This window comes from Campylobacter hyointestinalis subsp. lawsonii, from assembly GCF_013372165.1.
In the GTDB taxonomy this organism is placed as follows: domain Bacteria; phylum Campylobacterota; class Campylobacteria; order Campylobacterales; family Campylobacteraceae; genus Campylobacter; species Campylobacter lawsonii.
The window spans coordinates 690904-805456 of sequence record NZ_CP053828.1; the positions used below are offsets into that span (position 1 = coordinate 690904).

Genomic DNA, 114553 nt, shown 5'->3' on the forward strand with positions numbered 1-114553 from the left:
AAATGGAAGCAGCTCGTGCTATGGGGCTTAGCTATAGCGTTTCTATGCGCCAAATCATCTTTCCTCAAGCTATTAAAAATATACTTCCAGCTCTTGCAAATGAGTTTATAAGCCTATTTAAAGAGACTTCGGTCGTCGGACTTATAGGTATATTTGATCTTACTATGCAAAGTAAAAGCTTGCAAGCAACTCTATTTAGTCCCGAGCCTATCTTGTTTGCAGGGGTTGTATATTACGCAAACGTCAAACTCTTTTCACTTCTTGCAAAACTCTTAGAAAATAGGCTAAACAAAAATGATTAAGATAGAAAATTTAGTAAAAAACTACGGAAATTTAAAAGTTTTAAACAGCATAAGCACCGAGATAAAAAAAGGTGAAGTCGTAGCTATCATAGGACCTAGCGGCGGTGGAAAAAGTACGTTTTTACGCTGTATAAACCGCCTTGAAGAGCCTACTAGTGGTCATATTTTTATAAATGGTGTAGATATCTTAGATCCTAAGATCAATATAAATAAAATTCGCCAAAAAGTGTCTATGGTATTTCAGCATTTTAATCTTTTTGCAAACAAAACTGTAATGCAAAATCTCACGCTTGCTCCACTCCAAACAGGACTTTGCGATCTAAAAACAGCAAATGATAGAGCAAACGAACTACTAAAAAAAGTCGGACTTTCAGACAAAGCAAACGCTTATCCGCATAAGCTAAGTGGCGGACAAAAACAACGCATAGCTATAGCTAGAAGCCTTGCTATGGAACCTGATATCATACTTTTTGACGAGCCGACAAGCGCACTTGATCCAGAGATGATAGGCGAAGTTTTAAGCATCATGAAAGAAGTTGCCAAAGACGGGCTTACGATGCTTGTAGTAACTCACGAAATGGGATTTGCTAAAAACGTAGCAAATAGGATATTTTTTATGGATAAAGGTATCATCGCAGTCGATGATACGCCAAAAAATGTCTTTGAAAACTGCACCCATCCACGTTTAAACGAATTTTTAAACAAGATACTAAATCACTAAAAAAGGAAAACAAAATGAAAAGTTTTTTTAAATTTATCGTTGCTGCTTGTGTAGCGGCCGGTTTTTCCCACGCCGCAGACGTGTTAAAAGTAGGCACAAATGCCGCTTATCCTCCGTTTGAATTCATAGATGAACAAAACAAAATAGCTGGTTTTGATATGGATCTTATAGACGCTCTATCAAAAAAAGTAGGATTTGAGTATAAGATAGTAAATATGAGCTTTGATGGGCTTATACCGGCTCTAAAAGCAGGTAAGATAGACGCAGTAGCAGCAGCTATGAGCGCAACTCCTGAACGCATAAAAGCAGTAAGTTTTACAAAGCCTTACTATACTACGGAAAATTTATTTATTAAACAAGCAAAAAATGGCGATCTAACATCAAAGCAAAACTTAGAGGGTAAAAAAATCGCAGTACAATTAGGAACCGTCCAAGAAATAGCAGCTCGCACTATAAAAGGCGTTAAAGTTATGGCAAACGAAGATATATTTGCAGCTATAATGGCACTTAAAAATGGCAAAGTCGATGCTGTTTTAGTAGATAGTTCTATAGGTTATGGTTACTTAAACAAAAACAAAGACCTAGCTGAGTTTTTAAAAGAACCTGATGGTAGCGAAGGCTTTTCTATAGCTTTTGACAAAGACAAACATACCGATCTAATAGCAAAGATCAACCAAGCAGTTGAAGAGCTAAAAAATGATGGTACTTATGATAAGCTGCTTGAAAAATACAATCTAAAATAGTCTAAAGCAGACAAAAAGGATAGTTTGATGAATAGAGTTTTTAAATTTATCTTTGCTTTATTATTGATGCTAAACCTAGTAAATGCTAAAACGTTGATATTTGGCTCAGACGCTGAGTATCCTCCATTTGGCTATATAGATGAAAACAATAAAATAGCGGGATTTGACATAGATCTAGTAGATACTATATCTAAAAAAGCTGGATTTGAGTATAAATTTATAAAAGTCGGGTTTGACGCTTTGATACCTGCTCTAAAAGCCGGTAAGATAGACGCTATCGCAGCTAGTATGAGCGCTACGGCTGAAAGAAAAAAATCAGTTGATTTCTCAAATGCGTATTTTTATACAAAAAATTTATATCTTAAAATGGCGAGCGACAAAGAGATCACTTCAAAAGACGATCTTAAGACAAAACGAATAGGTGTAATGCTAGGCACAGTCCAAGAAAGCGTTGCCCATGAGATAAAAGGTGCAAAAGTCATAGCCACAGAGGGCATAGCAGGAAGCATTATGAATCTAAAAGCCGGTAAAGTCGATGTCGTGATAGTAGATAGCTCAGTAGGATACGGCTATCTTAAGAAAAACACAGATATAGTAAAATGGCTTGAAGAAAACGATGGAAGCGATGGTTTTGCAATGGCGTTTGACAAAGATAAGCATAGCGAATTTTTAGCTAAATTTAATAAAGCTTTAGAAGATATCAAAAGCGATGGAACATACGAAAAACTTCTTGAAAAATACGATCTAAAATAGCTTAGCCATACTTTATGGCTAAATTTAAGGGCTTAAAATGTGTCAATTATATGTTTTAACAGACAAAGAATTTACTCCAAAAAATAGTATCTATGGGCAAATTTTAGAGCTCTTAAATTCTGGTATCAAGTTCATTCAATATAGAAATAAAATACAAGATCACGATATAAAATTACTCAAATCCATAGCTAATTTATGCGATGATTTTAACGCAAAGTTTATCATAAACGATGATCCGTTTCTAGCAAAAGCTTGCGATGCACATGGTGTCCATATCGGAAAAGATGATGAAGATATAAAAAAAGCAAAAGAATTGCTAGGCAAAAACTCAATTATAGGAGTTAGTTGCTACAACGATATAAATTTAGCACTAAAAGCCCAAAAAGATGGCGCTTCTTACGTTGCTTTTGGAGCGATGTATATGAGTAAAACCAAACCAAACGCCCCTCTTTGCGACCACGATACCATAAAAAAAGCAAAAGAGAATTTAGACATTCCTATCTGTGTCATAGGCGGTATAAATGCTCTAAATTTAAAAGAAGTTAGCACTCTTATGCCTGATCTAATAGCCATAGTAAGTGCTGCTTACGCACCAAAAAGTATCAGTGAAAACATAAAAAATTTAAACAATATAATAAGGAATTAAATGGATTTTTTAAGCGCCATAATACTAGGAATAGTCGAGGGCTTGACCGAGTTTTTGCCTGTTAGCTCGACTGGACATATGATACTTAGTGCAAAGCTACTAGGGCTTGAGCAAACAAGCGTGTTAAAATGCTTTGAAGTAGTTATTCAGCTAGGAAGTATCTTGGCAGTTGTGTTTATGTTTTTTGATAGATTAAAAGAGGATTTTAATCTTTGGATAAAACTTGCTATAGGATTTGTACCTACAGCCATCATCGGTTTTTTGGCTTACAAACACATAAAAGCATTTTTTGAGCCAAGCAGTGTTGCTTATATGCTTATCATAGGCGGTATCGTTTTTATCATAGTTGAGCTTTGGCATAAAAAGATAAACTATGATGGCGACACAAAAACATTGCACGAAGTGAGCTTCAAACAAGCTTTTCTAATAGGACTTTCACAATGCTTTGCTATGATACCTGGCACGTCAAGAAGTGGCTCTACTATCATCGCAGGTCTGCTTTGCGGACTTAGTCGCGAAGTTGCGGCTAGATTTAGTTTTTTACTAGCTATCCCTACTATGTTTGCCGCGACTGCTTATGATAGCTACAAAAATGCAGATATTTTCGCTCAAAACAAAGAAGATTTATTAATATTTTTAGTCGGTGGATTTATGGCGTTTATAGTAGCTTTGATAGTTATCAAACTATTTTTAAAATTCGTATCTAAATTTAGCTATATCAGCTTTGGAATCTACAGGATAGCCCTTGGTTCGTTATTTTTGATCTATGTTTTATAAGCAAAGCTATCAAAAAAATTTGATAGCTTCTTTGATGGCACTCAATAGATAGTCCAGATCGTCTTTTGTTTGAGTATAGTGTAGGCTTGCCCTAACAAAGCCCGGTTTTTGGGCAAAATCCGCGTCATCTTCTAGTCCTAAAAGCTCATGCCCATATGGACCAGCGCAAGCACATCCAGCTCGTGTTTGGACGCTAAATTTATCGCTTAAAACTTTAGCAAGTTCATAAGGCGATATGCCTTTAATGTTAAAAGAAAATATAGGAAGTCTATCGCATTTTTTTGAGCCATAACATATCAAATTTTTTATACGCATAAGATTATCTTCAAAATACTCTAAATTTGCCTTTTCTATCTCTTTTATGGTTTCTAAACCTATGTCGTTTCTAAGCTTAAATGCTAAAAAAGAGCGTATTAGCTGAGTGATACCAGGAGTTCCAGCGTCTTCTAAGGCTTCTTTATTTTCTACAAATTTAGCACTTTTTCTACTTACGTAAGTTACTGTTCCTCCACCAGCAAAAGTAGGTTTATCGCCTGTGCAAAGCTCTTTTCTTATGACTAAAAGTCCAGAGCCACCAACTCCACCAAGTAGCTTATGTGATGAGATGAAAGCTGCGTCAAAAAAGTCGCTATTTACATTTTCGTAAGCAGCAAGGCTTGATAGATCAAGTGCGATAATGCCACCATAATTCCTTATCATTTTATTTAGATTATACAGATCAGTTTTTATGCCAGTCACATTTGAAGCTGCGCTAAAACTAGCGATTATCTTGCGTCCTCTATTTAGTTTAAGGACACGTTCCATTTCACCAAAATGGATACCTCCGTCTTTTGCTAAAGGCACTCTAAAAACTTCGCAAAGTCCATACCTAAAGCTTATCTCATTGCTGTGATGTTCGTAAGGAGAGACGATGACTAAAGGAAATTTACGCTTGTCTATATTTAAATTTCCCAAAACTGCTCTAGTAGCTGGTGGGATATAAATTCCCATTATCTCTTGAAACTTTTTTATCGCCGCGGTACTTCCAAAAGAACAAGGCATAAGATAAAAATCATCGCCTAGCTCTAAAAGTTTTTTTATCCCACTTCTTGCACTTTCATAGTAATTTGTAGTAACTCTAGCACAAGTTCCGCACTCGCTATGAGTGTTTGAGTATGTCATCAAAACTCTTAGTATTTCGTCTTCTATCTCTTTATATCCAAGCCCTGAAGCAGTCCAATCAAAATAATAAATTCCATCTTTTAAGATTATATTTTTTCTTACTTTTTCTAAATTTATCAACTTTATTTCCGCCGTTTTTTATATAAATTATACAACATATATGCTAAAATTATCGCAAAACAAGGAGCTAAAAACTAAATTTGGAAAATAGTTTTGATGATAGCAAAATTCAAAGTTTGCTTGAGTTTTATTTTGTGTTTGATAACTGCGCTTTAAGTAATGATTTTAGCGATATATTTGAAGCTATACAAAAACATATTTTAGATAGATATGAAGAGCTTAGCGAACGTTTTAAATTTAGCAGTTACGATAAAGAGATAAAAATAATGCTTAAAAAACTAGCAAGAAGTGATAGAAAACGCTTTAATATCTCAAAGTCACTCCCAAGAAAACTAGCAAGTATCGTCATAAAAACTCTACAAAATAATGGTATCTTAGAGATAGAAAAATCAAAAGAGATAAAACCAAAAAGCTCAAAACATCAAAAGATAAAAAAAGAGCTTAGAAGATATCAAATTCAAGACAAAATTCACTTTAAAAGCAACTTTGCGCGGTTTTGGTTTAGGTATTGTGAGCCAAATTTAGATCTGTTAAAAGAGGCAAAAACAGACCAAGTCCTAGACATCATCAAAAACGATTTTTTGCTATACTGCTCTTTGCCATTTGAGTTAGCTAGCATAAAACTGCTTTCACACCATTTAAATATACCTAGCAAACTTATCTCAAGCTACTGGAATAAAAAAGATGAAATAGATATATTTATAGATAACGAGGGGTTTATCATAGTCGGCGAAGTCAAATACAAAGATAGAAAAATCTGCAAAAACGTGCTAAATATCCTAAAAGCAAAATGTCAAAACGCAAATATAAAGCCAAATTTGATAGTTTTATTTTCAAAATCAGGCTTTAGCAATGAACTTTTGAGCTTAAAAGATGATAAAATACTACTTTTTGGACTTGAGCATTTTAAGGAAATATTATGGAACTCTTAGAACAAAACGAAACAAAACATATCCAAGACGGATTGAAAAATCTAATAGAACAAACTTACTTGATAGAAAAAGAGTACAAAACTCTAAATGAATCATACATAAGTTTGCAAAACTTCATACAAGATATCGTTGAAAGTTTAGGCGCCGCACTTTGGGTCGTAGATATGAGCGGCAACATACTACTTAAAAATGCTAAAACAAACGGATTTGACGCTATACTAAATTTAATAGATCTAAAAAGAGCAAACCAAGAGATCGAGCTTGAAAATAGACACTTTGCTATCAAGATCACTACAAAAGAACAAAATAAAATCATACTTGCTACAGATATAAGCGATGAAAAAAGAAGTGCTAGGCTAGTTTCTATGGGTGCTGTAGCTGCTCATCTCTCACACGAGATCAGAAATCCTATAGGTTCTATCTCTTTACTGACAAGTACGCTTTTAAAAAGAGCCGATGAGAAAAATCGCCCTATCATAGACGAAATTCAAAAAGCGATATTTAGAGTAGAGCGTATCATCAAAGCTACGCTTTTATTTACAAAAGGCGTTCATATAAACAAGCAAAGCTTTAGCCTAGAAAAGCTAGAGCAAAACTGCCACACAGCCATAAGCCAATACGCATTTTCAAAAGAGATAGAATTTAAATTTAGTGGATTTAAGGGGGAAATTTTAGGCGATATCGATCTTTTAGATATGGTTTTTAGTAACCTTATTTTTAATGCTATAGATGCCATAGAAGAAGATGAAAACAGCAGCGGTCAAGTAACATTAGAGCATATCTTTAAAAATGATTCTCACGTATTTTACATAAGCGATAGCGGTGTGGAGATAGATAAAAGCGTGGTTTTTGAACCATTTAAAACTACAAAGCTCAAAGGCAACGGCCTAGGACTAGCGCTAAGCATAGAGATTATTCACGCTCATAAAGGCAGCATTTGCTTTCAAAACAAACCAAAAATCTTTACTATCTCATTACCTTGACAACATTTTTTATAACCTCCACTCAACCAAAAGCCTTGCTCATTTATTTTTACCTTACTACTATATCTGAAGTAAGCTTGTGTTTTTAAAAGCGGTAGTAGCGTAAAAAGCATTATAGATAAAAAATTTAAGAAAAACTCTTTTTATGTCTGCTCTATCTTATTCTAGGCTAAATTTAAACCTTTTTATTAGAGTTTAATAGCAAACCTAAAAAAGTAGCTTTAGTCGCAGTTTGTAACAAGACACCTAAAAAAAATATTTAGATATAAAAAATGATTTGTTTTAAGTTTTCAACTGACCATAGCTAATTCTTCAAACATTTAGAAAAGTGGCTAAATATACTGATATAAAAGACTTTTCTAATAGATGATAAAGAGCAAAGCAAAATCCATAGACTTATATTTATAAAATTTATAAAAGATATCGTTTTTCCTAATGAGAATTGCAAAAACGAAATTGAGTTCCTTTTTTAAATTTAGGCTTTTTTTGGAGATATGGTTTGTGGTGGCATGATCTAAATGCTTTTATCAAAGTATTTAATAAAAAAAGATTTAAAAAAGAGTTTAGTTTTTTTACAAATATGGACTTATAAAGGTTTGTGGAAGATTTGCAGATACAAAACTAAACAAGCAAACGACAAAAAGAAGCACATTATAAATTTGCGAAAATATCTTAGATATTTACAATCTATTTTTAAATTTAAAGCTAAGTATATTAGATGCTACTTTACATCCATTCAATAACTTGTGAAATTTCTTTTGCTACAAATATCTTTAAATTTGATTTTTCTATCGGTTTGCTCGGTGCTATTATATTTTTAAATTTTTGCATACTAGCTTCTTTTAGCCTTGCATCAAGGTTAAATATATCTCTGATTTCTCCATTTAAGCTAAGCTCACCTATAAAGATGCTTTCTTTGCTGATAGGGCGATTTCTAAAGCTCGATATGATGGCTGCTACAACAGCTAGATCACATGCGGTCTCATTTATCTTTACTCCGCCAGTAACATTTATAAAAACGTCATAATGCCCCAAGGGAATTTCAAGCTTTCGCTCTAATAAAGCAAGTATCATATCTAGACGATTTTTATCAAATCCGGTGGAACTTCTTTTTGGATAGCTACTCTCGCAAACTAGAGCTTGTATCTCTACTATAAGTGCGCGACTTCCTTCCATCGTAACTGTTATGGCTGAGCCACTCACTGCATCTCCTCTAGTAAAAAATTTGCTAGTAGCGTCTTTTGCGCTTATCAGACCAAATTTACTCATTTCAAAAATCCCAACTTCACTAGTTGAGCCAAAGCGATTTTTAAATCCTCTAAGAAGCCTGAGCTCCATACTGCTATCGCCTTCAAAATACAGCACGACATCAACCATATGCTCTAAAATTCTAGGTCCAGCAATAGAGCCTTCTTTTGTGATATGTCCGATGATAAACACGCATATATTTTTACTTTTTGCAAGTCTCATCAGCTCAAAAGTTATCTCTCTTACTTGCGAAACTGAACCAGGAGCTGAGCTTATTTTATCACTATATAATGTTTGTATAGAATCCACTACTAGCGTTTTATACTCTTTTTTCGAGATTTCTGCTAGGATATTGTCTAAGTTTATCTCTGTTAAAAGATATAGATTTTTGCTGTTCGCATTTAGTCTGTTTGCGCGTAGCTTTATTTGAGACTCGCTTTCTTCCCCACTTACGTATAAAACACTTTCACCAAATTCGGCCAAATTTGAAGCGATTTTTAAAAGCAGTGTTGATTTTCCGATGCCAGGACTTCCGCCGATAAGCACAAGTGAGCCATCTACTAAGCCGCCACCAAGAACGATATCAAGCTCAACGTCTCCTGTAGTGCGGCGTGAAATTTCTTCTATTTTTATATCAGTTATGGCTTTTGCTTTTGATGAAGAACTACTTATCTTTGAGATTTCATTGATGACTTTTATTTGCTCGCTACTAAGCTCCACAAAGCTTTCCCAAGCCCCGCATCCAGGACATTTGCCCATCCATTTGCTCTGTTGATTTCCGCAAGCTTCACACTCAAATATAGTTTTAGTTTTTGCCATCGTTATCCAAGTATATAGCATCACAGATAGTTTTAACAAAATCTTTTGGATCAAATTTGATTATATCGTCCATCTGTTCTCCTACGCCGATATATAGTATAGGAAGCTCAAGTTCTCTTGCTATGCCTAGTAGAGCACCGCCTTTGCTTGTTCCATCAAGCTTTGTGATGATAACGCCGTCTAAATTTATAATTTCATTAAATGCTTTTGCTTGAGACAGGGCGGCGTTTCCTTGGGTTCCATCAAGTACGATGATTTTTTGGTGCGGTGCTGAAGCTAAAGCTTTGCTTGAAATACGAACTATTTTTTCTAACTCGTTTGCCAAATTTTTTTGGTTTTGCAGACGACCTGCAGTGTCTATGATAACGTTGTCATAGTTTTTTGCTACAGCAGAGCTTATGGTATCAAATGCAACTGCTGCTGGATCGTGTCCTTGCGCAGTTGCTATTATAGGTATGTTTAAGCGGGTCGCCCACTGGCGTAACTGCTCGATCGCTCCTGCTCTAAAAGTATCACTAGCACCTAAGATAACGCTTCTGCCACTTTTTTTATATAAATTTGCTAATTTTGCTATAGTCGTCGTTTTTCCAGCACCATTTACGCCGATTATCATTTGTACAAAAGGCTTTGTTTCTAAATCGTTTTGATTGTCGTATAAAAAGTATGTTTCCATAACCCTTGCAAGATCTGCTCTATCTACTAGATCTCTAGGCGGAAGATAATACACTATCTCTTCTACAATCTCAAAAGGCACATCGGCTTCTAAAAGCAACTCTTCTAATATATCTTTTGTTATCTTTTTATCTTTTGGTTTATTTGAGGTTATCGACGAAATAGTCTTTTCTAAACCTTTTTTTAGAAAATCAAACATTATGAGATTACCTTTTTTATGTCAGATTCTAGCATTTCTTCTAAAACCAAACCGATATAGTGAGTTGCATACTTGCCATTTGGATAATATAGCACTGAATATGGTATGCCTACTACTTCTCCAAGTGCTTTAGCAAAAAAGAAATTCGACTCGCCATAAGCTATGCTGTAGTTGATATTATACATTTTTATAAATTCACTTATCTCGTCTGCTGTTCTTTCTTCCATAAGTACGCCTATTATCCTAAGTTCGTTTTTAAATTTATCTTGAAGACTTACTAGATGCGGAATTTCAGCTTTGCACGGCGGACACCAAGTCGTAAAAAATGTGAATAAAATAGCTTTATTGTTATCTTCTATATCAAAACCTTCGCTATTTCTTTGCATATTTAAATTCTTACCATCATTTAACGTTAAAGTGAAACTTCTATCGTAATTTTCACTTATAGATGAGGATGTGGGCGTAGTATCTTCGCTTTTGTCATTTTTACTACAACCGTACATAAAAATGAGCAAACATGCTATAATTAAACTTTTTAGTTTCATATTTTTTCCTATAAATAAAAATAGTTGATATTATACATAAAGTTTATAAAATGGGCGTTAAATTTAGTAAAACCGAATATAGAAAAATAGCAAAATCAAGCTTAAATAAGATAGTTAAGTTTAGAGCAAAATCTTTTAGCTACAAGATACACAAAACACTTTTATATATATTTGATAAATTTAAATCAAAAAATATACTTCTGTTTTTACCACTTTTTTATGAACCAAATTTAGTTATTTTAAGACGAAGGCTATCAAAATCGCACAATATATTTTTGCCTTTTATGGTAGATAAAAGTTTAAAAATGGTAAAATTGAGACTGCCTTTCAATGAGTCTAAATTTGGAGTAAAAGAGGCAAATGATTCAAACGCCTTTTTTAGGCGTATAGACGTGGCTGTTATTCCTGTGATTGGGGTTGACGGAAATATGGCTAGAATCGGACATGGATTTGGTTATTACGATAGATTTTTTGATACTCTCGCATATAAACCGGTAGTTATTTTTGTCCAGATCGAAGATTTTTATACAAAAGAAAAAATTTGTGACTCACACGATATAAAGTGTGATTTTTATATAACCCCTAGAAAAAATTATATAAAAAAGGGAAATTATGATAGAGATTTTTATAGGGCTCACTGCCGCAGCAACAGGCGCTGGAGCAGGGTATCTTGCAGCTAAAAAGATAAATGACGCAAACTACAATGTATTTTTAGAGCAAGCAAAAGCAAAAGCAAAAGCTATAGAATTTGAAGCAGAAAGCATACTAAAAGATGCAAAAGTAAAGGTAAGCGAAGCTGAGTTTGAAGCAAAAAAAAGGTATGAAGAAAAAGGAAGCAAACTTCAAAAAGAATTCAATCAAAAATTTGATGAAATTACAAAAAAAGAACAAGTTCTTTTAAACGAACACGAAATTTTAAAAAATAGCAAAGAAGAGCTAGAAAAGTCAAGAAATGAAGCAAAGACTCTTTATGAAGAAGGTCTAAATTTAAAAGCGACTTATCAAGATAAACTTAGCGAAGCACTTAGGGTTTTAGAGCATTCTGCTGGACTTACAGAAGAAGAAGCACGTGAGATTGTACTAAAAAAAGTGGAAGAAAAAAGTCGCGCTGATATAGCTCATATTGTTAGAAAATACGAAGAAGAAGCAAAAAGAGAGGCAAAAAAAAGAGTAAATTATATCCTTGCTCAAGCTACTAGCAGATTTGCAGGAGAGTTTGCAGCTGAACGTCTTATAAATGTCGTAAATATCAAAAACGACGAGTTAAAAGGACGCATTATAGGCAAAGAAGGGCGCAATATAAAGACCCTTGAGATGGTGCTAGGAGTTGATGTCATCATAGACGATACGCCTCACGCTATAGTTTTATCTAGTTTTAATCTTTATCGTCGTGCTATCGCTACTAGGGTTATAGAGCTTTTAGTAGAAGACGGAAGAATTCAGCCAGCTCGCATTGAAGAGCTACATAAAAAAGTTTGCGATGAGTTTGAAGAGAGTATTTTAGAAGAGGGTGAAAATATCTTGATAGACCTCGGTATTAGTAAGGTGCATCCTGAGATCGTTAAACTTATAGGTAAGCTTAAATTTAGAGCAAGTTACGGGCAAAACGCTTTGGCCCATAGTCTTGAGGTTGCTCATCTAGCAGGTATCATCGCTGCTGAGACAGGCGGAGATGAAAAACTAGCTAAACGTGCTGGAATATTACATGATATAGGTAAAGCATTAACTCATGAGTATGAGGGAAGCCATGTTGATTTGGGTGCTGAAATTTGTAAGCGTTATAAAGAACATCCAGTAGTTATAAATGCTATTTATGCTCACCATGGACATGAAGAAGCTTTAAGCGTAGAATGTGCTGCAGTTTGTGCTGCAGATGCACTTTCTGCGGCACGCCCTGGTGCTAGAAGAGAAGTGCTTGAGAGCTTCTTAAAAAGAGTTGAAGAGATAGAAAATATCGCAACTAGCAAAGAAGGGATCAAAGGAGCTTATGCTATAAATGCGGGACGTGAAATAAGAGTTATAGCAAATGCTAAGCTTGTAAATGACGATGAAGCCGTGCTACTTGCAAAAGAAATAGCTGATGAGATACAAGAAAAAGTGCAGTTTCCAGGTGAGATAAAAGTAAATGTTATAAGAGAACTTAGAGCGATTGAATTTGCTAAATAAGGAGTGAATTTGAAAAAAATATTTTTGATTTTGGCTTTGTTTTGCAGTTTTGTTTTCTGTGATGATGAGTTGCTTTTAGATAGCGCAAATGCTTATAAAGTCGTGTTAAAAGCGAATTCTAGCATACCTGTTTCTAGTCTTGTGGAAAAATCAAGTGCTGTGGTGATTTTACCTAAATTTGTAAAAGTTGGATTTATAATCGGTGGTAGCATCGGAAAAGGCGTTATGATGGTTAAAAATGCAGATTCTTGGATGCCTATAGGTGTTAAAATGGGTGGTGGTAGTCTAGGGTTTCAGATAGGTTATGAAGATAGCTATTTGGTTATTTTTGTACTTAAAAATAGTATAGTTCAAGATATAAAAGATGCTAAATTTACGATAAGTGCCGATGCTTCTGCTAGCTTTAATAATGTTGGTGCAAATGCTGGCAAATTAAGCGATTTTACATTTTCTGATGATATTTATGCCTATTCAAACAATAGTGGTTATTTTGCAGGAGCAAAGCTTGGCGGATACGCTATAAGCGTCGATAAAAAGATTAAATTTGATACTAATTCATATGGATTTAATGCTTTGATAGAAGCTTTAAATGTTTCTTTTTAGGATAATTTATGCAAGATATGCTAAACTCTTTATCGACTTATGGTTATATTATTTTGTTTTTTTATTCGCTTGGTGGAGGTATGGTTGCTATCATAGCAGCTGGGCTTTTGAGCTACATCGGAAAGCTTGATTTGTGGGTTTGTATATCTATAGCCGCCATTGCAAATTTCATAGGCGATATGATGCTTTTTTATCTTGGTAGATACAACAAAAGTTCTATTTTGCCGTATTTTAAATCACATAAGAGAAAGCTTGCTTTGGCTCAAATTCTATTTAAAAGATACGGAGATAAGATTATATTTATTAAAAAATACATATATGGTTTAAAAACATTAGTGCCTATAGCTATCGGTATCACGAAATACAGTATAAATAAATTTATTGTTATAAATGCCATTTGTTCTGTGGTTTGGGCTGTTAGTCTTGGCATTCTTAGTTATAAAGCGGGTGACTTTTTACAAAAAATTATGAACTATTTTGGAGACAATACATTTGTAATTCCGGTTATGATGGTTGCTTTGTTGGTTTTGATATGGTTTTATTTTAGCTTGGCGACAAAAAAAGTTAGATAAAGTTATGATGAAAAACAGCCATTTTTATCGTTTTACTAATTATATGTGCCTTAGCTACACAGTTTAGCGTTTGGTGGTTTTTCCAAAAAAATAGCAAGTTTGTACTTTTAAATTTACAAAGCGATGAATATATAAATGTACTTGATAAAAACTTTTCTTCGGGTTTTTTAAATTTGATTCTTTTATGGATTGAGCTTAATAATCTAAAATAGATTTTCAATGCTAATAAATTTATAAAAATAAGACTAAATTTAAATAGCAAGAAAGACGTTTTTTCTGCTTTTAGCAGCGGTTATATCGCTGTTTTTACTTGCCATATAGATTTTGTAAGATCTATTTTTGGCGATGAAAAGTTTATAAATTTAAATACATATTTTAAATTTAATGGTGACTCTGTAGCAGATACATATATTTTGCCTACTAAATTTAATTATCTTAGCATAGATATTTCTTCTACAAAATTATCCGCAATTATTTCAAAAGATATGATAAAAGACATAAATGCGACTTTGGATTATGCTTAGCATAGATAATATGCAAGAAATATTACAAATTTATCACGCATTCTTATCAAAACACTTAATTCTTACAAGGCAAAAATTAAAATAAGCTATGATAATAAAGATACAATATTTAATTATGTAAATATTCTCAAATTTTCTTTAGCTATTTCAGATCTTGGTTTCTTTCATAGCTATATCACACATAACAACTATATCCCCCCCCCCACAAAAAACAAAAAACTTCTCAATTGTTAAGCATATTTAATCTATATTTAAGCTTAACTCTTATATAATTCCAACTCACGAAATGAGAAACACCTTTTAACTCTTCTAGTTAGAAATCATTTTTTTTATTTTCGATGTTTTTTAAATTTATAAATGTTAAACTATCTTTTATAGTCAATCTTTGAAATCTAAACAAGTGATCGATTGAGCCAAGCAATTTTAATTATTAATTGCTAATTTAATAGTTACAAATAATTAAGTTTTTAGATTAAAACTTCAACATAAAATCCTTAATTTAGATTGCGTAAGCAATCTTTGTCTTTAGGGATTGGTTCTTAGCGGCAGCTTTGCTGACGCGTTAAAGAACATAAAAATGGAGAGTTTGATCCTGGCTCAGAGTGAACGCTGGCGGCGTGCCTAATACATGCAAGTCGAACGGACAAGTAAGAGCTTGCTCTTATGAGTTAGTGGCGCACGGGTGAGTAATGTATAGTTAATCTGCCCTACACTGGAGGACAACAGTTAGAAATGACTGCTAATACTCCATACTCCTTCTTAGCACAAGTTAAGTCGGGAAAGTTTTTTCGGTGTAGGATGAGACTATATTGTATCAGCTAGTTGGTAAGGTAATGGCTTACCAAGGCTATGACGCATAACTGGTCTGAGAGGATGATCAGTCACACTGGAACTGAGACACGGTCCAGACTCCTACGGGAGGCAGCAGTAGGGAATATTGCTCAATGGGGGAAACCCTGAAGCAGCAACGCCGCGTGGAGGATGACACTTTTCGGAGCGTAAACTCCTTTTGTTAGGGAAGAATAATGACGGTACCTAACGAATAAGCACCGGCTAACTCCGTGCCAGCAGCCGCGGTAATACGGAGGGTGCAAGCGTTACTCGGAATCACTGGGCGTAAAGGACGCGTAGGCGGATTATCAAGTCTTTTGTGAAATCTAATGGCTTAACCATTAAACTGCTTGAGAAACTGATAATCTAGAGTGAGGGAGAGGCAGATGGAACTGGTGGTGTAGGGGTAAAATCCGTAGAGATCACCAAGAATACCCATTGCGAAGGCGATCTGCTAGAACTCAACTGACGCTAATGCGTGAAAGCGTGGGGAGCAAACAGGATTAGATACCCTGGTAGTCCACGCCCTAAACGATGCATACTCGTTGTTGCTCTGCTAGTCAGGGCAGTAATTCAGCTAACGCATTAAGTATGCCGCCTGGGGAGTACGGTCGCAAGATTAAAACTCAAAGGAATAGACGGGGACCCGCACAAGCGGTGGAGCATGTGGTTTAATTCGAGGATACGCGAAGAACCTTACCTGGGCTTGATATCCTAAGAACCTCTTAGAGATAAGAGGGTGCTAGCTTGCTAGAACTTAGAGACAGGTGCTGCACGGCTGTCGTCAGCTCGTGTCGTGAGATGTTCGGTTAAGTCCGGCAACGAGCGCAACCCACGTATTTAGTTGCTAACAGTTTGGCTGAGCACTCTAAATATACTGCCTTCGTAAGGAGGAGGAAGGTGTGGACGACGTCAAGTCATCATGGCCCTTATGCCCAGGGCGACACACGTGCTACAATGGCATATACAATGAGACGCAATATCGCGAGATGGAGCAAATCTATAAAATATGTCCCAGTTCGGATTGTTCTCTGCAACTCGAGAGCATGAAGCCGGAATCGCTAGTAATCGTAGATCAGCCATGCTACGGTGAATACGTTCCCGGGTCTTGTACTCACCGCCCGTCACACCATGGGAGTTGATTTCACTCGAAGCCCAAATACCAAACTGGTTATGGTCCACAGTGGAATCAGCGACTGGGGTGAAGTCGTAACAAGGTAACCGTAGGAGAACCTGCGGTTGGATCACCTCCTTTCTAGAGTACAATACTAGTAAGTCTCACAACTACTAGTAAAAGAAATATAGCTCAATCAAGCTTGTTTAGGTTTGAGGGATTGATTTTTAAAAGTGGTTATTTATGGGCCTATAGCTCAGCTGGTTAGAGTGCACCCCTGATAAGGGTGAGGTCACAAGTTCAAGTCTTGTTAGGCCCACCATTTATATTTCTTCTACTAATGAATATTTTTATTTTCTTTCTTAATTTATTTTTGAATTTATTTTTTATTTATTTTATATCTTATATAATTCCTACATTTTAGGAGTTAAGAAATGAGTAAAGTAGCTTTTCCTATTACTATTGTTGATCACATTGACATTGGTTTGAATTTAGAAAAAATTCAAAATAAACTACAATCATATTATGATGAATATGAAGATGATTTATATTTGTTACATAAAAACAAAATTGATTATATCTCTAAATTTACGAAAATTCATAATGATGAAATTTATAAAAATATTAATTTTGATTTTTCATCTATAAATTTAGATAGTAATATTTTAAAAGTAGTTTTATCATTTAAGCCAAATAGAAAACGACTTATTTCTAAATATATTATAGATATTAAAAACGAAAATTTTAAAATTGAAAGAATATCCGCAAATAATTTTCTCCAACCTCTTGCATTTGTATCAGATGAAAAGTTTGATTATAGAAAAAATGAAAGAAAATTTAAAGAATTACCTGATAATTTATTTGATGATGATTTAAGAAGTATGCTTAAATTTGTCTCTTTTAAAATAGGTAGATATACAAAAAAATATAAATTTGCAATTACAGCTCATCATACACTTATATTCTGTGAAAATGGTAGAAAATCTACAAATTCACCAGAAGGAATACACCAAGATGGAATGGATTTTATAATGTCTGCTTTTGTTATCAATAGACAAAATATCAATGGCGCAAAAAGTATAATTTATGCAAATGATAAAAAACAAAAAATATTTGAAACTATATTAAAAAATGATCAAGGAATTATTCAGTCAGATTTAAATAGTAAATTATAGCATGAAGTAACAGAAATTTATCAAATAAATATTAACGAAGTTGGTTATAGGTCTAGCGTAGGTTTTGACATAGAGGTTTTACAATGAAATTAAAAATTCAAAGCGGGGAATTTGTAATAGAAAAAATAGATAAAAATGCCACAATAAATTTATCTGATGATTTATTTTGCGTAGTTAATGAGTTTGATGGTTATACAATTATAAAAAATAAATTAAAAAATTTATATAATACGCAAATTTTCAAAGCATTTTATATAGATGAATTTTGGATTTTTCACAAAGTGGCATCTTGTTTGAGATATTAAGACCGCTCGAAGAAGAATGTATAAGTGTATTAGTTGTATCAGCTTACGAAAGAGATTATATTTTTGTTAATAAAAATGATTTTGATAAAGTAAAGAAAATTTTTGGATTATAGTTATGCAAAATTTTATTTTTTTAAAAGGATTCTTTCTATCACTTTCGCTTATTATGGCAATTGGAGCTCAAAACGCTTTTGTTTTGCGACAAGGTATAGCTAAAAATAATGTATTTTATGTTTGCCTTGTATGTTTTTTGTGTGATTTTGTATTGATATTAGCTGGAATTTTCGGTGTTGGTGAAGTTATAGCAAAAAATGTGATAGTAAATGTATTAATCACAGCTCTTGGAATTTTATTTGTTAGTTATTATGCTATAACAGCATTAATTTCAGCATTTTCTACCAAAAATAGTGTAATATTTGAGATAGAACATTCAAAATTTTCTATTAAAAAAACTATTATTTTAACCCTTTGTATTACGCTTTTAAACCCACATGTTTATTTAGATACGGTTTTTGTGGTTGGAGCCTCAGCGCTAACATTTGATATGAAAGAGAAGATATTTTTTGCACTTGGCAGTCTTTCTGCTTCGTTTATTTGGTTTTTTTCATTAGGTTTTGGTGCTAAAAAATTTAGTCACTTTTTATCAAAACCAATAATTAGCAAGATTATAGATATATTTATTGCTATTATTATGTTTTTTGTTGTTTTAACTCTAATAAAATTTCTTCTAAAAATATTAGAAATTTAATAATTATTTAAGCATTGCTCTTGTATAATTCCAACTCACTTTTAAAGAATATCTTAAAAAGTGAAGTTATTTAAAATACCATTGTTAAAAATCACAATCAAGTTTTAATATTTAAAACAATTTTACAGGACTTGTTAGAGCTTTGAATTTAGTTTAATTTCAAATATTCTATATCAAACAGTGTTATCCCAATAATATAAAAGATATAGTTTATAAATATTAACTTCACAAGCTATTAAGCTTTAAAACTTACTTAATAGTAGTTAATACTTTCCGTCTTATTAAATTTAAATTCAAATATTATAAATCTAATAGCAATATCTTTAATAAAAGAAAAGAGTAGTAAAAATCTTCTTTATATTTTAAGATTAGCTATCTATTTTTATCTTTAACAAGGAAGTGATGCAAATTAGAATAATAATCTAAACAAAAATATAAAATTCGTAACGATAGTTTTTAATTAGTTTAATAGCAATCATATAGTAACCCTACTTGTAGGGACTTTAGTTTGTTTAAACTTTTTTAAAATTTGTCGTAAATCTGAGTAAAGCTCAGATACGAACTAAAAAAAGGTAAGCTACTAAGAGCAAATGGTGGATGCCTTGGCTAGTAGAGGCGATGAAAGACGTGCTAGGCTGCGATAAGTCTCGGGGAGCCGTCAAGGGGCTTTGATCCGGGAATTTCTGAATGGGGCAACCCAGTATATAGTGATATATACTACCGCAATGCGGAGCGAACGTTGGGAATTGAAACATCTTAGTACCAACAGGAAAAGAAATCAAACGAGATTACGCTAGTAGCGGCGAGCGAAAGCGTAAGAGGGCAAACCACTAGCTTGCTAGTGGGGTTGTAGGACTGCAATATAGACTTAAACAATCTAATAGAATAAGCTGGAAAGCTTAAGCATAGAGGGTGATACTCCCGTATATGAAAGTGCGTTTATACTTAGCAGTATCCTGAGTAGGGCGGGACACGTGTAATCCTGTCTGAAGCTGGGTAGACCACTATCCAACCCTAAATACTACTACTAGACCGATAGTGCACAAGTACCGTGAGGGAAAGGTGAAAAGAACTGAGGTGATCAGAGTGAAATAGAACCTGAAACCATTTGCTTACAATCATTCAGAGCCCTATGATTTATCAGGGTGATGGACTGCCTTTTGCATAATGAGCCTGCGAGTTGTGGTGTCTGGCAAGGTTAAGGAAACCCGGAGCCGTAGCGAAAGCGAGTCTTAATAGGGCGTATAGTCAGATGCTGCAGACCCGAAACGATGTGATCTATCCATGAGCAGGTTGAAACCGGTGTAAGAGCCGGTGGAGGACCGAACAGACGGCCGTTGAAAAGGCTCCTGATGACTTGTGGATAGGGGTGAAAGGCCAATCAAACATCGTGATAGCTGGTTCTCTCCGAAATATATTTAGGTATAGCGTTGTGTAGTAACTTTGTGAGGTAGAGCACTGAATGGGCTAGGGCATACACCAATGTACCAAACCCTATCAAACTCCGAATGCGCAAAGTGTAATCACAGCAGTCAGGCGGCGAGTGATAAAATCCGTCGTCAAGAGGGGAACAACCCAGACTAACAGCTAAGGTCCCTAAATCTCATTTAAGTGGAAAACGATGTGAAGTTACTTTAACAACCAGGAGGTTGGCTTAGAAGCAGCCATCCTTTAAAGAAAGCGTAATAGCTCACTGGTCTAGTGATTTCGCGCGGAAAATATAACGGGGCTAAAATGAGTACCGAAGCTTTAGATAGTGTCTATGATTATTTATACTAGCTTGTCTTTTACTGATAAATTAATGAGTTTTAAATTTTCTCAATCGAGAGCCTATATGGCTAGTCTCAATCTAAAATTTCTACACAACATTAGTTTCTCATCAAAAATACTGCGCTTAATCTATTTAAATTTATAAATTAAGCAGTATTAAATTTAAGACAACAAAATAGTATGAATACTCATAGGCACTGTGGTAGGAGAGCGTTCTATTCAGCGTTGAAGGTATACCGGTAAGGAGTGCTGGAGCGGATAGAAGTGAGCATGCAGGCATGAGTAGCGATAAAAGGGGTGAGAATCCCCTTCGCCGTAAACCCAAGGTTTCCTACGCGATGCTCGTCATCGTAGGGTTAGTCGGGTCCTAAGCAAAGTCCAAAAGGGGTATGCGATGGAAAATCGGTTAATATTCCGATACCAATATTAGTGTGCGATGGAAGGACGCTTAAAGTTAGTGGAGCTAGCGGATGGAAGTGCTAGTCTAAGGATGTAGATTAAGTGGTAGGCAAATCCGCCACTTTTTATTCGAGATCTTAAAGGCTCTCCAAAGTCTTCGGATAGCGGGGAGAATCCATGATACTATCGAGCCAAGAAAAGTTTCTAAGTTTAGCTAATATTGCCCGTACCGTAAACCGACACAGGTGGGTGGGATGAGTATTCTAAGGCGCGTGGAAGAACTCTCTTTAAGGAACTCTGCAAAATAGCACCGTATCTTCGGTATAAGGTGTGCCTAACTTTGTATTAAGATTTACTCCCAAAGCAAAGAAGGTTACAACAAAGAGTCCCTCCCGACTGTTTACCATAAACACAGCACTCTGCTAACACGTAAGTGGATGTATAGGGTGTGACGCCTGCCCGGTGCTCGAAGGTTAATTGATGGGGTTAGCATTAGCGAAGCTCTTGATCGAAGCCCGAGTAAACGGCGGCCGTAACTATAACGGTCCTAAGGTAGCGAAATTCCTTGTCGGTTAAATACCGACCTGCATGAATGGCGTAACGAGATGGGAGCTGTCTCAAAGAGGGATCCAGTGAAATTGTAGTGGAGGTGAAAATTCCTCCTACCCGCGGCAAGACGGAAAGACCCCGTGGACCTTTACTACAGCTTGACACTGCTATTTGGATAAAGATGCGCAGGATAGGTGGGAGGCTTTGATCCATAGACTCCGGTTTATGGTGAGCCATTGTTGAGATACCACTCTTCTTTATTTGAGTAGCTAACTAGCTTGCGTTATCCGCAAGTAGGACAATGTCTGGTGGGTAGTTTGACTGGGGCGGTCGCCTCCCAAAATGTAACGGAGGCTTACAAAGGTTGGCTCAGAACGGTTGGAAATCGTTCGTAGAGTATAAAGGCATAAGCCAGCTTAACTGCAAGACATACACGTCAAGCAGAGACGAAAGTCGGTCTTAGTGATCCGGTGGTTCTGTGTGGAAGGGCCATCGCTCAAAGGATAAAAGGTACCCCGGGGATAACAGGCTGATCTCCCCCAAGAGCTCACATCGACGGGGAGGTTTGGCACCTCGATGTCGGCTCATCGCATCCTGGGGCTGGAGCAGGTCCCAAGGGTATGGCTGTTCGCCATTTAAAGCGGTACGCGAGCTGGGTTCAGAACGTCGTGAGACAGTTCGGTCCCTATCTGCCGTGGGCGTAAGAAGATTGAGGAGAGTTGACCCTAGTACGAGAGGACCGGGTTGAACCAGCCACTGGTGTATCAGTTGTTCTGCCAAGAGCATCGCTGAGTAGCTAAGCTGGGATGTGATAAGAGCTGAAAGCATCTAAGCTCGAAGCCAACTCCAAGATGAATCTTCTTTTAAGAGCTCTAGTAGACTACTAGTTTGATAGGCTGGGTGTGTAAGTGATGAGAGTCATTTAGCTGACCAGTACTAATAGCTCGTTTGCTTATCTTTATAAGCATCACTTCCTTGTTAAGGATAAAATATAATCCTTTTAGGTTTTTAAAATATTTTTAGATATTAAATTTAGTGATTTTTAACTTTAATACCTTAGCAGTGTTAAATAAGATATTACTCTTATTTAGATAATGTTTTATTTAACACTGCCCGTGGCTATACAGATGAGGAAACGCCTTGCTCCATCTCGAACCAAGAAGCTAAGCTCATCATGGCTGATGATACTCTCTCTTACTGAGATGTGGAAAAGTAGGTCGCTGCGGGCTTTGTTAAAATATTTTTGAATATTCTTTTTTTATCTTAATCTTGTTTTACAGAATAATTTATAAATCAATCTTTTTTAAAACATTAAACAATTTATAATTATTGTAATTTTAAAAAGATTTTTTCATATTTATATTTATTTATATTTATTTATATTTATTTATATTTATTTATATTTATTTATATTTATTTATATTTATTTATATTTATTTATATTTATTTATATTCCCAAATTTAATGTTTATATGCTTTTAAATTTATCTTTATTATCTTTATTATCTTTATTATCTTTATTATCTTTATTATCTTTATTATCTTTATTATCTACCCCGGGCTTTTGAATTTTAACTTTATACTCTTTATAGGAGATTTGGTTATAAATAATTAGTGTGATGATATGATATGGTGATTAATATATCATTACGAAAATTTATAATGGCTCTATTGTTTGGGTATAGTTTTAGTAAAACAAATACTGTAGATAATTGAATAAACATAGCTTTACTATAGATATCTGCTATAAAACAAACTAACTCCATAAATAATACGTAAAATATGTAAATTTATATACTTTTTTAGCTTATTATAAATCAAACAGCTAGATTATAATTTAGCTGTAAATGCAATGGTATTAATCATTGTTTATATGTATTAATATTGTTCTAAGCGTTGTTTCCATAAGCTCTTCTTTAGTAGCAGTATTTAAATTTAGCGTAAGTCAAACTAGCAAGTAAGGCTATTAAACCAAATGATCTCATCTAAGATATCGCTTTAATAATGCTTATAATTTGGCTCTTTAGCAAATTCACTCACAAAATCTAAACTATTTAAGCTTTGGTTTAAAGCTCTAAAATCCACTACTCCATTAACGCTATTTTTATCCATTAGATTTTTAGTTTCGCTTAGTGCTTTTGTGGCTAAATTTATGTTACATTTACGACACAATGTAAATTGTGCAATACTCAATAAAGGCGTTTTTAACGTTTATGTTGATAAAAAAAGATTTATTTATCAGCTTATGATACAATTTCATAAAACAAGAGGGATTTGGTGGTGCTTAAAGCAAATGATAGACTAGCATTTAGCTTTTGTAGCTTTTTGATTTGGATTTTGGATTATTAGTTTCAAACTCTTGATTTAATTTATTTTAGATTTATGTAGTAAGAGTATCAAGCTGTATATATCATATTTAGATGACATTTATTTTTAGATCGCTATCATATAATCTGCTATATTACATTAAAAAGGGATTAAGATGATTAATAGCCCTAAATTTAAATACTGCTACTAAAGAAGAGATTAGCATAGTATCATAGAGTATAGATTAAATTTAACAGCATAGAAGAAAAAGGCAGATATGAAGCTATAAAAGCTGATCTTAGCGATATCAAATTTAAAAACAAAATCAAATAATAAAACAAAAGAACTCAGATAGAGCCTAAGAACAATAAAAATAAAGAGATGAATAAAGCAAAGTTAAAATTATGTTTAAGTAGCTTTAAAAATACATCATAAACCAAACTATGTAAATTCAAATTTATAACCTTGAATTTTTTAATTAAAAATTTAGAATTCAATGCAAATTTAAATTACAAAGGATTTATGTATTGCTTAGCAAACTCTTAAAACTCATATAAGGGTTTTACCAGAAATCAAACTAATCTTAAAAGAAGTCATAGAAGAAGTAAGTAATCAAGAACATTTAGCCTACGAAAATAATAGCATTTTAGAAACCATCACAATAGTTATAACACTAAAAACAAATTATGGTAAAATAGCTATTTCAAGAAGAATTTTAATCAAAAATTAGTTACAAAGCTAGAAGTTATTGTAAAACGCTTTTTAAAATCAAACAACTTTTAAAAATAGTAGAAATTTAAACAAAAATAATTTGATTTTAAACGCAAAATTTTTTAAATTTACTTGTCTCTTATAGTTAATGGTTTTTAAATTTACCACATCTTTAATCATTGTTTTTAAATGCTTTAATCATTAAATGCAAATAAAATATCTAACTAATTTTTCTAGCAACCTTATAAATTTTTCTGCCAATTCTCACCCGCAAATTCTCACCTGTAAATTCTCGCTCACAAATATAATATTAAGCTAGTTTTGTAGTAGCAAAGTAAGCTACATATAAAGCACAAGTAGCGGTTTTTGCATCTGTTTTTAAGCTCTTTTTATTATGTCTGCAAGTTTTTTAGCTCTATTTGGAGTATGTTTTGCCCACAAAGATTTCATCATATTTGAACTTGCATTTTTATAATCATTTTCCTTGATGAAATTTAGTGTATTTTTAAATTTTAACACGCCACGCAGTAGCACCAAGCTTTATTGTCTCAGTTGTTTAATATAGCCATTTTTTCTCCTTTTATTTTTAGTTTTACAGATTAAGTTTGTTTGTCTGCGAAATTAAAAATAAATTTAATCCGCGATAGATAACTTTAGTGCGTTTCCAAAGTGCCAAACTTTGGTCGCAAAGACGGACTTTGTTCGTCTGCGAAGTTAGAAATATTTTGAGATATCAAGACCATTTTTCCTGGTGGAGACTATGAAAAAGAAGACTACACAAATAAAGCCGTAATCAATAATCCGCCTTTTTCTTTGGCTAGTAAAATAGTAAATTTTTATCTAAAAAATAATATACCATTTTTTATATTTGTCCCGACGTCATGGTATGTAATAACTTATTTAAAGGCAAAAAATGCAGTGCTTTAGTAAATACTAATTATGTCATAACCTATCAAAACAAAGTCGGTGTCCCTACTAGCTTTTTAACAAATTTTGATTATCTATTAGGTAGAGACTAGGATATATTTAGGAACTCAGATTTTAGGAGAAAAACCAAAGAAAAATAAAAATACTTATATAAACATAGCAAAGCTAATGAGGCATTCGGAGTATTATGAGATACCTTTAGGCAAGATTAGTTCGTTTAAGTGGGGGACGGCTTTTTCTGGTGGCTTTAACCTTGACGATGAAGTTTTAGAAGTCATAAATCAAGACAGAATAAAACGCAATTTATACCCACTTGAAAATTATAATGGCATAGAAAAAAAGATTAAATTTAGAATAGAGATTTAATGGGCTTTTGCTACTTTGCTTTTTAAATTTAAGGCTGGTTAGCTCGGCTTCCATTAGATTAAAAGCCTTGATAAACTCTATTTTCCATCTATAAGCCTTCTCGCCTGTAAAGCCCATAACCAAAAGCGAAAAGCTATCACGTGAAATTTTATAGTATGGCTCACTTCGCACAACAGCTCCAAATTTGGCGGTTCGCTCCGTCTCCTTAAAATTAAGGAAATAGAATTCATCGTTTGGTAAAGCCCTAATTTGTGCTAAAATATCACAATGTCGTTTATTGAAAACATTTGCGACGCTTAAAGAAGTGGTAAATATCCCACCATTTATCACTTCAAACTCTACGCTCTGTCCGTTTATAACGATAATTTCGTTCATTTTTTATCCTTTAAATTTAATTTGTGAATGTTAATCGCGATATACGCAAGTAACAAAACCTCTACTACTTCTAAAATTTAGCTCATTTTAAGCTTCTTGTCTCTGCGGTAAAATATAAAAGGCTCTTTGCTCTTTATATTTATCCATCTCTTTGCTCCTTGTTTTTTAATATCTGCTACCAGTTATTTCTGATGAAATTTGCTACATACATAAAGGCGTCTTTATCGTCAAATCTTTCTAAATCCTTATAATTAAATCTAGCTTATTGATTGTATTTACTACATTTGATATGATAAAATCTCGGTCATATCTCGATAATAGACTCAATAAAGTTATCATCTCGTTTTTTGTAAAAAACGGATAGCTATCTTGTTTCATTTTTTCTAAGTCGTAGTTTATTGATTCTATGGATAACTCTTTATTTATTTTTTGCTCCTTTTTATTGTTTTTTTATTATCCGATTTTGCGGATTATCCTTATGTTCTTTTAACGCAGCTCTGCTAAAGAACCAAACACTAAAGTTATCTATCCGACTAACGCGGATTAAATTTAGGTTTTTGAGCTGAACCTATTAAATAGGCTTTAAACACTATTTAAATCGCTTTAAAATTTGCTTTTATATACTCTAGCGCGTCTATAAATGAGCCTGTGAATTTATGCCCGTTGGCTAGTACTTCAAAGTCGCAAATTTCATTTAATTTATTGCTCCAAGCCCATTCCCCTAAAAAACATATTTTGTCATTTATGCAAATACTTCTGCGAAGTTTGTATTTAGCTCATCATCATTTAACCAACTATTTTTTTATTATTGTCTGTAATATGCCAACCTTTTTCATCGATGAAAATATATAGCGTTCGCTTTTCCATATTTTATTCTCCGTGTTATTTTTAAAGTATTGTTTTGCCAAATTTTGGCTATGTTTTTTAATGACAGTCCAAACCTTATCGTCTTGATAAATAATAATAGTTTTACCTCTTATTCCTACTTGCCTTGCTAGATTATATATGCTAGTTTTAATATCACTGATGTTATTCATAACAGATATTAGCTCTGTTTTACTAGGTTTCTGCTTTGTTTGTGCGTGTAAATATCGCTTTTAGCAACTCTTTCATAACCCATACTATCAATAAGCTCATCTTTTGCTTTTGGACTTGTCGCCAAGAGGTGCTCGACCCGCTATTTTGCGACACAAGAAACTGATTCTAATAACTATCAAAAAATCATAAAACTATGTTAGACAGATTAAAATTAATACCCAAATTTATAGATAAGTACTACAAAAAGTAACATAATAGATATCAAATTTATATAAATTCAGTAAATTTTATATAAAATTTAGATTTAATATAAAATTATTTTATTTAAGGAGATTAAATGAAGGCGTTTATTTTAACCGCTCTTAGTGCTAGTATGGTCTTAGCTGCTATCAATATCAACACAGCTAACAAAAGTGAGTTAATGGAGTTACCTGGAATTGGTGAAGGTAAAGCAAATTCGATTATCGAATACAGAGCTAAAAACAAATTTAAAACCATAGATGAGATCAAAAATGTCTCTGGAATCGGAGATAAAATATATGAAAATATCAAAGCTGATCTAATAGTAAATGGCCCAACCGATACAAAAAATTTAAAAAGCAAAGATATCAAAAAACCAACAAAAAATGATAAAAAAATAGATAATAACTCTACAAAAAATAGATAAATTCCCTATGGTTAAATTTAGTTTTGGCTAAATTTAACCAGAATTGTGTGGATAAAAATAGTAAATTTAAAGTTAAAATTATTTTGTTATATAGATGAAAATCAGCAAAAATAGATTGATATAGCTTAATAGAGCACTCTTTAAGTGTATTAGAGATGAGTTAAAAACTAATGTTTGATATAAAAATATATTAATTCATTTACACTAATTTTATCACAGAAGCCAAAAGCTATTTAAACTCAAATTTTTATTATTTTTAAGATTTTATCGCTGTGATGCTTTGCTAAAATATCATATAATCTCTAAGAGCTTTTGCGTATTTATGGCCACTAGCTTAAGCCAACACTTTAGTAAAATTAATCATATTTTTACAACATTTTTCTAAATTCTCTTGACTTACACTTGGTGTAATGTGTTATAATTTTTGCTAAACTTTTAAAATAAGGAAGCAAAATGAAAAAAATAATTCTAACTCTTTGCATTACCGCGGCGGCTTTTGCGCAGGATTTGCCTTTTAGCAAAGGTGAGATAAATCCGCATAGCAAATACTTCACCGGCACTACCTATCTAAATACCTTTGATGATGCACAGGGCGGCAGAAGTGCTAATGCTAGCTTAGTAACCTTTGAGCCTTGTTCTCGCACACACTGGCACACACACGAAAAGGGCCAACTTCTAATCGTTTTAAGCGGTGAAGGTGTAGTGAAAACAGAGGGACAAAAAGCTATAAAAGCCCAGCCTGGCGTAATAATCAAAATAGATAGCGACGCTAAACATTTTCACGCAGGTGGCAAAACCACGCAAATGGCACACATCTCAGTCATGGGAATGCCAAACAAAACTACCTGGCTAGAAAAAGTAAGCGACGAAGAGTATGAAAGCGCTTTAAGAGAACTTCAATGAAAAAGATTTTAGCTGTTTTTGCGGTGTTTGGAGGTGTTTTGATGAGTGCGGATATAGAAGACAACACGCTTAAAGCGGTGTTTGAAAACTTTGAGAAAAGTAGCAAAAATGATAGCATAAAAGCCGGCCTAACTCCTAGGCAAATCGAGCTTAGCAACCTAGCTGTGATAATAGCATCGGGTTCAGTTAGGCTATGGCAAGAAAGGCTAGAAAAAAGCGAGTTAAAAGCTGATGAGATAATGGAGCTTTTGCGCCAAAGCACGGCATATCTTGGTATGGCTAGGATTAGGGAATTTATCTTTGTCACAAGTGAAATTTACAAGCGTAAAGGCGTGAAAATCACAGATTTTGCCATAGATAGCGATGAAAATAGGCTAAAAAATGGGCAAAATTTACAAATAGAGCTTTTTAGTAGTGCTACTACGCAGAGCATGAGTGGCGACTACGCACAAATCGGCAAATATTTAAGCCAAAATTGCTTTGGGGATTATTACACTAGAACTGAGATTTTAAGCCTAGGCGAGCGTGAGATTATCACATTTTTTCTTTTAGCGGCTCAAGGCGACACATCAGCGCAGATGAAAGCTCACGCAAAAGCTATTTTTCTTCAAGGCTTAAATAAAGAAAAACTAATCGCCCTAATCAACGCAAATATCGCTCTTATAGGCTATCCACGCTCACTAAATGCCACCGCTGCTGTCATAGAGGCTAGCAAATAATGCGAGTGATTTTGGCTTTGCTTTGTGCTTTTGGCTTTGTTTTAGGAGAGACAATGGAGATTTTTGTTAGTATAAATGGAGAAAAACTTAGAGCAAATTTAGCTCAAAATAGCTCGGCAAAGGCTTTGTATAAAGAGCTAGAAAAAGGCGATATCATCATAAATGCTAGTGACTACGGCGGATTTGAGAAAAACGGCAAACTACCATCGCCGCTGCCACGAAATGATGAACAGATCACAATGCAAGCTTGCGATATAATTCTTTATAGCGGACAGACTTTCGTGCTAGCCTACGACATAAACTCATGGTCGCTAACTCGCCTTGGCAGAATAGAAGGCATAAGCAAAGATGAGCTAAAAAAGCTACTAGGCGCAGGCAGCGTGGAGATAAGACTATCTTTAAAATGATATGAATTTTTTGGAATTCCAAAACTTCAAGGAATTCCAAAAATTTATTTAATTCAACAAAATTTTACTAAATTTCTCTTCCACTCTTGCCATGCACTCATCAAAGTCTCTAAACGCTTCTTTATTTATCTTCCATATCGCACTAGCTAGATCAAGTCTGATTTTTTTAGCAAACAGATCAAGCGTTGTAGCGTCTATCTCTACATACTCATTTGCAAAGTCTGCCCTCCAGTCAGCCTTGCCAACTCCGGCTAGTTTTGAATTCACCGCTCCGTCTCTGTTGCCACCACGCTCATCAACTAGCCCTTTTATACCGCCATTTGCGTATCTTCTAGCCCAGTCGTAAATTTGCCCTTTTGATACCTTTTTGTCATACATCTTATTTATGTTGATATATGACAAAAACGCATCTATTTTTACTTTTCTATCACGAGCCTTTAGCCAAAGCTTTACTACTTTGGCTTTTAGATATGCATCTGCTTTTTTATCATCATTTATATTCATATCATCAAAAAGCTCTGCTAAGTATCTTTTTGCGATATAATTTTCTAAGTTTATTTTAAAGTTATAGCTTATTTATGAGACTTTCTAAAAAAAATCAAAGAGTATCGATTAGAAAAAGGTTGAACTCAATATGATTTAGCTAAATTTTCAGGAGTATCATTAGGAAGTATCAAAAAGATATGAAACTGATAATATTACTTATGCGAATTTAGAAAAAATAGCGAATGCACTTCAAAAAGATATTAGTAATTTTCAAAATAATAAAATGTCTCTTAGTATGTCTCTTAGTCAAGATATAAATTTGTCTCCTAGTCAAGATAAATATGTCTCTAAGTCCCAAAATTTATCCCAAAACAACCCCTTAAACGCTCCAAACCTTAAAAAGTCACAAGATAAAATATCTATTAGCATCAAAGAAGACACCATTTATGTCCCATTTTTTAAAGATGGTGTCGTAAGTGTTGTACGCAAGATTTTAGCAATGACTGCGACTTTTTGCCATTTAAAAAGCAAAATTTACGCCTTTGGTGCTCATATATCGGCATTATTTCATGCGTTGGAAACTCGATGCAGCCGACCATAGAAAAAGGTGAGCTTGTGGTATTTTAGCAAGACAATGCTCAAAGTGAAAGCGCTATTTATGTTGTGCGTAATGAGCTTTTTGTCAAACGTCTCAAAAAACGCCCACTAATCAGCGACAATGCAAACTATGAACCAATTAATAAGTCACAAAGCTTTGAGATTTTGGGGCGAGTAATAGGGTCTTACTCTATCAATTCAAAACGCTTTTAAATGATTTTTAAAAACCTTGTAAAGTCTATGAAAAAAATGTAAAGAAGTGTAAAATCAAATTTGATTTTGCTAAAAACATTATCAAATACCATTAAAATCAATCTTTAAGCTATTTTTATACCGGTTAGATTTTAAATTGTTTTTTACAATATTTGAGCTAAATAGCGTTTTAAATTTAAATACCCATACGAAGTTTTCGTAGCTCGTTTGGGTAATGATAAGATAGAAATGATCGGTGAAAAGATCAAATACCACAAATAGAATTTGTAGATAATTACAATACAAATTTATATAAATTTGATAAACTTTGGTTTCGTACGGTTTAACCTAAACCATTCCAAATTTATCAACATTTTACATTTTTGGCTTTAGCGTCTTGAGCTTCTCTAAAAAACTGCGCCCTAGAAAGCGGTTGCTCTCCTGGGTGGTGCTTGTTGAAATGCTTCAAATACTTTTCATATTGATGAAGTCCTATCAAAGGATAAAGGGCTTCATCAAGTTTTTCATACGCTTGCCAAACTTTTTTTAGTTTAGCAAACAACATCTTTGTATTCACTCGCTTTTTTGTATTCGCTTTGCATAAGTGGATAAGCTTTATCGTTGCCATCTTTGTAAATTCTAAAGCAAATTCTAAAAGTTTGCACCGCTACTACGACTACAACTATCATAAAAAATCCACATAATACGGCGTCTATTACATTGTTTCTGATGACTGCTTCGGCTTTGGCTATCGCGGCTGGATCAGTTAATGTTTCTAGTTTTTTAGCCATATTTTGAGCAGTTGCTACGTGGCTTACCGCGTCATGAACTCTATCGCCATTTGCTGGAAGTAGTTTTTGGAATGCTGCGTACATAGTAGTTATCAAAACCCAAACAAGAGGAGCGATTGTAACCCATGAGTATTTTGCTTTACCCATTTTAAACAATACCACAGTCGCAAGCATAAGGGCGATACCAGCTAACATTTGGTTTGATGCACCAAATAACGGCCAAAGAGTAAATATACCGCCCATAGGATCAGTAACTCCACTATAAAGCAAGTATCCCCAGCCAGCACAACATATAAAAGTAGCAACTACGCCGTAAAATAAATTTTTTGTATCACCCGTAGGTTTATAAACGTTACCTAGTATATCTTGTATCATAAATCTGCCTGTTCTTGTTCCAGCATCAACTGCTGTTAGGATAAATAATGCTTCAAATAGTATAGCGAAGTGATACCAAAAAGGCATTGCTTCAACCCCACCCATTATCTCGTGAAATAGAAGTGTTAAACCCACTGCAAATGTAGGCGCACCACCGGTTCTACCCATCATAGTTTCTTCGCCAACGCTTTTTGCAAGACCTAAGATCTCTTCAGGCGTTACGGTAAATCCTAAATTTGCTATATAAGCTGCAGCGCTAGCCGCGTCTGGTCCAAGAAGAGCGCCAGATGTGTTGATAGAAAAGTAAAGTCCAGGGGTTAGTATGGTAGCAGTAACTAAAGCCATAATACCCACAAGACTTTCCATAAGCATAGCACCATATCCGATAAATAGCGTCTCGCTCTCTTTTTCTGCGAGTTTTGGAGTAGTTCCGCTTGAAATCAGAGCGTGAAAACCTGATATCGCACCGCAAGCTATAGTGATAAATAAAAATGGAAATAGAGGCCCAGGAAATACTGGTCCAGTACCATCCGTAAATGAAGTAACCGCAGGCATTTTAAGCTCAGGTCCAACTATAAGTATAGCTATAACCATACCAACTATAACGCCTATTTTTAAAAATGTACTTAAGTAGTCTCTTGGAGCTAGTAAAAACCAAACAGGTAAAATAGCGGCTATAAATCCATAAGCTATAGTAAGCCATGCTAGAGTTGTGCCTTTTAGAGAAAATACGTTGCCCCAAAATGGATCTATTGCTACATAATGACCACCCCAAAGAGATATTATAAGTAGGATAAAGCCGATTATAGAGGCTTCTATAACCTTGCCAGGACGTAAAAATCTCATATAAATTCCCATAAATATAGCAATAGGAATAGTCATAGCTATAGTAAATAATCCCCAAGGAGAATCAGCTAAAGCTTTTACGACAACCATAGCAAGTATAGCTACAATGATAAGCATAATAAAGAAGATTCCTATCATAGCAACGCCGCCGGTAAATCCGCCAAGCTCTTCTTTTATCATCTCTCCTAAGCTCTTTCCGTTTCTGCGAACAGATAAGAAAAGAACAACGAAGTCATGCACAGCTCCTGCTAAAACGACACCGACTAAAAGCCATATCATACTTGGCAAGTAGCCCATTTGAGCCGCAACTACTGGGCCTACAAGAGGACCAGCTCCTGCGATGGCTGCAAAGTGGTGACCAAAAAGAACGTATTTGTTTGTAGGAGTATAGTCTCTACCGTCGTTCATAGTGTAGGCTGGAGTAGCACGATTATCATCTAGTCCAAGAACCTTAAAAGCGATAAATCTTCCATAAAATGTGTAGCCGATCATATAGATACAAATACTAGCTACAACTAGCCATGTTGCGCTGATACTTTCACCTTTGTTTAGCGCCAAGACACCAAAAGCAAAAGCACCGATAATGGATACGAGTATCCACAGAAGTTTTTGATATAACTTCAAATTCTCTCCTTTTGTTTTAAAATCTTTATTAGCGTTCATTTTCTTATAAATTTGCTTAAAACTTCTTATTGATTTGTGCTAAATTTAAAATTATTATATAATATCATTACATTTGTGTAGAAATTACACAAATTTATTTGATAATAATTATATCTATATGACTTTTATATTAAATTTATATGATGTATAATACAAAAAATAAAAATTTAGGATAAGAGATGAATATAAAAGTAAATTCAAACATAGTAGAAGTAGCAAAAAGTATCAGTCTAAAGCAGTGGCTAGAGCAAAATGGTTATAATCTAGAGCTTATCGCTGTGGAATGCAACAAAGAGATCGTACAAAAAACGAAGTGGGAAGAGTTTTTACTAGAACCCGATATGAGTTTAGAAATCGTAGAGTTCGTTGGAGGCGGATGATTTGGTCTTATTTTGGCGTATTGTTTTAGCATATCTTAGCGTGTTATATTTCACTTTAGTGTTTATACAAGTGGCGCGTAAATTTAAATGAGATGTGATTATTATTTTTTAAAATCCTCTTGACAAAAGTTAGATATCTAATTATAATTACACCCATGAAAAGTAAAAAATCAAATAAAATGACTATATCTTTAGCTTCAAAGCTCAAAGATGTTGCAAATCAGTTTATCATCTCAAAGCTAAAAGCAAATGGACTAGCAAATATCTCTCCTAGTCACGGAGATATCTTAGCTATACTTTTTGATGAAAAGCCTCATGATATGACTGAGATATCAAAACGTATATGTAAAACAAAACCAACCGTAACTGTTTTAGTAGAAAAGCTAGAAAATAGCGGCTATATAACAAGGGTAAAAAGCGATGAAGATGCAAGGATAAGCTTTATATCTTTGAGCCAAAAAGGCATCGCACTAAAGCCTATCTTTTGTCAAATTTCAAAAGAATTAAATGATATAGTTTATAAAGACTTTTCGCAGATAGAGACTGAAATTTTAGATAAGTTATTAAAAAAGGCTATTATAAATTTTAATGATAAAGTATGATTTTTTTATTTAATTAATTAGATATCTAAGTAATAAAATAGTGGCGGTGCCATAAATTTGGCTTTAAATATTAAATTTAATAAAAGGATTAACAATGACAAAAACAGGAAAAAATTACAAGATGATCTCATCAAAAGATAGCCCTAGAAGTGAGTTTCATGATGAGTTAAATTTAACAGGATGTGAAGTGTCTATAAATCACTTAAAAGCTGGTGATAGTGTGCCTTTTGTCCATTCTCATAAACAAAACGAAGAGGTTTATATAGTGCTTGAGGGAAGCGGAGTTTTGTTTATAGATGGCGAAGAGTTTGAAGTAAATGCCGGTGATGTTTTGCGTATAGATCCTGATGGTAAAAGATGCTTTAAAGCAAGTTCTAGTAGCGATTTGAAATATATCTGTATTCAGTGCAAAGCTGGTAGCTTAGAGCAGTTTACCGACGGAGATGGTGAGTTAAACAGTGAAAAACCAAGTTGGCTTTAAATGGCGGTTTAAATTTAACTCTTATTTATATAGTTTAATGATGCTTAACAAAGACGTTTTATGCTTAAAAGCGTCTTTGTAAAAGCTTGTAAATTTATTTATTTTTATACATTATAAAATTTTGCCATCTTGTAAAAAGATCTTTATACGGGCTTTATAAGCATTTTTAATATGCTCTTTTGCATACTTCTTTGCTGCTGAGCTATCATGATTTTTAAGCGCTTCTACAATTTTTATATGTTCTTCATACGCCTCTTCTTTACGTTTTTCATCGCTTAAAGTGCTTTTTCCAAGCAATAAAAGCGTATTTGTAAGCTCATTTATCGTTTTAACTAGAAATTTATTGTGGGCGCAACGAAATAGCATAGAGTGAAAAAGCCTATTATTTTGAATGATTTGCGATGAGATTGTTAGCTCTTTTTCTCTTAGCACTATCTCTTCAAGGGCTGCTATTTCTATCTCGTTGGCATGAATTGCTGCAAATGATGCTGCTGTCCCTTCTAAAATTTCACGCATTTCATAAAGTTGGGTAATGGAGTTTTCATCTAAAATAGAAATTCTAAGTCCATCTACGCTAGACTCTATCAATCCTTCATTTGCTAAAAGCGCAAGAACTTCGCGAACAGGTGTGCGTGAAAAGCCAGTTTTTACCGCTATGTCTTCTTCTTTTACCCTATCTCCTGGTTTTAGAGTAAAATTTTCAAGTGAAGTTATAAAGAAATCATAAATTTGTTTTTTTGGAGATTTTGTGTTTTTCATTCTAACCCTTTTTTCTTTGTGTAATAATATCAGAATTTCATTAATTTTTCTAAAATTAAATATAAAATTAACACTAGTATTTTATATTTAATTTAGCTTGTAGCTTAAAAATAACAAAAGTATGTAAAAAGGTAACACTATCTAAAATAACTAAGTATTTTTTTGCATACAAAAGAATACTTTAATAAATTATTTGTAATTATGTCGGCATAAATACAACATAAAGAGAGACGGCAATGGAAGAAAAGTTACAACAAAATCCGCCCAAACTTTCTAAAAAGAAAGAGGCTAGTAAGACTTTCAAGATCGCAAGTAGAAATTTCATAAAAATGTGTAACTTCGCGATTTATGATTTTTACGCTGTTTTTATTCTATTTAGAAAATGTGGAGCTAAAGCAAGGAGTGAAGTATGCTAGAAATAAATTGTGATGTTTTAGTTATCGGTGGCGGTAACGCTGCCCTTTGTGCGGCGATTAGTGCCAAAGAAAATGGTGCGGACGTACTGATGTTAGAAAGCTCACCAAAAGCTTGGCGTGGAGGTAACTCACAACACACTAGAAATTTGCGTTCGATGCATTATGGACCAACTGACGTGCTTACTGATACTTATAGTGAAGATGAGTTTTTTGAGGATATTTATAAAGTGACTAAGGGTCAGACAAATGAAGAGTTTGCTCGCTATGTCATCAAAAATACTCCAGAAGCAGTAAAATGGGCAAAAAGCCATGGTGTGCGTTTTCAAAGCTCATTTGGTGGTACTTTACAGCTTGGAAGGACAAATGCGTTTTTCTTAGGCGGTGGCAAATCGTTAGTAAATTCTTACTACCGTGAAGCCAAAAAAATGGGGATAAAGGTCTTGTATGAGCATGAAGCTAAAAGCCTAAATATCCAAAACAATAAAATAATTAGCGTAGAAGTAGAAGACAAACAAAACAGACAAATACTCACCTTCAAACCAAAAGCTTGTGTTATAGCAAGTGGTGGATTTGAGTCAAATTTGGAAAAATTACGCGAAGCTTGGGGTGAGCCTGCTAAGAATTTTTTGATTCGTGGTACTAAATTTAATCAAGGTAAGATGCTTTTTGCATTGCAAGATGCTGGGGCTAAGATCATCGGTGATCCTACTCAAGGGCATATGGTGGCTATAGATGCAAGAGCGCCAAAATATGACGGCGGCATCGCTTCGCGTGTGGATTGTGTAAGTCTTGGGATAGTCGTCAATAAAAACGCCAAAAGATTTTACAACGAAGGAGAAGATTTTTGGCCAAAGCGTTATGCGATCTGGGGAAGACTAGTAGCGTCTCAGCCTAATCAAATCGGATATTCGATCACGGACGTAAAAGTACTAAAGCGTTATATGCCACCACTCTTTGAGCCGATCGTGGCAAATTCACTAGATGAACTAGCTGATAAAATAGGTCTTGATAAAACGGTTTTAAAAGATACCATTTCTGAGTTTAACGCTCACGTTGTAAGTGGAAATTTCGATCATACTGTGCTTGATGATTGTCATACAAGTGGGCTTGAGATAGATAAAACCCACTGGGCTCAGACTATCGATACACCGCCGTTTTATTGCTATCCACTTCGCCCGGGCGTGACATTTACATATCTTGGAGTAAAAGTTACAAAAGAAGCAGCGGTTGTTATGCAAAATGATGAAGTATGTGAAAATTTATTTGCAGCAGGAGAGATAATGGCCGGAAATATCTTAAGTCAAGGGTATTGCGCTGGATTTGGTATGAGTATCGGATCTGTATTTGGGCGTATCGCAGGACGTGAAGCGGCAAAATCAAGGGGAGAAAAATGAACGAAACATTATATAATAAAGCAATAAGACTAAGCCAAATTTGCAATGCGTGTAGGTATTGTGAGGGCTTTTGTGCTGTGTTTCCAGCTATGGAAAAGAGACGTGAGTTTCACATAAAAGACGCTGATTATCTAGCAAATTTGTGTCATCAATGCGGCGAGTGCTTGTATGCGTGTCAATACGCGCCACCACACGAGTTTGATTTAGATGTTCCACGCGATTTTGCAGCAGTTCGTAAAGAAAGCTATAAAAAATTTGCTACGCCTAAGTTTTTGGGTGTAGCGTTTGAAAAAGCAGGACTTCTTACATCGGTACTTTTACTTGTAGTTTTGGCTATCTTTTTAAGTTTAACTAGTGGAAACTTTGATAAAGATGCAGCTGGAAATTTCTATGAGATCACGAGCTATAAGACAATGGTTGGAGTATTTGGTCTATTTGCGACGATATCATTTGTGATGATACTAATAAGCTGTTTTAAATTTGCAAAATCTATCGGTTTTGATGGTGTTAAATTTGTGGATTATATCAGTGCTCTTAAAGACGCTCTTAGCCTAAAACACCTTGGCGGACATAATTATGAGGGTTGTACATTCCCAAATGGCGAAGATAGATCAAATTTACGTCGTTATTTTCACCATTTTACATTTTATGGTTTTATGCTCTGTTTTGCAGCAACAAGCATTGCGGCGTTTTATGATCACTTCTTAGATTATCACGCTCCTTATGCGTTCTTTTCATTGCCAAAACTACTTGGAACTTTTGGCGGTATCGCTTTAGCTATAGGCTGTGTAGGGCTTTTTGCTATGAAGATAAAAGCAGATAGAAATTTGATTGATATAAAAAGTTTAAATATCGATTATGCGCTTATATTTATGCTATTTTTAAGTGCATTTAGCGGACTTATTTTGATGATTTTTAGAGATACTAGCTTGCTTGCGTATTTGCTTGTATTGCATTTAAGCTCAATCTTAAGCTTTTTTATCATAGCGCCGTATTCAAAAATGATGCACTTATTTTATCGTTATTTGGCACTTGTCAAAAACGCAAAAGAGTGCAGAATATATAGTTAAATTTAAAGGTAAAAAATGGAAAAACCAATCGATAAAAAGACTAATTGGATGCAAATAATTGGTCTATTTGGTGGAATTATTGCGGCGATTTTAGTCTATATATTTTTTCCAAGCGACGCGCCAGAGATTGTAAATTCTATGGATGCAGCAAAAGAGGCGATGGCTAAAGGCAAACCACTAAATACAGACTCTATGGCAATCGCTGCTGCGGTTGCGATTTTGATGGGAGTTTGGTGGATGAGTGAGGCAGCAACACTTGCAGTTACTGCGTTATTGCCACTTGTGCTATTTCCTATTTTGGGTGCTGATACATTTAAAAATGTCGCTGCTCCATATTCTAATGACACAATATTTTTATTTATGGGTGGTTTTATTTTGGCTTTGGCAATGCAAAAATGGAATTTGCACACTCGAATTGCAATCGCGATTGTGTTAATGGTAGGCACTTCTCCACGCCGTTTGATAGCTGGATTTATGGTGGCTACTGGTTTTATTACGATGTGGGTTAATAATACTGCTACGACAATTATGATGCTACCTGTTGGTTTGTCTGTGTTGCACTTAGTTGAAAAACTTCGCAACGCTCCGATAAGCGGAACAGTTGAAGGCGATATGAAACACCTTGATGCCATAAGCAAACAATCAACTCAAGGTGGCGTTGTAAATGCGATAGCACACAAAGGAGCTGATGTAATTAAAAAAGTAAAAGAAAGAACATCGGCTTTTAGCACAAATTTTGGTATTTCGCTAATGCTTGGAATCGCCTATGCGGCGACAATAGGCTCGACTGGAACAATGGTTGGCTCTACTTCAACTGCGTTTTTTGTAGGACATATGCAAGAAGTTTATGGTATAGAGATCGGCTTTGGCGAATGGATGCTAATGGGGCTTCCGCTGAGCATTCTTATGATGGCTTTTTGCTGGTTTTTGCTTACTTTTGTTATATTTCCGCCTGAAATGAAAGAAATTCCTGGCGGTAAAGATGTGATCCGTGAAGAATATCGCAAACTTGGGAAAATCACCACAGCTGAAATTCTAGTTGCAATAATCTTTGCGTCTGGTGCATTTTGTTGGATTTTCTTAGGCTTTATATTAAGATATTTTGATATCAAGGTAGCTTCTCTAAATTCGCTAATTGCAATATCTATGGCAGTTTTATTTTTCTTAATTCCAGCTAATCGAAGTGGTGAGCGTTTGATAGATTGGGCTACAGCTAAAACACTTCCTTGGGATATGTTGATACTATTTGGTGGTGGCTTAGCTCTCTCAGCTCAGCTTAGTAAAACTGGTCTATCTTTATGGATAGGACATTTGGTGCAGAATTTAGATGGATTAAATATCATATTAATTATTGTAGTTGTGACAGCACTTGTGATTTTCTTGACTGAGATAGTTTCAAATACAGCAACTGCGGCGACTTTTATACCGATTATTGCAGGTGTTGCACTTGGACTTGGATATGAAGGGCGAGATATTATGGTTGTTACAATTCCTGTAACACTAGCAGCGATTTATGCTTTTATGTTACCTGTAGGAACTCCTCCAAATGCCATAGCTTACGGATCTGGATTTGTGCGAATGAAAGATATGATTAAAGCGGGATTTTGGCTAAATATAGCAGGAATTACGATAATCACGCTAATTACTTGCACAATGGGAATGTGGGCTTTCGGGCTTAAATTTCACTAATATAAATTTAAAAACCACGATAAGTCGTGGTTTTTACCAATGCTCAGCCAAATAAAAATAAATATTCCACATACTTTTTATAGTTAAAATAAATTTAAATAGGACAAATAAAATCATAATTTAAATAAAACTTACTTTATATAAGCTATAATTCCAAAATGAAAAATATAAGAGTAAATTCAAAAGATTATAAAACTTGTGCAAAAGATTTAGCTGAACTTAAAGCTGAGTTAAATATAGTTGATGAACTAACGATATATAAAGGTTTTAGCGTTAGTGAAAATCTAGAGATAAGCGATGGAGATAGCATAGTTTTTATCAAAAAAGGACAGATGCCACCGCTTGATTGCTTAGAAGAGATGATGAGTTCAAGAAATTCTCCTGAAGTAACAAAAGCTCTAAAACAAGCAAAAGTAGGTATAGCAGGTCTTGGAGGACTAGGAAGCAGTGTAGCTATAGCCCTTGGACGAGTAGGAACAAGGTATTTAAAACTAGTTGATTTTGATACAGTAGATCCATCAAATTTAAATCGCCAACAATATTTTATAAAAGATATCGGACGTTTTAAAACAGAAGCTCTTTGTGAGACTATGGGGCTTATAAATCCATTTGTAAAAGTTGAGTTTGAGACTATAAAGCTTGATGAAACAAACGTAAATGACGTTTTTAAAGACTGCGATGTCGTGTGTGAATGCTTTGATAATCCAACTTCAAAAGCTATGCTAATAAACTCTCTAAAAAATAAAGAGATAGTAGCCGCTAGCGGAATGGCTGGATATGGCAAAAGCGAAGAGATAAAGACGCTAAAACTAGCAAAAAATTTATATATATGCGGTGATTTAGTCAGTGCGGCTAGTATTGGAAATGGACTTATGGCGCCGCGTGTTGGAATATGTGCGATGCATCAAGCAAATAAAGTTTTAGAAATATTAATCAATAAGGTAAAGCAAGATGGATAAATTTATTTTAGGCGGAGTGGAGTTTGGCTCAAGATTTATAATGGGATCTGGTAAATTTAACCCAGAGCTTATAAAGGCTTGTGTAGAAGAGGCTAAAGTAGATATAGTAACTCTAGCTTTAAGGCGTGTAAATAAAGATAAAAATGAAAGCATAACTGAGTTCATACCAAAAAATGTGACACTTCTACCAAACACTAGTGGTGCTAGAAATGCAGATGAAGCGGTGCGTATAGCAAGGCTTTCAAGAGAACTTGGATGTGGAGATTTTATAAAAGTGGAAGTCATCAAAGATACTAAATATCTATTTCCAGACAATTTTGAGACCATAAAAGCAACTGAAAATTTGGCAAAAGAGGGCTTTAAAGTGCTTCCTTATATGTATCCGGATTTAGTTGTTGCTAGGGATTTAGTAAGTGCAGGCGCTAGTGCGGTTATGCCTTTAGCTGCTCCGATTGGATCAAATAAAGGGCTGATAAATCGTGAAATAATTCAAATTTTAATCGATGAGGTAGATATACCTATCATAGTAGATGCTGGTCTTGGAAGACCGAGCGAGGCTTGCGCGGCTATGGAGATGGGGTGCGCTGCTGTGATGGCAAATACAGCCATAGCAACAGCAAATGATATAAGAGCTATGGCAAGAGCTTTTAGCGAAGCCATAATAGCCGGTAGAAGAGCCTATCTAGCAGGGCTTGGAAGAGTAAAAGGTATTGCAGATGCAAGTTCTCCATTAACTGGATTTTTAAGGGATTAAAATGCGAGATAGAAACGATCATATGAAATATCTTGAAAATCAAGAAATTATAGACCATAGCATTATGGATAGGATATTAAAAGAGTGGCAAGAGAGCGACTTTGATAGCTTTTCTAGTGAAGATGTTTTAAAAGCAATTAGTAATGATAAAAGAACTCTTGATGATTTTAAAGCTTTACTAAGTCCAGCTGCGGCACCTTTTTTAGAAGATATTGCTAGAGTTGCAATGAGTGTAAAAGAGCGATATTTTGGTAAGAATATCTATCTTTTTACTCCATTATATATAGCAAATCATTGCGATAATAACTGCGTTTATTGTGGTTTTAACGTTCATAATGAGATAAAAAGGGCTCAGCTTGATGAAAATGCTATCATAAAAGAGCTTGAAAATATTGCAAAAAGCGGACTTCAAGAGATACTTATATTAACCGGTGAAAGTCAAAGTAAAACACCAGTTAGCTATATAGGCAGAGCTTGTGAGCTTGCAAAAAGATATTTTAATGTGGTCGGAGTAGAAATTTATCCGCTAAATAGTGATGATTACGCATTTTTGCATAGATGCGGAGTTGATTTTGTGACTGTGTTTCAAGAGACGTATAATCCCGTAAAATACGAAAAGATTCATCTTGAAGGCAATAAACGTATTTTTCCATATAGGCTAAACGCTCAAGAAAGAGCTTTAATGGGCGGTATGAGAGGTGTAGCATTTGCAGCTTTGCTAGGCATTGACGACTTTAGAAAAGATGCTATGGCAACTGGACTTCATGCTTATTTACTTCAGTCAAAGTATCCTCATGCTGAGATATCCATCTCTGTTCCTAGACTTCGCCCTATCATAAATAATAAAAAAATAAATCCGCGAGATGTAGGTGAAAAAGAGCTTTTGCAAGTTATTATGGCTTATCGTCTATTTTTACCTTATGCAAATATCACTCTTAGTACAAGAGAAAATGCACATTTTAGAGATCACGCTATAAAGCTTGGAGTTACGAAAGTATCTGCTGGAGTGAGCGTAGCTATCGGTGAGCATGGTGGAAAAAAAGAAGACGATAAAGGCGATGGGCAATTTGAGATAAGCGACACAAGAGATGTTTTAGGTATGAAAAAGTCGATTATAAGTGCAGGTCTTACGCCTGTGATGAGTGATTATATATATGTTTGATTTAAATTTATTAGTTTTAAATTTAAAGCAATCTAGGCTGAAATCCTATCCGTGATTTTCTATATATTTTTGATAGAATATATAAATCTAGGAATTACCAGAAGTTACGCTTGTAAAGATAGCTCTTGCTAAACTAGCAAATACGGGTAAAGTATTTTCTAGTCTATCGTTGAAACAAGAAGCCAACCTATCTTTTAGTAAATGGGTGATTTACTAATATCAAAATAGGTTTTTTGCACTTAGTGGCACGGCTAAAATGCTAAAGCCACTTTGCAAAAACTGTTTTGAAAAATTCCAAAAATCAAAAAATTCATTTTGAGTAAATTTAAACTCAAACTCACAACCATCAAGCGTAAAGTCTTTTGATATCTCGCTTAAATTTGACTTTTCAAAATAGTGTAAAAATCTACTTATCAAAGCAAAAGGTACAAAAAATCTACACTCATCTTTTATCTCAAATTTGATTAATTCTGCGTTAGCTATAGCTAAATTTACGCTGCTACTATACGCTCTAACTAAGCCGCCAACGCCAAGTTTTATTCCCCCAAAATATCGCACTATAAAAACTGCGACGTCTATGAGATCAGCGCCACGCAGAGCATCTAAGCTAGGCGCACCTGAACTTCCTTTTGGTTCTCCATCATCGCTTAAGTTTTCTACGATTTGTAAGTATTTGTTGTAATGCCTATAGGCCCATACGATATGGACTGCTTTTTGATGCTCTGCTTTTAGCTGTTTATGTAGATGTTCAAACTCGTAAAATGGGCATAGATAGCTTATAAAAGTTGATTTTTTTATCTCTTGTTTTTGTGAATAAATTTGTTTTATACAAAACATATAATCCCCAAATATTTTTTGAGGATTATATAAAGAATTTAAAAATTTTCGCAAGAGCGATCAAAATTTCTTCTTCTTAACTTCATTAACTATAATATCAGCAATACCTTCTACTTCTTTAGTAACTCTATTAGTATCACTTGCTATAGTAACATTTTGTTTAGTTAGCTCATCAACACTTACTACGCTATGACTTATTTGATTTATAGCTTCTGTTTGCTCATTGATACTTTGAGATACTTCATTTATGCTTTGACTTAAGATATTTACATTTGCTTCAATCTCTCCTAGAGATTTTTGAGTTCTCTCAGCTAGTTTTCTAACCTCATCTGCAACTACTGCAAATCCACGTCCATGCTCTCCAGCCCTAGCTGCTTCAATGGCTGCATTTAGTGCTAAAAGATTTGTTTGATCAGCAATATCTCTTATGATAGTTATGATGTTTTTGATATCTTCGCTTTGTTTTATAACTTCAGCAGTTCTTTCATTTATAGCTTCCATAGAACTACTCATCTCTTCAACAGCGGCTGCACTTTCTTGAAGACTATCTGATTGAGATTTGGTTGAAGTATTTAGATTATCTACTAGAGTTTTTAGACTATCTGCTTTTTCTTCTAGATTATTTGCTTGAGCTAGGTTATCGTTTAGCATCTTTGTGATCTCATTACCAAGTAGATTAGTTACTTTTTCTACTTCACCTTTAGCATCTGGTATCTTGCTAGTGAAGTCTAAATTTTTAAAGCTATCAAATGTGTTTTGAATAACGTTTATATCGCTTCCTATCTTTTGTTCTAATGTAGATAGCATTTTATTTAATACATCTTTTAATTGATTTAATCCTGGTGATGCTGGTTTAGAAGTTATTCTTACACTTAGATTTCCGTTTTCTACCTCTTTTGCTCTTTGAAGAGACTCATTTACAGCTATAGAATCTTGATTTAAATTCTCTTTGACTAAATTTATGTTTTCATTAATCATTTTAGCCATTACTCCAAACTCATCATTAGAGTTTATTTTTATATCTTTTGGATTGTTATTTTTGTTGTTTAGGAAGTCAAAGAAGTTTTTGAGACCATTACTTATAGATGTGATTGAATTTATAAGATATATTTTTGAAAACCAAAGTATTCCGCTAGATAAAACTATTATTGCTATTATCAGCACTGTGCTATATAATCCTAAAGAGTGTGCTGCTTTTGTTCTAATTTCTAGACTAATTTCTTCTTGTTTTTTTAGCTTACTTATTTCATCTTGCATCGATTGCTTTAAATCTCTCCAAATTACGGTTATATCTTTGATATCTTGATCAGATATTTCTTTGTTTGATTTTATGTTATCTAAAAAGCTTTGGTTTTTTGATGCAAAAGCGTTAAATAGATTTTGTAAATTATCATTTTTACCACTTTCTTTTAGATAATCGTTCTTATTTTTGATAAAATTTTTTAAGCTATCTTCTAATACAGTCTTATCATAGCTATTAATACCAAAAATATTTAAATTACCTATCGCAACCCTTATTCGGTAGGCTTCAATCATTCCTGCGTTCATATAACTGTATTGTGTTACGTCTTTCATGTAGTCATCAAAAGACGACCTTGCTTTTGAAAGTAAAAATTCTATAGATATAAATAGAAAAACTAATAATGCGGCTATTATAGATATTATGGTTACCACTTTAGCGTTTAATGACTTCATGTCTGCTCCTTTTGTATTTTATGTATTTGATAAATTGATTAAATATTGATTAAATGTAAAAATTTACATAAATTTTAGTTAAATTTACTTTATACCCCCCCCCAGATATATGATTTGTATTGTTTGAACGAATACTTAACATATAAAACTTTCTATTTTTTGAAATTATAACAAAAATTATATTTAAATTTTATAAAATTTATAAATTTTATATTATACTTAAAATAAAATCAAAATTTATAGCCAAGAGGTCGTCTAGTAAATACTCTAAATTTACTACATATCGCCAAATAAAGCTTTTAGATTTTTTAATCCTTCTTCGTTGTTTATCTCTTTTGTAGCGTTTTCTATTTCGTGAAGCTCTATCTCATAACCAGTTAGCATACTTGCAAGGCGTATATTTATGCCACTACTTCCTATTGCTTTGCTTTTTTGTTCTGATACTAGTGAGACTATGGCTTTATTTCCTTCTATCTTTACTGAGTTTATGATAGCAGGAGCTAAAGACCTAGCTACAAAGATAGCTGGCTCGCTACTATACTCGATAGCATCTATATTTTCGCCGTTTAACTCTGCGCTAACTGCGTTTATACGAACGCCTTTTATGCCTACTGTAGCACCGACTGGATCTATGCTAGGACTATTTGAGTATAGTGCTACTTTTGCTTTTTTACCAGGTATTCTAGCGCTGTTGTGTATCACTACGCCACCATCTTTTATCTCTGGAACTTCAGCTTTTAAAAGCGCTTCAAGAAATTTAGGCGATGTGCGTGAAAGCTCGACTCTTATTCCATCTTTTTTATCTAAATTTACACTTTTTATGATAGCTTTTACTGTATTTCCAACTCTGAATTTTTCATCTTTTATACGATTTTTCATACTCATAACCGCGCGAATTTCATCTATCTCGATATAGGTATTTTCATCGCTATCTACTCTAGTGACAGTGCCAAATACTAATGTATTTATTTTTGAGCTATACTTTTCATGAATTTTTTCTTCGATAAGTCTTTGTATGTGGTATTCTATCTCGCGTGAGAGAACTCCTGCGCCAGTACGTCCAAGAGAATCTATATTTAACTCATAGTTTAAACTATCACCTATCTCAAGACTAGAATCAACTTCGTGAGCTTTTTTTAAGCTGATAAAATGCTCTTCATCAAGCCTTTCATCGCTATCTTCTACTACAAGAATTTTTTGGTATAAATGGATACACTTCGTAAGCTGATCAAGAGTAGCTTCGTATTCGCACTTAGGCTCATAAAGTCTTTTTGCAGCATTGACAAAAGCTATGCAAATTCTGTCTTTAACATCATCATAGCTCAAACCTTTTTCGTTTGCTATCGATTCTATAATATCTGAAATTTTTTCCATAAAAAATCCTTTGAAAATCTTTTTGCACTTTTTGAAAATAATAAATTTGGGAGATTTAAAATTTGCAAGTGCGGTATTTTAACTAATCTTTACTTTTATTTTCTTTAAGTATTTAGGAAAGATATTTTTAAATTTAAGTCTTGTTTTAAACGAAATTTAACTCAAAATTTGCTATGCTCACGAGTTAAAACTATACAAAATAAAGGATAGATGATGGAGTTAAAGTTAGCTAGGACAGAACTTGATAATAAACCAAGAACTATAAGCTTAGATAAGATAGAAGTCGCAGTAGCTAAAGATGGCGGCAAAATATTTTATTTTGATAAAGAAAACTCTCATAAAGAGCTGATTAGTCTAGTTGAATACTTTGAGAAAAAAGGTCTTAGCGTTTATCACAGAACTGTAAAATACGGCCTTGATGAAAATGACTATATGTATGAGGTCCATATCCTTTGAGTAACGTAAAAAAGAGACTTTTTATCCAAACTTTAGGTTGTGCGATGAATGTCAGAGACAGCGAACATATCATCGCAGAACTAAAAGAAAAAGAAGACTATGAAGTAACGCATGATTTGCAAAGTGCAGATCTGATCCTTATAAACACTTGCTCAGTTAGAGAAAGGCCGGTACATAAGCTTTTTAGTGAGATTGGAGCTTACGAAAAAGCTAAGAAAGCAGGTGCTAAAATAGGAGTTTGTGGTTGTACTGCAAGTCACCTTGGAAGTGAGATTTTTAAAAGAGCGCCTTATGTTGATTTTGTTCTTGGGGCAAGAAATGTTTCAAAGATAAGCGAAGCTGTAAATACGCCTAAATTTGTAAGTGTAGATATAAATCACGATGAGAGTGAGTATGCTTTTGGAGATTTTCGCTCAAGCCCATATAAAAGTTTTGTTAATATAATGATAGGTTGTGATAAGAAATGTACGTATTGTATAGTGCCACAAACTAGAGGTGATGAGATAAGCATACCAAAAGACATTATTTTAAATGAAGTAAGAAAAGCGGCTAATGGCGGTGCGAAAGAGATATTTTTACTCGGTCAAAACGTAAATAATTATGGCAAAAGGTTTTCTGGGGCTCATGAAAAACTAGATTTTAGCGATCTTTTAAATTTAATAAGTGAAGTTGATGGTGTAGAGAGGATCCGTTTTACTAGTCCGCATCCTTTGCATATGGATGATAAATTCTTACAAGTTTTTAGCAAAAATCCTAAAATTTGTAAATCAATGCATATGCCTTTACAAAGCGGATCAACTGCGATTCTTAAAGCTATGAAAAGAGGTTATAGTAAAGAGTGGTTTATTGAGCGTGCTTTAAAACTAAGAGAGCTTTGCCCAGGCGTTGCTATATCAACTGATATCATAGTTGCGTTTCCTGGTGAGAGTGAAGCTGATTTTGAAGATACGTTGCAAGTTATGGAAAAAGTCAAATTTGAGCAAATCTTCAGTTTTAAATACTCACCTCGTCCGCTTACTCCTGCTGCAAGTATGACAAACAAGATCGATGAAAAAACGGCTAGTGCGCGTTTAACTCTACTTCAAGATATGCACAATAAAATGCTAGATGAGATAGTCGCTACTCAGATGGGAGCTGTGCATGAAGTGTATTTTGAAGAGCTAAGAGAAAATGCAAGTGTAGCAGGAAGAAGCTCGAATAATTTTTTAGTTCAAGTAAAAGGCAGTGAAGAGCTTTTGGGTAAATTAGTACAAGTTAAGATAACAGATCCAAAAAGAATGGTTTTATATGGAAAAATCATTTAAAGATAGATTGTTTATTAAATTTGCTTCTATTGTGATTTTTTGTATATTATGGGCGATTTATCTGACTTGTAAAAAGAGATTTATCGGCAATCCCGTATCAAAAGAGCCTTGCGTAGTGCTTTTTTGGCATGGAAAACTTGCAATGTTTCCATTTATATTTAAAAGATGGTGGCAAGGCAAAAGTGCAAAGGTCATCATCTCAGACCATAAAGATGGTAGAGTAATAAGCACTGTGTCGAGTTATTTTGGTATAGGAACTATAAGCGGAAGTTCTAGTAAAGGAGCTCTTAAGGCTCTTTTACAAGCTTTTAGAGAAATAAAAGCAGGTGTTGATGTAGTCATAACTCCTGATGGACCAAGAGGGCCAAGACATAGTATAAGTGATGGTTGCGTCGTAATACCTCAAAAAATGGAAGTAAATATAGTGATTTTAAAATATACAGCTACAAAGTTTTGGCAGTTTAAAAGCTGGGATAAGATGATTTTGCCAAAACCATTTAGCATTATTACTTATACTCTAAGTGAGCCTTTTAGCGTAGCTCATTTAGGTCTAGATGAGGCTAAAGAGCTCATAGCAAAACATATGCAAGAGTCGTAAAGTGTTTTTAATGCTAAATTTGATACCATACATAACAAAATTTAAGGTTGGATATGGCTTCTTGGATTAGAAAATTTTTGCCAAGTCTTTATATAAGCGTTTTAGCAGAAAATAAAGAGTGTCAAATTTATGGTCAAGTCATCAAAAATGGAAAAGTTATAAAGACCGTAGAAGCGGTTTTTGATTGTAATAATCATAAGGTCGATCCTAAGTTTAACACTTATCTTAAAACTCAAGAGAATTTAGCTCACTGGACTTATGTCGGTACGCTTTTAAACAACTCAAAACACTGGGCTTTACCGGTAAGTTCCAAAGATGGATATACTAAATTTAATATAAATTATAGTTCGGTAAATATAGTAACTATGGCTGGTGGCTGGTCTATTTTTGTATATAAAAATGAGATAGAAAAAATGCAAACATTTTTCAATGATATGCAGCCAAATCTTATATATTCGCCATTTGCTCTACTGTATGAGAAAATCAAAAATAACCTTGAAAAAAATCAAAATATCTTATATGTCTATAGCCTAAAAGAGAGTTCTGCTTTGATGATATTTGACGATACAAAGATGCAGTTTTCAGCATTTTTTCAAGCATGTAAAACAGCTGATGACTTAATAGATGAAAAAGAGCTAAAAGCAGAAGATACTACAGATATCGAAAATATTATCTCTAAAGAAGAGGATAAATTCAATGATCTTGGTAGCCTAGAAGATCTAGATAATGTGGTTAAAAACTCGCAAAAAGATGATTTTGAAGATATTCAAGAAGTTAATACAAGAGATCTAGAAGAGTCAGTCAGAGATATAGGAAAAGAGACTTTTTTGTTAAACAACATTCGTTCTGCTATAAACGAATACTATAAAAATGAGCTGTACGATAGTAATTTTATAGATAAGATAATCATCTACGATAACAACAAACTAGATAAAAGTTTTATAGATGTTTTAGGGTCTGAGTTGATGATAAATTCTTATATAAATGAAGTAGATACTATAAAAGATATGAATGAATTAATGATAAGAGAGCTAAATATATGAGTTATAGTTTTATAAAACCTAAACTAAAGCCTATATTTTCTATGTTTTCTAAAATTTGGATTATGCTTATAGTTGCAGTTGTTTTTATCTTTTTTTGTATAAATATAGCTATAAAATTTGGTGCTTACTCACTAAATACAAATAGTCAGTCCAAACAAGAAAAATATGATAGTATAGTTTTACAGATCACTGAAGTCAAAAAAGAGATTGCAGTTTTGACTAGCAAGAGAGATGCTGCTTTAAACATATATTCATCAAACAATATTTTGAAAAAAAGCTTGCAGAATTTATTTGATTTAGTGCCCGATTCAGTAACCCTAAATAACGTTTTTTTAGATAAAAATTTGCTTATTATAAAAGGCGTAACACCATCAAAAGATACTTATCAACTTCTTATGGAAGCTCCTTTGAAATCTATATTTTCATCTTCAAGCACAACTTTTTATCAAATGCCTAATGGTTGGCTAAATTTTATTAGCACAAATAAGATCGAAAACTCAGAGGGATTTAATGAATAAAGATAGAAGTTTAGAAGAGATAGATATCCTTAAGTTGCTATTTTATGCGCTATTATTTATGGTTGTTTGTATAGTGATGATTTTTGCTTTTTTAGTACCAAGTATAAAAGATTATAAAAATGCGAAGATAAATAATAATGATAAAGCAGTAAATTTATATAAGATAGAGCAAGTTTATAATGGCGAATACTTAAATTTAAAAAGCCTAAAACAAAAAAATGAAAAGCCTTTGGACGCGATATCTAGCCGTTTTAACGAGATTAAATTTGTAGCTCAGACCGGTAGATTTTTTAGTAATGTAAAGCTATTTGGACTTCCTAAAGAGGACAAAGATGAGAAATTTTTAAGATATGAGTTAAACGTTACTGGTTCTATCAAGAGTCCGCAAAATTTTTATAATTTTCTAAATTTTATAAATGAGTATGAAAATATAATAAAAGTTGATTTTCCTATCTCTATGCAAAGTGATGGAAATAGGATAGATACGAGCTTTAAGATAAAAGTTTATATGAGCGAAACAGATCTACAAGAGACCGATGAGAGTAAAGATAAGGTCTTATAAGTGGTGGAATTTTTAGTATTCTGCACTCTTCTTTAAATTTTTTATCCATTTTTTGCTTGTTTAGTGGCGATATGAAATAATGCGTATCATTAGAAGCTATGCAGATCTTATGAGACATCACGCAGTCGCTTTTTTGACACAAAAGTCTTGATTTTTGGCTCATTAAAACACCTAGTCTTTTGGCTGCTTTATCTATAAGATTTATCGAATTTTCACTTTTTTTTACTATAAAAAACTCTCCATCATCATATATAAATTCTCCCAAAAGCATCTTTTTATCATTTCTTAAAAACTCAAAGCTCTTTGCAACTCCTTTGCTAAACTCGTTTATAAAATCGTCACTAAATTTTGTTCTCATATAGTTTCGTTTAAATTTAATATCACAATTTGAAATATCTGTAAAATACTTGATATCTCTTTCGTTTAAAAAATTTAGAATTTCATTTCTGCTTATATTTATAAGCGGTCTAGCTACACTAATTTGCTTTTTGATATTTTCAAATTTAGCCATTTTTGTTTCAAGCGGTTCAAATCCACATAGATTTGCTATTCCAGCGCCTTTGCTAAGTTGCATAAAAAACCATTCTAAACAGTCATTTAGCTGATGAGCAAAGATGAGTGAGTTATAACCAAATTTTATACAAATTTCATCAAAAAAACTATGCCTAATATCGCGCGCCTTTTTTTCAAAATTTGAGCCGTTTTTTAGATCCAAAGGAGCAGTTTTGATATAAATTTTTTTATTAAATTTCAAGCAAAGCTCTTTAGCACTAGCTTCTTCTAAGTCGCTCGCAGCTCTTGTTTTGTAATTTACAAAAGCTAAGTCAAATTCCAAACCAAGCTCATCTAAAAGATAAAAAAGAGCTGTACTATCAACTCCGTGTGAAAATGCTAACAAACATTTTTTATTTTTTAACGCGTCTAAATTTGATAGTTTAATGCTCAACTATCGTTCCTAAAAGTTTATCGCCATGAAAATCTGTGATCAAACAATCATAAATTTCGCCCACTTTAGGATCTTTTATTTGAGTATCATTTATGAGAATTTCACCATCTATCTCCCTGTCCCACACTATACTTTTAGCCCCAAAAAACATTTCGCCCTCACTGCTTATCCCGTTTATTTGAACTTTTATAGTTTTATTTAGTAGATTTTTAAAGCTCTCATCAATGCTTTTTTTGATGATTTTTTCTATTTTGTTTAGTCTTTTTGTTATAATTTTTGGACTTACTTGTTCCATTTCATAAGCAAGAGTATCTTCTTCTTTAGAATATGCAAAAGCTGAAATTCTATCAAATTTAAATTCACTCAAAAACTCGCATAATTCATCAAATCTATCATCTGTTTCGCCAGGATGTCCTACGATGACGCCTGTTCGTAAAAAGCTATCTTTTGCATTTCTCATTTTGTATAAAAGTTCTTTTAAACGCTCTTTTGATGAGCCTCTACGCATTATTTTTAACATATCATCATTTATATGCTGGATAGGCATATCAAAATAATTCACAAATTTAGGTGAAGCTATGATGCGTTCTATCAAAGAAAAACTAGCAGTAGTCGGATACAGGTATAAGATCCTAGCTGCCTTTATGCCATCAATTTTTTCTATTTCGTCTATGAGGCTTATAAGTCCGTTTTTTATACCAAAATCTCGCAAAAATGAGCTAGTGTCTTGAGCGATGAAGCTAAAGTCGCTAAAGCCGTCTTTTATGAGTGCTTTTACCTCATCAGCTATACTTTCTATACTTCTGCTTTGAAGTTTTCCTTTAAATGAAGGGATCGCACAAAAGCTGCATTTTTGGTTGCAACCCTCGGCTATTTTTATGTATGCGTGGTAGCTAGACCCTGTTATGATACGTTTTGTATTGCTTTTTTGCAAGTAAATTTCAGGACTAAATAGACTTTGCTTTTTAAGGATAAGCTCATCTATCTTAGCATAGTCTCCAACTCCGCTAAATATATCGACTTCTGGAAGCTCACGCATAAGCTCGTCACGATATCTTTGCATCAAACATCCTGTGACTACTAGTACGCTATTTTCTTTTTTATAACTTGCTAGTTCAAGTATAGCCCTTATGCTTTCTTCTTTTGCGCTCTCTATAAAACCGCATGTATTTACTATCATAACATCGGCATTTTTAGGGTCATCAACGATATCGTATGAGCTAAGGCGTCCTAGCATTATCTCGCTATCGACTAGATTTTTATTACATCCAAGTGAGACTAAATATAAGTTTGGCATACTACACCCACAGATTGTCTATCAGACGGGTTTTGCCTACGTAGGCTGCTACTAAAATAATGCTATTTCCTAAAATGACTTTTTCTATTGCTTCAAAGTCTCTATTTACGATTTCGGCATAATCAACCTTCAAAGGCTCCAAAGACTCTTGCATGGCTGTTTTTATGACTGGTGAGCTTAACTCTCCTGCTTTTATTAAATTTGAAGCTTTCATAAGCGCTCTTGAGAGTTTGAGTGCGTAGCAAAGCTCACTATCGCTAAGATATGTATTTCTTGATGAAAGTGCTAGTCCATCACCTCCTCTTACTATCTCGCACGGAACAATCTCTAAATTTAAAAAGAAGTTTTTTACCATATTTTGTACGATAGCAAGCTGTTGAGCATCTTTTTTTCCAAAATACGCTCTATCTGGTCTGATGAGGTTAAAAAATTTGTTTAAAACCCTGCATACTCCATCAAAATGCCCTGGGCGTTTTACGCCCTCAAGTACGCTTGAGAGATGTTTTGGTGCTAGTATTAATGGTTCGTCTTTTGCATATATTTCGCTCTCTTTAGGAAAGAAAACGGCTGATGCACCGCTAAGAGAACAAATTTTTATATCTGCTTCCTCATTTCTTGGATAAGTGCTTAGATCTTCTCCTGGTAAAAACTGAGTTGGATTTACGAAAATACTTACTATTGTATTGTCATTTTGTTCTACTGATTTTTTGATTAAAGATGCGTGACCGCCGTGCAAAGCTCCCATAGTAGGGACAAATCCGACGCTTCCTTTAGCATTTTTGCGCCATTCTAAGACTTCGCTTACGCTTTTTAATATCTGCATTTTTCTGCTCTTTATAAAGAATTTTTAACCGCTTATTTTAGCATAATTTTCTTAAAGGGCTTTAACTAAATCTTCTGATTTTATGAAAATCAAAAATAGCTATAACTAAATTTTAACCAAAAATAGGGTAAAATTATGAAAAATTCAAGGAATAAATTTGGACAATTACGAATACACAGAACTATTAAAAAAGCTAAATACAAAAATAGAAAATATCAGCTCTATAATTAAGCCTGAGTTTATAGAAAAAAGATTGTGTGAGATCACGACTTTAGAAAATGATCCTGCTTTTTGGAATGACATTAAAAAAGCTAGTGATTTACAAAAAGAAAAGACAAAAATAGTCGGTATGCTAAATAAATTTAAAACTGCAAAAAGCGCTGTGGATGACGCTCTTGATCTTTATGAATTAGCAAATAGTGAAAACGATGAAGAGACGCTTTCTTCGCTTTTTGATGACGCTTCTAGCTTAGAAGATAAGATAACAAATTTAGAAATTTCTATGATGCTTAGTGGCGAAGATGATAGCAAAAATGCCATTGTTAGCATACATCCTGGAGCCGGTGGGACCGAGAGCAATGACTGGGCTAGTATGCTTTATAGAATGTATTTGAGATTTTGCGAAAGAGAAGGGTTTAAGGTCGAAACTTTGGACTTTCAAGAAGGTGATGAAGCTGGATTAAAAGATGTAAGCTTTATCGTAAAAGGCGAGAATGCTTATGGATATCTAAAAGCTGAAAATGGTATCCATCGCCTTGTTAGAACTAGCCCATTTGATAGTGCAGGACGTCGCCATACAAGCTTTTCAAGCGTGATGGTAAGCCCTGAAGTCGATGATGATATTGAGATCGAGATAGAAGATAAGGATTTAAGGCTAGATTATTATAGAGCTAGTGGTGCAGGTGGTCAGCATGTCAATAAAACTGAAAGTGCAGTTCGCATAACTCATATCCCAACAGGCATTGTAGTGCAGTGTCAAAATGACAGAAGTCAGCACAAAAACAAAGCTACTGCTATGAAAATGCTAAAATCAAGGCTTTATGAATTTGAGCTTATGAAACAGCAAGCTGCAAATAACTCTATAGAAAAAAGCGAAATAGGCTGGGGTCATCAGATACGCTCATATGTCCTATTCCCGTATCAACAAGTAAAAGACAATAGAAGTGGCGAAGCATACAGCCAAACAGATGCTATACTTGATGGTGATATAAAAAAGATAATAGAAGCTGTTCTTATAAGTCAAAAAAGTGCTAATGAATGAATTTAATAACGCAAAAATAAGGAGAAAAAATGAATTTAGATTCGATCTTAATAGGTCTTGGATACAATATAAATGATGCTTTATTGCAGCAAGTAAAAAGGATTTTATCTGCTTGTGATTTTGATGAAAACGAAATTTCACATATTTTAAATTTAAATGATAAGTTAAAGTTGCATTTTGCTTTTGTAGCTATATCAAATAGCGAAGATGTTTTTAAGATCAAATGTGAATCAAACGATAACGAGATCAAAAAAGCTTTTAATGAGATTGTTAGCGAATGGGCATTAAAATATAAATTTAAAATCAAAAAACTAGACGGCAAGGAAACATATTATATTATCGGTCGTGCGTAAGGATTAAAAAGTTAGTTTAGACGATCATTTGTCAGATGAGATATCTTAAAATGATGCTTATTAGACCGGTGGTCTAAATAATCTGCTTAGCCTAGCTTATAGATTTAAGTTTAAATTTACATATCAGTTGGGCTATAAATCATAGTAGAATGTTAGGATAAATATGAAAAAAACTATTTTTAGTATTTCTGCGTTATTTGTATTTGTTTTATTAGGATGTAGTGCTACAAAAAATAGCACTTTAGTAACAAATGATACCTTAGGTTCTAGTGATACTTTGTTGCAAACAACTAAAGATAAACTAACTAACGATTGTAAGGCGGGAGATAAGGTAAGCTGCAAGAAACTAGGTGATTATTTTTACGATCAAGCTAAGTATGGCGACGCTGCAAATGTTTATGACTATACGTGTGCTAAGTTTTGGTATATACCTGCTTGTTTAAGGTTAGCGTATATGTTTAAGAATGGTACTGGTGTGGAGAAAAATGAATCAATAGCACGAGATATCTATAAAAGAGCTTGTTATAATGGAGATAAAAACTCTTGCGATTTAGCTAAGAATCTAAAACCATAAAGAGTCAAATTTTAAGCATGATTAGATGATTGGCTTAAAAATTTAAATTTGCTGATAAATTTGATTTATCACCTTAAATCCACCATTTTCTAGCCATATACCTTATAAAAATTATAGCCAATATCCCAATCAATATATATGGTAAATATTCGCCAAATATCATATTTAGTATCATACCTAGCGAACCAATAAGCGAAACAATAACTAGTATCACCAATACAGCAAACATATAGATAAGAACATTGGCATATATCGCCAATATCGTAATTATTATAAAACCCAAAATAAAAATCATCGATCGCTCCTGAATTTTTAAATCATATTATAATAATTTATGGTATCTAATTTATAAAAATATCAATAAAAATTTAAAATCTAAAAATGAAATCCAAATTCCCATTATCCCTAAACCATTTTTAAACTCACCAGAGTTTAAAAAACTTTTAAATCTGCTTCCCCGCACAGCAACTTTGAAAGACTTTTACAGTGGGTTAAGTGAGAACTTGAATAGATACACGCATTGATAGCTTGACTAGGCAAGTCTATCTCGTAGTCAAGCTATATTAAATATAATTTTATTTAAATTATATTTATCAGCAAGGGATATTTGCGGTGATGCCACAACCCAAATCCCCACTCTTTGGTCAAATATTATAATTGTTTGCCATTGTGTTAATACTTACATCTATTTTCATTTTTTCCTCCAAAAAATTTATTTATTAATAGCATCCTAAATTGGGACTGCAACGGCATACTGTATTACCCAAAACGCTAGATTTTGATCCAGCAACCGCCAGATATATCAAGCTTTTATCTATTTTCATTTTCTCTCCTTTCATAAATTTATTTAATTTCGATAATCTTGCCGCCAATTATCTTTATGATGCCTTGGCCACTACCACTATTTATGATATTTTCTTTGTGGTAAATGGTTCCATCGAAATCTTTTTTATTTATCCTTATGATGCCGTTATTTATTTTTATTTTCCAATTATTGATTTTGTTGTTTCCTGTTAATGTTATATTGGAGTTATTTGATTTTATATCTAAATTTTCTATATCGCTTGTGATGTCGATGGTTCCGTTATTAGAATCTATTTTTAGATTTTTTGTATCGCCTTGTATATCGAAATTACAATTATTTGATTTTGCGTTTAGATCATTTGTGCTGTTTTTTATTGTGATGTTGCCGTTATTGATATTTAAATTTAAATTATTTATTTTAGCTTCTGATATGATGTCAGCATTGTTTGTTTTGAGATTTAAGGAGCTATTGTTGTTTTGAGGTATGAAGATTTTTGCTATGCCTTTTATATTTTGGGATTTTATCCCTGCTTTTAGCGCAACTACAAATAGGTCGCTAAGACTATTTATATTGTCGATATTTGATGATATTTTATCGTCTATTTTAGAGCTTATAGTTAGGCTATTTTCTGTATGTTCTACTATTATTTGATCGCTGTTGCTTTCAAATTTTATATATGCATTTTGCTCGGTAGTTTGCAAAATATCTATATCCATTTCGATAGCAAAATTGGCTTTTATGCTAGAACCTGTGAAATTAAATGTCTTATTCATATTAACCTTTCTAAAATATTTTTTTGTCTTTTGATCATTTTTACCATATATTTTTCGTCGCTATGCTTTATGGGGCAAATTTTTCTTTTATTTTCTAGGTTGTGTAAAGGACAAGATCTATTCATACATTGAAAAAAATAGAAGCATTTTAGACAGCTCTCATCAAATTTGCTATATTTTTCCCAGTTTTTTAATTTTTGGTGGTTTAGTTTTAATTCATCTTTTATATCTCCAAATTTGTTTATATCTTGATCTACTGCTATGGTGCATTTAAGAACTTCAAAATTAGGCGTGATTGTGTAGCATGACTCTTTGGAAGCGTAGCAAATCGCCCCGCCTGCAAGTGTATATAAGCCAATATCGCCTAAAAGATAATCTTGATTTTGCGCCTCTTCTTCCCAGATATGCTTGATATTATCAGCGCTAGAGTAGCAAGCATCAATGTGCCTTTGAGTTGTTGTATTATTGGATTGAGAGTATAGGCCTATGGGTCTAAAAATCAGATTAAATCTATAATCTTTTTTTGTGAAGGCAATGTTTGTAAAATAATCTTTTCTGTAATCTGGCGTGGCATTGCTCTCATTAAAATTACATCTTATGATTATCTTAAAATCATCTTTTAAGGTTTGAATATCTTTAAGATTATTTAGTATAGTATCGTATGTTTTACCGCCACCATATTTGATTCTTAGTTTATCATGGGTTTTGGCGATTCCATCTAGTGTTATTTGGAATGTTCTTATATTTTTATCCAACAAAGCTCTAAAATTCTCTTTGTTTAAGAGATATCCATTTGTGGTCATCGAAGAAGTGTGCTCGATATCCTTGATACGCTCTTCAAAATCAAGTATCCAAGATAGCCCTAAAAGTGGCTCACCACCAAAGTATTCAATGTGAAGTTTTTTGGGATTTTTTTGCTTGATTAAATCATATATAATATCGCTATGTTTACCCTTAAATCTAGAGCGGTCATTGTGGTTTTCATAGCAATATACACAATCAAAATTACATGCATAACCAGCCGGTAGCAAAATTAGATGCAATTCGTCTTGTTCTTTTTGGAGTTGTTTGTTGTATTCTTGGAGATAAAACTCTTTTGGAAAATCAGTTTCATTTATAAAATAATTTGTTTTTAAGAAATCTATATATTCTTGCTTGAATTTGTCTGTGAATGTGATTTTGCGTTTGTCTATTGAGTGGATATTTTCGCATTCTATATTTACGCCTATATCATTATACCAGTTATATAGATATACCCCCCCCCCATAAATCTCATCTTTGACAATGCTTATTTGATTTAATAATCTAAAAGTATCCATAACTATAAACTCTCTAAATAAACTTGAGCTAGGATTGTATCAAATTTAACTTAAAATTTTTTGATTTTTAGATTTAAATCGCAATAAATTTAAATAGTGTAAAAAATCATTTAAAATCTAACTGATATAAAAATAGCTTTAAGATTTATTTTAAGGGCATTTGATATTTTTTTTCAAATCATCACTTGATATTTTTGTTATTTTATTTTCATAATTATACATTGTTTTTACACTAACGCCTATCATATCGGCTAATTCTACTCTTGATATATTTTTTCTTTTCTTATAGCTTTTACTTTGTTTCCATATTTCATATTTTTCCTTATAAATATTATGGTAAAATTTTGCCTAAGGATTTTGGACTTCCGCCATATCATTTTCGCTGTCGCACAGAGATCGTGCCTGTGTGGATAGATGAAGAAGAGATTGATGGAGTAGTGATGAGAAACTCAAGCCTATTAAACAAAGATGAAGACCTAAGCTATAAAAAGCTTAATGAAATTTGCGACTTTGAAGTGGTAAAAAATGGATATGAATTTACTGGCACTTTCATAGATGCGTTAGAGTATATCAAAGCAAATTTTAAAGTGTAAATTTATAAGTTTTGTAAATTTGTGATATTATTATGATAAAAAGCACACTAAAATACTATAGGATAAATATAACTATGGCTTTATCTAGTAAAACGGTAAGAACAGCCGGGGATAATTTAAAGCTAAATCAAGCCAAAAAAGACGATTTGGATACTATCTCTACATTTAGATCAAATCACGTTTGGTTAATGAAAATGCTCGTTAAAACTATATCTAAAAAACTACCTAAGCCACTTTTATAGCCAGAAGGTTAAAGCGTTTTAGTAAGCGTAGATAGCGTTAAAAAGCTTAAAAGAGCTTATCCGAACTATTTTTTAGATGCTAAGCACTTTATTAAAGAAGTAAAAGAGAGAACAAAATAGCGATGAGAGAATTCTATTATATAAACTCATTTTTTCTCCAATAAAATTTCCCCACAAGCGGAGCAAAATAAATTTAATACTAAGTCAATTATGCTAATTTACAAAATATTATATAAATAATTTTACCATTTCAAAATATATCTAAGCAAAGGGTATTGTAATGATAGATGAAATTTGCAATATTTTAAATAGCCAATTCCAAAAAGATGGGGTTTTTAATAGTAAGTTTGAGTGGCTATATTTTTATAAAATTAGCAAAAAATCAGAATTTATCCATGCATTTTATGAGCCATCGTTTTGTATAATTTTAAGCGGACAAAAGAGTGTTGAGATTAAAAATCAAATATTTTTTTACGACAATAGTCGCTACTTAATAGCCCCAATGTATCTAAGCACAAAAGTAGCAATCACCAAAACCCCATACCTTGCCCTTAAAATCGCATTTAACGTAGGTGAAATTTTAGAGATAATCAAAGAATTAGAGATTAAAAAATTTAACAATACAAAAGATTTAGGGCTATTTTTTGGCAATATTGATGATAGTTTGCTTAACGCAATATTTAGGCTTGTTGGCCTTGAAAGTAGTGATAAATTTAGAGCAAATTTAATAAAAAAAGAAATTTTATACATGCTTTTAAGTGGCGATGGGGGTGATTTTTTACGCTCATATACTCAAAATGGAAGCATAAAAAATATTATTTTAAAAGCCATTAATGAGATTAAATCAAGCTATAAAGATCCAATAAATATAGAGAATTTAGCAAGAAATTTTAATATCTCATCATCATCTTTTTACTCAAATTTCAAAGAGATAACAGGCTTAAGCCCCCTTGTATTTATAAAACATTTACGACTAGAAGAGGCAAAAAATATACTTATAAATAGTAGTTTTGATGCTCATAGCGTGGCTTTAATGGTGGGTTATGAGAGCCCAACGCAATTTAGCCGAGAATACGCTAAAATGTATGGCTTACCACCAATTACACACAAAAAACTACTAAAATCGCAAGGATTTTAGTAGTTTGTAGAATTAGGCAATGATTTTGTAGTATTAGACTACCATCTTTTGGATAAAAATATCTAAAATTACTGCACAAAATTAGCCTTGCCACTTGTGTTAAGCACTACTTTAGCACTAGCAAATTCAGATAAAAAATATGAGCAAAAATCGCCCCTAGAGCCAGTATCTCTAACATCTCAATGGGATAAAATATTTACCAAAAGCAACAAAGTTAATCACTCAAAAGCAACATTTAAAAATCGCTACGGCATTGTTTTAGTCGGCGATCTTTATGTGCCTAAAAAATTAAATAATAAAACAAGCGCAATGAGATGAAAAAAGCGATGAATGAGCAAAGATTTATTGACGCAAAAACTGGCGTGATGGCACTTGGAGATAAAAAGGCTCATCTAATAGTAAAATTCCATTTGATAAATTTGAGCAATTTTTTTAAAGCAAATTTATAATGATTTACTAAATTTAAATATCAATAGCTAATCAAAATTATAAAATTTAGAAAGAATAAAATGAAAAGTTTATTAAAAATACTAGTTTTTACAATTTATATTTTGGCAAATGAGAGTAGCGCGCAAACGCTAATTAAAAAAAGAGCAAAAAATTTATACCCTAAACTCTTCTAATTTGTATTTATGTTTTTTGCCTCATAAATAGTAATTGAAAAAACCTTGCTTCCTTTATATAAATTTCAAGCTCTTTAGGATTTCCTACAACAGCAAAATATCTTTTGTCTCTAAAAGCTCGATATCCTTATCGCTCAAACAAGCCTTTAAAATCTTAGCCATAATAACTCCTTTAATAGTGACTTAGTAGCGACTTAATTAGTAGTAAAATTTTTTGAGAATTAATAGTATTTTTTCAAAATCAATTGAGAAAAAACAGCAATAAAAAAACTCTCTCCAAGTATTAAAAATAGGTAATAAAATTAAATAAATAAAAAAGGATTTGAATAGATATAAGATATTAAATGGTGGAGGTGTGCGGGATCGAACCGCAGTCCAAAAATAACAAACCCACAGCCTCTACATGCTTAGCAGAAGTGAAAATTTCACCTAGCCGTGCTCACTTCCCAAAACAACTAGCCAAGCTAAGACTAAATTTCGCCTTACTACTCGTCAAATAGCAAAGCTACACTATCTAAAATTACTCGCTGATTTAGCTAGATAGCATCGCCAAATAGCAAGGCTCAACTGAACTTACGCAGCTTTAGCGTAAGCAGGAGCGAATTTAACGTTGTTTGCGTTTAATTTTAATTTTAGGCTTTTTAAGCTATGCCCAAAGCTGCATGCCACCGTGACCTCACTACTCCTGTCGAAGCCAAGTCACCCCCATAAAGTGCAAAGATTATACATAAATTTAATACTATTGTCAAGAAAAAAATCGTTTTGGTATATTTATGATCTTTGGATTTAATATGTGAAAATACAGCTCGTCGTTTTCTATATCTATTCTATAAGCTTCTACTTGATCAGCAACCAATAATAGCCAGTCTATAAACTCATCACTCGCCTCAGAGTTTTCATCTTTTTGATTTTTAGCTTCATCAAGTATATCTTCACAAAGCGTCGCAAGTTTGATAAGAGGCTCTAGCTTTAAAAATTCTGCTGCTGATTTTATATTGCGAAATATACGAAAAATTTCATCTAAATTTTCTGAGCAAACTTCTTTTCTGCTCAATTTTATAATCAAAGAATCCAAGCTTGATGACATAAAATCGAAATGCGTCAAAAAGTCTTCAACTATATCTAAATCATAATCAGTTTCTAATTGTTTGAGTATTCCCACAGGCGTTTTCCTTTTATATTCAGACAAATTGTAGCAAATTTTAGGTAAAATCTAGCAAAAAATAAAATAATTAAGGTAAAAAAATGAAAAAGATCACTATAAGCGATCTATTTGCTATGAAAAACAGGCAAAAGATTGTGATGATAACTGCTTATGACGCTCTTTTTGCTAAGCTTTTTGATGATTACGCAGATATGATTTTGGTCGGAGATAGCTTAAATATGAGCTTTAATGGGAAAAACGAGACCATAGGGCTTAGTGTAAAAGAAATGATATATCACGCAAAAGCAGTTAGAACCGGCTCTAAAAGAGCATTTTTGGTAGTAGATGTTCCTTTTGGGGCAATCTACTCTAAAAAAGTAGCCTTAAAAAACTGCATAGAAATTTATAAAAAAACAGGCTGTGACGCAGTAAAGATAGAAGGTGGTTCTGAGATAAAAGGTATCGTAAAAGCCCTAAGCCAAAATGGAGTCAGCGTTATGGGGCATATCGGGCTAAAACCGCAACTCTCAAGAAAAGAAGGCGGTTTTAAAGTAGCAGGAAGAGATGAAGAGAGCGCAAAAAAAATATTAGATGATGCACTAGAGCTTGAACTAGCAGGAGCTGGGCTGCTTTTACTAGAAGGCATTCCTAGCGAACTAGGCAAAAAGATAACTAATAGCGTAAAAATCCCAACTATAGGCATAGGCGCTGGAAGCGATACTGATGGTCAGGTGCTTGTTTGGAGCGATGCGTTTGGATTTTTTGAAGAGTTTAAACCTAAATTTGTAAAGAGATTTTTAGATGGTGCAAATTTGATAAGAAACGCCATACAAGATTACGCAGACGAAGTGCGTACTAAAAAGTTTCCAAGTAGTGAGCATGAATATACCAAATAATCACATAGTAGATATCAGACGTCCTAGTGAGTGGATGGAATTTGGCATTTTAGAAGGCTCAAAACTCATAACATTTGAAAATTTAAATGGAAAGATAAATCCTATGTTTTTGTCGCTTATAGAACAAAATTTCAAAAAAGACGATGAGATAGTCTTGATGTGTCATACGGCAATCAGATCTAAGGCGGCTATGAAATTTTTGCAAGAAAAAGGCTATAGCAACGTAAAAGAGATAAAAGGTGGAGCGTATTATTTTGAAAAAATGGGTGCTAAGTTTGTGCCATATAGTGGAGAATAATTTTGGATAGAATAGTTGAGATAGAAAAAGTAAATTTTGAGAGTGAATATGAGATAAATTTAAGACCGGCTAGCTTTGATGACTACATAGGACAAGAAAAAATCAAGTCAAATTTAAAAGTTTTTATAGCAGCGGCAAAAAAACGATCTGAATGCTTAGATCACGCCCTATTTTATGGGCCTCCTGGACTTGGAAAAACTACTATCGCTCACATAATAGCCTCCGAAATGAACACAAATATAAAGATAACCGCAGCCCCTATGATAGAAAAATCAGGAGATCTTGCTGCTATCTTAACAAATTTAGAAGTCGGCGACGTACTTTTCATAGATGAGATCCATAGACTAAGCTCTGCTATAGAAGAGGTTTTGTACTCTGCTATGGAAGATTTTAGACTAGATATCATCATAGGAAGCGGACCTGCTGCTCAAACTATAAAAATAGACATTCCTAAATTTACGCTAATTGGTGCTACAACAAGAGCTGGAATGATATCAGCTCCTCTTAGAGATCGCTTTGGAATGCAGTTTAGACTGCAGTTTTACACGCCTGAAGAACTCGCTTTGATAGTATCAAAAGCGTCAAATAAACTTGGGAAAAATTGTCAAAAAGAAGCTAGCTTAGAGATCGCAAAAAGAAGTCGTGGAACTCCTCGTATAGCTTTACGCCTTTTAAAAAGAATACGTGATTTTGCTGAGATAAACGATGAAAATAGTATAACAAAAGATAGAGCAAAAGAGGCTCTTGATAGTCTTGGGGTGAATGACCTTGGGTTTGATGAGATGGATCTAAAATATCTTGATATACTTTTAGACGCTAAAGACCGCCCTTTAGGGCTTTCTACTATAGCTGCTGCTTTGAGCGAAGACGAAGGTACGATTGAAGACGTGATAGAGCCATATTTATTAGCAAACGGATATATACAAAGGACTGCAAAAGGAAGAACTCTAAGCTACAAAAGTTTTGATGCTTTAGGGATAAAATATAACAAAGGCTTATTTGATGAGTAACAACTCACTAAAATCAGCAAAAGACGATAAGATGCAAAAAACAAATCAAATTTTTTTCGCACTATTTGCCGTATTTATGCTTGGCTGGATGATATTTTTATTTAAGTCATACTTACTTACCATAAGCATAGGCATACTCTTAGCAGTTTCTACAGCAAACATACAAAATTTCTTTTTACAAGCCACTAAAGGTAAAAGATTGATATCTACGATATTTACTACGATATTTTTTGTGGCGATATTTATAATACCTTTTATATATGCCGTAGTTGCGATATTTGAACAAGGCACTAGCGTAGATATAAGTTATTTAAATTCTATTGTTACGTATATTAAAAACTACGACTTTACGCTACCTAGCAAAGTCCAGTTTTTAGAGCCTAAATTTAAAGAATTACTCTTAAGCATAGACTTCAACTCTTTAGTAACAAATGCTTTTAACTACATAAAAAGTAGCTTAGAAAAAAGCGCGTCATTTTTTACAGATATGGGGCTTATAGTTCTATTTTTTTTCTTATCTCATCTGTATGCAAACGAGCTTACAAGCTATATAAAAAGCGTAACCCCTATGGCGCCTAGCGAACTTGAGTTTATATTTTTAGAAGTTACAAATACGATGAGCGTCGTCTTTTATACAACTATCGCAAATGCGATTTTACAAGGATTTTTATTTTCACTAATAGCGCTTTTTTACGGACAAAATGGACTTTTATTTGGCGTACTTTTTGGATTTGCATCTCTTATACCTATAGTGGGTGGCGCACTTATCTATGTGCCTTTTAGCATATATGAGCTAAGCATTGGCGATACATTTGGAGCGATTGTTGTATTTTTGTATTCAGTTATAGTGATATCTACTTTAGCAGACAATTTTATAAAGCCACTTATAATTAAATTTATAAACCAAAAATTAGTCAAAACAAAGGCAAAGATGAACGAGCTAGTTCTGTTTTTTGCTGGTGTTGCTGGACTTTCTAGCTTTGGATTTTGGGGAGTGATACTTGGTCCTGCGATAGTTACTTTAACTACTGCTACGCTTAGACTTTACGTTCTTTTGAAAAAACGAGGCATTATGTGATGAAAGATAGCTTGAAATTTGAGTTTAAAAACGGCGTTTTAACGCTAAGTGGCAAATTTGACTATAATCTAAGCAAAAGTGACATTAAAAAACTTAAAAGCCTAAAAGTTCATACTTTAGATCTTTTAAATTTAGAGCGAATCGACTATAGTGTTGCAGTTTTGATGACAAAAATTTACGACTCTCCTAAACTCATTAACTCAAATGATAAATTTGATAAAATTTTCGCATTAGTCGGCGATAAAAAGATCCTAAATACAAAGTTATCAAAGCCTTTTAGTTTAAATTTAATAGAGAATTTAGGTAAAAGTTTTTTATCTATAAAAGACAACTTCATCAACTTTTGCATATTTTTAGGAGAGTTTTTATTTGGTGTAGCTTCGAGCATTTGGAATTTTAAAAATATAAGATTTAAAGAGCTTTCAAACCACTTCAAAGACGCAGGTATAAAGGCTGTTTTTATCGTGTGCTTAACAAGCTTTTTGATAGGTATAGTCTTAGCATATCAAGGAGCTAGTATGCTAGAGCGCTTTGGAGCTAGTATCTTTGTAGTTGATATAATGGGTATAATGACGCTTCGTGAAGTAGGTCCTCTCATCGCTGCTATAGTAATAGCTGGACGCTCTGCTTCAAGCTTTACGGCACAAATAGGCGTTATGAAGATCACAGAAGAGATAGACGCTATGAAAACTATGGGATTTGAGCCTTTTAAATTTATCGTTCTACCAAGAGTTATGGCACTTATCATTGCTATGCCACTTGTCGTATTTTTGGCAAATTCTATCAGCATAGTTGGACAAATGATAGTTTGTAATTTCTACTTAGATCTTAGTTTTAATGATTATCTTGAGAGATTTAAAAGCAGCATTGAGCTTAGGCATTTTTGGGTCGGGATATTTAAAGCACCATTTTTTGGAGCAGTCATTGGGCTGATTGGCTGCATGAGAGGATTTGAGGTAAGTGGAAGTACGGATAGCGTTGGAGAGCTTACTACAAAAAGCGTTGTAAATGCGATATTTTGGATCATTGCGATAGATGCTATTTTTTCGATAATTTATACGGAGCTTGAAATTTGATAGAAGCAAAAAATATAACAACCGCTTTTGGAAAACGCATTATGCACGATAATGTAAGTTTTAGCATAAAACGTGGTGAAATTTACGGATTTTTAGGCGGAAGTGGAAGTGGAAAAACTACTCTTTTAAAAACGCTTATCTACCTAAAAGAGCCATTAAGTGGCGATATATTTATAAACGGCGTAAATTTATGGAAAGCAAATTTGGATAAACGTCAAGAAATTCGTCTTAAAATAGGCGTAATGTTTCAGTTTGGTGCTCTTTTTAGCGGTATGAGTGTTTTGGATAATATAGGAATTTTGCTTAGAGAATATAGCAAATACGATAAAAAAGATATAGACGATATAGCTAAAATGTGGCTTTTAAAAGTGGGTTTAAACGCTGAGGCAGCAAATTTATATCCAAGTGAGCTAAGCGGTGGTATGAAAAAAAGAGTTGCACTTGCTAGGTCTTTGGCTCTTAGCCCTGAAATTTTGTTTTTAGATGAGCCAAACTCAGGGCTTGATCCACTTAGCGCAAGAGCGCTCGATAGGCTCATTTGCGACCTTAGAGATAGCCTTGGGATAACTGTCGTTATGGTAACTCACGATATAGATAGCATTTTTAGTATTTTAGATAGATTTTTGATAATACACAATCATAAAATAGCTTATGAAGGCGATCTTAGAGGAGCTTTGGAATTTAAAGAAAATCCTTTAAGGGAGCTTTTTATGATGAGGAGTTTAGATGGAAAGTAAAAGTTCGTATTTCATAGCTGGAGCATTTTTTTGTATAGTTATGATATTTGTGGTAGTTTTTTTGCTGTTTATGAACAAAAACGGAAACGCAGATGAGTATAGAAGCTACTATATACAGACAAAAGAGCTACCAAATGGCATAAAAAAAGATGCACAAGTAAGGTTTATAGGAGTTCCAGCAGGTATCGTAAAAGATATATATTTTAGCGATCCAAAAACTGCTACTATCGAGATAAAACTCAGTATTAAAAAAGATCTACCTATAAAAAAAGATAGCGTCGCCGTAGTCGAAATTCAAGGCATAAGCGGGATAGCTAGCATAAATATATCCAAAGGCTCCCCTGAAGCGCGTACATTTGCTGCTGATGAAAAACCCGTCATTTTTATGGAGCAAGGACTACTAGCAAAGATAGGAGATAACGCGGTAAATGTATCTCACAGACTAAATTTAACACTCTCAAAATTTGGCGAACTTCTAAGCGATAAAAATATAAAAGCCCTTAGCCAGACTTTGGATTCGATAAATAAATTTAGCTCTTTTTTAAATTCCAAAGAAAATATTGAACATATAAAAACTATCTTAAGTAGCACAAACAAGACCGCGTCTGCACTTAGCAAGATCAAATTTGAAGAGCTAGCAAATCAATTAAATGCCTTTTTAGTTGATGCTAATCGTCAAGCAAAACTTTTAGAACAAACACAAATGTTGCTAGCAAAAAAGATAGAAAGCGGCGAATATGACTTCAAAAGTATAATCTCACCTACATTGCAAAATACGAACGATACGCTATCTGAACTAAACGGACTAATAGCAGAGATACAAAATACACTATTTAGATTAGAAGATAATCCATATGAGTTTTTCTTTAAAGATACAGGAGATAAAAAATGAAATATTTATTTATAACATTAGTTGGCATTTTGCTAAGCGGATGTATAGCAAAACAAGGCATACAAAGTAGATACTACGAGCTTGAAAATGTAGCTAAACCAAATTTCAAATGCGATAGAAGTGCAAATATAGATGTGTTTATAGATAAGATAAAAATGTTAGATATTTATCAAAGCAGAAATATAATTTATAAGCAAAATAGTCAAATTTCATATCTAAAAGATGCGAAATTCGCCTCATATCCAAACGTGATGATCTATAAATCTTTGATAGATTATCTACAAAATCACTGCAAATTTAAGCCTGTTTTATCGAGCAAAGAAGGTTTTTTAAATTTAAAAATAACCATACTAGACATCTACGTCAGCCAAAACGAAGCTAAAATTTCCGCTTTTGTTAGTGTCAATAATGATAAAAAAGTTCTAGCAAACAGCGTCTTAAGCCAAACAAAAAGTATTGATAAATTTAGCGAAGAAAATGCTATAAATGCACTAAATTTGGCATTAGCTAACATACAAGACCAAATTTATGACTTACTAACTTCAGCCTTAATAGCCACTTCTGAGAATTAAACTTTTTGGAAAGGTAATTTGTGTAAATTTCTCTCTAATTTCTGATTTGAAGCCACTTCATTTATTTTAATAACTGCTAAAAATAAGGATTTATAGACGCTTATTATTATTAGGAAATCTTTGGCTTTAATTTTAAATTATAGAATTTAGACTTTGATTTATTGTATAAATAAGCCGTATAATGGGTTTAGAATATATAAAATATATAGATAATTCTTCTAATTACTCTCTCAAAATTTAGCGATATTATAAATGGCATTATTTAAATTCTATCAAATTTATAATCGCCATTTTAATAGTATCTGCTCCATAAATAAGTTTTTGGCTCATTTGCTATTTTATTTCTATCTTTGAAAGAGACATATTTTAAAGAATTTCGTATCTGATGAACTACGGCATTAGGAAATAAGCTATTTATTACCTTTAAAATTCCACTTAGATTATCGGTATAGAATTATTAACTCTATTTTTAATCTCATTAAAAATATCTAGCTAAAATATTGAGCTTTTACTATCTGATGTTTTTTGTATCACTTAGTTCTTAAGCGTCATATGCGTTTTACAATAACTTCTAGCTTTGTAACTAATTTTTGATTAAAAACTCTTCTTGAAATAGCTATTTTACCATAATTTGTTTTTAGTGTTATAACTATTGTGATAGTTTCTAAAATGCTATTATTTTCGTAGGCTAAATGTTCTTGATTACTTACTTCTTCTATGACTTCTTTTAAGATTAGTTTGATTTCTGGTAAAACCCTTATATGAGTTTTAAGAGTTTGCTAAGCAATACATAAATCCTTTGTAATTTAAATTTGCATTGAATTCTAAATTTTTAATTAAAGAATTCAAGGTTATAAATTTGAATTTACATAGTTTGGTTTTTTAAAATTCTTTTTTTGAGACTTCTAATATAAATTTAACTTTCTCAAAATATAAAGAAAGGTCGTTCATATTGATATCTTGTAATCTAAAATTTGATTACGATTGCTTTTAATTTGTTTAAATTTATTAGTAAATTTAAAATACCATCAAAATTTGATATGTCTAAGAGATGGTTACTAAATACTGCTTGGTTTATGAAAAAATTTAGACAAAATTTGATAAAATCAGCCATTCAATTTTAAGGCTAGACTTTGAGGTTTTTACTACTATTTTTATTTGGCTTTGTTGCTGTTTTTGCCGCCGATACGCTCACTGTTCCTACTATAAATTTAACATTAAGCGCACCAGATACGCCCCAGCAGCTAGTTACTAGCTTAAATGTCTTAATAGTCCTAACGATACTAGCTTTAGCTCCGTCTTTGATCTTTGTTATGACTAGTTTTTTAAGGCTCATTATAGTATTTTCATTTTTGCGTCAAGCTATGGCAACACAGCAGATGCCACCTACTAGCATACTTATCTCACTTGCTTTGATACTTACGTTTTTCATTATGGAACCAGTAGCCAAAAAATCATACGATGAGGGTATAAAACCGTATTTAGCCGAGCAGATCAGCTATCAAGAAGCGTTTGAGCTTGGTAGCAAACCATTTAAAGAGTTTATGGTGAGAAATACTAGAGAAAAGGATTTAGCTCTATTTTATAGGATAAGAGCTCTGCCAAATCCAAAGACTATAGACGACGTGCCATTTAGCGTAGCTGCCCCTGCGTTTGTCATAAGTGAGCTAAAAACAGCTTTTGAGATAGGATTTTTACTTTATCTTCCTTTTTTAGTCATAGATATGGTAGTAAGCTCTGTGCTTATGGCTATGGGTATGATGATGCTACCGCCTACGATGATATCTTTGCCTTTTAAGCTACTGATATTTGTATTAGTAGATGGATGGAATTTGTTAGTTGGAAATTTAGTAGAGAGCTTTAAATAGTACTAAAAAGACCTAGCTTGGTCATAGATCAAGCTAGAAATAAAAATATGCTAGGTATGCTTATGAAAGTAAATACTATGCCAAGAGCGACACTTGAAATAGCTAAGTTGGTATCTAAATTTGCTTTTAGTATCATAGCACTAGCTAAAACCATAGGCGGCATCGCACATTCTATAAGTCCTATCATCCATTTTTGATCGAAATTTACGCCAAATGAAGACGCTATTATCACAAACAATGCAGGTGCTATCACCATTTTTGCCACTAAAACCACGCTTGTGCTTTTCCATGCACTTTTTACGCTGTTAAATCCAAGTCCTATTCCAACAGCAAAAAGGGCCACTGGCACAACGCTACTAGCAAACATTTTAAGCGGTGGAAATATAATATTTGGAAGTTCAAAATTTCTACATATTAGTCCTAATATAAGTGCTACAAACGGCGGGAATTTTAGTATTTTTATCGTATTTTGTATCAAAGAAACCTTTGCAGGAGCACCAAGCGATAGTATTAGCGGACCTAGTATAGATATAGGAATTCCAGTTGCTAGTTGATCATAAAATATAACTTCATTTATAGATTCCTCGCCAAAAAATCCCTGAACGACCGGGATACCAACAAAAAGAGTATTTCCAAAAAGACTAAGTAGCGCCAAACTCACTATAGTAGTTTTTTTAAATTTAAATAAAAACCCAAGTCCTACTGCGATAAGAGCTGCTAATATAGATGAGCCAAAACCAGTAAGTATGATATTTATCAAATTTATATCGATATTGACGTGATAAATTCTATCAAAGATCATAGCAGGAAGTGCAAAACATAAGACAAAATCTATAAATATTATGGCTTGATTTTGTGCTAAAACTTTAGTTTTTTTTGCCAAATATCCAGACGCTAGAAGTATAAAGATAGAAAACATAGCTTCAAAAACCATATTTGATCCTTTTAATATTTTTAGTGGCGAATTATATAACTATTTCATAAAAGAAAAATTAATTAAAAATAACTTATGTAAAAATAATGTAATTTTTAAATTTAAAAAAAGAAACGTTTAGATATAATCAAAAAACTTATAAAATCAAGGTATGATAATGGAAAAATGGACAGTGAATAGCTGGAGAAAGTATAATATTTTACAACAACCTACTTATCCAGATATTAATGAATTAAACAACGTAGAAAAAAAGATAAAATCTCTTCCGCCACTTGTTTTTGCTGGTGAAGTAAGAAATCTCAAAGAAGAATTAAAAAATGTGACGTTAGGCAATAGCTTTTTACTTCAAGGCGGAGACTGCGCTGAGAGCTTTGCGAATTTCAGTGCAAATAATATCAGAGATATGTTTAAAGTAATGCTTCAAATGGCGATAGTCCTTACATTTGCTGGAGGCTGTCCTATCGTAAAGGTAGGTAGGGTGGCAGGGCAGTTTGCAAAACCTAGAAGTAGTGATTTTGAAGAAGTTGGAGGAGTGAAGCTCCCAAGCTACAGAGGCGACATCATAAATGGTTTTGAGTTTAAAAATGAAGCTAGGGTGCCTGATCCTAAAAGAATGATCGAGGCTTATTATCAAAGCGCTTCTACGCTAAATTTACTTAGAGCATTTTCACGTGGAGGACTTGCGAATTTGCACGAAGTTCATCGATGGAATCTTGGCTTTATAAAAAGGGCTGAGATCGGAGATAAATTTGAGCTTTTAGCAACTCAGCTAACACAAACGCTAAATTTTATGGAGGCATGTGGCGTTACTACTCAAAATACACCAACACTTAGCGAAACAAAGCTCTATACGTCTCATGAAGCGCTATTGCTTCCTTATGAAGAGGCTTTAACTCGCATTGATAGTTTAAGTGGCGACTGGTATGACTGCTCTGCTCATATGCTTTGGATAGGTGAAAGAACAAGGGGAGTAAATGACGCTCATGTACATTTCTTAAGTGGAGTTAAAAATCCTATCGGTTGTAAGATAGGACCAGATGCTAAGCCTGAAGATATCGTGGCTTTAGCAAACAAACTAAATCCTAGTAATGAGCCAGGACGTCTTAATATCATCATAAGAATGGGTGCTAAAAAGATAGAAGATAGACTTCCAAATTTACTAAATAGCGTCAAAAAAGAAGGGTTAAATATCCTTTGGAGTATAGATCCGATGCACGGAAACACTCAAAAAGCTAGTAGTGGCTTTAAAACTCGTGAGTTTAATGACGTAATGAGCGAAGTAAGAAGCTTTTTTGATATACATAAGGCTTGTGGCACGATAGCAGGCGGGGTGCATCTTGAGATGACCGGACAAGACGTAACTGAATGTACGGGCGGAGCGTTTAAGGTAACTGAAGAAGCACTTGCTAGCAGATATGAAACTCAGTGCGATCCGCGTCTGAATGCAGATCAAGCTCTAGAGCTGGCATTTTTAATAGCAGATCTAGTCAAAGAAGCTAGGAAATAATCATTAATTATCTGCTTTTTTATCCGCAAACGACGTTTAGTCATTGCGGATATAAATTCTAGCGCATATCTCATAAAAATCAGCCATACATTATAGGAAGTAGGGCAAAACTCATATATTTTCGTCTAGTATTTTTTGCATTTTGGCTCTTGTTATCTCTATCCAGTCTTCATTTGATGTATCTACTAAGTCCATATAGATAACTTTTACTTCGCCTTTGCTAAAAGAGAAATTTTTTGTATCTAGTATCTTTCTTGAATTTACTATAACTATCGGTTGAACTTTTAAATTTAGTTTAGAAACGATAATCTTAGCGCCGCTATGAAATTTTAAAAGTTTATCGCCTTTACCTCTAGTACCTTCTGGGAACATTGCTACCACGCGACCGTTTTGGATGCGATCTTTTACGTCTTTTACAAGTGTCGTGATAGATCTTGGATTATTTCTATCGATAGGGATCATTTTTGGTATGGTTAAAATCTTGCCTAGTATAGGTATATCGCCGATCTCTTTTTTGGCTATCCATGATAAATTTGCAGGATGTATATCTTCTAAAACAATGATATCTAGCATACTTTGATGGTTCATGATGACTAAATTTGCATCTTTATTTGGGGTTCCTGTGATCTGCATTTTATAACCCATAAAATATCTTTGTGCTTTAGCCCATTTTCTTCTGATCTCTCTGTGATGTTTGTTGAACATCCACATCAAAATTACTACTATAGCTATGCTTATTACTAGCTCTATCGCGATTAAGATAGTTTTTATTTTATTTAATATCTTCATTTTTTACCCATCCGATATTTTTATTTTCTAACAATATTTTAGTATATTTATCGTTTTTAGACATAACTTTTACAGATTGAGGTTTGTCTGATATGTAAAATATAGTAGAATTATTTGTAGGCAGTATCTTGACTTCTGAGTTTGCTTTTAGCGTCGCGTCGCTAAAAGGTTTGTTATCATAAAATGAGTAAATTCCAAAAACTATTGCTATGATTAAAGAATAATAGCTTTTTTTAAAGATAAAAAATAGTAAAAATATAACGATAAGTGAATATATAGTTATATCCTTATAAAGCTCAAACTCACTTTCTTTGGGGTTTAGATTTACTTGAGTACTTAGATCATCATCTTGCACATCAACATCAAGATTAAATTTTTTAAATTCATCTTCTTTTAAATTGTAGTAGCTAAACTCTATAGATTTTATCTTGTTGTTTGCAATTATAAAGTAGCTTCCGGTTTGGTTATTGTAATCGCCTTTTATGGATTCTATGCCTTGTTTTTGAAAGTTTGAAGGTATAAAAAATGAGCTGAGATTGCCATTTTTTATCTCAAGTTCTAATGTTATTAGATTATTTTCATCATCAAATTTAGAACTTTTTACTTTTTTAACTTCTAGATTATCAGCTACAGTATTTGAGAAATTCTCTTCTTGTTTTAGATTTTTTATAAGCGGAAGCTTAGGCTTTATACTTGCTTTTTGAAAAAAATTACCATTTCTATTTAGTATTAATGTGATATCTTCGATATTTGCAGACTCTTTATTTGCTTCAAACCAAAGAGTTGTATTATACACGCCTTTTTTACTCTGTATCCAGTTTGGTTTTGGATTTAGCCATGATATATCATTTGCATTTATGCTAAGATTTAGATCAAAAGCGAGATTGTGCCCTGTGTCTGCTTTTAGATCTAAGCTAAAAATTTGATGGACATATACAGATTTTTTTATTTTAGAAACCGACATTTTAGTTTCATTAGGCTCTATATTTTCATAAATTTGAGTTCCAATGGCGTTGTAGTCTGGTTCGTCTGTCGGCGCTATCTTTTTTATATCATCTATATTTATCGTTTTCTTTTGTGGTGTGTTTTGCTCACCCACCATATCAAACACACTTACTTCATCTCTAGCAAAAATAAAGCAGACAAGCAAAACGATTAAAGAAATACTCTTTAACAAACTAGACCTTTTAGCATTTTCATCCCGTCAGTTCCTCCTAGGATTTCTTCTATGGCACGTTCTGGATGAGGCATAAGTCCAAAGATATTTTTTTCTTTGTTACAAATTCCTGCTATATTATCTATCGATCCATTTACGTTTATTAAATTTCCGTTCTCATCGCAGTATTTTAAAATAACTTGTTCGTTGTCGTATAGTCTTTTTAAGGTATCTTCATCGGTATAATAATTTCCCTCTCCGTGTGCTATGGGGATATTTACCACATCGTTATTAGCAAAATTTGATAGGAATTTATTGTTGTTTGAGATAACTTTTAGATGATGAAATTTACTTATAAAGCTCATATTTTCATTTCTTCTCATCGCGCCTTCTAAAAGTCTGGTCTCTAAAAGCATTTGAAAACCGTTGCATATACCTAAAACTAGTCCGCCTTTTTTAGCGTGAGCTACGACAGCACTCATCGCAGGACTAAATTTAGATATAGCTGCGGTTCTTAGATAATCTCCATAACTAAAACCGCCCGGTAAAACGATAAGATCTGCATTGATAGTAGTATCTTTATGCCATATTATTTGTGTTTGACAACCTAGTTTATCAAATGCGTATTTTGTATCTCTTTCGCAGTTCGTTCCTGGAAAATTTACGATAGCTACTTTCATTTTTAGCCTTTTATGATTTCGTAATCTTCTATGACCGTATTAGCTAATAGTTCTTCGCACATTGTTTTGATATCAGCATCACTGATGTCGTCTTTTAAATTTAGAACGATTTGTTTTCCGATTCTTACTTCATTTACGCCATCAAAACCGAGTGAGTTAAGAGCATGTTCTACAGCTTTTCCAGCAGGATCTAAAACTCCATTTTTTAAAAAGACGTTTATGATAACTTTCATAAAATAAAACCTTTCTTAAAATTTACTCAAGCGAGTCACAAGTCTGTTTATGCAAGTATGCGACGAAGAACTTCTTCATACGCGACTTTTACACTTCCTAGATCCTGTCTAAATCTATCTTTATCCATTTTTTCATTTGTTACAGCGTCCCAAAAACGACAACTATCAGGGCTTATTTCATCTGCAAGTAAGATATTTCCGTCTTTATCCACACCAAATTCAATCTTAAAATCGACTAATTTTAAACCTTTTTCTTTGAAAAATGGAAGCAGTATAGAGTTTATCTCTCTTCCTAAATGCTTCAATCTATCAAGATCATTTTCGCTTTTTACAAGATCCATGATAAGACAATGTTCGTCATTTACTAAAGGATCACCTAAAGCATCATCTTTATAATAAAACTCTACTAAAGTAAATGGCAAAATAGTTCCTTCTTTTATAGCAAGTCTTTTACTAAGACTACCGGTTGCTATGTTTCTTACTACAACTTCAAGTGGTATGATTTTGCATTTTTTTACGACTTGTTCTGTGTCGCTGATAGTTTCAACAAGTGCGGTTTGTATGCCTTTGCTTGTTAATAGTTTAAAAAGCGCAGTTGATATTTTGTTATTTAGTGCGCCTTTTCCGCTTTCGCTACCTTTTTTTTCTGCGTTAAATGCGGTTAGATCATCTTTAAACTCAGCTATCAACAAGTCATCATGTCCTACTACTGACCACATTTTTTTACCTTTACCCTCGTAAATCATCTCTGACTTTTGCATCATTTTCTCCTATTTGATGTTTTTTACTTTGATTGTATCGATTGCCGTTTTTAGTTGTATATCATCATAAATTTCTTTTTTTGTGATGATATTTTTATCGCTCTCATCTTTTTTATTACCTTTTTTTGGCTCAATCTTATCAAGCTCACTTTCTAAATGTTGCTTTAAGTCGCTTTCTTTGATATTAAATCCATTATCATCTTCAGTAGGCACTTTTCCAGGATATACTAAAACATCGGGTTTTACGCCAACTGCTTGGATAGTTCTGCTACTTGGAAGATAGTATCTAGCCACAGTTAGCCTTAAGGCTTCTTCATTGTCTATAGGCATGACTACTTGCACGCTTCCTTTTCCAAATGTATTTTCACCGACTACGACAGCGCGTTTTAGGTCTTGAAGAGCACCGCTTACTATCTCACTAGCACTTGCGCTACCGCCATTTACTAGTATGGCAAGTGGAGCTTTTGTGATCATTTGGTTAGGATTTGCTTCGTAAGCTTCATCTTCGCTTTTACTTCTTCCTTTTTGTGTGACTATAGTGCCTTTATCTATAAATAAATTTACAAGTCCTACTGCTTGATTTAGTAGTCCGCCTGGATTGTTTCTAAGATCTAAAACTATACCTTTGACGTTTGGATATTTTTTAATAAATTCTCTTGCTTTATCTGTAACGTGTTGATCAAACGTAGTAACTCTAAGATATAAGATATCTTCGTCTTTTATATGTTTTGCTACGACTGATTCTACTGTGATGATATCTCTTTGCATATTTATATCAAATGGTTTTTTCTCACCTTTTCTTACTATAGTTATCGTGATAGGAGTTTTTGGCTTACCACGCATTTTATTTACTGCTTCATCTATAGTTATGCCGATAGTTGAGTTTCCATCTATCCTTAGTATGACATCTCCTGCTTTTATACCCGCTTTATACGCTGGAGTATCATCTATAGGCGATATGACTGTAAGTGCGCCATCTTTCATACCTACAGTAATACCAAGTCCGCCAAATTCGCCACTTGTTTGAATCTGCATATCTTTAAACGCTTTTTGATCTAAAAAGCTTGAGTGTGCATCAAGATTTGACATTAGACCAGCTATAGTTTTATCTACTATCGCTGTGAAATTTAGATCATCAACGTAATATTTTTCTACTATTGCTATTGTTTTGGTAAGTTTTGCCAAAGCTTCTAATTTATTTGACTGCCCAGTATCTGTCCCAGCATTTAAATTTACTGCTGTAAAAAGTCCTACTGCAAGAGCCGTCCCAAATCCTAATGCTTGAAATAAATTTTTCTTTTCCAATTTTCTATCTCCAATTTTTAAAAAATCAATTTTATTTAAATTTGCCTAAATTTAAAGTAAAAACAAAGAAATATCTAAATGTCTATATTTTCTGATTTTGTTTTTCTTAATAAAATCAAAAAAGATACTAACAAAGTAGTAGTATTGCGCAACAAAAAACGAAGTTAAAATGATAAAACCGATGATTTTTTCCACAATTAATTTAAGAATAATTATCATTTTAAGTTATAATTTATTTGCTATTTATTATAATTGAAAATTAAAACTGAATTTTACCGAGGTAATTATTTGAATATTCATATGATAAAAATCACGTATAAAAATCGTAAATTACTATTTTTTAGATCACTTTTTATAAATTTATTTAATCCAAAATCTTCATCGTTAGAAGCCTGTAAATTTAAAATTTAAGGATAACGATGAATAAAGCAACTTTAGCTTTTGTTTTTGCTTCGAGTTGTGCTTTTTGCGATAGTGCGCAGCTTGAAGCTGTAAATATAATAGGCAGTAGTGAGCAATCCATAGCTAGTAACGGTGAGTTTTTAGGCTCTACTAGATACGATAAAGACGCGATCGATGCTTCTTTATCAAAAGATGGTACGATAAGTGATATCATAAAGAAAAATCCAAATGCAAGAGTGAGTCGTGGCGAGAGAACTAGCAAAAACGGTGGCGAGATCGCACCGCAAAATATATCTATAAACGGAGCTGAAGTTTATCAAAACAATTTCACGCTTGATGGTATAAATATCAACAATGACATAAATCCTTTGGGTGGAATTTTAAGCACTGGAAGTGCGGCAAATATAACTCCATTTTTAAGCAATCCTTCTTTGGGGCTTAGCGTAAATACAGATCTACTTGAAAATATAGAAGTTATAGATAGTTTTGTTTCCGCAAAATACGGCGGCTTTCAAGGCGGCGTGATAAACGCTAAGACAAGGGATCCAAAGCGTGAGTTTGGTGGAAAAATCTATTTTGGCTATACAAGTGATAAGCTTACAAAAGTCCATATAGATGATATAGAACAAGAGTCTTATGACTACGCTACTACTAGCTCATATCAGCCTGAATTTAAAAAATACAAAAGCGGAGTTACTTTAGAAGGATATGTTAGTGAAAATTTCGGATTAATGTTTGATTATAATAGACTTTATTCTACTATTTTGCAAAGAAAATATAGCCAGGATTACGATATAGACGTAAATAAAAAAGACGAAAAAAGAAATATGCATAGGATAAACGAAAATTATTTCTTAAAAGGCGTTTATACGAATGATCGCTTAAAACTCACGCCTAGCATACTTTACGCTCCATACAGCGCGACTTACTACAGCATAGGAGGCGAAAATGCTAAAGCTGAGGTTAAAGGCGGTGGAGTAAATTTAAACTTAGGCGTGGATTACGAGTTTAACAGTGCTTTATTTAAGCAAAATTTCGGACTAAATACTACTTCTATGGATAGACAAACAGATAGTGATAAAATGCTTGTTTGGTGGAAGTCTAAAACTATGCAAGGCTACACGCCAAGCAAGACTACTACGGTTTTAGATGGAGTGGGTGGAGATATAGAACAAAACCAAAAAAGTTTTTTATATAACTCTTCTATAGATTTTGAAGATGTAGATATCTTTGGAATTTCAAATCGCTTTTCTTTAGGTGCCCAGCTAGAAAAAATAAATGCGAAATACGACATCACGAAGCCTTATGTAAGTGCGAACAGTGCTATAAGATTAGGCGATGGGAAAACTTGCGCGGCAGGCGATATCTTTTGTCTAGAAGGAGACGTTGTCGCAAAAGGTAAAGAAACGTGGAAAGCCCAGTATTTTAACAAACATTATAAATATGATGGAAAGATAGAGTTTGATTACAATCAAGCTTCATTTTGGCTAGAAGATAGGATAAAAATATCAAATTTAACTTTAAAACCAGGAGTTAGACTAGATAAGAATGATTATATGGGGGGGGGTCTGAATATCGCGCCTAGATTTGTGGCAAATTTAGATGTTTTTGATGACAATAATACAAATATATTTGGCGGATTTAATAGATATTATGGAAGGAACATTTTAGCTTATAAGCTAAGAGAAGGAATGGCTAGTCTAATGAAAACTTATACTAGAGCTGATGAAAATAGTCCGTGGATACAAACAAAAACAGAGCCGAGCGCTTTTAAATTTAGCTCCCTAAATGTACCTTATGATGATGAAATCGGTATAGGAGCTACACAAAAGATAGGAAATTTAGAGCTTGGAGTTAAGTATCTAAGGCGCGAGGGAAAGGATCTCATCAGACGTTCAAGTGCAAAGAAAATGGGCTACAATCTTGGAGATAATACTACTTTGAAAGAAGATTATTCTGTCTATACAAATGAGGGAAAAAGTCTATCTCATATCTATACTTTGAGTTTAAATACTATCAGCGATATTGTTGTAGCAGGAGTTTCAAATGCATTTGGTCTTAGCTTTAACTATATAGATTCTAAAAGAAATTTTAATACTTATGAAGATGTATTTGATGAGTATCAAACTACCGCGACAAAAGTTATCTTTAATGGAAATTTGATAAATCAAAGCGAGTTGCCAAACAATACAAATAAAACCCCTTGGAATATCAATGCAAATTTAGTTACAAAGCTTCCGTATAAACTATCTTTGGGCAACTTTTTAAATATTCAAGGTGGATTTGATGGGATCATAAGTGACGCTAGTCAAACCATAGGCGGGAAGACTTATAGGGCTTATAAAAGTAAAAAAATCGGTCCTGCTTTTAGCTGGGATATGAGGCTTTCGTATGAAAAGAATTTAGTAAAAAACAGTGCATTTTTTGCGAATTTAGATATCTCAAATTTATTAAATAGAAAAAATATAGAAACTATCGATAGTGCTGGAGTTATGAGCTATGATACAGGAAGGCAAATTTGGTTGGAGGTAGGATATAAATGGTAAAAAATGTTATTGAATGTAAGAATTTGACGCAATTTTACGGCAAAAAGAAAATTTATGAAAATCTAAGTTTTAGCGTAGAAGAGGGTGAAGTCACAGCGCTTTTAGGTAAAAACGGAGTTGGTAAAAGTACTACTATAAATATTTTAATGGGAAACTTAAGACCGCTTAGAGGTGAATGCTTGATCTTTGGTCACCATAGCCACGCGCTGCCTGTGAGTGTTAGAAGCAAGATAGGTTTGCTTTATGAGGGATACGTGACTTATGACTATCTAATGATAAAAGATCTTTTAGAGTTATACTCTTGCCAGTATAAATCTAGGTTTAAGCGTGAGATATTTTTCGAACTTTTTAACAAGCTTGGAGTAAGTATAAAGCAAAAAATATCCACGCTCTCACTAGGTCAAAAGTCACAAGTCGTGCTTGGACTAATTCTAGCAAGTAGTCCTAAACTGCTTATTTTAGATGATTATTCTTTAGGGCTTGATACTGGCTATAGGAGGCTATTTTGTGAGTTTTTGCACGATTTTATAAGAAGTGGGCAAAGAAGTGTTTTGATGACAACGCATAACGTAAATGATTTGGAAAATTTGCTTGATAAAGTAGTGATCTTAAGAAAAGATAAGGAGCCTTTTGTAGGAAGTTTTGACAAATTTAGACAAGGTCTTAGGGGATTTTCTTTAGATAAAAGCAGAGATCTAAGCAATATAAAAGGTATAGAAAGCAAGACTGAACTTAACGGCGAAGTACAAATTTATGGCTTTTTAGATGAAACTTTTAGTGACACTAAAGAGCTAAGCTTGAGTTTTGAAGATGCATTTTTAGGATATGTAGGGAGATACTAATGATAAAAAAAGAGTTTTATAAATTTAAAGAAGCGTTTTTTGTTTTTGTTGTTTTGATAGCTGCGTTTTTGGGATATATCTTTTTTGAGTTAAGAAGTGCTGTTTTAGATGAGGGAAATTTGAAAGTAAATTTGATATTTTTACTTCAAAAAGGTTTTAGCTTTTATCATTTAGGCGATATAAATTTGCTTTTTAGCGTAGTAATTAGCTGCTTTGTTTTTGGACGCGAAAGACAAAATGAAAGGCTTAGACTTAGTCTATTTTTTCCAAACAAGATCTTTAAAAATATAGCTTATATCGTGCTTTATCCACTTATTTTTATTCTTGGTGTTTATGCGTGTGAGATTTTGATCTTAAATGTTTTTTTAAGTCATATCTACGTGAGCGAGATTTTGAGCGTGATAAACTTTTGGTTGTTGTTAAATTTCTTATTTGGGATAGTTTTTTATCTTTTAGCAGGAGCTATTATCATCACCCCTTTAAAGAAAAATGCTACGCTAAATTTAGGCGTATTTTTTGGGATTCTTTATCTGTATTTTGAACTAAATCCTGATATCTACGAGCTACAAAGCTTTCATTCAAATGAGCTTGGAATGGTATATTTTTTGATATTTTTTATGTATGCATTAGGTGCTTTAGTTTTATCGTTTGACGCATATAAAAAGGGGCTTTAATGAGATTTTTAAGGATTTTTCAGGCTTTTATAGTTGTTGTTTTACTTGCTTTGTTTTTGCCTAAATTTATCGATAGCATTTTTGCTAAGAGTGATGTAAAAGTAAATTTATATTACTCTGAAATACTTGATAAATTTATAATTCAATCCGGACAGAATTATCAAATTCTAGGAGATAAAAATATCACAAAAGATGAATTTATGGCGAATTTACCATTTAAGTTTTATTCTTATTTGCTTGCAAAAGGTATTTTTCCTGAGTGTTTTAGCGAGTTTGCAAACGAAGATAAAATAAGGGCAAACTCACTGAATTTTATGGTAAAACCAGATATTTATAATCAAAAACCGTTAGAAATTTGGACGATTTTTGAGTCAAATCCGCCTTATCTTAGGCTTAGTTATAATGACTATGCAATTAGAGCTAAAAAAGATAGTTTGGAGTTTGTAAATCTCTTTAGCCTAAAGATAGAAAAAGAGCTTAGTAGGGTCTATACAAATGCTCTTAAAAACAGTGGTTTTAGCTTTCCCATAAAACATTTTTTTACAAATCCAACGACAAAAAAACCGTTTGATGAAGGAGCGTTTATAGTTGATAGTTTAAATCAAATTTATCATCTCAAAATGATTGATTCTAAACCATCTGTTAAAAAGACAGATATCAAAGGCGACGATCTTGTAATAGTCAGTGAAAATACTAAAAAAGAGTTCTACGCAGCCATTCTTTCTAAAAATAGCGTAAAATTGATAAGTTATGATGACTATAAACTAATAGAGTTGCCAAGTGGCGACTATGATCCTAGTACCGATAAGTTTGCCTTATATATAACGCCTATTAGTAAAAGTGTAGTTATACATAAAAAAGATAAAATATTAGGATATAAGCTAAATGATGACTACGCCATAAACTCTGCATTCCATTACGATATACTTAGAGAAACGACTGCTAAAGATATAAAAGAGATGATTTTGCCGTTTGAGATAAGAAATTTAAGCTCATATCTTTATGGATTTAAATTTGAGGGTGTTTATGTAAAAGCATTAATTTTAAATTTGATTTTATGTTGTTTAAGTATGCTTTTATATGGAAAATCTGAGCTGATAAGGCATATTTTTGTTTTAATATTTGGTATTTACGGATTTATAGCCATGATATTTATGGCGCCGTAATTTTTTGTAACCTTGACAAAGATAGACTAAAGTTGTATAATACTCTTCATATAAAGTTTAAGGAGCAAAAATGGCAAATATATTTGAAGAATTAACCGATCAAACTAGAAGTTTAGTTGAAAATTCACTGAGCCTTGCTATAGGCAACAAAAACCCAGAAGCCTTGAGTTTGCACATGCTTTGGGCATTAGTCGCAGATAGTAGCTCTATACTAAATCAAATTTTTAATAAAACAAATGTAAGCAAAGATGCAGTTTTACTAGACATAAAAAGTCGCGCCTCTAAGCTTCTTACTAGCTCAAACGTTAGTAGAGAGAATATCAAAGTTTCAAGCGAACTTGTAAATAGCTTAGAAAATGCAAAAGCCGTTATGATAAGCTTAGGCGATAGTTATATCGCTGTTGATACTTGGATTTTAGGTAATCTTGACAAAGAGCCTTTGAAAGAAATTTTAAGTAAATATATAAATTTAATAGAGCTTAAAAAAGAGCTAGAAGCCATTCGCGGCGGTCGCACAGTAGATACTCAAACTAGCGATGAAACTCTTGATAGTCTTTCTAAATTTGGAGTAGATCTTACTAAAAAAGCAAGTGATGGAGAGCTTGATCCTGTTATCGGAAGAGATGAAGAGATAACTAGAATGATGCAAATTCTCATACGTAAAACTAAAAATAACCCTATCTTGCTAGGTGAGCCAGGAGTTGGAAAAACAGCTATAGTAGAGAGTTTAGCTCAACTTATAGTAAAAAAAGCAGTTCCTACTAGTCTTGTAAATAAACGCGTCATCGCTCTTGATATGAGTGCTCTTATCGCCGGAGCAAAATATCGTGGCGAGTTTGAAGATCGTCTTAAAGCAGTAGTAGAAGAGGTTAAAAAAGCGGGAAACATCATACTCTTTATAGACGAAATTCACACTATCGTAGGAGCCGGAGCTAGCGAGGGCAGTATGGATGCTGCAAATATACTAAAACCAGCTCTTGCTAGAGGCGAGCTTCACGCTGTTGGAGCTACTACTCTTAAAGAGTATCGCAAGTATTTTGAAAAAGACGCAGCCTTGCAGCGCCGTTTCCAGCCAGTAAATGTTGCTGAGCCTAGTGTAAATGAAGCTTTGCAAATTTTACGTGGTATCAAAGACAAGCTAGAAGTTCATCATAACGTAAATATCACAGATAGCGCTCTTGTGGCTGCTGCAAAACTAAGCGATAGATATATAAGCGGTAGATTTTTACCAGATAAAGCTATAGACTTGATCGATGAAGCCGCAGCTGAGCTTAAAATGCAGATCGAAAGCGAACCTTATGAGCTATCAAAGGCTAAAAGAGAGATCGAAACTCTAATAGTCGAAAAAGAAGCTTTAAAAATGGAAAATAGTGATAAAAATAGCGAACGTCTTAATGAGATAGAAAAAGAGGTTGCAAATTTAAATGAGAAAAAATCCGGATTAGAAGCTAAATTTAAAAATGAAAAAGCGGTATTTAACGGTATAAGCGAAGCTAAAAAACAGATAGAAAGTCTTAAAAATGAAGCTGAGCTTGCAAAAAGAAATAACGCTTATGAAAAAGCCGCAGAGATAGAGTACGGCAAGATCCCAGAGGCAAGTGCTAAGATAAAAGAGCTAGAAGCCAAATGGGAAGAGATGAAAAAAGACGGAGTTTTGCTTAAAAACGAAGTTGATGAGGATATGGTAGCGGGTATTCTTAGTAAATGGACTGGAATTTCAGTAAAGCGTATGCTAACTAGCGAAAAGGAGAAATTTTTACAAGTAGAAGAGTATCTTAGACGTAACGTAGTAGGACAAGACGCCGCACTTCACGCTCTTTCACGCGCCATAAAACGAAACAAAGCAGGGCTTAGCAGTCAAAATAGACCGATCGGTAGCTTTTTGTTTTTAGGGCCTACTGGAGTTGGTAAAACAGAGAGTGCAAAGGCGTTAGCTAGGTTTTTATTTGACGATGAAAAAGCACTTATTCGTTTTGATATGAGTGAATATATGGAAAAACACAGCGTCTCAAGACTGCTTGGTGCGCCTCCTGGATACGTTGGGTATGATGAGGGCGGACAATTAACCGAAGCAGTTCGTAGAAAACCTTATAGTGTGATACTTTTTGATGAGGTTGAAAAGGCTCATAAAGACGTATTTAATATACTACTTGGGATTTTAGATGATGGAAGGGCGACAGATAACAAAGGCGTTACTGTGGATTTTAAAAATACTATCATCATTTTAACTAGCAATATAGGCTCTTCTGCGATATCAAATTTAAGTGGAGACGAGAGAGAAAATGCGGTAAAAGATGCGTTAAAAGAGTATTTTAAACCTGAGTTTTTAAATAGATTAGATGATTGTGTAATCTTTAATCCTCTTGGCGCAAATGAGCTTAGTGGCATAGTTTCTATAATGTTTAAAGAGCTAGAAGCTACTCTTCAAAACAGAGGTATCAAGGCTGTTCTTGATGACAGCGCTAAAGAGTTTATAGCTAAAGCAGGATTTGATCCGGTGTATGGTGCGCGTCCTCTTAGAAGAGCTCTTTATGAGTTAGTCGAAGATAAACTTGCTGAGATGATACTAAAAGATGAGCTAAAAAGCGGTGATAGCATAAAAATATCTGCGATTAATGATGAAATAGTGGTAAATTTAGTCGGCTAGACTAGCATCGCTTTTTTATTTTTGTGGTTTTTGATATCAGGATTTCTAGTATCAAAACCACAAATATTATCCCATATGAAAGAGCTAAATTTAATTACGGGTGGAGCTTTAAATAGCATTTTTTGGCTCAGCTTTTATACTGGTATGAAGTGGCAATGAGCTTTTAAACGACGTTTATTCAAGTGATGATATGGCAAATACGAAAGTTACAAAAGATAGATAAATAGTTTGCATATTTAAATCGTGGTGTAGATAAGCGAATTTCAAAGCTAAAATGCGTTAAATAACGCAAATTTGCTAGAATTAAATAGCAAGCAAATACAAGAGCAAAGATTATCTTAATTTTACCAAAATTATAAATTTATTAAAGCCCCTTAAAAAGGGGCTTAAGCATATATATCAAGCTTTAAATATGTCCTGGAGTAATTTATCTCAATTTTATCAAAGCTACTTTGGCTAACTGGCTGGATGGACTTGGTAGTTTGAGTATCAGTAGAGCTGGTATCTGTGTTACTATTTGTAGCACTTATACTAAGCTCTTCTTTGGCATATTCTATACTTAAGAGATTTTTTTCTTCATCTTTTTGTTTAGCTATCTGCTTTTCTAGCTCTATTTGAGCGAAATTTAATGCAGGTTTGCCAAAATACTTAAGCTTCGTATCAACCATCACTCCGCAAACTTCTATAATAGCCATTTTTATCTACCAATTACAAATTCCAAAGCTCTTACAAGCTACTTGCTGATAAATATGCTGTTTTGGTGTTTGGCACGATTTGTAATGCCAAGATGGATAAGCTTTGCAACCTCGATAGAAATTTGCTCTATCTTCTATTTCATCTTGAGAAAATTCGTTTGAAAAAGCAACTATGGTGAAAAAACTTAAGAAAATAATTTTTCTCATATTAAATCCTCTATTTGTTGTTTAAGAGCCTATTTAAATGCCCTTAAACTCACATATCGGTAATGTTGCAAATAAATTTATTTTTTTAAATTTAAATAGCATTTTTTATTTTGAATGTGCAAATTTGTAACATTAAAAATCGATTATTAGCCACAAAAGCACTGATTAAATTTTCAAATTTATACACCCTTTTTTCTTATAAATTTATATAAAGGACAACCATAAACAGCCGTAAGCAAAGGCCATAGACCTATTAGCCACCACCAGCTTTGACATACAAATCCAAATATAAAAAATATAACCGCCGCTATAAATAATCGAATTGTCTTATCTAAATTTTTCATCTTTTTTTCCTTATACTAGTCCTCTAAGCATACCTTGCATTACCATTGGTTTAAATAAATTTAATTTTACAAACCAGTTAAGATAACTCTCCCTTGTAGCACTAAAGCAAGGCATAGAAGGCGTAGGCTTTCCGCTCCAGTTAAACTCTACCATTACAGCTTTTCCATATCTTGTCACAAAAGGGCAAGCTGTGTATCCATCATATTTTTCGCTTGGTTCTAGACCTTTTATTACATTTATCAAATTTGTTGCTAGTTTAGGATACATTTTTCTGATACTAGCTCCGGTTTTTCCGTTAGGAAAGCCACATATATCGCCGATAGCAAAGATATTTTTAAATTTCGTTGATTGTAGCGTCTCTTTATTTACACTTACCCAGTTTCCATCTGCATCACCATTTGTCACGCTAAGACCAGCTTCTTTATACATAAGTGCCGCCCTTTGTCTTGGGACAACATGAAGCCAGTCAAATTTTGCTTCTATTTGCTCTGTTGCTATTTTGTTTTGTCCATTTTCTCTGTATTTCATAGTATGTTCGAATATAGCTGTATTTCTTGCCTTATCTACTGCTATTATTTGATGATTTAGTTTGTAGTTTATATCTCTTTGCTCAAACATTTGCTCCATTACCTTAGCATAGATAGAAGATGAAAATGTTTTTGCCCCTCCGCTATATAGGCTTATAGATACCTTATCTCTATTATTTGCTAACCTTGCTCTATCTTCGCTCATCATCATCACTTTTTTATTCACACCGCTGCATTTCATAGGCGTTTTATTTTCACAAAATAGACCAATTCCACCTTTATTTGCTAATTTTTGCATAAGCTCATTTGTCTTTATAGAGCTATTTAGTAGATATACAGAGCTGATATTTGTATCATTTAGCACATCTTCATTTTTTAAGCCTTGTATCGTCTCAAAATCATACTCGACACCAGTAGCTAATACAAGATAATCATAAGTATAATCTGTTCCGTTTTGGAAACTTACGCTATTTGTGTTTGGCGATATAGAAACCACATTTTGCTTTATCCACTCTACGCCATCTGGGATATAATCTGACTTTTGAAATACCACATCATCAGCGGTATAAATCCCAGTTGCTATGAGAGTAAAACCAGGCTGATAATAAAACATTTCATCACTATCAGCCAAGGTTATCTTAGCATTTGGCAGCTCACTTCTTAGCCTTGCAGCTAAGGATATGCCAGCAAGTCCTGCTCCTATGATTAGAATTTTTGACTTTATGTCTTTGTTGTCAGCTATTTGCTGTGCGTTTAGAGATGTCGTAGCACTTAGAGCAACTGTAGTAGCCGCAAAAAGCTTTAGAGCATCTCTTCTATTTAAATCAGCCATTTTCAATCCTTTTTTGGTTTGGTTTTACAATGATAGCTGATTTAAATGTTTTTTTCAGTGACATTATCACTAAAAAATAGTGTTATTTGATTATTATTTGATTTCGTAGAAGTTTTATGCTTCCAGTTTTTTCCATCTCTTTTAGGATTCTAGATACAGCTTCTCTAGCACTTCCTAAATGCCTAGCTATCTCTTCGTGGGTTAGATTTAGTTCTTTATTTACTGCATTTTCTTGCAAAAAATCTTGAATTCGCTTAGATAATGGTAAAAAAAGTGCTTGTTGCATTACAAACACGCTATTTGCAAATCTTTTTGAGAGAAGCTCTAGCACATAGTTTGATAACTTTATATATTTTTGCTTGAGTTCAGAAAAGACTTTAGCTGGAATGACTAGTAGGCATAGTCCATCTTTTGCCTCTAGACTTATCTCAAATTGCAACGAGTCTGATATACAGCTTGAGCAAAGTATGCACTCATCATTTTGTTTTAGGTTAAAAATCGTTATCTCTTTAGCATTTTGTGAGAGTATAAAGGCCCTTAAGCTTCCGCTTTTTACGATGACAAAGCCATAGCATTTTTTCTTATTTTGATATATTACTTCATTTTTGTCAAAATTACTATAATAAGCGTTTTCTTCTATGAGTTTTATGTCTTCTTGGCTAATATCAAATGATTTAAATTTATCTCTAATCATCAATTTATCAGCATTATCTATCAAAATCCACCTGCTAAATTTGATATTCGTGTGATTTTATCACAGAAAAATTATGCAATTCTACTTATAATTGCCTAAAAAATATATTAAAGGCTGTATTTATGGATAGACGAAGTTTTTTTAAATTTAGTGCTGTTGCTGCTAGCTCTCCGCTTTTTGCAACTTCAAATTTGGAAGACAAAAAGATAATGAGCATCATCGACCTTGATCTTTGTGATGGCTGTAAAAATGAGCCTATACCGCTTTGCGTAAAAGCTTGTAGGGATAAAAATGAACCAAATTTTCCACGCCCACAAAATCCGATTATGCCATATTTTCCACAAACTAAATTTGAAGATTACCAAAATCAAAAGGATAATATCAATCGCTTAACGCCATATAACTGGACCTTTGTCGAGAGTGTCAAAGTAGGGCAAAAAGAGGTTTTTATCCCGCGTCGTTGTATGCACTGCGATAATCCACCTTGCCAAAAGCTCTGCCCTTTTGGTGTGATTAGCAAGAGTGATGAAGGTGCTGTAGATATAGATAAAAACTTCTGCTTTGGTGGGGCAAAGTGTCGTGATGCTTGTCCGTGGCAGATCCCACAAAGACAAGCTGGGGTTGGGATATATCTTAAAATCGCTCCAAAGCTAGCTGGTGGAGGTGTGATGTATAAATGCGATATGTGTGCTGATTTGCTTGCTAAAAATGAAAAGCCAAAATGCCAAATTTCTTGTCCGAAAAATGCCATTATTTTTGATAAAAAAGAGAGAATTTTAGAGCGTTTAAAAGATGAAAAAAGAGAAATTTATGGACTAAATGAAAATGGTGGGACAAGCACGGTTTATATCTCTAGTGTTAAATTTGAAGATATAGATATGGCAATTAGCCAAAAATACAAAGATAAACAAAATAAGGTTGGCACACCACATATGAGCCGTGTTGATAGCCCTTTAAAAGATTCTACCACACTTGCGACGGCTACTTTACTAGCGCCAATAGCAGGTCTCATCGGTGCTGGAATCGCTGCATATAAAGCTGGGAAAAAAGGATAAAAAATGAAAATCAAAAGACAAAATTTGCAAAACCGCATAATTCATTGGGGCGTGGCATTTAGTATATTTGGTTTGATTATGAGCGGATTATTTCAAATGCCTATCGCAAAGCGTTATAATATCAATAAAATTCCGCTTTTTGAGTGGAGTGGGGATTATTATTTTACTTTAAATTTACACTATATTTTTGCTTTTTTGCTTGTGTTTTTTGGGATATATCATATCATATTTCACACTATGAGAAGGGAATTTGATATATTTCCTAAAAAAGGAGATATGAAAAATAGCTATTTGGTTATAAAGGCTATGATTACAAAATCACACGAGCCACCATCTAGCAAATACCTGCCAGAGCAGCGTTTAGCCTATATAGCTATAGCTTTTACTATCTTAATGTTAGCAGTAACGGGTCTTATAAAAACATATAAAAATTTATTAGGATTTGACATATCAAATGAGCTGTATTTTTGGGCTGCACAGCTTCATAACCTTGGTATGGTTATGATAATACTGCTGATAATAGCTCATTTAATGGCCTTTATACCAAAGGCAAATAGAAAGCTTTTGCCATCTATGTTTAGCGGAAAAGTGGATGCAAAATACACTATCCAAAGACATAGCTTGTGGAAAGATGGAGTAGATGAAGCTAAAAAATTAAATTTGAAAGAGGAAAAAGATGGGTAGATTAGCAAATTTCCATATAATGTTTTTTGCTGTTATTATGGGGCTTGGCGGATTTGGAATGGCTTATAAAAAGCTAAATGAGATTATGAAATTTGATGATGTTGGTTTTGTAGTATTTAGGGTTTTTGTGAGTGCGATTTTTATATTGATAGTATTTTTTTACATATTAAAAATATTTACAAATTTAGATAAAGTCAAAGAAGAGCTCTCTCATCCTATAAAGATAAATTTCTTCGCCACAGTGCCTATTTCAATGCTTATTTTAGCGAGTTTATGGCAAGATGTTAAGTTTGTTTATGAGATTTTATTTTATATCGGAGTTGTTTTTCAGACATATTTTACATTTTATGTGATTTCATTTTGGATAAATAAAAATTTAGAGATAAAGCACTCAAACCCAGCGTGGTTTATCCCGATTGTTGGTAACTTAATAATCATCGTTGGTGCTAAAGAAATTGCTTCTTGGATGTGGTTTTATTTTAGTGTGGCAATGTTTTTTTGGGTTGTGTTGTTTTCGTTGGTATTTTATAGGATTTTATTTCATGATCAGCTTCCAAGTAAATTTATGCCAACGCTTTTTATTATGATAGCTCCTCCTGCTGTTGGATTTTTAGATTATATAAAGCTTACAAATAGCTTTGATTTAGTAGCTATTTTTCTTTTAAATTTGGCTATGTTTTTTACTTTTCTTGTGATTTTTATGTATAAAAATTTCTTTAATCTTAAATTTTTTATTTCGTGGTGGGCATTTACATTTCCAACAGCTGCTGTAAGTATAGCTTGTTTTAAAGCGTATGAGATAACAAATAGTATCTTCTTTTTAAATTTAGCAAATTTGATTTTTATTTTGCTTGTGGCTATGATAGTATTTATTAGCTATCACACTATTAAAAATATTGTAAATCAAAATATATGTATGCCAGAGTAGTATTTAAACAATTTCAAAGTAAATAAAAGATATAATTAGCTCCTTTTAATAAAAATTAATAAAGGTAAATTGTGTTTGAACTTATAGGCGAATCGCTGAAATCGGCTGTAAATAAACTTAAATTTGTTGATGATGAGAAGGCTTTGAAAAATGCGTTAGAGACGCTTAAAAAGTCGCTATTAAAAGCTGATGTTTATCATAAGGTTACTAAGGAGCTAGTATCTCTTGTAGAATCTGATATGAAAAAGGGTGCTATAGGTCAAAAACAATTTTTAGATAGTATAAAATCAAATTTAATTAATATTCTAACCGCTCCAAATGATGGAAATAAGAGCAGTGGCTTTGTCTTTGCCTCTAATCCTCCAACTATTGTATTAATGGCGGGTTTGCAAGGCGGCGGAAAAACTACAACTACTATTAAACTTGCAAATTATCTAAAATCAAGAAAAAAGCGTGTATTGGTCGCTGCTGCCGACTTACAGCGTCTAGCAGCGGTTGAGCAGCTTAGACAGCTTTGTAGTGCTAATGAGATTGAATTATTTAGCATAGATGGAGATAATAACCCAGTAAATGTAGCCAAAGAAGCACTCAAAAAAGCAAAAGATGGTCTTTATGATGTGCTTTTAGTCGATACTGCTGGGCGACTAGCGATTGATGAGGCTTTGATGAATGAGCTAAAAGAGATTAAATCAGCCTTAAATCCGCACGAAATATTCTATGTAGCTGATGCGATGAGTGGTCAAGATGGTGTTCGCACAGCAGCTAGTTTTAATGAAGCTCTTGGTATAACAGGGGTGATTTTAAGCAAATTTGATGCTGATACTAAAGGCGGAGTGGCGATAGGCATAGCTCATCAAGTTGGGATTCCACTTAGATTTGTAGGTGTTGGTGAGAAAGTGGCTGATCTTGAGAGTTTTATCCCTGATAGGATTGTAGGTAGAATTTTAGGCGAGGGCGACCTTGCTACCTTAGCTGAAAAAGCATCAACAATAATTGATGAAAAAGAGGCTAAAAAGCTAAACAAAAAGATCAAAAAAGGTGAATTTAACTTCAATGACTTTATCACTCAGCTTGAGAGTGTAAAAAAGCTTGGTAGTATGAAGAGTCTAATAGGCATGATACCAGGACTTGGAAATATGGCTAATCAATTAAAAGATATAGATTTGGATAATTCAGATCAGATCAAACATATCAAAGCTATGATAAACTCAATGACGCCAAAAGAGAGAGAGAATCCAGATCTTTTAAACAACGCTAGAAAACGCAGAATAGCAGCTGGTGCGGGACTAGATCAGATAAGTGTTAATAGATTTTTAAAGCAATTTAGTAGTGCAGCCAAACTTGCTAAGAAATTCTCTAATAAAGATAGTATGAAAGGTTTTGCATCTATGATGGCAAACGCAAATCGCCCTAGATAATTTAGGGCTTACTTATGGCTATAAATTTAGCTATAATTAAGCCTTAATCAAAAAATAATTAGGAGAAAATAATGGCAACAGTAGTTAGACTAACAAGAATGGGACGCAAAAAAAGACCATTTTATCGTATTGTGGTAACTGATAGTAGAAAAAGAAGAGATAGTGGCTGGATAGAGAGTATTGGATACTATAATCCTATGGTAGAACCAGAAGTAATTAAATTTGATGCCCAAAGACTTGCGTATTGGAAAAGCGTAGGTGCTAAACTTAGCGATAGAGTCGCTCAAATAACAAAATAATGGTTGAAGAATTTTTAAAAGAGTATGCAAAACTCATAGCAGATTGCCCTGAACTTATCAAAGTAGAAAGAGTTAGTTTGGGTGAAAATTTTGATGAAATTATTGTACATGCAAGCAAAGCTGATACCGGAAGGCTTATCGGTAAAGACGGCAAGATGATAAATGCTATTAAGACAGTAATTATTGGTTGCAAAGCGAAAGACCCAACCTCATATAGAATTACGGTAAAAGCTATTGAAGAGTGATTTTGTAGAGGTTTGCGTACTTGGAAAAACTGTTGGTTTAAAAGGAGCTGTGAAGCTCCATAACCGCAGCGACTTTCCAGAGCAATTTAAAAAAGATGCTAAATTTTATGATAAAAAAGGTAAAGAATTTATCATAAAAAGCTTTGATAAGACAAATTCTCTCGTGGTATTTCAAAATTATGAAGATATAGAACTAGCCAAAAGTTTGGTAAATACTGTTTTGTATAGGACTATAGAAGATACAAAGCGTTTTTGTAAATTAAAACAAGATGAGTTTTTTTACTTTGATATTATAGGTTGTTTTGTATATGAAGATGATACCTTACTCGGTGAAATTTTGGATATCATAGAAGTTGGTAGCGGATTTTTATTTAGTATCCAAACGGCTGCAAATCTTGTTTCTAAAGGTTTAAGTACTCAGTTTTATATACCGTATCTTGATAACTTTATAATAGATGTAAATATCGATTTAAAAAAGATACAAGTTAAAAATTCGATTCAGATTCTTTATAATTCATAAACTATGCGATTTAATTTCATTACTATTTTTCCGAATTTAGTAGAGCCTTATTTTAAGGATTCTATCCTTGGTAGAGCTGTAAATAATAGCATTGTAAAACTTAAATTTATAAATCCGCGTGATTTTAGTAATGATAAACACTTAAAAGTCGATGACTATATGATAGGTGGTGGGGCTGGACTTCTTATGAAACCAGAGCCATTATTTGAAGCTATAAACTCTTTACAAGATACACATATCATTTATCTTACGCCATCAGGTAAAAAATTTACTCAAAATGATGCAAAAAGACTATCCAAACTTAGCGATATTACTTTTATCTGCGGAAGATATGAGGGGATAGATGAGAGGATCATAGAAGAAAAAGTAAATGAGGTTTTTTGTATAGGGGATTTTATACTTACTGGTGGAGAGCTTGGAGCACTTTGTATGTGTGATGCTATAGCAAGAAATTTAAATGGTGTTTTAGGCAACCCAGATTCTTTAGAAGTTGAAAGTTTCGAAGAGGGAATTCTAGAAGCTCCAAGTTTTACGAAACCATTTGTTTATCAAGGCTTGAGTGCTACTTCAGCTTTTTTAAAGGGTAATCATGATAAAATCAGCGTTTTGAAAAACAATATGGCGTTGTGTAAAACTAGGTTCTTCCGCCCTGATTTATATCAAAAAATTAAATCGCCAAAAAAACAGAAGGAAAAAAGATGAGAAACAAATATATAGAAGCATTTGAAAGTGCTCAAATTTCAAATAAGTCTGTGCCTGATTTTCGTGCTGGCGATACTTTAAGAATTGCTATTCGCATCAAAGAAGGCGATAAATCTAGAATCCAAAATTTTGAGGGCATATGTATAGCTAGACGCGGTAGCGGTGTCGGCGAGACATTTATCATTAGAAAAATAGGTGCAAATAGCGTAGGTGTAGAAAGAATCTTCCCTATTTTTAGTGAAAGCCTAGAAAGCATTACAGTTCTTAGAAAAGGACGCGTAAGAAGATCTAAGCTATTTTATCTTAGAGATAGACGCGGTAAAGCTGCTAGAATCAAAGAACTTAAAAAATAATTATCTAAGTCGCTTTGCACTTTGCAATTGCGACTTTCTCTCAATCTTTTCTTAATCAAAATCAATTTATTTCATATCATTTTTTAATATAATCTTTTTAAATAAAAAAGGATCTATATGGAAAAAATTATTTTTAAAACATCTTTGTTTGAAGGTGTTAAGGCTATTAAGCTAGTAGAATCTGAGTTTTCAAAAGAGATTAGGATAAGTATGGCAAAAAATTCTTTTATGGATAAGCATAAAGCGCCAGCTCCTATAATCATACAAGTTTTAAAAGGCTCTATAATATTTAAAAGCGACAATCAAGAAGTAAGACTAGATGAGTTTGACTTGATAACATTAAAAGCGGGTGTAGAACATTCTCTTTTAGCTTTGGAAGATTCTATCATCAGACTTAGTCTTTCAAAAATAGATAATGAAAGCCGCGTATTTAAGGTTGTGGGCTAAATCAAAAGATTAGTCCACCTTCTTGCATATCTATAGCGTTTATTTGTTGTTTTGGAAGTGGCGAAGTATCTGTATATATGGCGTCATTTCCTTCATAAATCTTATGATAAACCTCTTTTGGGGTATCAAATTTACGTTTTGTATCTGGGAATTCTTTTATATAGTTTTGTATAAATTCTCTAAATACTGGCGCTGCAGTTCTACCTCCGCCTTCTATCTTTCTCATAGGCATATTATTATCGTTTCCATACCAGATTATAGCTTGTACTTCAGGCGTAAATCCACAAAACCATGCATCAATATTGTTATTTGTAGTGCCTGTTTTTCCTGCGATTTCTATACCTGCGACCTTTGCACCTCGTCCAGTTCCTTCTTCTACTACTGTTTTTAGCATATCTATCATCAAATATGCTTGTTCTGGTTTTATCATCACGGTTTGTTCTGAGCTAAATTCAGTGATGACTTCATCTTTTTGTATGGATTTTATCAAATTTGATTTGCTAGTAGTACCAAGTCCGGCAAACATAGAGTAATGTTGGCTAAACTCTATAAGACTTATCCCAAAGCTTCCAAGTGCGATAGATAGGTTTTGTGGGATATTTTTAAAGCCAAAATTTGAAAGCTTTTGAGATACTATATCTAGCCCTATTGAGTTTAGCAAATTTATTGTTGCTAGGTTTCTAGATTGTCTGAGTGCGTCTTTTAGGGTTATGTATCCTTCAAAATTTCCGCCGTAATTTTTAGGTTTCCAGTCTCTGTCTTCTTCACTTCTTCCGACATTTTCAAATACACGAGATATATCTGCGACCTTACTCATAGGAGAATATCCAAGATCAAGTGCGATTTGATATATAAATGGTTTAAAGCTAGAACCGGGTTGGCGTTCGCTTTGTGTTGCTCGGTTAAAGTTACTTTTAGCATAATCGACACCGCCGACTAACGCTAAAATCTCTCCATTTGTCGGATTTGTTACTATAATGGCTCCATTTAGATAAGCTTCATCAGCATTTTTATCTCTTTTTAATATCTCTGTATATCCAAATTTAAGTGCATTTTGGGCGATATTTTGGATTTTTAAATCCGCCGTTAAAGTGACTTTATATCCGCCATACTTAATATCTGGATAATGTTTTATAGCCTCTTTTATAGCTTCATCTACCAAATATGGCGCTCTATTTTGAGTCAATGTCTCATCAAATACAATAGGGGTTTCTTTTAAAGAGGCTTCATATTCATCTTGTGTTATCCATCCAAGGTTAAATAGCCTTGATATAACACCGTTCGCACGTGATATTGATAGATCCATATGTCTAGTAGGATCGTAGTTGCTAGGTGCTTTTGGAAGACCTACAAGTATAGCTATCTCTTTTAAGCTTAGTTCGTTTAGATTTTTTTTGAAGTATCCTAGTGCTGCTGTTTTAATTCCGTAATATCCATGTCCAAAATATACTTGATTTAGATATCTTTCGATGATTTGCTCTTTTGTTAGTTCATCTTCGATCTTTATAGCGAGTATTATTTCTCTAAGTTTTCTAGTAAATTTTTTATCTCTTGTTAAAACCATATTTTTTATGAGTTGTTGGGTGAGGGTAGATGCTCCTTCTACAAGAGCCATAGCTTTGATATCTTTTATGGCTGCTCTAAAAATGGCTTCAACGTTTATACCGCCGTGTTCAAAAAAACTAGTATCTTCTATGGCTACGAGTGATTCTATGACTCTTTGTGGGATTTCGTCATACTGCGCGTAATGTCTATTTTCTTCGTCAAATATGTTTGCTACTAGATTGCCATTTCTATCAAAAATTTGAGTAGTTAGCTTTGGTTTGTAATTAATTATAGTTGATATATCTACTCTGATTTGTGAATAAAAATACATAAATCCGACTAGTAAGCAGATCGCTATTATGGTAAAAAAGCTAAAAATATGTTTCATAAAAATGCCTTTAAAATCTCTGCATTAAGCCCCATGGCGGTGGATTTATTGCCATTAGTTTGCAAAATATATTTTTTATTAAATCCTTCGCACATCATCGCTCCTGCTTTATCTTTCCAAAGACCGCTTTTTACGTACTTTTTCAAATCATCTTTTTGAAAAATATCAAATTTAAAAGTAGTAACGCTAAGAGAGTCAATATCAAATTTAGTAGAGACAAATTTCATAGCCGTATATACGCTCACAATAGATCCGCTTTGCAAATCAAGCATTTGCCACGCTTCATCTTCATCTTTTGCCTTGCCTAAAATTTGACCTTTACAAATAACGCTGCTGTCGGCAAATAAAACATTATCGTATTGTTTTTTAAATTTGGAAAAGAATTGTTTTGATTTTTGGATAACGACATTCATAGAATATGAATTGGGCGATGTCTTTTGAGTGATAGTTTCGTCATAATCCATGCTTATTTGAATAAATGGTATATTAAAATCACGTAAAATTTGAGCTCTACTCTTAGAGCTAGAAGCAAGAACTATCATTGAAATCCTCTAAATGCAACCCCAAGGTATATACTGATAAATGATAATACGATATTTAGCGGTGTGAAATAATATATTATCAAAACGAAATTCTCATGAACACTTAAAAGATCGCCACTAGAAAATGCCTTTTTAGCCTTGCCAAATTTATACCACATATAGGCTATATTTAGTAAAATAAATGCAAGAAGCGCCCATTTTGTAAGTATAATGGCTTCAACCATAGGGTCTGATATCCTGATCTTGCCAGTAAATGCGGCAAATACCCCACTTATACAGAGTATAAGTATAGTGGCTAGTTCTAATTTTACAAAATATCCAAATTCTTTTAGTATGGTTTTATATAAATTTGGATTTTGTTCAATATTTTTAAAAAAATATTTTGCAAAAATCACTATACTAAGCTGAACTGCTATAAATAGCGCCGAACTACTTATATGGATAAACGGCGCTATTTGATCTAGTCTTGCAAATGCTGTGTTCAAAGGTTTTCACTTATAAATTTAGTAGCAGCATTTAGAGCTTCGTCTATTTTGCTCTCATCTTTACCTCCAGCAGTGGCAAAATCATCTCTACCACCGCCACCGCCACCAACTATAGGGGCTATGGCTTTTACTAGCTCACCAGCTTTGATATTGCAATTTTTAGATCCAGCGCCTAGGCTGACTTTGCCATCTTTTTTACTAGCTAAAAATACCACTACTTTATCAAATTTATTTTTTAGTTCGTCTATTTTGCTTTTTATATCTCCATCAAATTTAGATACTACGACTTTTGTGCCGTTTATATCTTTTATGTCTAAATCTTTTGTGTTTGAAGCGTTTTTTAGATCGTTTTGAAGAGTTTTTATCTCATCTTTTAGCTTTTTTATAGCAAGTAATGGATCTGCACCTTTTAAGCTATCTTTTATATCGTTTATCTCTTTTCTAAACTCTTTTGATAGCTCAAGCGCCGCTTTAGAGCAAACCGCTTCTATACGCCTTACTCCAGCGCTTACTCCACTTTCACGGACGATAAAAAAACTTCCTATTTCATTTAAATTTTCTACATGAGTGCCACCGCAAAGCTCTTTTGATGGACCAAGTGTTAAGACTCTGACTTTGTCTGCGTATTTTTCGCCAAACAGAGCTATAGCTCCGCTTTTTTTAGCTTCTTCTATATCCATTATTTCTGTTTTTGCTTTAGCTCCTTTTAAGATCGCTTCATTTACAAAATTCTCAATTTTTTCTAATTCATCTTTTGAGAGTGGCTTTGGATGAGTAAAGTCAAATCTAAGCTTATTAGCTTCTACGCTACTTCCAGCTTGAGCTATATGTGGCCCAAGAATGCTTCTAAGCGCTGCGTGGAGCAAATGAGTGGCTGAGTGGTGACGGCGAATTTCTAGCCTATTAAGGCTAACTTCACAAGGCAAGATATCGCCTATTTTTATGCTATTTTTTGCCTCTATGGTGCTTAAATTTAATCCAAAATATTTTTTGGTATCAAGGACTTGATTTCCACCTAAAAGCCCAGTATCACCGCACTGACCGCCACTTTGAGCATAAAATGGAGTAGAATCAAGCATAACATATCCAATTTCGCCGTTTTTTAGCTCATCTACCATTTTAAACTCACTATTTAAAAGCGCTAAAACCTTGCTACTACTTTTTAGATTTTCATATCCGATAAATTTATTCTCGCCAAATTTCTCAAGTAAAGCTTTAAAATCCCCACTCTCTTTAGCAGTATCTCCGCTTCCTTTCCAGCTAGCTTTTGCCCTTGCTTTTTGTTCGCTCATCAATTTATTAAATTTAGTCTCATCTACGCTAAGCCCTTTTTCTCTTAGCATATCAGCTGTTAGATCAAGTGGAAATCCGTAAGTATCATATAATTTAAATGCTACTTCGCCGCTAAACACTTTGCTAGTTGTCTTTGCTAGCTCCTCGTTAAATAAATCAAGTCCAGCTGAAATAGTGGCTAAAAATCTCTCTTCTTCGAGTTTTATGAGCTCTTTGACATACTCTTTTTTCTCTTTTAAATACTCATAATGTTCGCCCATTAGCTCTACTACTTTATCTACTAATCTATACATAAATGGCTCTTTTATCCCAAGTAAGTATCCGTGGCGAACGGCTCTTCTTAATATTCTTCTTAGGACATATCCGCGTCCTTCTTTGTCAAAATTTACCCCTTGAGCTAGTAAAAATGTAGTTGATCGAATATGATCGCTTATAACTCTAAAACTAGCCCCACTCTCATACTCATATTTTAAATTTGAAATTCTTGCTACTTCATTAATCAAAGGCATAAAAAGTGAGCTGTCATAGTTGCTAAATTTACCCTCTTTTATAGCAGTTACTCTCTCTAGCCCCATTCCAGTATCGATTGAAGGCTTTGGAAGTGGAGTCATACTTCCATCACTACTTCTTTCAAACTGCATAAATACAAGGTTCCAAATTTCTAAAAATCTATCTCCATCGCCACCCATACAATCTTCATCGCTATTAAAATGCTCACTTCCTTGATCGTAAAATATCTCGCTACAAGGGCCACAAGGTCCAGTATCGCCCATAGCCCAGAAGTTATCTTTATCTCCAAATTTATAAATTCTATCTTTTTCTATATGCTTTTGCCAAATTTCATATGCTTCTTCATCATTTTCATGGACGGTTACATATAATCTATCTTTTGGCAGTTTTAAAATTTCAGTTACAAACTCCCACGCGTAAGCTATGGCCTCTTTTTTAAAATACTCGCCAAAGCTGAAATTTCCTAGCATCTCAAAAAATGTATGATGCCTAGCAGTGTAGCCGACATTATCTAAGTCATTGTGTTTGCCACCGGCTCTAATGCAGGTTTGACAGCTAGTGCGAATCGGTGGAGTAGGGCGAGGCACATCGCCTGTAAAAATGCTTTTAAAAGGCACCATTCCAGCATTTGTAAATAGCAGCGTAGCATCATCAGGGACTAGCGGTGCTGATGGTATTATCTCATGACCTTTGCTTTTAAAAAAATCCAAATACTCTTTTCTAATATCCATAATTAATTTCCTAAATTCAAAAATAGTTTTAATTTTAGCACAAATAAGTTAAAAACAAAATTTAAGCGATTATTGCGATATATTGATATTTATATGATAAAATCAAAATAAAAAAGGATTTATATGAAAAAAGCAGTTATTTTGCTAAATATGGGCGGAGCAGACGATCTATCTCAAGTTGAGATATTTTTAAAAAATATGTTTAACGATCCATATATTTTGACTATAAAAAATTCAAAAATAAGAAGTATTTTGGCGTGGTTTATTACAAAGATGAGATTAAAAAGCGCTACTAGCAACTATGTGATGCTTGGTGGAAAATCCCCTATAGGCGATATAACTAGATCATTAGTTGGCAAATTAAATCAAAAAATTAAAGGTGGCGAGATCAAATTTGATTATGCTATGAATTATACCCCACCTTTTGCAAATGATACGCTCAAAAAATATATAAATTTTGATGAAATAGTACTATTTCCGCTGTATCCTCAGCACTCTTCTACGACGATCACTTCAAGTCTTGACGTGGCTAAAAAAGCTATAAGCGATCTTGGCATAAAGGCTAATATCAAAATAGTTGATTATTTTTACAAAGATGAAAATTATAATGACATCATAGTAAATAATATTAAAAATAAGATTTTAAATTTAGATACTAAAGATATTGATTTGATATTTTCATCTCACTCTTTGCCTAAAAAAATCATAGATAGCGGAGATTTATACGAAAAGCATACAAAAGAACATGTTCAAATTTTAGCAGATATGTTAAACAAAGTCGGAATTAAATTTAAAAGCATATCTTTAGCATATCAATCAAGACTTGGACCAGTAGAGTGGCTAGGTCCAAATTTAAATGAAGTTTTGCCTAAACTTGATAGTAAAAAAGCACTTATTTATCCGATCAGTTTTTGTATAGATAACTCAGAGACCGATTTTGAGCTTAGTATTGAGTATAGACATGTGGCAGATAAAAATAGATTTGAGTATTACGAAGTGGTAAAAGCACCAAATGATAGCGATGAATTTGTAAATTTTATAGCCAAAAAAGTTAGTCTAATATAATCCTAGTATCTGGCTCGTCTTCTTTTTGGGATTTTTTGATAGTAGGCGTAGGAAACAGATATCCATTTTCTATCATTAGCTCTACTGTGTTTTTAAATATAGGTAATGCACTCCATGAAGCAAAATAATACGGATAGGGCTTCATAGGCTCTCTTACTAAAACGCCTATAGTATAGCTGTTTCCTTTAGAGTCATTTACAAAACCAAAAAAGCTTGCGTTGTATCTTTTGTCACTATACCCACCGACTGTAGCTATGTGAGCAGTTCCTGTTTTTCCGCCTATACTAAGTCCGTCTATCCTAGCTTTTCTAGCTGTTCCTTTGTCGCTTTCGACTACTTTGATAAGGATTCTTTTCATAGTTTTTGCGACTTCTATAGGAAGAACTGTTTTTATCTCTTGTTCTTCTATCTTATATGCTTTAGCGTATTTTTCTAAATGGCTTGCGATCCTTGGAGTTATCATAACGCCGTTATTATTTATGGTGTTGTACGCATTTAAAAGCTGCATAAATGTCGCTTGCAGACCATATCCATAACTTAAAGTAGCACGGTAAGTTTTGTTTCTTAGCTCAGTTATAGATGGTAAAAGTCCGACTTGCTCATAGCTTAAGTCTATGCCTGTTTTTTTTGAAAATCCAAAGTCTAAAAGACCATTGTAAAGATCCACTGCACTAAGGCGCTCTACTATTTGTATCATTCCTATATTTGATGATTCTACGATGATATCTTCAGCACTTAAAAATGCGTTTTTGTGGCTATCTGTTATTATCCTTTGACCTAGTTTATATTTACCTTCATAAGTGTTTATGATCTCCAAAGGATTTACTTTATTTTCTTTTAGTAATAAAGAAAATATAAAAGGCTTCATGACAGATCCGACTTCATAAGCATACTCGCTAGATGATGAATTTAGCGCTTCATAATCATTTCTGGTTATATTTGAAGGGTTGTATCTTTCAGTTGATGCTAGTGATAGAATTTTACCAGTTTTACTATCCATAATACCTACTATAACTTCTTTTGCTAAGAGATCGTTTGCTCTTTCATTTATCATTTTTTCGATGATTTTTTGAAGTTTAAGAGATATATTTAAAACTACATTATAGCCATCGATTCTCTTAGATAGATCAGCGTCACCTGATAAAATTATAGTATTTGCAAGATCTCTTGGACCTTTTATAAGAGCGTCTTGAGTAGAAGATAATAAATTTTCATATACTTTTTCTATACCTTTTACGCCCTCTACTTTTGTTATCCCGTCTTTTTCTACTTTTTTTATATATCCAATAGATGGCGTAAAGGTATCTTCTGCCATATAAATTCTCTTTTCGCCACTTTCTACTATACTCATACCCTGAGTCGTTACAATCCCTGTTTTTGGATCTTCATAAGGTATGAAAACTTTTTTTCTATATAATTTTCTAGATAGCTCTTTAAGATACGCCGCGCCTTTGGCATCTATCTCATAAGACAAAGTTACTGTGCCTTTTTTGTTTAAAATTTTTCTTATTTTTTTTGGATCATCGCCACTATAAAGAGTGTAAAGTTTTATAAAAAGCTCTTTTTTGTTTGGATCTATGTTCCTAGTATCTAGCATAGCTTTATATAGTTTTTGGCTACTTGCTATGTTAAATCCGTCTTGCGTGATGATAGAGCCCCTTAAAGCACTGTCAAAATCACTGCTTTGGAGTTTTGGTAGATGACGATCAAATAAGGCTCTATAAAATATAACTATGAGAAATAGGGTTATTCCAAAAATAATAAAACCAAAAAGTACATATACTTTTCCTTGGCTGTGGTGTTCATTCATTATTATAGTTGAGTTCTTGAAATTTCTTTATATGCACTTATGGCTTTATTGCGAATTTCTAGCATAAGTTTCATGCTAGTTTCAGCTTTTCCTATGGCGATCGCTGCTTGGTGCAAGTCTTTGACTTCGCCTGTTGCTAGCTCAGCTACTGCTTTATCGGCTTTTACTTGAGTATCGTTTAGATCACTTAGAGCCTTATTTAACATATCAGAAAATCCGCTTTTAGAACCATTTTGTTCTGTTTTTTTAGCTTGACTCTGTTCGTTTAAATTTGATATTTCAGAAATATTCATAATCATCTACCTTTTTATTTTAACATATCTATAGCACTATTTGCGATAGTTTTTGCGCTTTGAAATGCAGACACGTTTGCTTGATAAGCTCTTGTTGCTTCTATTAAATCGGCCATCTCAATAACTGGATTAATATTTGGAAGCATTATATATCCTTTTGCATCAGCGTCTGGATGGTTTGGATCAAATTTGAGTTTGAAATCCTTATCATCGCGTACGACTTTATCTACTATAACGCTCATCAAAGCTGGTTTTGGAAAATCAGGAGCGTCTGGATCGTCCAAAGGATTTTCATTCTTCAAAAAGTCATTTTTAGAATTTATAGTGCTATTTAGTTGTTTATCAAAATCAATAGCTTTAAAAATAACTTCTCTTCTTCGATACGGACCGCCCTCGGCAGTTCTAGTTGTGTTAGCGTTTGCGATGTTTGAGCTTATAACATTCATACGAAAACGTTGAGCGCTAAGTCCATAACCGCTTATGTCAAAATCACTTAAGTATGCCATCATCTATCCTTAAATTTTACTACTTGAATCTATTACGCTCTTAAATATCTCGCCTTGTTTTTTACTAGCGTAGTCTATGGCTTGAACCATTATAGCGTTTTTACTAAGCTCTGTTGTTTCTACGTCCAAATCTACGGTGTTTGCATCATTTCTTGCTGTGTGGCCATCTCTTAGATAGATAGTTGGTAGATTACTAGCAGGAAAGTCGATGTTTCCAAAATGCCTTGGATCTGTAGTCGCCATCTTAAATACGCCATAATCCCCATTTTTTCCATAGATCTCATTTTTTTTGGCTATAAGAGCTGACTCAAAATCAACGTCTTTTGATTTATAATATGGAGTGTCTATATTTGCTATATTGCTTGAAATGATTTGCTGACGTAAAACTCTGCCTTCAAGAGCAGCTGCTACTAAAGGTCTTGATTTGCTTGTTTGAAAGCCTGCAAACATCTTTTCTCCTTATAAATTTATAATTAAAAATAAGCAAATTTTGTTCCTAAATCTATGAAACCAACTCACTAAATTTATAAAATCCACAAAATTTATCTTTTTTCATGTCTAAAATATTTAAAAATTCATCTCTATTTAAATTTAATGCACCCATAAATTTAAGATGAGGATTCATAACTTGAGCATCAATGATAAAATCAAATTTATCCAAAGCTTTACAAAGAGCTATCAGAGCCACTTTTGATGCGTTTGCTTTTATGCTTATCATACTTTCCCCGCAAAAGATCTTACCTAAAATGAGACCATAAAGCCCACCGACAAGTTCGTCATTTTCATAAACTTCTACACTATGAGCAAAGCCTAAATTATGTAAATTTGTATAAGCAGCGATGATTTTGTCGCTTATCCAAGTAGGCTCGTTTCTTGCATTTTTACAAAGATTTATAAGCCCTGTAAAATCGCTGTCAAATTTAACTTTATATCTTTTAAAAAATGGTTTTATGCTTTTTTGAACTCTCACATCTTTTGGGTATAAAACAGCTCTAGGATCAGGCGACCACCAAAGTATCTCTTGGCCATCCATAAACCACGGAAAAATACCTTTTTTATAAGCCTCAAGCAGAGCTTGGCTACTAAGATCGCCACCATAGGCGATAGGAGAGTGTTTTGGTGCATTTTTTGGGTCTGGAAAGTTATACATCATTTTTTAAATTTAAAAAGTTCTTTGAAGTCGAAAAATACTGTTATACCGCCGTTTATGCAAGGCATAAGTTCGCATTCTGGATAATAAAACGTTATACCGAGCGGACTTATACTGAAATTTTCGTTAAATGTTATGTTGTTAAAATCAAAAAATTCATCTTTTGCTTCTGAGTCGTTTTGTACTGCGGCATCTGCTTTAAATTTGCTTAGAATTTTGCTTTTTAGTAAATTTATAGCTTCGCTTGAGTTTAAATCATAAACGCTTTTTATATCAAAATCACTCAGATCTTTGTTTAAAATAACTCTATTTTTAGTCTGAAAAGTAGGATGAACTCCGTTAAAATTTGATATAAAAGTTTGATAGTTTGTCACATTTTCGTCTATATAATTTATATAGCTTATAGACAAATAGTTTGAGTAAGGCTCATAAACCATAGTTTGGTTTTCATCAAATTCGCTTTTTATGAAGCATGTATTTTCATCATAGTAACTCAATACTTTGATCTTTTGTTTCTTGATGATCGGTAGGATTATCTTTTTAACTAGCATTTTTATCGTTACGTTTTCATCATTATACGAAACCTTTGCTATAGGAGAAAATACGATTTGGCTTTGTTCTTTTTTGCCTTCATATCTTTTATCTCCTACATAAAATATGAAATTATTTAGATCTATAGTCTCATCGCTATTTTCGTCGCCGCAATTTTTTATGATATTGTTATCTTTAAAATCATGGATATAGACCTTATAACTCTTATTTGCCGCATATATAAACTCGCCACTAAAACTCTGCGCATAAATCAGACCAAAACAAACAAATAGTATGGCTAGGATTTTCATGGTCTGCCCTTGAAATCAAATTTAAACTCTTTATCAAAGTCTATAGTTACTTTTTTGCTAGTCTTAAGCTTACCAAAAAGTAGCTCTTTTGCTAAAGTATTTATTATATTATCTTTGATAGCCCTTTTTAAATTTCTAGCACCAAACTCAGGATTATAGCCAATTCTTATGAGCTCTGTTATTGCTTTGCTGCTAAGTTTTATGCTTATTTTTGCCTCTTCGCTGGTCTTGCTAATAATTTTCGTGATTATTTTTTCAAGTATATCTTTGTTTAGAGGGTTAAAATATACGATTTTGTCTATGCGGTTTCTAAACTCTGATGCGAAGAAGTTGTTTATAGCGCGTCCTGTTTTGCTCTCTTCGTCTTTTTTAAAGCCCATAATAGGAGCCTCTTTTGTGCCTAAATTTGACGTCATTATAATGATTGTATTTTTAAAGTCGCTTCTGTTTCCTGCCCCGTCAGTTAGACTAGCGTTGTCAAAAATTTGTAAAAATATATTTAAAAGCTCGTCGTTTGCTTTTTCTATCTCATCAAATAAAATAACGCTGTAAGGATGCTTTTTTACCATATTTGTCAAAAGTCCGCCATTTTCAAATCCGACATATCCAGGAGGTGAGCCGATCAGCCTTGAGACTGCGTGTTTTTCCATATATTCGCTCATATCGTAGCGTTCAAAATGCACGTTTAAAGCATTTGCTAGCTCGCGTGCTAGCTCACTTTTTCCTACGCCACTACTTCCGGTAAATAAAAATACGCCAATAGGTCTATTTTTTTCATTTAATCCAGCATATGAGCAAAGTAGAGCGTCATTTATGCAATATATGGCTTCATCTTGACCGTAAATTTTTGAAGTTAGATTATTTTTTAAATTTTTTAATAATTTTGTTCTATCATCAGTGTTGTTTAAATTTGATATATTTGCTATTTTTGAAACTATTTCTAGTATTAGCTTTTTGCTTATCTGCTTTTTGTGTTCTATAGAGGCTTTTGCTCCTGCTTCATCTATGATATCTATGGCACTATCAGGTAGAAATTTATCGCTCAAATACCTTTTTGCAAGACTGATGCTAAGTTTTAAAATCTCGTCGTTATAAGTAACGTTATGGAATTTTTCATAGGTTGATTTTAGTCCTTTTAGTATCAAAAAACACTCATCTTCACTAGGTTCGCTTACGTCTATCTTTGCAAATCTTCTAAGCAGGGCTCTGTCTTTGTTGAAGTTTCTAAACTCGCTATATGTAGTCGCCCCTATGCATCTTATGGTACCATTTGCAAGGTATGGTTTTAGCACGCTTGCTATATCTACTGCACTTTCGCCACCATTTTGATTTAGTATTGTGTGGATTTCATCGATAAAAAGTATGTTGTTTGGGTTGGATTTTAGTTTATCGATAAGGAATTTTAATCTCTCTTCAAGCTCGCCCCTGTATTTTGCTCCTGCTAAAAGCGAAACAAGATCAAATGAGTATATGACGCTATTTTTTAGCTTATCAGGTACATTGCCGTTTAATATCTTTTTTACTATTCCTTGAACGATAGCTGTTTTTCCAACGCCGGCTTCTCCTACAAAGATAGGATTATTTTTTTTATGTCTGCAAAGTGTCTGTAAGGCTGTATTTATCTCGTCTTCTCTGCCTATGATAGGATCAAAACTGCTTGCTATCTCATTTAAATTTGTAGCAAAATACTCTATATCATCATCTAAATTTTCTTGCAAACCATGAAATTTAAGGATCTCATAAGCCGTAGAATCTTTATCTTTTAAGATAAAATCAAAAAAATCATCTAAATCAAATTTATCTTTATTTACCGCTTCTGAGAGAATTTCATTTAGCTTGTATGTAGGCATCGGGTTTTTGTTAGGAACGGCTTTTGGAAATCCGCTAAGTAAATTTTCTAAGTCCGCTTTTAAGGCTTCATGATCTTTTATATTTAAATTTGATAGTTTTTGTAAAAACTCTTCATCATCCATCAAAACATAGATTATATGTTCTATGCTGATATATTCGTGGGATTTAAGCGTGGCTATTTGATTTGCTGCTTTTATGATATTTGATAATTTAGGATCTAGCATTACTCTTCTTTTAAAATACATTTTAACGGAAAACCGTTTGTTTTGGCTAAATTTAAAACCTGTAGTTGTTTTGTTTTAGCAATTTCTTTTGTATATATGCCGCAAACCGCACTTCCTATCTCGTGGATTTTTAGCATTAAATTTATAGCCTCATTACTGCTTTTAGAAAATATCTCTACTAAGATAAATACCACAAAATCCATAGTCGTGACATTGTCATTTAGCAGTATCACTTTGTATAAATTTGGTTTAAAATCTTTTGTTTTTAGTTTTAGTAAAGATGCTTTTTTAGTTTGCACTTTTAATCCTACTTATATCTTTGCTTATCACATCTGTGCTTATGCTTCCTAGGTAAAATTTATTTCCTTGTTTGCCTTCTAGCGTATCTGTGAGTATTTGATAAACTCCATTTTTAAATACGACTTTAAATGGAATTTGCAAAGCGTGTTTATAGTCTATATCTTTTAAAATTTGATCAACTATACGCGCGTTTTCATCGCTGTTTGCTATAAAATAATATGCATTATATTTTTTTGAAAAGTTCTCTACGACGTCTTTGTCGCTTATTTTTTCAAAGTGTATAAGTCCTATAAGCATAAAATCCTCACTATTTTTAAGCTGATAGTCCATAAGATGAGGCGCTTCTTTTTGGCATGGGACGCAGTAGGTTCCAAATATATCTATCATAACTATTTTATCGCTTCCTTTTAGTTTAAATCCGTGCTCGCTTCTAACTAAGGTAGCTTTAGCGCCGACTACGCTAGTAAGCTCTATCTCATCGCCTACTTTATATGGTTTGAAACTAGGTTCGCTTGAAACATCACTTTGGCTACAACCTGTTAGGAGCATAATGCAAAAACTAAGCATAAACACTATTTTTTTCATATTTCTTCCTTTTTTATAAATATCTTTTTATGGCGGCGCGAGCTTCTAAATCTGCCTCTTTTTTCTTTATCGCCTCTCTTTTATCATGTAAATTTTTACCTTTTGCAAGAGCGATGGTAGCTTTTACTATATTTTTACTGCTAAGATACAGCGACAGAGCGACTATAGTAAGTCCTTCTGTGCTTACTTGACCAAATAGTTTATCTATCTGCCTTTTATGCATAAGAAGTTTTCTAGGAGCTCTTTCGTCAGGTTTAAAGTGCATATTTGTGGTATTAAGATGGCTTATGTGAGCATTTAGCAAAAATATTTCACCGCGAATTATGCGCACGAAACTATCTTTTAAATTTGCTCTACCGGCTCTTAAGGCTTTGACTTCGCTACCTTTTAGCACAATTCCAGCTTCAAAAGTTTCAAGTATGGTGTAGTCGTGAAATGCTTTTTTATTTCTTGCTAAATCTTTTGCCATAAACTCTCTTTCTATAAGGTTGGTGATTATATCAAAAAATGATAAAATATTTTATAAATTTACTGCTTTTGTTCTTTTAATGTTACACTAAAATCAGAAGTTTAAAGGCTTAAAGTAACGTAAAACTTATAATCACTCAAATATCTAGTACTAAATTCATTTTAAAATAAATTTAGTGCTTCCACTTCCGCTTAAAAACTCGTTTTGCTTAACGATTAAATTTGGATAAAGTTGCAAGCAAGGTCTTAATAAGTCGTTTAATTCATAATTTTGGTATGAATGTAAAATCTCATTTGAGCTAAGTTGTTCTAAATTTTTAGCTAAGTTTATATCAAATTTGAAAAAGTTTTGTCTAAATTCTCTAAACACTTTTGGAGTAGAGCAGAAAATATCGCTTGTTATAATCCCTAAATTTGGTACGTCATCATAGAAGTTTTCTACTATTTCACCAATTCCGCTGACATTTGCACTTTTGAACTCACTAACAAAAAATGCAACGTCTGCGCCTATATTTTTGCTGATTTTCATAAGCTTTTCTTTTGGTATTTTTAAATTTAACTCTTCATTTGCTAAATTTAAAAAAGCCGCTGCGTTAGAGCTTCCACCACCAAGTCCGCCACCACAAGGGATCTTTTTTATGAGCTTTACTTGATGAGTTGTAAAAAATTCGTCTAGTTCATTTTTAAAGCCTAAGTTTTCTAGGGAAATTCTTGCTTTTTTGATGATATTTTCTGGTATGTGGTCATCTTTGATGAACTCATCTGTTGTTTTTTTTATAAAATTTATCTCATCATATAATTCTTCAAATAGCACAAAACGCGAGATTATCTCATGGTAATCCCCACGAGTTCCTATTATTTTTAAAAATATATTTAGTTTTGCGTAACTTCTCATTTTTGAAACTTTTTACTTAGTTCATCAAGCGAATTTTTACCAGTTGCACTAGCTTTTTGGTTTGAGATTGCTACTTCACTCACTAGTTCGCTTCTTAAAATAAGAATGCTTTTAGGTGCTTCTATGCCTATTTTTACGCTATTTTTTGAAGATTCTATTATTTTGATCTCTATATCTGCGCCAATTTGCACGGCTTCACCATTTTTTCTAGTCAATATAAGCATTTTTTACCTTATTTAAACGATATGAAATCACGCCGTTTTTTATCTCGATTATGCTAAAAAACTCATCAAATTTAACCAAATAAACCCCATCTGTCTTTATGCTAAACTCAAAAACTTCTAGCTTTTTGCCATCTTTTATATTTTTTGGATTACCAAGATACGAGTTTGTTTTTAGGCTAAGAAATTTAGTAGGATCTAGCTCTTTTTCATTTTCATAGACGAACTTTCCCTCACTTACTCTTTTTAATGCACTTAAAGTTGCATTTACGCCTAGTTTTTTAGCAAAAATCTGAGCATAAGATCTTATATAAGAGCCTTCGCTAACGCTTAGACGAAGTGTTAAAAACGGATGTGAATAGTTTAAAATTTCACAGCTAAAAATCTGCATTTCGCAAGGCTTTAGCTCAAATTTCTCATCTTTTCTTGCTAGTTCATAAGCCCTTTTTCCGTCAATTTTTTTTGCACTAAATTTAGGCGGGATATACTTTATATTTCCTAGTAAATTTGATCTGACTATCTCTAAACTCTGCATAGAAAATGGTTTTAAAACATCGACTTTTGTTATGTTTTCATTATCTAAACTTTCACAAAATGCCCCTAGCCAGATAGTTGTTTCATATACTTTTGGAGACTTTGCTAGGTAGTTAAAAAGCCTTGTATAATTTCCAAATGCCACTATCAAAACTCCACTTGCAAAAGGATCTAAAGTGCCAGAATATCCTGCTTTTTTTACGCCGTATTTTCTTTTTAACCTGCTTAAAAAATAGTTACTAGAAACAGCGGTTGGTTTATTTGCTACAAATAGTCGCTCTATCACAGTACTTTTTCCACAAAACTAGACATTATATCTTTGACGTTTCCGCCAAAATTTATTCTAAGCTTAAACTCTGATTTGACCTTTGTTACTTCCATAACTCTGCCTATACCAAAAATCTTATGTTTGATAAGATCACCTTTTTTAAATTCATTGCTACTTTCTATGACAAGTGAGCCTTCGCATAGTCCAGCTTCGCTTAAGAATCTTGATTTATTAAGTCTAGTTCTTTGTCCTTTATAAAAGCGTGAGTTTGAATATGATAGGTTAAGCCCACTTTTTGCTCTTGTGATGGCGACATACGCAAGGCGTCTTTCTTCT

General features: G+C 33.4%; 123 protein-coding genes, 1 tRNA gene, 3 rRNA genes, 1 other RNA gene and 1 pseudogene (2 of these 129 running past the window's edge). 75 read left to right on the forward strand and 54 right to left on the reverse strand.

The features are described from left to right. The 6 genes in view from CHLWT_RS03525 to CHLWT_RS03550 are tightly spaced (at most 37 nt apart) and all read left to right on the forward strand, a layout consistent with a single transcriptional unit that may run on beyond the window. Positions 1-302 carry the final stretch of an amino acid ABC transporter permease gene (locus CHLWT_RS03525; RefSeq protein ID WP_112000656.1) on the forward strand. The gene continues 418 nt to the left of window position 1, outside the view, so only the last 302 of its 720 coding nucleotides appear in the window; the start codon falls outside the window, past its left edge; it ends in the stop codon at positions 300-302. Beyond that, positions 295-1023, forward strand: a complete 729-nt coding sequence (locus tag CHLWT_RS03530) for an amino acid ABC transporter ATP-binding protein (RefSeq protein WP_111996342.1) — start codon at positions 295-297, stop codon at positions 1021-1023. The genes CHLWT_RS03525 and CHLWT_RS03530 overlap by 8 nt, the downstream gene beginning before the upstream one ends. Before the next feature lie 14 nt (positions 1024-1037). Then, positions 1038-1766: a basic amino acid ABC transporter substrate-binding protein gene (locus CHLWT_RS03535; RefSeq protein WP_112000655.1), complete on the forward strand. Its 729-nt coding sequence runs from the start codon at positions 1038-1040 to the stop codon at positions 1764-1766. 27 nt (positions 1767-1793) lie between these two features. Continuing rightward, entirely contained in the window at positions 1794-2519 is a 726-nt protein-coding gene (locus CHLWT_RS03540; protein ID WP_112000654.1) for a transporter substrate-binding domain-containing protein, read from the forward strand. A gap of 37 nt (positions 2520-2556) precedes the next feature. Further along, entirely contained in the window at positions 2557-3165 is a 609-nt protein-coding gene (gene thiE / locus CHLWT_RS03545) for a thiamine phosphate synthase (protein ID WP_112000653.1), read from the forward strand. Continuing rightward, positions 3166-3942 (forward strand): undecaprenyl-diphosphate phosphatase, encoded by a 777-nt coding sequence (locus CHLWT_RS03550; protein WP_112000652.1) that lies wholly within the window; start codon positions 3166-3168, stop codon positions 3940-3942. A gap of 9 nt (positions 3943-3951) precedes the next feature. Here the strand turns inward: CHLWT_RS03550 and CHLWT_RS03555 are convergent, their stop codons facing one another. Then, positions 3952-5223 (reverse strand): aminotransferase class V-fold PLP-dependent enzyme, encoded by a 1272-nt coding sequence (locus tag CHLWT_RS03555; protein ID WP_111975117.1) that lies wholly within the window; start codon positions 5221-5223, stop codon positions 3952-3954. Between the two features lie 80 nt (positions 5224-5303). On the opposite strand from CHLWT_RS03555, the gene CHLWT_RS03560 reads away from it, so the two are divergent. Both CHLWT_RS03560 and CHLWT_RS03565 read left to right on the forward strand, forming a co-directional pair. Further along, positions 5304-6155 (forward strand): DUF234 domain-containing protein, encoded by an 852-nt coding sequence (locus CHLWT_RS03560; RefSeq protein WP_244948801.1) that lies wholly within the window; start codon positions 5304-5306, stop codon positions 6153-6155. Then, entirely contained in the window at positions 6143-7138 is a 996-nt protein-coding gene (locus tag CHLWT_RS03565) for a sensor histidine kinase (RefSeq protein ID WP_176320855.1), read from the forward strand. Before CHLWT_RS03560 ends, CHLWT_RS03565 begins: the two co-directional genes overlap by 13 nt. 726 nt (positions 7139-7864) lie before the next feature. Here the strand turns inward: CHLWT_RS03565 and radA are convergent. Genes radA through CHLWT_RS03580 form a run of 3 tightly spaced genes read right to left on the reverse strand, consistent with a single transcriptional unit; the run spans position 7865 to position 10621 of the window. Then, entirely contained in the window at positions 7865-9205 is a 1341-nt protein-coding gene (radA, locus tag CHLWT_RS03570; RefSeq protein WP_111949835.1) for a DNA repair protein RadA, read from the reverse strand. Next, complete coding sequence (gene ftsY, locus CHLWT_RS03575; RefSeq protein ID WP_112000651.1) at positions 9192-10076, reverse strand: signal recognition particle-docking protein FtsY; 885 nt, start codon at positions 10074-10076, stop codon at positions 9192-9194. The genes radA and ftsY overlap by 14 nt, the downstream gene beginning before the upstream one ends. After that, positions 10076-10621: a TlpA family protein disulfide reductase gene (locus CHLWT_RS03580; RefSeq protein ID WP_111970446.1), complete on the reverse strand. Its 546-nt coding sequence runs from the start codon at positions 10619-10621 to the stop codon at positions 10076-10078. Before CHLWT_RS03580 ends, ftsY begins: the two co-directional genes overlap by 1 nt. Positions 10622-10671: 50 nt before the next feature. Between CHLWT_RS03580 and CHLWT_RS03585 the strand changes: the two genes are divergently transcribed. The 12 genes from CHLWT_RS03585 (at position 10672) to rrf (ending at position 22606) form a co-directional block, all read left to right on the forward strand. Then, positions 10672-11301 (forward strand): 5-formyltetrahydrofolate cyclo-ligase, encoded by a 630-nt coding sequence (locus tag CHLWT_RS03585; protein ID WP_112000650.1) that lies wholly within the window; start codon positions 10672-10674, stop codon positions 11299-11301. Then, on the forward strand, positions 11234-12787 hold the full coding sequence (gene rny, locus CHLWT_RS03590) for a ribonuclease Y (protein WP_059426778.1): 1554 nt from the start codon (positions 11234-11236) through the stop codon (positions 12785-12787). The genes CHLWT_RS03585 and rny overlap by 68 nt, the downstream gene beginning before the upstream one ends. Before the next feature lie 9 nt (positions 12788-12796). Next, the gene (locus CHLWT_RS03595; protein WP_059426779.1) at positions 12797-13390 is read left to right on the forward strand and encodes a lipid-binding SYLF domain-containing protein; all 594 of its coding nucleotides are present in this window, start codon (positions 12797-12799) and stop codon (positions 13388-13390) included. Positions 13391-13398: 8 nt separating this feature from the next. Further along, positions 13399-13962, forward strand: coding sequence for a DedA family protein (locus CHLWT_RS03600; protein ID WP_112000649.1), 564 nt, complete (start codon positions 13399-13401; stop codon positions 13960-13962). A gap of 1098 nt (positions 13963-15060) precedes the next feature. After that, a 16S ribosomal RNA gene (locus tag CHLWT_RS03605) occupies positions 15061-16572 on the forward strand. 104 nt (positions 16573-16676) lie between these two features. Beyond that, positions 16677-16753, forward strand: a tRNA-Ile gene (locus CHLWT_RS03610). A 112-nt stretch (positions 16754-16865) separates the two neighbouring features. Beyond that, the gene (locus tag CHLWT_RS03615; RefSeq protein ID WP_112000834.1) at positions 16866-17606 is read left to right on the forward strand and encodes a 2OG-Fe dioxygenase family protein; all 741 of its coding nucleotides are present in this window, start codon (positions 16866-16868) and stop codon (positions 17604-17606) included. A gap of 83 nt (positions 17607-17689) precedes the next feature. Beyond that, positions 17690-17911, forward strand: coding sequence for a hypothetical protein (locus CHLWT_RS03620; RefSeq protein ID WP_112000833.1), 222 nt, complete (start codon positions 17690-17692; stop codon positions 17909-17911). After that, positions 17896-18024, forward strand: a complete 129-nt coding sequence (locus CHLWT_RS09695; protein WP_176320856.1) for an ACT domain-containing protein — start codon at positions 17896-17898, stop codon at positions 18022-18024. Before CHLWT_RS03620 ends, CHLWT_RS09695 begins: the two co-directional genes overlap by 16 nt. A gap of 2 nt (positions 18025-18026) precedes the next feature. Then, positions 18027-18659: a LysE/ArgO family amino acid transporter gene (locus CHLWT_RS03630; protein ID WP_112000831.1), complete on the forward strand. Its 633-nt coding sequence runs from the start codon at positions 18027-18029 to the stop codon at positions 18657-18659. Positions 18660-19229: 570 nt separating this feature from the next. Beyond that, positions 19230-22337 (forward strand): 23S ribosomal RNA (locus CHLWT_RS03635). A 151-nt stretch (positions 22338-22488) separates the two neighbouring features. Then, a 5S ribosomal RNA gene (gene rrf, locus CHLWT_RS03640) occupies positions 22489-22606 on the forward strand. Positions 22607-23375: 769 nt separating this feature from the next. Here the strand turns inward: rrf and CHLWT_RS03645 are convergent. From CHLWT_RS03645 to CHLWT_RS03660, 4 genes are all read right to left on the reverse strand, one after another. Then, positions 23376-23570, reverse strand: coding sequence for a hypothetical protein (locus CHLWT_RS03645; protein ID WP_111971399.1), 195 nt, complete (start codon positions 23568-23570; stop codon positions 23376-23378). Between the two features lie 1203 nt (positions 23571-24773). Further along, positions 24774-24914 carry a lysozyme family protein gene (locus tag CHLWT_RS03650; protein ID WP_170253234.1) on the reverse strand — a complete coding sequence of 47 codons (141 nt, stop codon included), beginning with the start codon at positions 24912-24914 and terminating at the stop codon, positions 24774-24776. Positions 24915-25625: 711 nt separating this feature from the next. Further along, entirely contained in the window at positions 25626-26063 is a 438-nt protein-coding gene (locus CHLWT_RS03655) for a Rha family transcriptional regulator (RefSeq protein WP_111949879.1), read from the reverse strand. A 794-nt stretch (positions 26064-26857) separates the two neighbouring features. Next, complete coding sequence (locus tag CHLWT_RS03660) at positions 26858-27100, reverse strand: hypothetical protein (RefSeq protein WP_111949877.1); 243 nt, start codon at positions 27098-27100, stop codon at positions 26858-26860. 338 nt (positions 27101-27438) lie between these two features. On the opposite strand from CHLWT_RS03660, the gene CHLWT_RS03665 reads away from it, so the two are divergent. The 4 genes from CHLWT_RS03665 to CHLWT_RS03680 all read left to right on the forward strand — a co-directional run bounded on the left by CHLWT_RS03665 (position 27439) and on the right by CHLWT_RS03680 (position 29797). Continuing rightward, positions 27439-27768, forward strand: a complete 330-nt coding sequence (locus tag CHLWT_RS03665) for a ComEA family DNA-binding protein (RefSeq protein ID WP_111995706.1) — start codon at positions 27439-27441, stop codon at positions 27766-27768. A gap of 453 nt (positions 27769-28221) precedes the next feature. Next, entirely contained in the window at positions 28222-28671 is a 450-nt protein-coding gene (locus tag CHLWT_RS03670; RefSeq protein ID WP_112000733.1) for a cupin domain-containing protein, read from the forward strand. Then, a complete protein-coding gene (locus tag CHLWT_RS03675) occupies positions 28668-29390 on the forward strand; it encodes a carboxymuconolactone decarboxylase family protein (protein WP_112000734.1) in 723 nt (240 codons plus the stop codon). Before CHLWT_RS03670 ends, CHLWT_RS03675 begins: the two co-directional genes overlap by 4 nt. A 53-nt stretch (positions 29391-29443) precedes the next feature. Continuing rightward, positions 29444-29797 (forward strand): cyclophilin-like fold protein, encoded by a 354-nt coding sequence (locus tag CHLWT_RS03680; protein WP_112000738.1) that lies wholly within the window; start codon positions 29444-29446, stop codon positions 29795-29797. A gap of 48 nt (positions 29798-29845) precedes the next feature. Here CHLWT_RS03680 and CHLWT_RS03685 read toward each other — a convergent pair whose 3' ends face one another. Next, complete coding sequence (locus CHLWT_RS03685) at positions 29846-30301, reverse strand: helix-turn-helix domain-containing protein (protein ID WP_112000735.1); 456 nt, start codon at positions 30299-30301, stop codon at positions 29846-29848. A 265-nt stretch (positions 30302-30566) separates the two neighbouring features. Here CHLWT_RS03685 and CHLWT_RS03690 point away from each other — a divergent pair, with 265 nt between their 5' ends. Then, positions 30567-30884: a hypothetical protein gene (locus tag CHLWT_RS03690; RefSeq protein WP_112000736.1), complete on the forward strand. Its 318-nt coding sequence runs from the start codon at positions 30567-30569 to the stop codon at positions 30882-30884. A 555-nt stretch (positions 30885-31439) separates the two neighbouring features. Here CHLWT_RS03690 and kcuS read toward each other — a convergent pair. Together kcuS and CHLWT_RS03700 are read right to left on the reverse strand one after the other, a co-directional pair. After that, a complete protein-coding gene (kcuS, locus tag CHLWT_RS03695; protein ID WP_051663796.1) occupies positions 31440-31637 on the reverse strand; it encodes a KCU-star family selenoprotein in 198 nt (65 codons plus the stop codon). Further along, a complete protein-coding gene (locus tag CHLWT_RS03700) occupies positions 31624-33747 on the reverse strand; it encodes a carbon starvation CstA family protein (RefSeq protein WP_176320857.1) in 2124 nt (707 codons plus the stop codon). The genes kcuS and CHLWT_RS03700 overlap by 14 nt, the downstream gene beginning before the upstream one ends. Before the next feature lie 179 nt (positions 33748-33926). On the opposite strand from CHLWT_RS03700, the gene thiS reads away from it, so the two are divergent. The 3 genes from thiS to CHLWT_RS03715 all read left to right on the forward strand — a co-directional run bounded on the left by thiS (position 33927) and on the right by CHLWT_RS03715 (position 35210). Further along, positions 33927-34127, forward strand: a complete 201-nt coding sequence (gene thiS, locus CHLWT_RS03705; RefSeq protein ID WP_063998361.1) for a sulfur carrier protein ThiS — start codon at positions 33927-33929, stop codon at positions 34125-34127. Between the two features lie 155 nt (positions 34128-34282). Continuing rightward, positions 34283-34729 carry a MarR family winged helix-turn-helix transcriptional regulator gene (locus CHLWT_RS03710; protein WP_111995711.1) on the forward strand — a complete coding sequence of 149 codons (447 nt, stop codon included), beginning with the start codon at positions 34283-34285 and terminating at the stop codon, positions 34727-34729. Positions 34730-34823: 94 nt separating this feature from the next. Next, complete coding sequence (locus tag CHLWT_RS03715) at positions 34824-35210, forward strand: cupin domain-containing protein (protein ID WP_112000759.1); 387 nt, start codon at positions 34824-34826, stop codon at positions 35208-35210. A 111-nt stretch (positions 35211-35321) separates the two neighbouring features. On the opposite strand, the gene CHLWT_RS03720 is transcribed toward CHLWT_RS03715, so the two are convergent. After that, complete coding sequence (locus tag CHLWT_RS03720) at positions 35322-35969, reverse strand: GntR family transcriptional regulator (RefSeq protein WP_063998364.1); 648 nt, start codon at positions 35967-35969, stop codon at positions 35322-35324. A gap of 236 nt (positions 35970-36205) precedes the next feature. Between CHLWT_RS03720 and CHLWT_RS03725 the strand changes: the two genes are divergently transcribed. The 7 genes from CHLWT_RS03725 to thiH all read left to right on the forward strand — a co-directional run bounded on the left by CHLWT_RS03725 (position 36206) and on the right by thiH (position 43413). Further along, positions 36206-36385, forward strand: a complete 180-nt coding sequence (locus CHLWT_RS03725; RefSeq protein ID WP_063998365.1) for a hypothetical protein — start codon at positions 36206-36208, stop codon at positions 36383-36385. Then, complete coding sequence (gene tcuA, locus CHLWT_RS03730; RefSeq protein WP_112000756.1) at positions 36379-37779, forward strand: FAD-dependent tricarballylate dehydrogenase TcuA; 1401 nt, start codon at positions 36379-36381, stop codon at positions 37777-37779. Before CHLWT_RS03725 ends, tcuA begins: the two co-directional genes overlap by 7 nt. Next, positions 37776-38849 (forward strand): tricarballylate utilization 4Fe-4S protein TcuB, encoded by a 1074-nt coding sequence (tcuB, locus tag CHLWT_RS03735; protein WP_112000757.1) that lies wholly within the window; start codon positions 37776-37778, stop codon positions 38847-38849. The genes tcuA and tcuB overlap by 4 nt, the downstream gene beginning before the upstream one ends. 15 nt (positions 38850-38864) lie before the next feature. Beyond that, positions 38865-40538, forward strand: coding sequence for a DASS family sodium-coupled anion symporter (locus CHLWT_RS03740; protein WP_112000758.1), 1674 nt, complete (start codon positions 38865-38867; stop codon positions 40536-40538). A gap of 158 nt (positions 40539-40696) precedes the next feature. Next, positions 40697-41497 (forward strand): sulfur carrier protein ThiS adenylyltransferase ThiF, encoded by an 801-nt coding sequence (gene thiF / locus CHLWT_RS03745; RefSeq protein WP_063998369.1) that lies wholly within the window; start codon positions 40697-40699, stop codon positions 41495-41497. Next, positions 41490-42251, forward strand: coding sequence for a thiazole synthase (locus tag CHLWT_RS03750; RefSeq protein ID WP_063998370.1), 762 nt, complete (start codon positions 41490-41492; stop codon positions 42249-42251). The genes thiF and CHLWT_RS03750 overlap by 8 nt, the downstream gene beginning before the upstream one ends. 1 nt (position 42252) lies before the next feature. Next, positions 42253-43413 carry a 2-iminoacetate synthase ThiH gene (thiH, locus tag CHLWT_RS03755; RefSeq protein WP_063998371.1) on the forward strand — a complete coding sequence of 387 codons (1161 nt, stop codon included), beginning with the start codon at positions 42253-42255 and terminating at the stop codon, positions 43411-43413. Positions 43414-43632: 219 nt separating this feature from the next. Here the strand turns inward: thiH and CHLWT_RS03760 are convergent, their stop codons facing one another. The 3 genes from CHLWT_RS03760 to nusA form a co-directional block, all read right to left on the reverse strand. Further along, on the reverse strand, positions 43633-44250 hold the full coding sequence (locus CHLWT_RS03760; protein WP_034963711.1) for an IMPACT family protein: 618 nt from the start codon (positions 44248-44250) through the stop codon (positions 43633-43635). Between the two features lie 60 nt (positions 44251-44310). Next, positions 44311-45945, reverse strand: coding sequence for a methyl-accepting chemotaxis protein (locus CHLWT_RS09550; RefSeq protein ID WP_176320858.1), 1635 nt, complete (start codon positions 45943-45945; stop codon positions 44311-44313). Positions 45946-46221: 276 nt separating this feature from the next. Next, positions 46222-47319 carry a transcription termination factor NusA gene (nusA, locus tag CHLWT_RS03770; protein WP_112000366.1) on the reverse strand — a complete coding sequence of 366 codons (1098 nt, stop codon included), beginning with the start codon at positions 47317-47319 and terminating at the stop codon, positions 46222-46224. 213 nt (positions 47320-47532) lie between these two features. On the opposite strand from nusA, the gene CHLWT_RS03775 reads away from it, so the two are divergent. The 6 genes from CHLWT_RS03775 to CHLWT_RS03800 are packed head-to-tail and all read left to right on the forward strand — an operon-like array spanning position 47533 to position 51800. Beyond that, on the forward strand, positions 47533-47775 hold the full coding sequence (locus CHLWT_RS03775; RefSeq protein WP_063998375.1) for an HP0268 family nuclease: 243 nt from the start codon (positions 47533-47535) through the stop codon (positions 47773-47775). Then, complete coding sequence (gene miaB, locus CHLWT_RS03780; RefSeq protein ID WP_112000367.1) at positions 47772-49079, forward strand: tRNA (N6-isopentenyl adenosine(37)-C2)-methylthiotransferase MiaB; 1308 nt, start codon at positions 47772-47774, stop codon at positions 49077-49079. The genes CHLWT_RS03775 and miaB overlap by 4 nt, the downstream gene beginning before the upstream one ends. Beyond that, positions 49063-49677 (forward strand): lysophospholipid acyltransferase family protein, encoded by a 615-nt coding sequence (locus tag CHLWT_RS03785; protein WP_111996257.1) that lies wholly within the window; start codon positions 49063-49065, stop codon positions 49675-49677. The genes miaB and CHLWT_RS03785 overlap by 17 nt, the downstream gene beginning before the upstream one ends. Positions 49678-49730: 53 nt before the next feature. Continuing rightward, positions 49731-50720: a DUF8341 domain-containing protein gene (locus tag CHLWT_RS03790; RefSeq protein WP_111949951.1), complete on the forward strand. Its 990-nt coding sequence runs from the start codon at positions 49731-49733 to the stop codon at positions 50718-50720. Then, positions 50717-51238, forward strand: coding sequence for a hypothetical protein (locus tag CHLWT_RS03795; RefSeq protein WP_063998379.1), 522 nt, complete (start codon positions 50717-50719; stop codon positions 51236-51238). Before CHLWT_RS03790 ends, CHLWT_RS03795 begins: the two co-directional genes overlap by 4 nt. Further along, positions 51231-51800: a hypothetical protein gene (locus tag CHLWT_RS03800; protein WP_063998380.1), complete on the forward strand. Its 570-nt coding sequence runs from the start codon at positions 51231-51233 to the stop codon at positions 51798-51800. Before CHLWT_RS03795 ends, CHLWT_RS03800 begins: the two co-directional genes overlap by 8 nt. Here the strand turns inward: CHLWT_RS03800 and tilS are convergent. From tilS to panC, 3 genes are read right to left on the reverse strand one after another with little or no spacing between them, the layout of a single operon-like run. After that, positions 51730-52746 carry a tRNA lysidine(34) synthetase TilS gene (gene tilS / locus CHLWT_RS03805; RefSeq protein ID WP_244948802.1) on the reverse strand — a complete coding sequence of 339 codons (1017 nt, stop codon included), beginning with the start codon at positions 52744-52746 and terminating at the stop codon, positions 51730-51732. The genes CHLWT_RS03800 and tilS overlap by 71 nt on opposite strands. Further along, on the reverse strand, positions 52736-54043 hold the full coding sequence (gene rimO / locus CHLWT_RS03810) for a 30S ribosomal protein S12 methylthiotransferase RimO (protein ID WP_112000368.1): 1308 nt from the start codon (positions 54041-54043) through the stop codon (positions 52736-52738). Before rimO ends, tilS begins: the two co-directional genes overlap by 11 nt. Position 54044: 1 nt before the next feature. Next, the gene (gene panC / locus CHLWT_RS03815) at positions 54045-54866 is read right to left on the reverse strand and encodes a pantoate--beta-alanine ligase (RefSeq protein WP_112000369.1); all 822 of its coding nucleotides are present in this window, start codon (positions 54864-54866) and stop codon (positions 54045-54047) included. Positions 54867-55023: 157 nt separating this feature from the next. On the opposite strand from panC, the gene prfB reads away from it, so the two are divergent. The 3 genes from prfB to CHLWT_RS03830 all read left to right on the forward strand — a co-directional run bounded on the left by prfB (position 55024) and on the right by CHLWT_RS03830 (position 57054). Then, positions 55024-56127: a peptide chain release factor 2 gene (prfB, locus tag CHLWT_RS03820; protein WP_112000370.1), complete on the forward strand. Its 1104-nt coding sequence runs from the start codon at positions 55024-55026 to the stop codon at positions 56125-56127. Between the two features lie 29 nt (positions 56128-56156). Continuing rightward, positions 56157-56480: a type II secretion system protein gene (locus tag CHLWT_RS03825; RefSeq protein ID WP_111949963.1), complete on the forward strand. Its 324-nt coding sequence runs from the start codon at positions 56157-56159 to the stop codon at positions 56478-56480. Between the two features lie 163 nt (positions 56481-56643). Beyond that, positions 56644-57054, forward strand: coding sequence for an SEL1-like repeat protein (locus CHLWT_RS03830; RefSeq protein WP_063998386.1), 411 nt, complete (start codon positions 56644-56646; stop codon positions 57052-57054). 843 nt (positions 57055-57897) lie between these two features. Here CHLWT_RS03830 and CHLWT_RS03835 read toward each other — a convergent pair. The 3 genes from CHLWT_RS03835 to CHLWT_RS09700 form a co-directional block, all read right to left on the reverse strand. After that, entirely contained in the window at positions 57898-58632 is a 735-nt protein-coding gene (locus tag CHLWT_RS03835) for a DUF4097 family beta strand repeat-containing protein (protein ID WP_112000372.1), read from the reverse strand. After that, positions 58629-59951 (reverse strand): radical SAM/SPASM domain-containing protein, encoded by a 1323-nt coding sequence (locus CHLWT_RS03840; RefSeq protein WP_176320859.1) that lies wholly within the window; start codon positions 59949-59951, stop codon positions 58629-58631. Before CHLWT_RS03840 ends, CHLWT_RS03835 begins: the two co-directional genes overlap by 4 nt. 150 nt (positions 59952-60101) lie before the next feature. After that, on the reverse strand, positions 60102-60281 hold the full coding sequence (locus CHLWT_RS09700; RefSeq protein WP_112000374.1) for a helix-turn-helix domain-containing protein: 180 nt from the start codon (positions 60279-60281) through the stop codon (positions 60102-60104). A gap of 14 nt (positions 60282-60295) precedes the next feature. On the opposite strand from CHLWT_RS09700, the gene CHLWT_RS03850 reads away from it, so the two are divergent. The 5 genes from CHLWT_RS03850 to CHLWT_RS09555 all read left to right on the forward strand — a co-directional run bounded on the left by CHLWT_RS03850 (position 60296) and on the right by CHLWT_RS09555 (position 62373). Beyond that, a complete protein-coding gene (locus CHLWT_RS03850; protein ID WP_170253220.1) occupies positions 60296-60544 on the forward strand; it encodes a hypothetical protein in 249 nt (82 codons plus the stop codon). 32 nt (positions 60545-60576) lie between these two features. After that, on the forward strand, positions 60577-60786 hold the full coding sequence (locus tag CHLWT_RS03855; RefSeq protein WP_143211753.1) for a hypothetical protein: 210 nt from the start codon (positions 60577-60579) through the stop codon (positions 60784-60786). A gap of 280 nt (positions 60787-61066) precedes the next feature. Next, a complete protein-coding gene (locus CHLWT_RS03860; protein WP_112000376.1) occupies positions 61067-61924 on the forward strand; it encodes an AraC family transcriptional regulator in 858 nt (285 codons plus the stop codon). Positions 61925-62020: 96 nt separating this feature from the next. Then, positions 62021-62242, forward strand: a complete 222-nt coding sequence (locus tag CHLWT_RS09360) for a hypothetical protein (protein WP_217903981.1) — start codon at positions 62021-62023, stop codon at positions 62240-62242. Beyond that, positions 62239-62373 carry a hypothetical protein gene (locus CHLWT_RS09555; protein ID WP_258461033.1) on the forward strand — a complete coding sequence of 45 codons (135 nt, stop codon included), beginning with the start codon at positions 62239-62241 and terminating at the stop codon, positions 62371-62373. Before CHLWT_RS09360 ends, CHLWT_RS09555 begins: the two co-directional genes overlap by 4 nt. Positions 62374-62892: 519 nt before the next feature. Here the strand turns inward: CHLWT_RS09555 and ssrA are convergent. Both ssrA and CHLWT_RS03875 read right to left on the reverse strand, forming a co-directional pair. Continuing rightward, positions 62893-63254, reverse strand: a transfer-messenger RNA (tmRNA) gene (ssrA, locus tag CHLWT_RS03870). Between the two features lie 38 nt (positions 63255-63292). Then, positions 63293-63709 carry a phosphorelay protein gene (locus CHLWT_RS03875; protein ID WP_111948847.1) on the reverse strand — a complete coding sequence of 139 codons (417 nt, stop codon included), beginning with the start codon at positions 63707-63709 and terminating at the stop codon, positions 63293-63295. A gap of 83 nt (positions 63710-63792) precedes the next feature. Between CHLWT_RS03875 and panB the strand changes: the two genes are divergently transcribed. From panB to CHLWT_RS03915, 8 genes are read left to right on the forward strand one after another with little or no spacing between them, the layout of a single operon-like run. Then, the gene (panB, locus tag CHLWT_RS03880) at positions 63793-64587 is read left to right on the forward strand and encodes a 3-methyl-2-oxobutanoate hydroxymethyltransferase (protein WP_112000377.1); all 795 of its coding nucleotides are present in this window, start codon (positions 63793-63795) and stop codon (positions 64585-64587) included. Beyond that, positions 64571-64885 carry a rhodanese-like domain-containing protein gene (locus tag CHLWT_RS03885; protein ID WP_111996247.1) on the forward strand — a complete coding sequence of 105 codons (315 nt, stop codon included), beginning with the start codon at positions 64571-64573 and terminating at the stop codon, positions 64883-64885. Before panB ends, CHLWT_RS03885 begins: the two co-directional genes overlap by 17 nt. A gap of 2 nt (positions 64886-64887) precedes the next feature. After that, positions 64888-65895: a Holliday junction branch migration DNA helicase RuvB gene (gene ruvB, locus CHLWT_RS03890; protein WP_111948841.1), complete on the forward strand. Its 1008-nt coding sequence runs from the start codon at positions 64888-64890 to the stop codon at positions 65893-65895. Continuing rightward, positions 65888-66973, forward strand: a complete 1086-nt coding sequence (locus CHLWT_RS03895; protein WP_111948839.1) for an AI-2E family transporter — start codon at positions 65888-65890, stop codon at positions 66971-66973. Before ruvB ends, CHLWT_RS03895 begins: the two co-directional genes overlap by 8 nt. Next, positions 66973-68049, forward strand: a complete 1077-nt coding sequence (locus tag CHLWT_RS03900; RefSeq protein ID WP_112000378.1) for an MlaE family ABC transporter permease — start codon at positions 66973-66975, stop codon at positions 68047-68049. The genes CHLWT_RS03895 and CHLWT_RS03900 overlap by 1 nt, the downstream gene beginning before the upstream one ends. A gap of 41 nt (positions 68050-68090) precedes the next feature. Continuing rightward, entirely contained in the window at positions 68091-68786 is a 696-nt protein-coding gene (locus CHLWT_RS03905; protein WP_063999002.1) for an ABC transporter ATP-binding protein, read from the forward strand. After that, positions 68776-69678, forward strand: coding sequence for an MlaD family protein (locus tag CHLWT_RS03910; RefSeq protein ID WP_112000379.1), 903 nt, complete (start codon positions 68776-68778; stop codon positions 69676-69678). Before CHLWT_RS03905 ends, CHLWT_RS03910 begins: the two co-directional genes overlap by 11 nt. After that, positions 69675-70250 (forward strand): ABC-type transport auxiliary lipoprotein family protein, encoded by a 576-nt coding sequence (locus CHLWT_RS03915; RefSeq protein ID WP_112000380.1) that lies wholly within the window; start codon positions 69675-69677, stop codon positions 70248-70250. Before CHLWT_RS03910 ends, CHLWT_RS03915 begins: the two co-directional genes overlap by 4 nt. Before the next feature lie 319 nt (positions 70251-70569). On the opposite strand, the pseudogene CHLWT_RS09705 reads toward CHLWT_RS03915, so the two are convergent. Further along, a pseudogene (locus tag CHLWT_RS09705) lies at positions 70570-70695 on the reverse strand (IS256 family transposase); the annotation flags it as partial. A 688-nt stretch (positions 70696-71383) separates the two neighbouring features. Here CHLWT_RS09705 and fliP point away from each other — a divergent pair. Further along, positions 71384-72118: a flagellar type III secretion system pore protein FliP gene (gene fliP, locus CHLWT_RS03920; RefSeq protein WP_111948831.1), complete on the forward strand. Its 735-nt coding sequence runs from the start codon at positions 71384-71386 to the stop codon at positions 72116-72118. 28 nt (positions 72119-72146) lie between these two features. Here fliP and CHLWT_RS03925 read toward each other — a convergent pair whose 3' ends face one another. Further along, a complete protein-coding gene (locus CHLWT_RS03925; RefSeq protein WP_063998355.1) occupies positions 72147-73052 on the reverse strand; it encodes an AEC family transporter in 906 nt (301 codons plus the stop codon). Positions 73053-73209: 157 nt separating this feature from the next. Between CHLWT_RS03925 and CHLWT_RS03930 the strand changes: the two genes are divergently transcribed. After that, positions 73210-74559, forward strand: a complete 1350-nt coding sequence (locus CHLWT_RS03930; RefSeq protein WP_063998354.1) for a class II 3-deoxy-7-phosphoheptulonate synthase — start codon at positions 73210-73212, stop codon at positions 74557-74559. 111 nt (positions 74560-74670) lie between these two features. Here the strand turns inward: CHLWT_RS03930 and CHLWT_RS03935 are convergent, their stop codons facing one another. The 6 genes from CHLWT_RS03935 to CHLWT_RS03960 are packed head-to-tail and all read right to left on the reverse strand — an operon-like array spanning position 74671 to position 79483. After that, complete coding sequence (locus tag CHLWT_RS03935) at positions 74671-75348, reverse strand: lysophospholipid acyltransferase family protein (RefSeq protein WP_063998353.1); 678 nt, start codon at positions 75346-75348, stop codon at positions 74671-74673. Then, the gene (locus tag CHLWT_RS03940) at positions 75332-76525 is read right to left on the reverse strand and encodes an SH3 domain-containing protein (protein ID WP_112000381.1); all 1194 of its coding nucleotides are present in this window, start codon (positions 76523-76525) and stop codon (positions 75332-75334) included. The genes CHLWT_RS03935 and CHLWT_RS03940 overlap by 17 nt, the downstream gene beginning before the upstream one ends. Continuing rightward, positions 76519-77184, reverse strand: a complete 666-nt coding sequence (gene purQ, locus CHLWT_RS03945) for a phosphoribosylformylglycinamidine synthase subunit PurQ (protein WP_111948823.1) — start codon at positions 77182-77184, stop codon at positions 76519-76521. The genes CHLWT_RS03940 and purQ overlap by 7 nt, the downstream gene beginning before the upstream one ends. Before the next feature lie 2 nt (positions 77185-77186). Then, a complete protein-coding gene (purS, locus tag CHLWT_RS03950) occupies positions 77187-77417 on the reverse strand; it encodes a phosphoribosylformylglycinamidine synthase subunit PurS (protein ID WP_063998350.1) in 231 nt (76 codons plus the stop codon). Between the two features lie 47 nt (positions 77418-77464). Next, complete coding sequence (gene purC, locus CHLWT_RS03955; RefSeq protein WP_063998349.1) at positions 77465-78178, reverse strand: phosphoribosylaminoimidazolesuccinocarboxamide synthase; 714 nt, start codon at positions 78176-78178, stop codon at positions 77465-77467. 9 nt (positions 78179-78187) lie between these two features. Further along, positions 78188-79483, reverse strand: a complete 1296-nt coding sequence (locus CHLWT_RS03960) for a S41 family peptidase (RefSeq protein ID WP_063998348.1) — start codon at positions 79481-79483, stop codon at positions 78188-78190. Positions 79484-79902: 419 nt separating this feature from the next. On the opposite strand from CHLWT_RS03960, the gene CHLWT_RS03965 reads away from it, so the two are divergent. From CHLWT_RS03965 to CHLWT_RS03985, 5 genes are all read left to right on the forward strand, one after another. Further along, on the forward strand, positions 79903-82431 hold the full coding sequence (locus CHLWT_RS03965) for a TonB-dependent receptor plug domain-containing protein (protein ID WP_176320860.1): 2529 nt from the start codon (positions 79903-79905) through the stop codon (positions 82429-82431). After that, entirely contained in the window at positions 82425-83273 is an 849-nt protein-coding gene (locus CHLWT_RS03970) for an ATP-binding cassette domain-containing protein (protein ID WP_112000383.1), read from the forward strand. Before CHLWT_RS03965 ends, CHLWT_RS03970 begins: the two co-directional genes overlap by 7 nt. Then, positions 83273-83947 (forward strand): hypothetical protein, encoded by a 675-nt coding sequence (locus CHLWT_RS03975; RefSeq protein ID WP_111968691.1) that lies wholly within the window; start codon positions 83273-83275, stop codon positions 83945-83947. The genes CHLWT_RS03970 and CHLWT_RS03975 overlap by 1 nt, the downstream gene beginning before the upstream one ends. Next, positions 83947-85113: a DUF4857 domain-containing protein gene (locus tag CHLWT_RS03980; RefSeq protein ID WP_112000384.1), complete on the forward strand. Its 1167-nt coding sequence runs from the start codon at positions 83947-83949 to the stop codon at positions 85111-85113. The genes CHLWT_RS03975 and CHLWT_RS03980 overlap by 1 nt, the downstream gene beginning before the upstream one ends. Positions 85114-85183: 70 nt before the next feature. After that, entirely contained in the window at positions 85184-87760 is a 2577-nt protein-coding gene (locus CHLWT_RS03985; RefSeq protein WP_111975476.1) for an ATP-dependent Clp protease ATP-binding subunit, read from the forward strand. 386 nt (positions 87761-88146) lie between these two features. Here the strand turns inward: CHLWT_RS03985 and CHLWT_RS03990 are convergent, their stop codons facing one another. The 5 genes from CHLWT_RS03990 to CHLWT_RS04010 form a co-directional block, all read right to left on the reverse strand. Then, complete coding sequence (locus CHLWT_RS03990) at positions 88147-88455, reverse strand: hypothetical protein (protein ID WP_111948807.1); 309 nt, start codon at positions 88453-88455, stop codon at positions 88147-88149. A 6-nt stretch (positions 88456-88461) separates the two neighbouring features. Then, entirely contained in the window at positions 88462-88662 is a 201-nt protein-coding gene (locus tag CHLWT_RS03995) for a hypothetical protein (protein WP_112000385.1), read from the reverse strand. 179 nt (positions 88663-88841) lie between these two features. Further along, positions 88842-89006 (reverse strand): YgaP family membrane protein, encoded by a 165-nt coding sequence (locus CHLWT_RS04000; protein WP_151062171.1) that lies wholly within the window; start codon positions 89004-89006, stop codon positions 88842-88844. 10 nt (positions 89007-89016) lie between these two features. After that, on the reverse strand, positions 89017-90366 hold the full coding sequence (locus CHLWT_RS04005) for an NAD(P)/FAD-dependent oxidoreductase (protein WP_112000815.1): 1350 nt from the start codon (positions 90364-90366) through the stop codon (positions 89017-89019). Between the two features lie 82 nt (positions 90367-90448). After that, a complete protein-coding gene (locus tag CHLWT_RS04010) occupies positions 90449-91084 on the reverse strand; it encodes a Crp/Fnr family transcriptional regulator (protein ID WP_244948803.1) in 636 nt (211 codons plus the stop codon). Between the two features lie 98 nt (positions 91085-91182). Between CHLWT_RS04010 and CHLWT_RS04015 the strand changes: the two genes are divergently transcribed. The 10 genes from CHLWT_RS04015 (at position 91183) to CHLWT_RS04060 (ending at position 97711) form a co-directional block, all read left to right on the forward strand. Next, positions 91183-92115, forward strand: coding sequence for a 4Fe-4S dicluster domain-containing protein (locus CHLWT_RS04015; protein WP_063998339.1), 933 nt, complete (start codon positions 91183-91185; stop codon positions 92113-92115). Between the two features lie 3 nt (positions 92116-92118). Then, on the forward strand, positions 92119-92799 hold the full coding sequence (locus CHLWT_RS04020) for a formate dehydrogenase subunit gamma (protein ID WP_063998338.1): 681 nt from the start codon (positions 92119-92121) through the stop codon (positions 92797-92799). After that, complete coding sequence (locus CHLWT_RS04025) at positions 92792-93727, forward strand: SLAC1 anion channel family protein (protein WP_111948799.1); 936 nt, start codon at positions 92792-92794, stop codon at positions 93725-93727. Before CHLWT_RS04020 ends, CHLWT_RS04025 begins: the two co-directional genes overlap by 8 nt. Before the next feature lie 71 nt (positions 93728-93798). Then, complete coding sequence (ffh, locus tag CHLWT_RS04030; protein WP_151062172.1) at positions 93799-95145, forward strand: signal recognition particle protein; 1347 nt, start codon at positions 93799-93801, stop codon at positions 95143-95145. Between the two features lie 71 nt (positions 95146-95216). After that, positions 95217-95444 carry a 30S ribosomal protein S16 gene (rpsP, locus tag CHLWT_RS04035; protein WP_063998335.1) on the forward strand — a complete coding sequence of 76 codons (228 nt, stop codon included), beginning with the start codon at positions 95217-95219 and terminating at the stop codon, positions 95442-95444. Further along, positions 95444-95689, forward strand: a complete 246-nt coding sequence (locus CHLWT_RS04040) for a KH domain-containing protein (RefSeq protein ID WP_034960953.1) — start codon at positions 95444-95446, stop codon at positions 95687-95689. The genes rpsP and CHLWT_RS04040 overlap by 1 nt, the downstream gene beginning before the upstream one ends. After that, positions 95679-96209: a ribosome maturation factor RimM gene (rimM, locus tag CHLWT_RS04045; protein WP_111975672.1), complete on the forward strand. Its 531-nt coding sequence runs from the start codon at positions 95679-95681 to the stop codon at positions 96207-96209. Before CHLWT_RS04040 ends, rimM begins: the two co-directional genes overlap by 11 nt. Positions 96210-96212: 3 nt before the next feature. Continuing rightward, positions 96213-96911, forward strand: coding sequence for a tRNA (guanosine(37)-N1)-methyltransferase TrmD (gene trmD / locus CHLWT_RS04050; protein WP_112000337.1), 699 nt, complete (start codon positions 96213-96215; stop codon positions 96909-96911). Beyond that, the gene (gene rplS, locus CHLWT_RS04055; protein ID WP_034960960.1) at positions 96908-97264 is read left to right on the forward strand and encodes a 50S ribosomal protein L19; all 357 of its coding nucleotides are present in this window, start codon (positions 96908-96910) and stop codon (positions 97262-97264) included. Before trmD ends, rplS begins: the two co-directional genes overlap by 4 nt. Positions 97265-97381: 117 nt before the next feature. Next, the gene (locus CHLWT_RS04060) at positions 97382-97711 is read left to right on the forward strand and encodes a cupin domain-containing protein (protein ID WP_112000338.1); all 330 of its coding nucleotides are present in this window, start codon (positions 97382-97384) and stop codon (positions 97709-97711) included. A gap of 1 nt (position 97712) precedes the next feature. Here CHLWT_RS04060 and CHLWT_RS04065 read toward each other — a convergent pair whose 3' ends face one another. From CHLWT_RS04065 to alaS, 4 genes are read right to left on the reverse strand one after another with little or no spacing between them, the layout of a single operon-like run. Continuing rightward, on the reverse strand, positions 97713-99644 hold the full coding sequence (locus CHLWT_RS04065; protein WP_112000339.1) for a transglycosylase domain-containing protein: 1932 nt from the start codon (positions 99642-99644) through the stop codon (positions 97713-97715). Then, positions 99641-100186, reverse strand: a complete 546-nt coding sequence (gene maf, locus CHLWT_RS04070; protein WP_112000340.1) for a septum formation inhibitor Maf — start codon at positions 100184-100186, stop codon at positions 99641-99643. The genes CHLWT_RS04065 and maf overlap by 4 nt, the downstream gene beginning before the upstream one ends. Beyond that, a complete protein-coding gene (locus tag CHLWT_RS04075; RefSeq protein WP_111948785.1) occupies positions 100183-100671 on the reverse strand; it encodes a hypothetical protein in 489 nt (162 codons plus the stop codon). The genes maf and CHLWT_RS04075 overlap by 4 nt, the downstream gene beginning before the upstream one ends. After that, complete coding sequence (gene alaS / locus CHLWT_RS04080; protein ID WP_112000341.1) at positions 100668-103205, reverse strand: alanine--tRNA ligase; 2538 nt, start codon at positions 103203-103205, stop codon at positions 100668-100670. Before alaS ends, CHLWT_RS04075 begins: the two co-directional genes overlap by 4 nt. A gap of 123 nt (positions 103206-103328) precedes the next feature. On the opposite strand from alaS, the gene hemH reads away from it, so the two are divergent. Beyond that, the gene (gene hemH, locus CHLWT_RS04085) at positions 103329-104270 is read left to right on the forward strand and encodes a ferrochelatase (protein ID WP_112000342.1); all 942 of its coding nucleotides are present in this window, start codon (positions 103329-103331) and stop codon (positions 104268-104270) included. Here the strand turns inward: hemH and CHLWT_RS04090 are convergent. The 14 genes from CHLWT_RS04090 to CHLWT_RS04155 all read right to left on the reverse strand — a co-directional run. Continuing rightward, complete coding sequence (locus tag CHLWT_RS04090) at positions 104257-106080, reverse strand: peptidoglycan D,D-transpeptidase FtsI family protein (RefSeq protein WP_112000343.1); 1824 nt, start codon at positions 106078-106080, stop codon at positions 104257-104259. The two genes, hemH and CHLWT_RS04090, sit on opposite strands and share 14 nt — an antisense overlap. Before the next feature lie 2 nt (positions 106081-106082). Then, a complete protein-coding gene (gene fliE, locus CHLWT_RS04095; protein WP_111948777.1) occupies positions 106083-106373 on the reverse strand; it encodes a flagellar hook-basal body complex protein FliE in 291 nt (96 codons plus the stop codon). 14 nt (positions 106374-106387) lie between these two features. Next, complete coding sequence (gene flgC / locus CHLWT_RS04100) at positions 106388-106879, reverse strand: flagellar basal body rod protein FlgC (protein WP_063998324.1); 492 nt, start codon at positions 106877-106879, stop codon at positions 106388-106390. Positions 106880-106888: 9 nt separating this feature from the next. Then, on the reverse strand, positions 106889-107329 hold the full coding sequence (flgB, locus tag CHLWT_RS04105; protein ID WP_063998323.1) for a flagellar basal body rod protein FlgB: 441 nt from the start codon (positions 107327-107329) through the stop codon (positions 106889-106891). Between the two features lie 52 nt (positions 107330-107381). Then, positions 107382-108032 (reverse strand): leucyl/phenylalanyl-tRNA--protein transferase, encoded by a 651-nt coding sequence (gene aat / locus CHLWT_RS04110; RefSeq protein ID WP_112000344.1) that lies wholly within the window; start codon positions 108030-108032, stop codon positions 107382-107384. Next, on the reverse strand, positions 108029-108871 hold the full coding sequence (locus CHLWT_RS04115) for an RsiV family protein (protein ID WP_112000345.1): 843 nt from the start codon (positions 108869-108871) through the stop codon (positions 108029-108031). Before CHLWT_RS04115 ends, aat begins: the two co-directional genes overlap by 4 nt. Then, on the reverse strand, positions 108868-110946 hold the full coding sequence (locus tag CHLWT_RS04120) for an AAA family ATPase (protein WP_112000346.1): 2079 nt from the start codon (positions 110944-110946) through the stop codon (positions 108868-108870). Before CHLWT_RS04120 ends, CHLWT_RS04115 begins: the two co-directional genes overlap by 4 nt. Then, complete coding sequence (locus CHLWT_RS04125; protein WP_059434344.1) at positions 110946-111245, reverse strand: ATP-dependent Clp protease adaptor ClpS; 300 nt, start codon at positions 111243-111245, stop codon at positions 110946-110948. Before CHLWT_RS04125 ends, CHLWT_RS04120 begins: the two co-directional genes overlap by 1 nt. Continuing rightward, positions 111235-111831, reverse strand: a complete 597-nt coding sequence (locus tag CHLWT_RS04130; protein ID WP_112000347.1) for a TlpA disulfide reductase family protein — start codon at positions 111829-111831, stop codon at positions 111235-111237. Before CHLWT_RS04130 ends, CHLWT_RS04125 begins: the two co-directional genes overlap by 11 nt. Before the next feature lie 13 nt (positions 111832-111844). Continuing rightward, positions 111845-112300, reverse strand: a complete 456-nt coding sequence (smpB, locus tag CHLWT_RS04135; RefSeq protein WP_112000348.1) for an SsrA-binding protein SmpB — start codon at positions 112298-112300, stop codon at positions 111845-111847. A 156-nt stretch (positions 112301-112456) separates the two neighbouring features. Beyond that, complete coding sequence (locus CHLWT_RS04140) at positions 112457-113194, reverse strand: 4-(cytidine 5'-diphospho)-2-C-methyl-D-erythritol kinase (RefSeq protein WP_112000349.1); 738 nt, start codon at positions 113192-113194, stop codon at positions 112457-112459. Next, a complete protein-coding gene (gene csrA, locus CHLWT_RS04145; RefSeq protein WP_063998316.1) occupies positions 113191-113418 on the reverse strand; it encodes a carbon storage regulator CsrA in 228 nt (75 codons plus the stop codon). Before csrA ends, CHLWT_RS04140 begins: the two co-directional genes overlap by 4 nt. Beyond that, positions 113402-114232, reverse strand: coding sequence for a tRNA pseudouridine(55) synthase TruB (gene truB / locus CHLWT_RS04150; RefSeq protein ID WP_112000364.1), 831 nt, complete (start codon positions 114230-114232; stop codon positions 113402-113404). The genes csrA and truB overlap by 17 nt, the downstream gene beginning before the upstream one ends. Beyond that, on the reverse strand, positions 114232-114553 hold the 3' portion of the coding sequence (locus CHLWT_RS04155; protein ID WP_112000350.1) for an ATP-dependent helicase. 1736 nt of this gene lie beyond the right edge of the window; only the last 322 of its 2058 coding nucleotides appear in the window; the start codon falls outside the window, past its right edge; it ends in the stop codon at positions 114232-114234. Before CHLWT_RS04155 ends, truB begins: the two co-directional genes overlap by 1 nt.

What these genes read in the sequence shown, in the direction of transcription:
- CHLWT_RS03895 (WP_111948839.1), top strand. Translation starts at nt 65,888, where the DNA reads ATGAGTAACAACTCACTAAAATCAGCAAAAGACGATAAGATGCAAAAA.
- CHLWT_RS03715 (WP_112000759.1), top strand. Translation starts at nt 34,824, where the DNA reads ATGACAAAAACAGGAAAAAATTACAAGATGATCTCATCAAAAGATAGC.
- CHLWT_RS03885 (WP_111996247.1), top strand. Translation starts at nt 64,571, where the DNA reads ATGAATATACCAAATAATCACATAGTAGATATCAGACGTCCTAGTGAG.
- CHLWT_RS03580 (WP_111970446.1), bottom strand. Translation starts at nt 10,621, where the DNA reads ATGAAACTAAAAAGTTTAATTATAGCATGTTTGCTCATTTTTATGTAC.
- CHLWT_RS03905 (WP_063999002.1), top strand. Translation starts at nt 68,091, where the DNA reads ATGCACGATAATGTAAGTTTTAGCATAAAACGTGGTGAAATTTACGGA.
- panB (WP_112000377.1), top strand. Translation starts at nt 63,793, where the DNA reads ATGAAAAAGATCACTATAAGCGATCTATTTGCTATGAAAAACAGGCAA.
- CHLWT_RS09550 (WP_176320858.1), bottom strand. Translation starts at nt 45,945, where the DNA reads ATGAAGTCATTAAACGCTAAAGTGGTAACCATAATATCTATAATAGCC.
- CHLWT_RS03855 (WP_143211753.1), top strand. Translation starts at nt 60,577, where the DNA reads ATGATAAAAAGCACACTAAAATACTATAGGATAAATATAACTATGGCT.
- CHLWT_RS03700 (WP_176320857.1), bottom strand. Translation starts at nt 33,747, where the DNA reads ATGAACGCTAATAAAGATTTTAAAACAAAAGGAGAGAATTTGAAGTTA.
- CHLWT_RS03750 (WP_063998370.1), top strand. Translation starts at nt 41,490, where the DNA reads ATGGATAAATTTATTTTAGGCGGAGTGGAGTTTGGCTCAAGATTTATA.
- CHLWT_RS03835 (WP_112000372.1), bottom strand. Translation starts at nt 58,632, where the DNA reads ATGAATAAGACATTTAATTTCACAGGTTCTAGCATAAAAGCCAATTTT.
- CHLWT_RS03530 (WP_111996342.1), top strand. Translation starts at nt 295, where the DNA reads ATGATTAAGATAGAAAATTTAGTAAAAAACTACGGAAATTTAAAAGTT.
- CHLWT_RS03540 (WP_112000654.1), top strand. Translation starts at nt 1,794, where the DNA reads ATGAATAGAGTTTTTAAATTTATCTTTGCTTTATTATTGATGCTAAAC.
- CHLWT_RS03680 (WP_112000738.1), top strand. Translation starts at nt 29,444, where the DNA reads ATGGAGATTTTTGTTAGTATAAATGGAGAAAAACTTAGAGCAAATTTA.
- CHLWT_RS03860 (WP_112000376.1), top strand. Translation starts at nt 61,067, where the DNA reads ATGATAGATGAAATTTGCAATATTTTAAATAGCCAATTCCAAAAAGAT.
- thiH (WP_063998371.1), top strand. Translation starts at nt 42,253, where the DNA reads ATGCGAGATAGAAACGATCATATGAAATATCTTGAAAATCAAGAAATT.
- CHLWT_RS03760 (WP_034963711.1), bottom strand. Translation starts at nt 44,250, where the DNA reads ATGTTTTGTATAAAACAAATTTATTCACAAAAACAAGAGATAAAAAAA.
- CHLWT_RS03975 (WP_111968691.1), top strand. Translation starts at nt 83,273, where the DNA reads ATGATAAAAAAAGAGTTTTATAAATTTAAAGAAGCGTTTTTTGTTTTT.
- CHLWT_RS04005 (WP_112000815.1), bottom strand. Translation starts at nt 90,366, where the DNA reads ATGGCTGATTTAAATAGAAGAGATGCTCTAAAGCTTTTTGCGGCTACT.
- tcuB (WP_112000757.1), top strand. Translation starts at nt 37,776, where the DNA reads ATGAACGAAACATTATATAATAAAGCAATAAGACTAAGCCAAATTTGC.
- CHLWT_RS04090 (WP_112000343.1), bottom strand. Translation starts at nt 106,080, where the DNA reads ATGAATGAACACCACAGCCAAGGAAAAGTATATGTACTTTTTGGTTTT.
- CHLWT_RS03825 (WP_111949963.1), top strand. Translation starts at nt 56,157, where the DNA reads ATGAATTTAGATTCGATCTTAATAGGTCTTGGATACAATATAAATGAT.
- csrA (WP_063998316.1), bottom strand. Translation starts at nt 113,418, where the DNA reads ATGCTTATATTGACTAGAAAAAATGGTGAAGCCGTGCAAATTGGCGCA.
- nusA (WP_112000366.1), bottom strand. Translation starts at nt 47,319, where the DNA reads ATGGAAAAAATTTCAGATATTATAGAATCGATAGCAAACGAAAAAGGT.
- CHLWT_RS03670 (WP_112000733.1), top strand. Translation starts at nt 28,222, where the DNA reads ATGAAAAAAATAATTCTAACTCTTTGCATTACCGCGGCGGCTTTTGCG.
- CHLWT_RS04130 (WP_112000347.1), bottom strand. Translation starts at nt 111,831, where the DNA reads ATGAAAAAAATAGTGTTTATGCTTAGTTTTTGCATTATGCTCCTAACA.
- CHLWT_RS03585 (WP_112000650.1), top strand. Translation starts at nt 10,672, where the DNA reads ATGGGCGTTAAATTTAGTAAAACCGAATATAGAAAAATAGCAAAATCA.
- hemH (WP_112000342.1), top strand. Translation starts at nt 103,329, where the DNA reads ATGAAAAAAGCAGTTATTTTGCTAAATATGGGCGGAGCAGACGATCTA.
- CHLWT_RS03900 (WP_112000378.1), top strand. Translation starts at nt 66,973, where the DNA reads ATGAAAGATAGCTTGAAATTTGAGTTTAAAAACGGCGTTTTAACGCTA.
- CHLWT_RS03985 (WP_111975476.1), top strand. Translation starts at nt 85,184, where the DNA reads ATGGCAAATATATTTGAAGAATTAACCGATCAAACTAGAAGTTTAGTT.
- CHLWT_RS03725 (WP_063998365.1), top strand. Translation starts at nt 36,206, where the DNA reads ATGGAAGAAAAGTTACAACAAAATCCGCCCAAACTTTCTAAAAAGAAA.
- CHLWT_RS03655 (WP_111949879.1), bottom strand. Translation starts at nt 26,063, where the DNA reads ATGAACGAAATTATCGTTATAAACGGACAGAGCGTAGAGTTTGAAGTG.
- purC (WP_063998349.1), bottom strand. Translation starts at nt 78,178, where the DNA reads ATGCAAAAGTCAGAGATGATTTACGAGGGTAAAGGTAAAAAAATGTGG.
- rpsP (WP_063998335.1), top strand. Translation starts at nt 95,217, where the DNA reads ATGGCAACAGTAGTTAGACTAACAAGAATGGGACGCAAAAAAAGACCA.
- CHLWT_RS04020 (WP_063998338.1), top strand. Translation starts at nt 92,119, where the DNA reads ATGAAAATCAAAAGACAAAATTTGCAAAACCGCATAATTCATTGGGGC.
- maf (WP_112000340.1), bottom strand. Translation starts at nt 100,186, where the DNA reads ATGATAGTTCTTGCTTCTAGCTCTAAGAGTAGAGCTCAAATTTTACGT.
- CHLWT_RS03800 (WP_063998380.1), top strand. Translation starts at nt 51,231, where the DNA reads ATGAATAAAGATAGAAGTTTAGAAGAGATAGATATCCTTAAGTTGCTA.
- aat (WP_112000344.1), bottom strand. Translation starts at nt 108,032, where the DNA reads ATGATGTATAACTTTCCAGACCCAAAAAATGCACCAAAACACTCTCCT.
- CHLWT_RS03660 (WP_111949877.1), bottom strand. Translation starts at nt 27,100, where the DNA reads ATGAATAACATCAGTGATATTAAAACTAGCATATATAATCTAGCAAGG.
- CHLWT_RS04140 (WP_112000349.1), bottom strand. Translation starts at nt 113,194, where the DNA reads ATGAGAAGTTACGCAAAACTAAATATATTTTTAAAAATAATAGGAACT.
- CHLWT_RS03995 (WP_112000385.1), bottom strand. Translation starts at nt 88,662, where the DNA reads ATGAGAAAAATTATTTTCTTAAGTTTTTTCACCATAGTTGCTTTTTCA.
- purQ (WP_111948823.1), bottom strand. Translation starts at nt 77,184, where the DNA reads ATGAAAGTAGCTATCGTAAATTTTCCAGGAACGAACTGCGAAAGAGAT.
- CHLWT_RS03775 (WP_063998375.1), top strand. Translation starts at nt 47,533, where the DNA reads ATGGAGTTAAAGTTAGCTAGGACAGAACTTGATAATAAACCAAGAACT.
- panC (WP_112000369.1), bottom strand. Translation starts at nt 54,866, where the DNA reads ATGCAGATATTAAAAAGCGTAAGCGAAGTCTTAGAATGGCGCAAAAAT.
- CHLWT_RS03675 (WP_112000734.1), top strand. Translation starts at nt 28,668, where the DNA reads ATGAAAAAGATTTTAGCTGTTTTTGCGGTGTTTGGAGGTGTTTTGATG.
- rplS (WP_034960960.1), top strand. Translation starts at nt 96,908, where the DNA reads ATGAGAAACAAATATATAGAAGCATTTGAAAGTGCTCAAATTTCAAAT.
- CHLWT_RS03840 (WP_176320859.1), bottom strand. Translation starts at nt 59,951, where the DNA reads ATGGATACTTTTAGATTATTAAATCAAATAAGCATTGTCAAAGATGAG.
- trmD (WP_112000337.1), top strand. Translation starts at nt 96,213, where the DNA reads ATGCGATTTAATTTCATTACTATTTTTCCGAATTTAGTAGAGCCTTAT.
- CHLWT_RS03535 (WP_112000655.1), top strand. Translation starts at nt 1,038, where the DNA reads ATGAAAAGTTTTTTTAAATTTATCGTTGCTGCTTGTGTAGCGGCCGGT.
- CHLWT_RS03665 (WP_111995706.1), top strand. Translation starts at nt 27,439, where the DNA reads ATGAAGGCGTTTATTTTAACCGCTCTTAGTGCTAGTATGGTCTTAGCT.
- CHLWT_RS03720 (WP_063998364.1), bottom strand. Translation starts at nt 35,969, where the DNA reads ATGAAAAACACAAAATCTCCAAAAAAACAAATTTATGATTTCTTTATA.
- rny (WP_059426778.1), top strand. Translation starts at nt 11,234, where the DNA reads ATGATAGAGATTTTTATAGGGCTCACTGCCGCAGCAACAGGCGCTGGA.
- CHLWT_RS04060 (WP_112000338.1), top strand. Translation starts at nt 97,382, where the DNA reads ATGGAAAAAATTATTTTTAAAACATCTTTGTTTGAAGGTGTTAAGGCT.
- fliE (WP_111948777.1), bottom strand. Translation starts at nt 106,373, where the DNA reads ATGAATATTTCTGAAATATCAAATTTAAACGAACAGAGTCAAGCTAAA.
- thiS (WP_063998361.1), top strand. Translation starts at nt 33,927, where the DNA reads ATGAATATAAAAGTAAATTCAAACATAGTAGAAGTAGCAAAAAGTATC.
- CHLWT_RS04040 (WP_034960953.1), top strand. Translation starts at nt 95,444, where the DNA reads ATGGTTGAAGAATTTTTAAAAGAGTATGCAAAACTCATAGCAGATTGC.
- thiE (WP_112000653.1), top strand. Translation starts at nt 2,557, where the DNA reads ATGTGTCAATTATATGTTTTAACAGACAAAGAATTTACTCCAAAAAAT.
- CHLWT_RS03615 (WP_112000834.1), top strand. Translation starts at nt 16,866, where the DNA reads ATGAGTAAAGTAGCTTTTCCTATTACTATTGTTGATCACATTGACATT.
- CHLWT_RS09555 (WP_258461033.1), top strand. Translation starts at nt 62,239, where the DNA reads ATGAAAAAAGCGATGAATGAGCAAAGATTTATTGACGCAAAAACTGGC.
- CHLWT_RS03710 (WP_111995711.1), top strand. Translation starts at nt 34,283, where the DNA reads ATGAAAAGTAAAAAATCAAATAAAATGACTATATCTTTAGCTTCAAAG.
- CHLWT_RS03685 (WP_112000735.1), bottom strand. Translation starts at nt 30,301, where the DNA reads ATGAATATAAATGATGATAAAAAAGCAGATGCATATCTAAAAGCCAAA.
- CHLWT_RS03965 (WP_176320860.1), top strand. Translation starts at nt 79,903, where the DNA reads ATGAATAAAGCAACTTTAGCTTTTGTTTTTGCTTCGAGTTGTGCTTTT.
- CHLWT_RS03935 (WP_063998353.1), bottom strand. Translation starts at nt 75,348, where the DNA reads ATGAAGATATTAAATAAAATAAAAACTATCTTAATCGCGATAGAGCTA.
- CHLWT_RS04000 (WP_151062171.1), bottom strand. Translation starts at nt 89,006, where the DNA reads ATGAAAAATTTAGATAAGACAATTCGATTATTTATAGCGGCGGTTATA.
- CHLWT_RS04025 (WP_111948799.1), top strand. Translation starts at nt 92,792, where the DNA reads ATGGGTAGATTAGCAAATTTCCATATAATGTTTTTTGCTGTTATTATG.
- CHLWT_RS03915 (WP_112000380.1), top strand. Translation starts at nt 69,675, where the DNA reads ATGAAATATTTATTTATAACATTAGTTGGCATTTTGCTAAGCGGATGT.
- CHLWT_RS04120 (WP_112000346.1), bottom strand. Translation starts at nt 110,946, where the DNA reads ATGCTAGATCCTAAATTATCAAATATCATAAAAGCAGCAAATCAAATA.
- radA (WP_111949835.1), bottom strand. Translation starts at nt 9,205, where the DNA reads ATGGCAAAAACTAAAACTATATTTGAGTGTGAAGCTTGCGGAAATCAA.
- CHLWT_RS04065 (WP_112000339.1), bottom strand. Translation starts at nt 99,644, where the DNA reads ATGAAACATATTTTTAGCTTTTTTACCATAATAGCGATCTGCTTACTA.
- CHLWT_RS03795 (WP_063998379.1), top strand. Translation starts at nt 50,717, where the DNA reads ATGAGTTATAGTTTTATAAAACCTAAACTAAAGCCTATATTTTCTATG.
- CHLWT_RS03980 (WP_112000384.1), top strand. Translation starts at nt 83,947, where the DNA reads ATGAGATTTTTAAGGATTTTTCAGGCTTTTATAGTTGTTGTTTTACTT.
- CHLWT_RS04015 (WP_063998339.1), top strand. Translation starts at nt 91,183, where the DNA reads ATGGATAGACGAAGTTTTTTTAAATTTAGTGCTGTTGCTGCTAGCTCT.
- CHLWT_RS03600 (WP_112000649.1), top strand. Translation starts at nt 13,399, where the DNA reads ATGCAAGATATGCTAAACTCTTTATCGACTTATGGTTATATTATTTTG.
- CHLWT_RS04115 (WP_112000345.1), bottom strand. Translation starts at nt 108,871, where the DNA reads ATGAAAATCCTAGCCATACTATTTGTTTGTTTTGGTCTGATTTATGCG.
- ftsY (WP_112000651.1), bottom strand. Translation starts at nt 10,076, where the DNA reads ATGTTTGATTTTCTAAAAAAAGGTTTAGAAAAGACTATTTCGTCGATA.
- thiF (WP_063998369.1), top strand. Translation starts at nt 40,697, where the DNA reads ATGAAAAATATAAGAGTAAATTCAAAAGATTATAAAACTTGTGCAAAA.
- CHLWT_RS03740 (WP_112000758.1), top strand. Translation starts at nt 38,865, where the DNA reads ATGGAAAAACCAATCGATAAAAAGACTAATTGGATGCAAATAATTGGT.
- CHLWT_RS03785 (WP_111996257.1), top strand. Translation starts at nt 49,063, where the DNA reads ATGGAAAAATCATTTAAAGATAGATTGTTTATTAAATTTGCTTCTATT.
- CHLWT_RS03930 (WP_063998354.1), top strand. Translation starts at nt 73,210, where the DNA reads ATGGAAAAATGGACAGTGAATAGCTGGAGAAAGTATAATATTTTACAA.
- alaS (WP_112000341.1), bottom strand. Translation starts at nt 103,205, where the DNA reads ATGGATATTAGAAAAGAGTATTTGGATTTTTTTAAAAGCAAAGGTCAT.
- CHLWT_RS03970 (WP_112000383.1), top strand. Translation starts at nt 82,425, where the DNA reads ATGGTAAAAAATGTTATTGAATGTAAGAATTTGACGCAATTTTACGGC.
- CHLWT_RS03910 (WP_112000379.1), top strand. Translation starts at nt 68,776, where the DNA reads ATGGAAAGTAAAAGTTCGTATTTCATAGCTGGAGCATTTTTTTGTATA.
- CHLWT_RS03630 (WP_112000831.1), top strand. Translation starts at nt 18,027, where the DNA reads ATGCAAAATTTTATTTTTTTAAAAGGATTCTTTCTATCACTTTCGCTT.
- CHLWT_RS03990 (WP_111948807.1), bottom strand. Translation starts at nt 88,455, where the DNA reads ATGGCTATTATAGAAGTTTGCGGAGTGATGGTTGATACGAAGCTTAAG.
- purS (WP_063998350.1), bottom strand. Translation starts at nt 77,417, where the DNA reads ATGAAAGTTATCATAAACGTCTTTTTAAAAAATGGAGTTTTAGATCCT.
- tcuA (WP_112000756.1), top strand. Translation starts at nt 36,379, where the DNA reads ATGCTAGAAATAAATTGTGATGTTTTAGTTATCGGTGGCGGTAACGCT.
- CHLWT_RS03550 (WP_112000652.1), top strand. Translation starts at nt 3,166, where the DNA reads ATGGATTTTTTAAGCGCCATAATACTAGGAATAGTCGAGGGCTTGACC.
- CHLWT_RS03620 (WP_112000833.1), top strand. Translation starts at nt 17,690, where the DNA reads ATGAAATTAAAAATTCAAAGCGGGGAATTTGTAATAGAAAAAATAGAT.
- CHLWT_RS03925 (WP_063998355.1), bottom strand. Translation starts at nt 73,052, where the DNA reads ATGGTTTTTGAAGCTATGTTTTCTATCTTTATACTTCTAGCGTCTGGA.
- CHLWT_RS03830 (WP_063998386.1), top strand. Translation starts at nt 56,644, where the DNA reads ATGAAAAAAACTATTTTTAGTATTTCTGCGTTATTTGTATTTGTTTTA.
- kcuS (WP_051663796.1), bottom strand. Translation starts at nt 31,637, where the DNA reads ATGTTGTTTGCTAAACTAAAAAAAGTTTGGCAAGCGTATGAAAAACTT.
- flgC (WP_063998324.1), bottom strand. Translation starts at nt 106,879, where the DNA reads ATGGCATACTTAAGTGATTTTGACATAAGCGGTTATGGACTTAGCGCT.
- smpB (WP_112000348.1), bottom strand. Translation starts at nt 112,300, where the DNA reads ATGGCAAAAGATTTAGCAAGAAATAAAAAAGCATTTCACGACTACACC.
- rimO (WP_112000368.1), bottom strand. Translation starts at nt 54,043, where the DNA reads ATGCCAAACTTATATTTAGTCTCACTTGGATGTAATAAAAATCTAGTC.
- CHLWT_RS03565 (WP_176320855.1), top strand. Translation starts at nt 6,143, where the DNA reads ATGGAACTCTTAGAACAAAACGAAACAAAACATATCCAAGACGGATTG.
- flgB (WP_063998323.1), bottom strand. Translation starts at nt 107,329, where the DNA reads ATGTTTGCAGGCTTTCAAACAAGCAAATCAAGACCTTTAGTAGCAGCT.
- CHLWT_RS03690 (WP_112000736.1), top strand. Translation starts at nt 30,567, where the DNA reads ATGTCTCTTAGTATGTCTCTTAGTCAAGATATAAATTTGTCTCCTAGT.
- CHLWT_RS03790 (WP_111949951.1), top strand. Translation starts at nt 49,731, where the DNA reads ATGGCTTCTTGGATTAGAAAATTTTTGCCAAGTCTTTATATAAGCGTT.